The 115,343-nt window shown below is 65.4% G+C and carries 97 protein-coding genes and 2 pseudogenes (2 of these 99 running past the window's edge); 48 read left to right on the top strand and 51 right to left on the bottom strand.

Annotation, left to right across the window (positions count from 1 at the left end):
- The 5 genes from yidC to AC1VVM_RS05625 form a co-directional block, all read right to left on the bottom strand.
- Positions 1-724 carry the 5' portion of a membrane protein insertase YidC gene (gene yidC / locus AC1VVM_RS05645; protein ID WP_482903092.1) on the bottom strand. Its footprint begins 1,046 nt before the window's first position, so 724 of the gene's 1,770 nt are visible here — the first part of the coding sequence; its start codon is at positions 722-724; the stop codon falls past the left edge of the window.
- Positions 725-782: 58 nt separating this feature from the next.
- Positions 783-1,028: a membrane protein insertion efficiency factor YidD gene (gene yidD, locus AC1VVM_RS05640; protein WP_482956075.1), complete on the bottom strand. Its 246-nt coding sequence runs from the start codon at positions 1,026-1,028 to the stop codon at positions 783-785.
- The gene (rnpA, locus tag AC1VVM_RS05635) at positions 1,025-1,471 is read right to left on the bottom strand and encodes a ribonuclease P protein component (protein WP_482956074.1); all 447 of its coding nucleotides are present in this window, start codon (positions 1,469-1,471) and stop codon (positions 1,025-1,027) included. The genes yidD and rnpA overlap by 4 nt, the downstream gene beginning before the upstream one ends.
- 179 nt (positions 1,472-1,650) lie before the next feature.
- Positions 1,651-1,785, bottom strand: a complete 135-nt coding sequence (rpmH, locus tag AC1VVM_RS05630) for a 50S ribosomal protein L34 (RefSeq protein ID WP_039388288.1) — start codon at positions 1,783-1,785, stop codon at positions 1,651-1,653.
- A 117-nt stretch (positions 1,786-1,902) separates the two neighbouring features.
- Positions 1,903-2,679, bottom strand: coding sequence for an alpha/beta hydrolase (locus AC1VVM_RS05625; protein ID WP_482956073.1), 777 nt, complete (start codon positions 2,677-2,679; stop codon positions 1,903-1,905).
- A gap of 214 nt (positions 2,680-2,893) precedes the next feature.
- On the opposite strand from AC1VVM_RS05625, the pseudogene AC1VVM_RS05620 reads away from it, so the two are divergent.
- The 4 genes and pseudogenes from AC1VVM_RS05620 to AC1VVM_RS05605 form a co-directional block, all read left to right on the top strand.
- Positions 2,894-3,043: pseudogene (locus AC1VVM_RS05620) on the top strand (magnesium chelatase domain-containing protein); the annotation flags it as partial.
- 36 nt (positions 3,044-3,079) lie between these two features.
- Positions 3,080-3,380, top strand: a pseudogene (locus AC1VVM_RS05615) (magnesium chelatase subunit ChlI family protein); the annotation flags it as partial.
- A gap of 63 nt (positions 3,381-3,443) precedes the next feature.
- Positions 3,444-3,854: an NUDIX hydrolase gene (locus tag AC1VVM_RS05610; protein WP_482956072.1), complete on the top strand. Its 411-nt coding sequence runs from the start codon at positions 3,444-3,446 to the stop codon at positions 3,852-3,854.
- A gap of 236 nt (positions 3,855-4,090) precedes the next feature.
- Positions 4,091-4,981: an EamA family transporter gene (locus tag AC1VVM_RS05605; protein ID WP_482903086.1), complete on the top strand. Its 891-nt coding sequence runs from the start codon at positions 4,091-4,093 to the stop codon at positions 4,979-4,981.
- A 10-nt stretch (positions 4,982-4,991) separates the two neighbouring features.
- Here AC1VVM_RS05605 and AC1VVM_RS05600 read toward each other — a convergent pair whose 3' ends face one another.
- From AC1VVM_RS05600 to AC1VVM_RS05590, 3 genes are read right to left on the bottom strand one after another with little or no spacing between them, the layout of a single operon-like run.
- Positions 4,992-5,717, bottom strand: coding sequence for an alpha/beta fold hydrolase (locus AC1VVM_RS05600; protein ID WP_132388611.1), 726 nt, complete (start codon positions 5,715-5,717; stop codon positions 4,992-4,994).
- 58 nt (positions 5,718-5,775) lie between these two features.
- Positions 5,776-5,949, bottom strand: a complete 174-nt coding sequence (locus AC1VVM_RS05595; protein ID WP_482956071.1) for a DUF3617 family protein — start codon at positions 5,947-5,949, stop codon at positions 5,776-5,778.
- The gene (locus AC1VVM_RS05590) at positions 5,910-6,356 is read right to left on the bottom strand and encodes a hypothetical protein (RefSeq protein ID WP_482956070.1); all 447 of its coding nucleotides are present in this window, start codon (positions 6,354-6,356) and stop codon (positions 5,910-5,912) included. The genes AC1VVM_RS05595 and AC1VVM_RS05590 overlap by 40 nt, the downstream gene beginning before the upstream one ends.
- Before the next feature lie 109 nt (positions 6,357-6,465).
- On the opposite strand from AC1VVM_RS05590, the gene uvrB reads away from it, so the two are divergent.
- The 4 genes from uvrB to AC1VVM_RS05570 all read left to right on the top strand — a co-directional run bounded on the left by uvrB (position 6,466) and on the right by AC1VVM_RS05570 (position 13,582).
- Positions 6,466-8,655 (top strand): excinuclease ABC subunit UvrB, encoded by a 2,190-nt coding sequence (gene uvrB, locus AC1VVM_RS05585; protein WP_482903084.1) that lies wholly within the window; start codon positions 6,466-6,468, stop codon positions 8,653-8,655.
- Between the two features lie 286 nt (positions 8,656-8,941).
- Positions 8,942-10,015, top strand: a complete 1,074-nt coding sequence (locus tag AC1VVM_RS05580; RefSeq protein ID WP_482903083.1) for a helix-turn-helix transcriptional regulator — start codon at positions 8,942-8,944, stop codon at positions 10,013-10,015.
- Between the two features lie 155 nt (positions 10,016-10,170).
- On the top strand, positions 10,171-11,676 hold the full coding sequence (locus AC1VVM_RS05575; RefSeq protein WP_482956069.1) for an acetyl-CoA hydrolase/transferase family protein: 1,506 nt from the start codon (positions 10,171-10,173) through the stop codon (positions 11,674-11,676).
- Between the two features lie 400 nt (positions 11,677-12,076).
- Complete coding sequence (locus AC1VVM_RS05570) at positions 12,077-13,582, top strand: S10 family peptidase (protein WP_482903081.1); 1,506 nt, start codon at positions 12,077-12,079, stop codon at positions 13,580-13,582.
- Between the two features lie 78 nt (positions 13,583-13,660).
- On the opposite strand, the gene AC1VVM_RS05565 is transcribed toward AC1VVM_RS05570, so the two are convergent.
- The 5 genes from AC1VVM_RS05565 to tsaD all read right to left on the bottom strand — a co-directional run bounded on the left by AC1VVM_RS05565 (position 13,661) and on the right by tsaD (position 18,820).
- Entirely contained in the window at positions 13,661-14,293 is a 633-nt protein-coding gene (locus AC1VVM_RS05565) for a hypothetical protein (protein WP_482905153.1), read from the bottom strand.
- A 163-nt stretch (positions 14,294-14,456) separates the two neighbouring features.
- A complete protein-coding gene (locus AC1VVM_RS05560) occupies positions 14,457-15,176 on the bottom strand; it encodes an OmpA family protein (protein WP_482903080.1) in 720 nt (239 codons plus the stop codon).
- A 61-nt stretch (positions 15,177-15,237) separates the two neighbouring features.
- On the bottom strand, positions 15,238-16,767 hold the full coding sequence (locus AC1VVM_RS05555) for a lipopolysaccharide biosynthesis protein (protein WP_482903079.1): 1,530 nt from the start codon (positions 16,765-16,767) through the stop codon (positions 15,238-15,240).
- A complete protein-coding gene (locus AC1VVM_RS05550; RefSeq protein ID WP_482956068.1) occupies positions 16,764-17,789 on the bottom strand; it encodes an NAD(P)H-dependent glycerol-3-phosphate dehydrogenase in 1,026 nt (341 codons plus the stop codon). The genes AC1VVM_RS05555 and AC1VVM_RS05550 overlap by 4 nt, the downstream gene beginning before the upstream one ends.
- Positions 17,786-18,820: a tRNA (adenosine(37)-N6)-threonylcarbamoyltransferase complex transferase subunit TsaD gene (gene tsaD, locus AC1VVM_RS05545; protein ID WP_482956067.1), complete on the bottom strand. Its 1,035-nt coding sequence runs from the start codon at positions 18,818-18,820 to the stop codon at positions 17,786-17,788. The genes AC1VVM_RS05550 and tsaD overlap by 4 nt, the downstream gene beginning before the upstream one ends.
- 61 nt (positions 18,821-18,881) lie before the next feature.
- Here tsaD and hemC point away from each other — a divergent pair, with 61 nt between their 5' ends.
- Genes hemC through AC1VVM_RS05530 form a run of 3 tightly spaced genes read left to right on the top strand, consistent with a single transcriptional unit; the run spans position 18,882 to position 21,485 of the window.
- The gene (gene hemC, locus AC1VVM_RS05540; protein WP_482903076.1) at positions 18,882-19,835 is read left to right on the top strand and encodes a hydroxymethylbilane synthase; all 954 of its coding nucleotides are present in this window, start codon (positions 18,882-18,884) and stop codon (positions 19,833-19,835) included.
- Between the two features lie 8 nt (positions 19,836-19,843).
- Positions 19,844-20,539: a uroporphyrinogen-III synthase gene (locus tag AC1VVM_RS05535; RefSeq protein ID WP_482956066.1), complete on the top strand. Its 696-nt coding sequence runs from the start codon at positions 19,844-19,846 to the stop codon at positions 20,537-20,539.
- 19 nt (positions 20,540-20,558) lie between these two features.
- On the top strand, positions 20,559-21,485 hold the full coding sequence (locus tag AC1VVM_RS05530) for a hypothetical protein (protein ID WP_482903074.1): 927 nt from the start codon (positions 20,559-20,561) through the stop codon (positions 21,483-21,485).
- A 163-nt stretch (positions 21,486-21,648) separates the two neighbouring features.
- Here AC1VVM_RS05530 and AC1VVM_RS05525 read toward each other — a convergent pair whose 3' ends face one another.
- Positions 21,649-22,893 carry a UbiH/UbiF/VisC/COQ6 family ubiquinone biosynthesis hydroxylase gene (locus AC1VVM_RS05525; RefSeq protein WP_482956065.1) on the bottom strand — a complete coding sequence of 415 codons (1,245 nt, stop codon included), beginning with the start codon at positions 22,891-22,893 and terminating at the stop codon, positions 21,649-21,651.
- Positions 22,890-24,572 carry an alkaline phosphatase family protein gene (locus AC1VVM_RS05520; RefSeq protein WP_482956064.1) on the bottom strand — a complete coding sequence of 561 codons (1,683 nt, stop codon included), beginning with the start codon at positions 24,570-24,572 and terminating at the stop codon, positions 22,890-22,892. The genes AC1VVM_RS05525 and AC1VVM_RS05520 overlap by 4 nt, the downstream gene beginning before the upstream one ends.
- Positions 24,573-24,679: 107 nt before the next feature.
- Between AC1VVM_RS05520 and AC1VVM_RS05515 the strand changes: the two genes are divergently transcribed.
- On the top strand, positions 24,680-26,764 hold the full coding sequence (locus AC1VVM_RS05515) for a protein-disulfide reductase DsbD family protein (RefSeq protein WP_482956063.1): 2,085 nt from the start codon (positions 24,680-24,682) through the stop codon (positions 26,762-26,764).
- Between the two features lie 59 nt (positions 26,765-26,823).
- Positions 26,824-26,979, top strand: coding sequence for a hypothetical protein (locus AC1VVM_RS05510; protein WP_482956062.1), 156 nt, complete (start codon positions 26,824-26,826; stop codon positions 26,977-26,979).
- 46 nt (positions 26,980-27,025) lie between these two features.
- Here the strand turns inward: AC1VVM_RS05510 and AC1VVM_RS05505 are convergent, their stop codons facing one another.
- The 10 genes from AC1VVM_RS05505 to AC1VVM_RS05460 all read right to left on the bottom strand — a co-directional run bounded on the left by AC1VVM_RS05505 (position 27,026) and on the right by AC1VVM_RS05460 (position 41,447).
- On the bottom strand, positions 27,026-29,080 hold the full coding sequence (locus AC1VVM_RS05505) for an MGH1-like glycoside hydrolase domain-containing protein (protein ID WP_482956061.1): 2,055 nt from the start codon (positions 29,078-29,080) through the stop codon (positions 27,026-27,028).
- Positions 29,081-29,242: 162 nt separating this feature from the next.
- The gene (locus AC1VVM_RS05500) at positions 29,243-32,026 is read right to left on the bottom strand and encodes a TonB-dependent receptor (protein WP_482956060.1); all 2,784 of its coding nucleotides are present in this window, start codon (positions 32,024-32,026) and stop codon (positions 29,243-29,245) included.
- A 227-nt stretch (positions 32,027-32,253) separates the two neighbouring features.
- On the bottom strand, positions 32,254-33,672 hold the full coding sequence (locus AC1VVM_RS05495) for a family 43 glycosylhydrolase (protein ID WP_482956059.1): 1,419 nt from the start codon (positions 33,670-33,672) through the stop codon (positions 32,254-32,256).
- Positions 33,673-33,777: 105 nt separating this feature from the next.
- A complete protein-coding gene (locus AC1VVM_RS05490) occupies positions 33,778-34,794 on the bottom strand; it encodes an arabinan endo-1,5-alpha-L-arabinosidase (RefSeq protein ID WP_482956058.1) in 1,017 nt (338 codons plus the stop codon).
- Positions 34,795-34,796: 2 nt separating this feature from the next.
- The gene (locus tag AC1VVM_RS05485) at positions 34,797-35,429 is read right to left on the bottom strand and encodes a 2-dehydro-3-deoxy-6-phosphogalactonate aldolase (protein WP_482956057.1); all 633 of its coding nucleotides are present in this window, start codon (positions 35,427-35,429) and stop codon (positions 34,797-34,799) included.
- The gene (locus tag AC1VVM_RS05480; protein ID WP_482956056.1) at positions 35,426-36,310 is read right to left on the bottom strand and encodes a 2-dehydro-3-deoxygalactonokinase; all 885 of its coding nucleotides are present in this window, start codon (positions 36,308-36,310) and stop codon (positions 35,426-35,428) included. Before AC1VVM_RS05480 ends, AC1VVM_RS05485 begins: the two co-directional genes overlap by 4 nt.
- Positions 36,307-37,884 (bottom strand): alpha-N-arabinofuranosidase, encoded by a 1,578-nt coding sequence (locus AC1VVM_RS05475; protein ID WP_482956055.1) that lies wholly within the window; start codon positions 37,882-37,884, stop codon positions 36,307-36,309. The genes AC1VVM_RS05480 and AC1VVM_RS05475 overlap by 4 nt, the downstream gene beginning before the upstream one ends.
- A 22-nt stretch (positions 37,885-37,906) precedes the next feature.
- Positions 37,907-38,833, bottom strand: a complete 927-nt coding sequence (locus tag AC1VVM_RS05470) for a Gfo/Idh/MocA family protein (RefSeq protein WP_482956054.1) — start codon at positions 38,831-38,833, stop codon at positions 37,907-37,909.
- 3 nt (positions 38,834-38,836) lie between these two features.
- A complete protein-coding gene (gene araD1, locus AC1VVM_RS05465) occupies positions 38,837-39,841 on the bottom strand; it encodes an AraD1 family protein (RefSeq protein WP_482903062.1) in 1,005 nt (334 codons plus the stop codon).
- Positions 39,842-39,920: 79 nt separating this feature from the next.
- The gene (locus tag AC1VVM_RS05460) at positions 39,921-41,447 is read right to left on the bottom strand and encodes an aldehyde dehydrogenase (NADP(+)) (RefSeq protein WP_482903061.1); all 1,527 of its coding nucleotides are present in this window, start codon (positions 41,445-41,447) and stop codon (positions 39,921-39,923) included.
- Positions 41,448-41,559: 112 nt separating this feature from the next.
- Between AC1VVM_RS05460 and AC1VVM_RS05455 the strand changes: the two genes are divergently transcribed.
- On the top strand, positions 41,560-42,330 hold the full coding sequence (locus AC1VVM_RS05455; RefSeq protein WP_482903060.1) for a FadR/GntR family transcriptional regulator: 771 nt from the start codon (positions 41,560-41,562) through the stop codon (positions 42,328-42,330).
- 201 nt (positions 42,331-42,531) lie between these two features.
- Here AC1VVM_RS05455 and AC1VVM_RS05450 read toward each other — a convergent pair whose 3' ends face one another.
- On the bottom strand, positions 42,532-43,848 hold the full coding sequence (locus AC1VVM_RS05450) for a sugar MFS transporter (protein ID WP_482903059.1): 1,317 nt from the start codon (positions 43,846-43,848) through the stop codon (positions 42,532-42,534).
- A gap of 183 nt (positions 43,849-44,031) precedes the next feature.
- Here AC1VVM_RS05450 and AC1VVM_RS05445 point away from each other — a divergent pair, with 183 nt between their 5' ends.
- The 3 genes from AC1VVM_RS05445 (at position 44,032) to AC1VVM_RS05435 (ending at position 48,110) form a co-directional block, all read left to right on the top strand.
- Entirely contained in the window at positions 44,032-45,174 is a 1,143-nt protein-coding gene (locus AC1VVM_RS05445) for an aldose epimerase family protein (RefSeq protein WP_482905152.1), read from the top strand.
- A 21-nt stretch (positions 45,175-45,195) separates the two neighbouring features.
- On the top strand, positions 45,196-46,992 hold the full coding sequence (locus AC1VVM_RS05440; protein ID WP_132388237.1) for an IlvD/Edd family dehydratase: 1,797 nt from the start codon (positions 45,196-45,198) through the stop codon (positions 46,990-46,992).
- Between the two features lie 251 nt (positions 46,993-47,243).
- Positions 47,244-48,110, top strand: coding sequence for an SMP-30/gluconolactonase/LRE family protein (locus AC1VVM_RS05435; RefSeq protein ID WP_482956053.1), 867 nt, complete (start codon positions 47,244-47,246; stop codon positions 48,108-48,110).
- 238 nt (positions 48,111-48,348) lie between these two features.
- On the opposite strand, the gene AC1VVM_RS05430 is transcribed toward AC1VVM_RS05435, so the two are convergent.
- On the bottom strand, positions 48,349-48,483 hold the full coding sequence (locus AC1VVM_RS05430; RefSeq protein WP_482956052.1) for a hypothetical protein: 135 nt from the start codon (positions 48,481-48,483) through the stop codon (positions 48,349-48,351).
- 310 nt (positions 48,484-48,793) lie between these two features.
- On the opposite strand from AC1VVM_RS05430, the gene AC1VVM_RS05425 reads away from it, so the two are divergent.
- Positions 48,794-48,919 (top strand): hypothetical protein, encoded by a 126-nt coding sequence (locus tag AC1VVM_RS05425; RefSeq protein WP_482956051.1) that lies wholly within the window; start codon positions 48,794-48,796, stop codon positions 48,917-48,919.
- Between the two features lie 30 nt (positions 48,920-48,949).
- A complete protein-coding gene (locus AC1VVM_RS05420) occupies positions 48,950-49,288 on the top strand; it encodes an EscU/YscU/HrcU family type III secretion system export apparatus switch protein (protein ID WP_482903055.1) in 339 nt (112 codons plus the stop codon).
- Positions 49,289-49,443: 155 nt separating this feature from the next.
- Here AC1VVM_RS05420 and AC1VVM_RS05415 read toward each other — a convergent pair whose 3' ends face one another.
- Together AC1VVM_RS05415 and AC1VVM_RS05410 are read right to left on the bottom strand one after the other, a co-directional pair.
- Positions 49,444-49,881: a hypothetical protein gene (locus AC1VVM_RS05415; protein WP_482903054.1), complete on the bottom strand. Its 438-nt coding sequence runs from the start codon at positions 49,879-49,881 to the stop codon at positions 49,444-49,446.
- Between the two features lie 197 nt (positions 49,882-50,078).
- Entirely contained in the window at positions 50,079-50,795 is a 717-nt protein-coding gene (locus tag AC1VVM_RS05410; protein ID WP_482956050.1) for an alpha/beta hydrolase, read from the bottom strand.
- An 85-nt stretch (positions 50,796-50,880) separates the two neighbouring features.
- Between AC1VVM_RS05410 and AC1VVM_RS05405 the strand changes: the two genes are divergently transcribed.
- Complete coding sequence (locus tag AC1VVM_RS05405) at positions 50,881-51,441, top strand: TetR/AcrR family transcriptional regulator (protein ID WP_482903052.1); 561 nt, start codon at positions 50,881-50,883, stop codon at positions 51,439-51,441.
- Between the two features lie 53 nt (positions 51,442-51,494).
- Here the strand turns inward: AC1VVM_RS05405 and AC1VVM_RS05400 are convergent, their stop codons facing one another.
- The 6 genes from AC1VVM_RS05400 to AC1VVM_RS05375 form a co-directional block, all read right to left on the bottom strand.
- Complete coding sequence (locus tag AC1VVM_RS05400; protein ID WP_482956049.1) at positions 51,495-52,001, bottom strand: hypothetical protein; 507 nt, start codon at positions 51,999-52,001, stop codon at positions 51,495-51,497.
- 108 nt (positions 52,002-52,109) lie between these two features.
- A complete protein-coding gene (locus AC1VVM_RS05395) occupies positions 52,110-53,030 on the bottom strand; it encodes an SDR family NAD(P)-dependent oxidoreductase (RefSeq protein ID WP_482903050.1) in 921 nt (306 codons plus the stop codon).
- Positions 53,031-53,079: 49 nt separating this feature from the next.
- Positions 53,080-54,288 carry a CaiB/BaiF CoA transferase family protein gene (locus AC1VVM_RS05390; protein ID WP_482903049.1) on the bottom strand — a complete coding sequence of 403 codons (1,209 nt, stop codon included), beginning with the start codon at positions 54,286-54,288 and terminating at the stop codon, positions 53,080-53,082.
- Positions 54,285-55,310, bottom strand: coding sequence for an alpha/beta hydrolase (locus tag AC1VVM_RS05385; protein WP_482956048.1), 1,026 nt, complete (start codon positions 55,308-55,310; stop codon positions 54,285-54,287). The genes AC1VVM_RS05390 and AC1VVM_RS05385 overlap by 4 nt, the downstream gene beginning before the upstream one ends.
- 110 nt (positions 55,311-55,420) lie before the next feature.
- Positions 55,421-56,557 (bottom strand): FAS1-like dehydratase domain-containing protein, encoded by a 1,137-nt coding sequence (locus AC1VVM_RS05380; RefSeq protein WP_132388156.1) that lies wholly within the window; start codon positions 56,555-56,557, stop codon positions 55,421-55,423.
- A 32-nt stretch (positions 56,558-56,589) separates the two neighbouring features.
- Positions 56,590-58,167 carry an acetate--CoA ligase gene (locus AC1VVM_RS05375; RefSeq protein WP_482903047.1) on the bottom strand — a complete coding sequence of 526 codons (1,578 nt, stop codon included), beginning with the start codon at positions 58,165-58,167 and terminating at the stop codon, positions 56,590-56,592.
- Positions 58,168-58,297: 130 nt separating this feature from the next.
- Here AC1VVM_RS05375 and AC1VVM_RS05370 point away from each other — a divergent pair, with 130 nt between their 5' ends.
- Positions 58,298-59,086, top strand: coding sequence for an IclR family transcriptional regulator (locus AC1VVM_RS05370; protein ID WP_482956047.1), 789 nt, complete (start codon positions 58,298-58,300; stop codon positions 59,084-59,086).
- Positions 59,087-59,138: 52 nt separating this feature from the next.
- On the opposite strand, the gene AC1VVM_RS05365 is transcribed toward AC1VVM_RS05370, so the two are convergent.
- Positions 59,139-59,912 (bottom strand): helix-turn-helix domain-containing protein, encoded by a 774-nt coding sequence (locus tag AC1VVM_RS05365; protein ID WP_482956046.1) that lies wholly within the window; start codon positions 59,910-59,912, stop codon positions 59,139-59,141.
- Positions 59,913-60,189: 277 nt separating this feature from the next.
- Here AC1VVM_RS05365 and AC1VVM_RS05360 point away from each other — a divergent pair, with 277 nt between their 5' ends.
- Positions 60,190-61,257, top strand: coding sequence for a hypothetical protein (locus tag AC1VVM_RS05360; RefSeq protein ID WP_482903044.1), 1,068 nt, complete (start codon positions 60,190-60,192; stop codon positions 61,255-61,257).
- 94 nt (positions 61,258-61,351) lie between these two features.
- Here the strand turns inward: AC1VVM_RS05360 and AC1VVM_RS05355 are convergent, their stop codons facing one another.
- The 5 genes from AC1VVM_RS05355 to AC1VVM_RS05335 form a co-directional block, all read right to left on the bottom strand.
- Positions 61,352-61,804 carry a MaoC family dehydratase gene (locus AC1VVM_RS05355; RefSeq protein WP_132388146.1) on the bottom strand — a complete coding sequence of 151 codons (453 nt, stop codon included), beginning with the start codon at positions 61,802-61,804 and terminating at the stop codon, positions 61,352-61,354.
- Positions 61,805-61,872: 68 nt separating this feature from the next.
- A complete protein-coding gene (locus tag AC1VVM_RS05350; protein ID WP_482903043.1) occupies positions 61,873-62,271 on the bottom strand; it encodes a hypothetical protein in 399 nt (132 codons plus the stop codon).
- Between the two features lie 106 nt (positions 62,272-62,377).
- Entirely contained in the window at positions 62,378-64,222 is a 1,845-nt protein-coding gene (locus AC1VVM_RS05345; protein ID WP_482903042.1) for an acetyl/propionyl/methylcrotonyl-CoA carboxylase subunit alpha, read from the bottom strand.
- Positions 64,219-64,533, bottom strand: coding sequence for a DUF3088 family protein (locus tag AC1VVM_RS05340; protein WP_482956045.1), 315 nt, complete (start codon positions 64,531-64,533; stop codon positions 64,219-64,221). The genes AC1VVM_RS05345 and AC1VVM_RS05340 overlap by 4 nt, the downstream gene beginning before the upstream one ends.
- 5 nt (positions 64,534-64,538) lie before the next feature.
- Positions 64,539-66,140 carry a carboxyl transferase domain-containing protein gene (locus AC1VVM_RS05335; protein ID WP_482956044.1) on the bottom strand — a complete coding sequence of 534 codons (1,602 nt, stop codon included), beginning with the start codon at positions 66,138-66,140 and terminating at the stop codon, positions 64,539-64,541.
- Between the two features lie 134 nt (positions 66,141-66,274).
- Between AC1VVM_RS05335 and AC1VVM_RS05330 the strand changes: the two genes are divergently transcribed.
- Positions 66,275-67,129 carry a LysR family transcriptional regulator gene (locus AC1VVM_RS05330; RefSeq protein WP_482903039.1) on the top strand — a complete coding sequence of 285 codons (855 nt, stop codon included), beginning with the start codon at positions 66,275-66,277 and terminating at the stop codon, positions 67,127-67,129.
- A 190-nt stretch (positions 67,130-67,319) separates the two neighbouring features.
- Here AC1VVM_RS05330 and AC1VVM_RS05325 read toward each other — a convergent pair whose 3' ends face one another.
- The 4 genes from AC1VVM_RS05325 to AC1VVM_RS05310 form a co-directional block, all read right to left on the bottom strand.
- A complete protein-coding gene (locus tag AC1VVM_RS05325; RefSeq protein ID WP_482956043.1) occupies positions 67,320-68,318 on the bottom strand; it encodes an LLM class flavin-dependent oxidoreductase in 999 nt (332 codons plus the stop codon).
- 90 nt (positions 68,319-68,408) lie between these two features.
- A complete protein-coding gene (locus AC1VVM_RS05320; protein ID WP_482956042.1) occupies positions 68,409-71,885 on the bottom strand; it encodes an indolepyruvate ferredoxin oxidoreductase family protein in 3,477 nt (1,158 codons plus the stop codon).
- Between the two features lie 183 nt (positions 71,886-72,068).
- The gene (locus AC1VVM_RS05315) at positions 72,069-72,818 is read right to left on the bottom strand and encodes an SDR family NAD(P)-dependent oxidoreductase (RefSeq protein WP_482956041.1); all 750 of its coding nucleotides are present in this window, start codon (positions 72,816-72,818) and stop codon (positions 72,069-72,071) included.
- 337 nt (positions 72,819-73,155) lie between these two features.
- Complete coding sequence (locus AC1VVM_RS05310) at positions 73,156-74,610, bottom strand: NAD-dependent succinate-semialdehyde dehydrogenase (protein WP_482956040.1); 1,455 nt, start codon at positions 74,608-74,610, stop codon at positions 73,156-73,158.
- A 268-nt stretch (positions 74,611-74,878) separates the two neighbouring features.
- On the opposite strand from AC1VVM_RS05310, the gene AC1VVM_RS05305 reads away from it, so the two are divergent.
- Genes AC1VVM_RS05305 through AC1VVM_RS05285 form a run of 5 tightly spaced genes read left to right on the top strand, consistent with a single transcriptional unit; the run spans position 74,879 to position 80,517 of the window.
- Positions 74,879-76,276 carry an aldehyde dehydrogenase family protein gene (locus tag AC1VVM_RS05305; protein ID WP_482956039.1) on the top strand — a complete coding sequence of 466 codons (1,398 nt, stop codon included), beginning with the start codon at positions 74,879-74,881 and terminating at the stop codon, positions 76,274-76,276.
- 12 nt (positions 76,277-76,288) lie between these two features.
- The gene (locus tag AC1VVM_RS05300) at positions 76,289-77,101 is read left to right on the top strand and encodes an SDR family NAD(P)-dependent oxidoreductase (RefSeq protein ID WP_132388126.1); all 813 of its coding nucleotides are present in this window, start codon (positions 76,289-76,291) and stop codon (positions 77,099-77,101) included.
- A 2-nt stretch (positions 77,102-77,103) separates the two neighbouring features.
- Positions 77,104-78,426: a cytochrome P450 gene (locus AC1VVM_RS05295; protein WP_482903032.1), complete on the top strand. Its 1,323-nt coding sequence runs from the start codon at positions 77,104-77,106 to the stop codon at positions 78,424-78,426.
- Positions 78,423-79,457 carry an NADP-dependent oxidoreductase gene (locus tag AC1VVM_RS05290; RefSeq protein WP_482956038.1) on the top strand — a complete coding sequence of 345 codons (1,035 nt, stop codon included), beginning with the start codon at positions 78,423-78,425 and terminating at the stop codon, positions 79,455-79,457. The genes AC1VVM_RS05295 and AC1VVM_RS05290 overlap by 4 nt, the downstream gene beginning before the upstream one ends.
- Positions 79,458-79,488: 31 nt before the next feature.
- Positions 79,489-80,517, top strand: coding sequence for a DUF2889 domain-containing protein (locus tag AC1VVM_RS05285; RefSeq protein WP_482956037.1), 1,029 nt, complete (start codon positions 79,489-79,491; stop codon positions 80,515-80,517).
- A gap of 116 nt (positions 80,518-80,633) precedes the next feature.
- On the opposite strand, the gene ppa is transcribed toward AC1VVM_RS05285, so the two are convergent.
- Positions 80,634-81,179 (bottom strand): inorganic diphosphatase, encoded by a 546-nt coding sequence (gene ppa / locus AC1VVM_RS05280; RefSeq protein WP_132388120.1) that lies wholly within the window; start codon positions 81,177-81,179, stop codon positions 80,634-80,636.
- A gap of 289 nt (positions 81,180-81,468) precedes the next feature.
- Positions 81,469-83,424 (bottom strand): M61 family metallopeptidase, encoded by a 1,956-nt coding sequence (locus AC1VVM_RS05275; protein WP_482956036.1) that lies wholly within the window; start codon positions 83,422-83,424, stop codon positions 81,469-81,471.
- A gap of 372 nt (positions 83,425-83,796) precedes the next feature.
- On the opposite strand from AC1VVM_RS05275, the gene hisS reads away from it, so the two are divergent.
- The 9 genes from hisS to AC1VVM_RS05230 all read left to right on the top strand — a co-directional run bounded on the left by hisS (position 83,797) and on the right by AC1VVM_RS05230 (position 94,139).
- Positions 83,797-85,053, top strand: a complete 1,257-nt coding sequence (gene hisS / locus AC1VVM_RS05270) for a histidine--tRNA ligase (protein WP_482956035.1) — start codon at positions 83,797-83,799, stop codon at positions 85,051-85,053.
- 178 nt (positions 85,054-85,231) lie between these two features.
- Positions 85,232-86,302, top strand: a complete 1,071-nt coding sequence (gene prfA / locus AC1VVM_RS05265) for a peptide chain release factor 1 (protein ID WP_482956034.1) — start codon at positions 85,232-85,234, stop codon at positions 86,300-86,302.
- Between the two features lie 129 nt (positions 86,303-86,431).
- Positions 86,432-87,292, top strand: a complete 861-nt coding sequence (gene prmC, locus AC1VVM_RS05260; RefSeq protein WP_482956033.1) for a peptide chain release factor N(5)-glutamine methyltransferase — start codon at positions 86,432-86,434, stop codon at positions 87,290-87,292.
- A gap of 238 nt (positions 87,293-87,530) precedes the next feature.
- Complete coding sequence (locus AC1VVM_RS05255; protein ID WP_482956032.1) at positions 87,531-88,484, top strand: DUF4167 domain-containing protein; 954 nt, start codon at positions 87,531-87,533, stop codon at positions 88,482-88,484.
- Between the two features lie 242 nt (positions 88,485-88,726).
- A complete protein-coding gene (gene lnt, locus AC1VVM_RS05250; protein WP_482956031.1) occupies positions 88,727-90,337 on the top strand; it encodes an apolipoprotein N-acyltransferase in 1,611 nt (536 codons plus the stop codon).
- Positions 90,338-90,378: 41 nt separating this feature from the next.
- Positions 90,379-91,596, top strand: coding sequence for a methionine adenosyltransferase (gene metK / locus AC1VVM_RS05245; protein WP_482956030.1), 1,218 nt, complete (start codon positions 90,379-90,381; stop codon positions 91,594-91,596).
- 136 nt (positions 91,597-91,732) lie between these two features.
- Entirely contained in the window at positions 91,733-92,863 is a 1,131-nt protein-coding gene (ispG, locus tag AC1VVM_RS05240) for a flavodoxin-dependent (E)-4-hydroxy-3-methylbut-2-enyl-diphosphate synthase (RefSeq protein WP_482903023.1), read from the top strand.
- On the top strand, positions 92,860-93,597 hold the full coding sequence (locus tag AC1VVM_RS05235) for a hypothetical protein (RefSeq protein WP_482956029.1): 738 nt from the start codon (positions 92,860-92,862) through the stop codon (positions 93,595-93,597). Before ispG ends, AC1VVM_RS05235 begins: the two co-directional genes overlap by 4 nt.
- Positions 93,598-93,620: 23 nt before the next feature.
- Positions 93,621-94,139 carry a retropepsin-like aspartic protease family protein gene (locus AC1VVM_RS05230; protein ID WP_482956028.1) on the top strand — a complete coding sequence of 173 codons (519 nt, stop codon included), beginning with the start codon at positions 93,621-93,623 and terminating at the stop codon, positions 94,137-94,139.
- 205 nt (positions 94,140-94,344) lie between these two features.
- On the opposite strand, the gene AC1VVM_RS05225 is transcribed toward AC1VVM_RS05230, so the two are convergent.
- The 3 genes from AC1VVM_RS05225 to rpoB form a co-directional block, all read right to left on the bottom strand.
- Positions 94,345-96,525, bottom strand: a complete 2,181-nt coding sequence (locus AC1VVM_RS05225; RefSeq protein WP_482956027.1) for a putative bifunctional diguanylate cyclase/phosphodiesterase — start codon at positions 96,523-96,525, stop codon at positions 94,345-94,347.
- Positions 96,526-96,677: 152 nt separating this feature from the next.
- Positions 96,678-100,982 (bottom strand): DNA-directed RNA polymerase subunit beta', encoded by a 4,305-nt coding sequence (gene rpoC, locus AC1VVM_RS05220; RefSeq protein WP_132388098.1) that lies wholly within the window; start codon positions 100,980-100,982, stop codon positions 96,678-96,680.
- 81 nt (positions 100,983-101,063) lie between these two features.
- The gene (rpoB, locus tag AC1VVM_RS05215) at positions 101,064-105,221 is read right to left on the bottom strand and encodes a DNA-directed RNA polymerase subunit beta (protein WP_132388096.1); all 4,158 of its coding nucleotides are present in this window, start codon (positions 105,219-105,221) and stop codon (positions 101,064-101,066) included.
- Between the two features lie 1,125 nt (positions 105,222-106,346).
- On the opposite strand from rpoB, the gene AC1VVM_RS05210 reads away from it, so the two are divergent.
- From AC1VVM_RS05210 to AC1VVM_RS05180, 7 genes are all read left to right on the top strand, one after another.
- Positions 106,347-106,529: a hypothetical protein gene (locus tag AC1VVM_RS05210; protein ID WP_482956026.1), complete on the top strand. Its 183-nt coding sequence runs from the start codon at positions 106,347-106,349 to the stop codon at positions 106,527-106,529.
- Between the two features lie 25 nt (positions 106,530-106,554).
- Entirely contained in the window at positions 106,555-107,103 is a 549-nt protein-coding gene (locus AC1VVM_RS05205) for a DUF2975 domain-containing protein (RefSeq protein ID WP_243652573.1), read from the top strand.
- Positions 107,103-107,345: a helix-turn-helix domain-containing protein gene (locus AC1VVM_RS05200; protein WP_482956025.1), complete on the top strand. Its 243-nt coding sequence runs from the start codon at positions 107,103-107,105 to the stop codon at positions 107,343-107,345. Before AC1VVM_RS05205 ends, AC1VVM_RS05200 begins: the two co-directional genes overlap by 1 nt.
- Positions 107,346-107,699: 354 nt before the next feature.
- Positions 107,700-108,212 (top strand): 50S ribosomal protein L10, encoded by a 513-nt coding sequence (gene rplJ / locus AC1VVM_RS05195; protein ID WP_132388088.1) that lies wholly within the window; start codon positions 107,700-107,702, stop codon positions 108,210-108,212.
- Positions 108,213-108,335: 123 nt separating this feature from the next.
- A complete protein-coding gene (gene rplL, locus AC1VVM_RS05190) occupies positions 108,336-108,710 on the top strand; it encodes a 50S ribosomal protein L7/L12 (protein WP_132388086.1) in 375 nt (124 codons plus the stop codon).
- A gap of 144 nt (positions 108,711-108,854) precedes the next feature.
- A complete protein-coding gene (locus AC1VVM_RS05185) occupies positions 108,855-109,802 on the top strand; it encodes a bifunctional helix-turn-helix transcriptional regulator/GNAT family N-acetyltransferase (RefSeq protein ID WP_482956024.1) in 948 nt (315 codons plus the stop codon).
- An 84-nt stretch (positions 109,803-109,886) separates the two neighbouring features.
- On the top strand, positions 109,887-110,495 hold the full coding sequence (locus tag AC1VVM_RS05180; protein WP_482956023.1) for a hypothetical protein: 609 nt from the start codon (positions 109,887-109,889) through the stop codon (positions 110,493-110,495).
- Between the two features lie 108 nt (positions 110,496-110,603).
- Here the strand turns inward: AC1VVM_RS05180 and AC1VVM_RS05175 are convergent, their stop codons facing one another.
- Entirely contained in the window at positions 110,604-111,038 is a 435-nt protein-coding gene (locus AC1VVM_RS05175; protein WP_482956022.1) for a c-type cytochrome, read from the bottom strand.
- 136 nt (positions 111,039-111,174) lie between these two features.
- Here AC1VVM_RS05175 and AC1VVM_RS05170 point away from each other — a divergent pair, with 136 nt between their 5' ends.
- From AC1VVM_RS05170 to bla, 4 genes are all read left to right on the top strand, one after another.
- Positions 111,175-112,554, top strand: a complete 1,380-nt coding sequence (locus AC1VVM_RS05170) for an MATE family efflux transporter (protein WP_482956021.1) — start codon at positions 111,175-111,177, stop codon at positions 112,552-112,554.
- Between the two features lie 165 nt (positions 112,555-112,719).
- Complete coding sequence (gene groES / locus AC1VVM_RS05165) at positions 112,720-113,007, top strand: co-chaperone GroES (RefSeq protein ID WP_086492655.1); 288 nt, start codon at positions 112,720-112,722, stop codon at positions 113,005-113,007.
- Between the two features lie 46 nt (positions 113,008-113,053).
- Positions 113,054-114,697 carry a chaperonin GroEL gene (gene groL, locus AC1VVM_RS05160; protein ID WP_132388076.1) on the top strand — a complete coding sequence of 548 codons (1,644 nt, stop codon included), beginning with the start codon at positions 113,054-113,056 and terminating at the stop codon, positions 114,695-114,697.
- A 261-nt stretch (positions 114,698-114,958) separates the two neighbouring features.
- On the top strand, positions 114,959-115,343 hold the 5' portion of the coding sequence (bla, locus tag AC1VVM_RS05155; RefSeq protein ID WP_132388074.1) for a class A beta-lactamase. Its footprint extends 653 nt past the window's final position; only the first 385 of its 1,038 coding nucleotides appear in the window; it begins with the start codon at positions 114,959-114,961; its stop codon lies off the right edge, out of view.

The raw sequence follows: 115,343 nt of genomic DNA, 5'->3' as shown, positions 1-115,343 counted from the left end.
GGCCGAATTCGACCGAGCCGTCGAACGCGCCGATACCGCCGGTGCGCAGCGTCCAGGCATACTGGGCGGCAGTGCGGTTGGTGCGGTTGACGAAGGCGAAGGGCTGCACGGTGACAGCCGAGGCGCCCTTGTTCATCACCTGCTGGTCGGCGGTGATCATGTAATTGTCGTCGACCTTGAAGGTCAGCGCGAAGACCTGGCCCTGGCCGTTGTCCCAGGTGAGCGTGACCGGCGTGGTCGGCGTCAGCTTGGCACCGGCAGGCGCGGTCCAGACAGTGGCGGCGCTCGGCGCGGGAACGCCCTGCCCCAGCCAGCCGAACTGCGCGTAGTGCTGCGCCGGCGTGCCCGAGGGCGAGAACATGCGGACCGGGCCCGAATCCTTCTGCACCGTTTCGCGGTGGCGATTGAGCACGAGGTCATCGAGCAGTGCACCGTTGAGGTTGATCGAGCCCGAAACGCCCGGCGCCTGGATCGGCACGCGGCCGCCCGTGGTCAGCGCGGACTTCAGGTCCTGCCGTTCCAGCGCGACGTCGGTCGGGTCGAGCAGGCCGCCCTCACGGGTCGGCTTGATGCCGCTGGCGGGAGCGGGCGGTGCCGCCTGCTGCTCGGTCTGGACCGGGGGCTTGTTGGCGTTCGGATAGAAGTAACGGACGCCGGCTTCCCAGCCGAAGAGCACGAGCGCGGTCAGGACGACCGCCAGAATAATGTTGCGCTGCTTTTCCACCAAGGCTTTCCTGTCGTAATCCCGTCAGTGGCAGCGGCAGGCGCTGCCTCTATTCATCTCAGTCCGGCACCGGGTCGTAGCCGTGCCCACCCCAAGGCTGGCAGCGCAATAGACGCTTGAACGCCAGCCAGCCACCCTTAATCGCACCGTGCTTGCGGACCGCTACAATCGCATACTGCGAGCAGGACGGCGAGTAGCGGCAGGACGGCGGCAGGACCCGCGAAGGGCCGATCTGCCAAGCCCGGGCGATGCCGATCAGCAACAATCCGGGAACCCGGGCGAGCAAGGCGAACGCCTTGTTCACGGGGCAGATTTATCCGGTTGCGGCGTTTTATTCGGGCCAGATTTGTCCGGCTTGCCGGAACGCTTGCCGCCCCGGTTCTTGCCGCGTGCATTTCTGGGCGGATCGCCCTTGCCCGCCTGTGCACGCCCCAATGCCACCACCAGTTCGTCGCGCAGGAGCGCGAAATCGCGCTCCACGCCGTTCTCGCGGCCGATCAGGACATGGTCGGTGTCGGCAAGGCCATGCTCGGGCAGCAACTCGCGCAGCAGCGCCCGGAAGCGACGCTTCATGCGGTTGCGCACGACGGCATTGCCGATCTTCTTGGTAACCGTGATCCCGGCGCGCTGTCCCTGCCCGTCGTTGGGCTTGGCCAGCAGCACGAATCCCGGCCGCGCCACGCGCAGCCCCGCATTAGCGGCAACGAAGTCCGCCCGGCGGGTCATTATGGCGTAGGCAGCAGTCATGTCAGCCCGGCAGATAGGGAGCGGAGCGACGGACTGCAAATGCACCGACGGCGATCAGGCCGGGCACAAACAGCGGCGGCCCGTGCCGCCACCCGATTCCTCGCTCCGCACGGGGCATGCGACGAATCGGATGGCGGCACGGGCCGGTGCCGCATCCAGCCGTGAGGCCGGAAGTGGTCTTAGGCCGACAGCTTCTTGCGGCCGCGAGCGCGGCGCGCACGAAGCACCTTGCGGCCACCGACAGTCGCCGTGCGGGCGCGGAAGCCATGACGGCGGGCGCGGACAAGGCGGCTGGGCTGGAAAGTGCGCTTCATGACGGTCCTCGAAAATTCGAATAAAAAGGGCCGTCCACACAGGATGACCACAGAACAGACGGCGCCGTTACTGGAGCGCTGGCGGCGAGTCAAGGATTCGCGAACGAACAAGGCGATTCATGCCCCCGGTCCCGCAACCTCGCGATCGAGCGGCACCCACCGCCCCATTTCGGCGGATCCGAACCATAGCGCCGATTCGAACGGCACCGAATTGGTCATCGCATAGAACGCACGGGCTTCCCCGGCATCCATGCCCATCTGGCGATAATAGTCCAGATAGCGCCGGTTTTCCGGCGAATCCGCCGCATAGTCGCCAGCCTCGCGGCCCGAATCGTCGATCCACGAATGGACCGCAAATTCCGCGCCGGGATCGGCATAGCGATGGGCCCCGGCCAGAAACAGTTCGACCGCGCCCGAGCGCACCGAGCCGCCATCCGGCACATGCGTGGCAATCCCACGAGCGCGAATCATCCGCCCGAGCCGCAAATTGGCCAGATCGTCCTCGGTGCCCGGGCACTCGATCATCTCAAGCTCGGCAATCACCGGCCAGTCGCGCAGCATCGCCGCGAACCGTTCGGGGCTGCGCGAATCGGTCACGCCCACAAGCGCGGCATGGTGCGCATCGACGACCCGGAACGGACCGTAAGCGGCAATGCCCTTGGGAATCGGAGCAGGCGACGCCTGCTGCCAGCCGCTATCGACCAGTCGCTCACCACCGGCAGGGACAGATTCGACCGCGATGCCGCCCACCGGCTCCTGCACATAGCCGGGTTCTTCGAAGATCACCGTCTCATAAGCTATGGCCTGCCCCACCTCCTGCGAATACGCAGATACGGGAGCCAGCGGCAGCAGGGCCAGCAGCGGAACAGACAAGGCAGCGGCGAAAATACGCATGCGATGAGACTGCGGCGCAAGTCATTACCCAAGCCGTGAGACTTGCGGTTAAAGCGATGTAAGGATTGGCCTGAGTAGCGCTTTGCATATCGGCAGCGCCTGTCAGCGATGTCACTCCCGACAAGTACTCAATTCGCCCGTCATTAATCCTGAGAGCCGGTACTCTCAAAAGCTAAGGGCCTTCGTGGTCGCACCTGTTTCGACCGTCGCCTACATGGGGTTGAAGGCGCGCCCGGTCGAAGTTCGATGTCAGATGGCACCGGGAATGCCAGGGTTCGCGCTGGTCGGCCTGCCGGACAAGGCAGTGGGCGAAAGCAGGCAGCCCGTCAGCGCGGCACTGACCGCAATGGGTCTTGCGCTGCCATCCAAGCGCATCACCATCAATCTATCGCCCCCCGACCTGCCACCACCCAAGGAAGGTAGCGCCGAAGTTCGCCGTCCGCGTCGCCCGCGCGCGGCAGGTGCAGGGCGTGCGCCTTGAGGGCGCCGGCAGGCGCACCAATGCCGAAATCGACGGCGACTTGCTCGAAGCCGACGCCACGCCCGACGAGGCAGGCCGCAAGCTGCCGATGCAGGCGGCCGAGGCCACGCACTTGTCCGCTCGCGGCTATTCACGCATCCTGCGGGTAGCACGCACGATCGCGGACCTTGCCGGAGCGGTGGAGGTAGGGCGGGTCCATGTGGCCGAAGCGCTCAGCTAGCGCCGGCGTCCGCCGACGAATTAGGCCCGTTGAACCGGTTTCCCTGCCTGCTACGACAGTTGAATGGAGCAAGGCGCACATCACACCATCCGCATTGCGGCAGCTTTGATCGACGATGAGGACGGCAGACTTCTGCTGGTTCGCAAGACCGGCACAGCGTGGTTCATGCAAGCCGGAGGCAAAATAGAGGATGGCGAGAGCGCGCTATCCGCGCTTCGGCGCGAGTTGCGCGAGGAGATCGGCCTGTCGGTGATCGACGAGGAAATTCGCCACCTCGGCAGTTTTTCGGCACCGGCAGCCAATGAAGCGGGCCATATCGTCGAGGCTGAGGTTTTCCATGTCCGCACCCGGCACACTCCCGAAACGCAATCGGAAATCGAAGAGGCGGTTTGGGTGGGTCATGCGGAGGCGGCAGTGATGCAGCTGGCTCCACTCACCCGGGAGTACATTCTTCCGCTATCTCGAACGCTTTGAGCGTCCGGACTGTGCACTCTCGGCCTAAACGTCGGTCATTGCGAGATGGATAGGAAAAATCCGCTTGCCAACACCGTACCTCCGTCATCCTGAAGTTGTTTCAGGATGACGATATGAGTGGGATAGCGGTTGCTTACCACCCTTCCCCCGGCATCACGCGCACTGCCTCCCGTTCGGCCGAGAGTAACCGCCATCCCGCCCTTGCCCTTTGCGCTCTCCGCAGGCATCGCGCCATAATGAAGTCGCGCCCTAAAACCGACCGTTCCGCCCTTCTCGCCGGCCTCTCCATCATCGTCGCGCAGGCATCGATCAATCTCGGCGCAGCCTTCGCGAAGAGTCTGTTCCCGCTTGCCGGTCCGGAGGGCGTGGCGGCCCTGCGCACGACGATCTCGGCAGCGATCCTGCTGGCCGTCGCCCGCCCTTGGCGCGCTCGGATGACCGGGCGGCAGTTACGGTGGCTGCTGCTCTACGGGCTGGTGCTCGGCGGCATGAACCTGATGATCTACTGGGCGATCCGGCGCATTCCCATCGGCATTGCCGTCGCCATCGAGATCTGCGGGCCATTAAGTCTGGTTCTGGCGACCTCGCGCTCGGTGAAGGACTTCCTGTGGTTGGCCCTGGCACTCAGCGGCATGGCACTGCTGATCCCGTGGGAGGGGAACGCCCAAGCGCTCGATCCCATCGGCATCCTCTTCGCGCTCGGGGCGGCGACCTGCTGGGCTCTCTACATCCTCTGCGGGCGGCGGGCGTCCGAGGTCGGCGGCTCCACGGCGGTCTCGATCGGCATGATAGTCGCCTGCTTCGTTACCGTGCCCTTCGGCCTTGCCTCTGCCCCGGCGAGCCTGCCGCTGCACGCGCTGGCGCTGGGTGGGGTGGTCGCGGTACTGTCGAGCGCGCTGCCTTACGTACTGGAAATGCGGGCGATGGGGCAGCTTCCCAGCCGGATCGTCGGCCTGCTGAGCAGCATGGCCCCTGCATTGGGTGCGATCATCGGCTATCTGGTGCTGGATGAACGGCTGACGGGGCTACAGTGGCTGGCCGTCGCGATGATGATCTCTGCCAGTGCGGGATGCTCGCTGGCATCGCGGCCACCCGTGTCCCGGCCCCGCGATGACGTCATGGCCTGAGACAGCCCGCTTATTCCTCGACGTCGAGCTGGCGCAGCACTTCCGCGATCACGCGCGGATCGCTGGAAAAGCCAAGGTGCGAGCAGCGGATCGCCACCGCCCGGTCGCGCTCTCCGGGCCAGCCGCAGGCCGAGCGCGGGTGGATCACGCCGTCGCGCGGGCTCCACAGCGCGATCGTCGGCACCGTGGGTTTGACCGTGAAATCGCAGTCGATCGGCGGCGCATTGACCGAATGGCCGGTCACCACCTGATAGGCGCGCCAGGCATTGTTGGCGCGCGGGTCGCCCGAGAAGGGCGTGCCCATGGTGATGACTTTCGACACACAATCGGGCTCCCGCCGCGCGATCTCTCGCGAGAACAGTCCGCCCAGACTCCAGCCGACCAGTGCGACCGGCCGGCGATGCTGCCGGGCGAGTGCGCCCACGCGGCGCATCAGGAATGTGAAGTTCTGCGGATTGGGCCCAAGATTGAGCCCCAGCCCCCAGTCGTAGACCTCGTGCCCCGCCTCGGCGAGCGCCTCGGCCATCGGCTTCATCCGGTTGGGATGGGCGCCGAAGCCCGGCAGCAGCATCACCGGCTGCGGATGCAGCGCCTTTTCCACGGTGGGCGCCTTCCACCCGCCCCGGCGCAGCGAAGCGAGTTCGGCAAGGAACAGCCGAAGCGATGGCCTGCGGACGCCTTCGGGATGCGGCTCACGCGCCAAGGCGGCGCGGCGCGCGATAGCGCTGCGCATCATGCCGATCTGTCGCGGGGCCGAACCGTTCACTTCTTTCCTTCGTTACTCACAGCCACCGCTATTTACAGTCACCGATGCGCTGGGTGGTGGTGTGCATCGCCATATTCATTTGCCCGTTTGGCCCCGGACCGCCGGACATGTCCATGACGACCGTCACGTCCGAACCTTCCGCGGTGACGGTTCCGGCCAGCTTCATGACGGCTCGCCCGTGATCGCCGGACTTGCAGTCCATTTGGGCATCGAGCTTGCCGCCATCAACCTCGAAGCGCGAATGGTGCACTCCTTGCCCTTGCCGATCCCCTCGAACATGTCGCGGTAACCTTTTTCGGCTTCGGCGGCGGTCAGGCAGAACGTGCTGACCTTGGTCTTGGCCATCATCGCCTTCATCTGCTCGGCCGCCTCGCTGGGCAGGCCGGGCACGTCCATGCGGGTGACCTGGACCGTCTGCTTGTACTGGCCCGGTGTCGGCCGCTGGAGCTGTGCCGCTTCCTGCTTCACATCTTCCATGGACTTTGCGCCGGGGGTCGGTTGCCGGGAGGCCTGCTCCTTCGAATCGTCAGTCTTCGAGCCGCAACCAGTCGTCGTCCCTACCAGAACCAGCCCCAGGAACGCCATCGAAACTGTCGCCATCCGCGCCATGTAACCGTTATCCCTTCGCGTCGTCCCAAGGCTTGAGGGGTATCACCGGCCGCCGCGCCCTGCCAATGACTCATTGCGAGGCCCGGCGACATACCCCATATGTTCTCGCATGGCAGAGCTGATCATCCGCCGGGGCCTTGAGGAACCGGACACCTCGGGCACTTTCGTCCCTCACAAACCGCAGCGTCCCGACAAGTCGATGCCGAGCAGGCCGTTCAAGGTCGTTTCGGAATACGAACCGAACGGAGACCAGCCGACGGCCATCGCCGACCTCGTCGCCACGGCGGGAGAGGGCGAGAAGACACAAGTGCTGCTGGGCGTAACGGGCTCGGGCAAGACGTTCACGATGGCCAAGGTGATCGAGGAACTGCAGCGCCCGGCGCTGATCCTGGCGCCAAACAAGATCCTCGCCGCGCAGCTCTATGCCGAGATGAAGGACTTCTTCCCCGAAAACGCAGTCGAATACTTCGTCTCCTATTACGACTATTACCAGCCCGAGGCCTACGTCGCCCGGTCGGACACCTACATCGAGAAGGAAAGCTCGGTGAACGAGGCGATCGACCGCATGCGCCATTCGGCGACGCGGGCGCTGCTGGAGCGGGACGACGTGATCATCGTCGCCTCGGTCTCGTGCCTCTACGGCATCGGCTCGGTCGAGACCTATTCGGCGATGATCTTCGATCTCAAGGTCGGCGATACGCAGGACCAGCGCGAGATCATCCGCAAGCTGGTCGCCCTCCAGTACAAGCGCAACGATGCCGCCTTCACGCGCGGCACCTTCCGCGTGCGCGGGGACAATCTGGAACTGTTTCCCAGCCACCTTGAGGACACCGCCTGGCGCATCTCGTTCTTCGGGGACGAGATCGAGGAGATTGCCGAGTTCGATCCGCTCACCGGCAAGAAGGGCTCCGCGCTCGAAAAGGTGCGGGTCTACGCGAACTCGCACTACGTGACGCCGGGGCCGACGATGAAGCAGGCGAGCGAGGCGATCCGTTTCGAATTGACCGAGCGCCTCAAGGAACTGGAAGCCGAAGGCCGCCTGCTCGAAGCCCAGCGGCTGGAACAGCGCACCAATTTCGACCTGGAGATGATTTCCGCCACCGGAAGTTGCGCGGGAATCGAGAACTATTCGCGCTTCCTCACCGGCCGCCTGCCGGGAGAGCCGCCGCCGACTTTGTTCGAATACCTGCCGGACAATGCGCTGCTGTTCGTGGACGAAAGCCACCAGACGGTGCCGCAGATCGGCGCCATGTCGAAAGGCGACCACCGCCGCAAGATCACGCTGGCCGAATATGGCTTCCGCCTGCCGAGCTGCATCGACAATCGGCCTCTGCGCTTCAACGAATGGGATGCGATGCGCCCGCAGACCATCGCTGTGTCCGCGACACCCGGTCACTGGGAAATGGACGAATCGGGCGGCGTCTTTGCCGAACAGGTGATCCGCCCCACCGGCCTGATCGATCCGCCGGTGGAGATCCGCCCGGTCGAAGATCAGGTGCAGGACTGCATCGTCGAGTGCAAAACCACCGCCGAGCGCGGCTATCGCACGCTCGTCACTACGCTCACCAAGCGCATGGCTGAGGACCTTACCGAATTCATGCACGAGGCCGGCGTGCGCGTCCGCTACATGCACAGCGACGTGGAGACGCTGGAACGCATCGAACTGATCCGCGATCTTCGCATGGGCGTGTACGACGTGCTGGTAGGCATCAACCTGCTACGCGAGGGCCTCGACATTCCCGAGTGCGGGCTGGTCTGCATCCTCGATGCCGACAAGGAAGGCTTCCTGCGCAGCGAAACCTCCCTGATCCAGACCATCGGCCGCGCCGCGCGCAACGTGGATGGCCGCGTGATCCTCTATGCCGACCGCATGACCGGCAGCATGGAACGCGCCATCGCCGAAACCGACCGCCGCCGCGCCAAGCAGGAAGAATACAACACCGAACACGGCATCACCCCGCAGACGATCAAGCGCCGCATCGCCGATATCGTGGCGGACACCGCCAGCCGCGACGGCGTGCTGATCGACATCGATGCCGAGGGTGAGAACAACCTCGTCGGCCACAACTTGCGGGCCTATATCGAGGACCTCGAAAAGAAGATGCGCAACGCCGCCGCCGATCTCGAATTCGAGGAAGCCGGCCGCCTGCGCGACGAGATTCGCCGCCTCGAAGCCAGCGAACTCGGCATCCCGGACGACCACAAGAAAGCACCCATCGTCGGCCGCAGCAACGAGGGCAAGCCCGGCACGCGCAAGACGCGGTATGGCAAAGTGCAGAAGAAAAAGTGGGGCCACTGAGAAAGCGTTAACCAGCTTCCGTGATCCGCCCGCGCCCATTCCCGATGGCCGATACAAGACGCCCGGACCCTGTAGGAACAGGGCCCGGGCATAGTCTCAGGATGGCATTTCGCCGATCCCTCGGGTCGCAGATCCGTTCTGGACGTAACGCCGCCTGCAGGCATACCACGCCCATGGTAAAGACTCTGAGCACGAGTGCTCATTAACAGTACTTGTTAAGTACACGTCCAGCCGCCATGAAGGTCATGTGCACGGGAACAGGGAATCCCTCAGCGATGGCAAAGAGGTGGCAGACCTCTTCGCGCGGGCACCCTTCGAACAGGGAGGGTGGGATACTGCACTCAAGGCTTTGCGCGACATTACGGGCTCTTCCCATGCCCAGCTGCTCGCCTTGGGCCATCGCTTCCGGTCCTTCAACTGGGCGACCGACTGCCCTCCCGATTACGAGGAAGAGTTCATCGCTGCGGGCGGATTGCGGCGCGACGTAAACTATCGCGTGGCCGCCACGCGCGCGCCGATGGAGCTGACCTGGGAGGCGCATTATCAAGAAGTGCGCCAAAATGGGACAAACGAAGCCTATCTGGACCACGTCCGAAAGTATGACGCCGAGTTCGGCGCGCAGATCGTGCTCAGCCAGCGGCCCGGTGTGTTCTTCGGCCTTGCGGTGCTGCACGGACATCGCGAGGGCCTGACCACCGAGGCGCAGCGCGCGGTATTGCAAGCCGTGGCTCCCCACGTGCTTGCCGCGATCCGTATGCAGGATGCCATCGAGCATCAGGGCATCGATCTGCTGCGCGGCTCGCTGGAGGCGTTCCAGAGCCCGGCCATCCTGCTCGATTCGCTGGGCCGGGTGTGTGACGCGACCGAAACGGCGCGGGCATTGCTCGGCCCCGGCACCTTGCAGGTCCGCGCCGGCACGCTGCATGCGTCGCGCCTCGATGTAGACCGGCTGCTCCAGAAGCGCATCGCCGCCGCGCTTGCCGGGGCGGCCGATGGGCCAGCCGACCTGTGGCTCCGCTCGGACACCGACCTCCTGCTCATCGATGTCCGCACCCTGCCCCGGCACGACTGGAGCTTCGGCTTCGCGCCAAGGGTGATCGTCACTTTGCGCGCGCCGCTCGGCCCCGCGCAGGCGCAGGGACGCACGATCGGAACCGCGCTGGGCCTGACCGCGGCCGAAGGCGAAGTGGTGGCACTGCTTGCCCATGGCCATTCGCGGCAGGAGGCAGCGAATCTGCGCGGCGTCAGTGTTCAGACCGTGATCGCCCAGTTGCGCACGATCTTCCAGAAGTGCGGCGTCAATCGTGAGGCCGAACTTGTCGCACTTGCGCGCGCCGTCATGGAAATGGGTCCGCGCTAGAAGCAGTTGCCCCCTCCATGTTACTTGTCATGCGCTGGCCGCAATCGCATCGGTAGACTTTGCACTGTACCTGCGCGCACGCAGGCGCGACTGGCTCCGCCCGGGAAAGTCAAATGCCCAAGTCATAGGTCCCAAGTCACAAGCGAGAGGTAGCCATGCGGATCGAATGTCCCGAAATGCGTTCACGGATCATGCCCGCCGAGGAGGCCGCCCGCCTCATCGAGAGTGGCACCACCGTGGGAATGAGCGGCTTCACCGGATCGGGCTACCCCAAGGCGGTGCCGCTGGCGTTGGCCGCCCGGATCGAAGCCGAACATGCCGCCGGGCACGCCTTCAAGGTCCGCATGTGGACGGGCGCCTCGACCGGCCCCGAACTCGACGGCGCGCTGGCCAAGGCGGACGGCATCGAATTCCGCCTGCCCTACAACTCCGACCCCATCGCCCGCGAACGCATCAACAAGGGCGAGATGAACTACTTCGACATGCACCTGAGCCAGGTGGCACCGATGGCCTGGCAGGGCTTCCTCGGCCCGCTGGACACGGCGGTGATCGAAATTTCGGGCATCCGCGCCGACGGCAGCCTGATCCCCTCCTCCTCCGTGGGTAACAACAAGACCTGGCTCGACCGCGCCTCCAAGGTGATCCTTGAAGTGAACGCGTGGCAGAACGAGGCGCTGGAGGGCATGCACGACATCTATTACGGCACCGCCCTGCCCCCCAACCGCGTGCCAATCCCGCTGGTCAAGGCGGACGACCGCATCGGCTCTCCCTACCTGAAGGTTGACCCCACCAAGGTCGTGGCCGTAGTCGAAACCGACCGGCCGGACCGCAATGCACCGTTCAGCCCGCCGGATGACAAGGCCCGCGCCATCGCCGGCCACATTCTCGAATTCCTTCGCCACGAAGTGAAGATGGGCCGCCTGCCCCGCGAACTGCTGCCGATCCAGTCCGGCGTGGGCAATATCGCCAATGCCGTGCTGACCGGCCTTGTCGACGCGCCGTTCGAGAACCTCACTTCCTACACCGAGGTAATCCAGGACGGCATGCTGGACCTGCTGGACTCGGGCAAGCTGCGCATGGCTTCGGCCACGGCCTTCTCGCTCAGCCCCGAGGCGGCGGCGCGCGTCAATGCTGACATGGGCCGGTACCGCGACAAGATGATCCTGCGTCCGCAGGAAATCTCCAACCATCCCGAGCTGATCCGCCGCCTGGGCTGCATCGCCATGAACGGATTGATCGAGGCCGATATCTACGGCGCGGTGAACTCCACCCACGTGATGGGCTCGCGCATCCAGAACGGCATCGGCGGATCGGGCGACTTCGCGCGCAATGCCTTCATCTCGATCTTCATGACGCCTTCTACCGCCAAGGGCGGCAAGATCTCGGCCATCGTGCCGCAGGCGAGCCATGTCGATCACATCAACCAGGACGTGCAGGTGATCGTCACCGAGCAGGGCCTTGCGGATCTGCGCGGGCTCAGCCCCAGGGAGCGTGCCAAGGTCATCATCAGCAACTGCGCGCATCCGGACTATCGTCTGTTGCTGGAGGATTATTACGCCCGCGCACTGAAGGGGTCTTACGGGCTTCAGTCACCCTCGCTGCCGGGCGAGGCGTTGTCCTGGCATCAGCGCTTCATCGATACGGGATCAATGCTGCCCTGATCGGTTGGGGGTCGTCGTTCCACCGATCCCGCTCAGGATGAACTTGTCGAAGGCCTCTGCGGGCGTAGCGCGAGGTTGCCATCCTTCGACAAGCTCAGGATGAGCGGGAGCGGGTAGGAAAACCTCACCGGCCAGCCGAAGCCACATCCTCCCGCCGTTTTCCCAGTCCCGCTCAGTCTGAGCCTGTCGAAGCCCCTTGTGGCGTGGCGCAATGCGGCCGTCCTTCGACAAGCTCAGAATGAGAGGGATGGGCGGAGGAACCTCACCGCCAACGAAACCCACCGCCCGTGTCGCATTTTCGGCAAGGACTCACTTGCCGTATACTATTTGCCCGTTCTAAGCATCGCCCCCATCGGCGCCCCGGAAGCGGGCGCACTCAATCAAGGGGTCGTACTTCCCGATGCGCACCGTTTCCCTCGCCTGCCTGGCGCTTTCGCTCGCCTTGGCCGCAGGCCCTGCCGCCACTTACGCGGCCGACAAGCCTGCCCCCGAAGCCAAGGATGAGAAGAAGGACGACAGCCAGCTCGCCCCCTTCCCCGAAGCCAAGTCGATCAAGCAGTCGGCCGTGATCGGCGGCAAGACCGTCAATTACGTCGCCACCGTCGGATCGCTTCCCGTCAAGGACGAGAAAGGCAAGACCATCGGCGAGGTGGTCTACACCGCCTATACCGTACCCGGCGCCCCCGCCACGCGCCCGGTGACGTTCGCCTTCAACGGCGGCCCCGGCGCGGCTTCGGTCTATCTGAACCTCGGTGCGATCGGCCCCAAGCGCGTGCAGTTCGGCGCGCAGGGCGATGCCCCGTCCGATTCGGCAGTGCTGCGCGACAACGCGAATTCGTGGCTGGACTTCACCGACCTCGTCTTCATCGACCCGATCGGGACCGGGTTCTCCCGCAGCCGCGTCGATGCTGAGGCGACGAAGAAGGCGTTCTACACGTCCGAGAACGACATCAAGTACCTCAGCCGCATCGTCTATGACTGGCTGAACACGAACGGCCGCCTCACCAGCCGCAAGTACCTGGCCGGCGAAAGCTATGGCGGTTACCGCGTGCCGCGCCTTGCCTACTACCTGCAGACGCAGATGGGCGTGGGCATCAATGGCATGACCATGGTTTCGCCCTACCTCGACCCGCCGGCCATCGGCGAGGATGATGCGCTTTCCCCGCTGCCGTGGATGATCAACCTGCCCGCGATGGCGGCCGGTCACCTTGAGCGCGAAGGCAAGCTCAGCGCCGAGACCATGGCGCCGATCGAGCAGTATCTGAAGACCGAGTTCGTGGCCGACTTCCTCGCCGGCCCGAAGGACAAGGCAGCGACCGACCGCCTGTCAGCCAAGGTTGCCGAGATCACCGGCCTCGATCCCGCGCTCGTCCGCCGCATGGACGGCCGCGTCGACATCGGCACATATCTGCGCGAAATCCGCCGCGATCAGGGACTGGTCGGTTCGGTCTACGATTCGAACTTCACCGCCTATGACCCGTTCCCGGCCAGCGCCCGCGCGCAGTACGGCGATCCGCTGCTGACCACGCTTATCGCGCCCACCACTTCGGCCATGGTCGACTTCGTGACGCGTCAGGTCGGCTGGAAGGTCGACGCGCGCTACAACGCGCTGTCCAATGAAGTGAACGAGGCCTGGGACCGCGACAACAGCGACAACCCGGTGAAGGATCTGCGTCAGGCAATCTCGATCGACCCGAAGATGACCGTGGACATCGTTCACGGCTGGGACGACCTTTCGTGCCCCTACTTCGGATCGCGCCTTATCGTCTCGCAGATGCCCGAGTTCGGCCGCGCCGACCGCGTGCACCTGCACATGTACCCGGGCGGGCACATGTTCTACTCGCGCACCGACAGCGGCGCCGCGCTGCGCCGCGACATCATGGAAAGCTACCGTGCCGGGGCGTGATAGCCAGCGCCTGACGGAATAAAAAAGGGGCCGCGGAGAGATCCGCGGCCCCTTTTTACGTGCCTGAGGTTGTCGCCCTCAGAGCTTGCCGAACTTTGCCTCGTAAGCGCCGGTATCGCCGCTCGCGAGCATCTTGGCCTGTTCGACCCAGTTGTCCCGGCGCGGACGGCCCGCGAAAGCGCCCAGCTTGCCATCGAGATCATCGAGGTCGGCATCGGTCCAACCAGCGATCTGCTCGAAGCGGGTGATCCCCAGCGTCGTCAGCAAGGTCTGCATCTTGGGGCCAAGCCCCTTGATCTTGCGCAGATCGTCGGCTCCACCAGTAGGCGCCGAAGCGGGCGCGGGCGCCGGTTCCGCTGCCGGTGTCACCACGGGGGCCGGGACCGGTTCCGCCGGCTCGGCGGCGATGGTCTGCGGCGGCACCACGTTATCGACTTCCTCCTGCGCGGCGACGGCGATGACCTCGCCGATCCCGGCCATCGTCCCCGCCATCGCGGGCGGATCGATATGGACGGGCGCGGTGAAGCGCGCGGCGGGCGGGGCGTCGTCGATCAGGGCCTGGTTGCGCTGCGCGGGGGCAGCGCCTTCGTCCAGCACATCGGGCCGCCGGTCGCGCGGCGCCGGTTTCGAGGCTCTGGCAAAGAGCCAGAAGGCGACGACGATGCCGATCAACAGGGCGGCGATGAAGACCAGCGAGTTGGCCTCTATCATTTGCAGCACGAAACTATCCCTTCCGGTTCCACAGGAGCCAGCCGATGCCGAACCCAGCAAGGTAGGTCAGCAGCACCGAAACGGCCATTTCAAGCCATAGCGGCATGGGCGGCTCCTTTCATAGCATTTCCCGCCATAATTGCCTCCTGCGCGCAACGCGACATCAACCGGGTCCGGGCGTGTCGATCGGCGTCGGCTTGACGGGAGCCGAGGCGATTACGGAGAATTCGATGCGGCGATTGGCCGGATCGTGTGGATCCAGCCCCTCGATCGGCTGTTTGGCGCCGACGCCGGTGGCGCGCAGTCCGTCTGCCGGAATACCGCGCCCGATCAATGCCCAGCGCACCGCTTCCGCCCGCGCGCGGGACAGCGCCACATTGGCCTCGGGAATGCCGCCCGCATCGGTATGACCGGTCACCGCGATGATACTGCCAACGCAGGGCCGCAGCGCCTGCGCCACTTCGTCGAGCAACCGCACGCTGGCCGGGTCAATCTGGGCGCTCGCCTCGGTAAAGCGGATCGAACGGGTGGCGAGAATGCCCTCGACGTCGTCCTGACAGCGTAGCTTGGCAACGGCGGTGTCCTGCCCTGCCCAGCTGATCCCGCCAATGCCCGGCACATCGGAAACGGCGGCGGCGACGCGCGTGCGCGTGGCATCGTCCAGCCCCTGCCCGCCCGAGAGGATCGGATGGCGCGTCAGCCAGCCGTAGCGGTCGCGAAAGGCGAGCGTGACGGCCTGCCCGCCCGCTTCGTCACGCACTTGCATGGCGCTGCGTTCAAGACCGCTCACGAAGTCCGGCCCCACAACGCGCGTCGAGACGAAAGACAAGGCAAGGCTGAGCGCGGCGCCAGCGGCGACGATGGAGGCGCGGCGGGGGTTCATGCGTTTAACCTAGACGAACTGGTGCTGGTGCCGCGACAAAAATGCGCGTTTCGCGTATTTTTCAAACAGACGCAGGCTTGGTCTTGTGGAACAACTTGCGGTCTTCGGGACCGAACGCCTTCTTCCAGATCACCAGGAAATAGGAGCCCAGAATCGCGGGAATGCCGAAAGCCAGCTCGGCCCACTCGGGCAGGAACCGGGTGGCAAGGTAGCCGATCACCACCGCCGGGACGGCTGCCCAGACCAGCGCCCAGCGCCAGTTGTTGATCGACTGGCCAAGGAACTTCGCCAGCATGTGCGACTTGATGATCGAGGCGAAGCCCAGCGAAACCATCAGTGCCGCCGCAGCGCAGGCAGCCTGATAGAGCGAATTGTAGCCCCAGTGCTGCAAGAGCAGGATGCCTCCGAACGTCATGCCCGCCTGAAAGCCGATGGTCAGAACCGAGACGACAAGATTGCGCAAGCGCGCGACATAGATCAGCGCCGCCTCGCTGACGACGGCGGTGGCCGCTACCACTTCGGCCGCCAGAAGGAATGCCAGTGCGCCGGTGCCGCCCACGAACTCGCGGCCGACTAGGCCCATCACGCCTTCGCCGGGAAGGCCGAGCGCCAGCGCGATGCCCGCCTGTGCGGCAGTGATCCAGAAGCCCACCTGACAGACTTGCCGGGCAATCGCGGCATAGTCCTTTTCCTTCAGGTTGCGGGTGATGACCGGGCCCAGCACGGGCTCGAAGCTGGTCTTGAGCTTCTGCGGTAGGCTCGCCACCTGCTGCGCGGCGTAATAGACACCGACTGCCGAAGGCGGCGCCAGGAAGCCGAGCAGGAACAGGTCAACGCGGCGCGTGCCCCATTCGATGGTATCGGCCAGCGCGATCGGCAGCGAGCGGATCGCCAGCTTGCGCATCTCGTGCGGGCGCGGGCGCCACTGACGCGGCACGCCATATTCGCGGATGAAGGGTATGAAAGCGGTGATCGCGGAAGCGAAGATCGAGCCGATATAAGCGATCGAAAGCCCGCTGTCCGGCGCGATCCAGATCATCGCCCCCGCCAGAATCGAGATCGTCCAAGGCTCGACAATCGCGCGCGCCCACACAGTGGGCGTCACCCGCAGGCGATAGGCCAGCGCAGCCAGCCAGATCTCGGTGAGCGTCAGCGGTGGGATGGCGATCACCATCAGCCGGTCGATCTGGGTATAGTGCCCGCCCGGGAACATCGGCGCGGGCACGAACCAGAAGAACAGCGCCGCGCAGACACTCGCGATCACCGCCAGAATCGTGCCGTCGGCAATCACGTTGGCCTGCCGGACCTCGCCCTCGGTGTTCGACAGGCGCAGCGCGAGCCCGCGCTTTTCGCCCATCGTGCAGATCATCGAGGTCAACTCGATCACCACCAGCGCCGAGGCGAAGCGGCCCAGCGCCGCCGGACCATAGACCGAGGCGCGACCGGCAATGAACAGGAACGGGATCCGCGCGGCCAGGCGCAGGAAGAAGCCGAACAGATTGGTACGCCCGCCCTTGGCCAGCGCCGCGATATCGTCGCGCTCCCGTTCTTCCCGCACGTTCTCGTCGCGGGCCGTAATGCCGTCGGTCAAAGAACCGGCTCCTGCTCGGCGCGCAGGGGACGGGCGAGGATGCCGCTGACCACTTCGGCGGCGGGGGCCAAGCCTGCAAGCAGGCGGCTGACGGCTTCGGCGATCGGCATCTCGATACCGTCGCGGCGGGCGATATCGACCAGCACAGGCGCGGTTGCCGCGCCTTCGGCTACGGTACTCTTGCCGGACAGCGCCTGCTCGGCGGTCTGGCCCTGCCCCAGCGCGAGGCCGAGCGAAAAGTTGCGACTGGACGTCGAGGAACAGGTCAGCACAAGGTCTCCAAGGCCGCAGAGGCCCGAAAGCGTTTCCGGGCGGCTTCCACGCGCCAGACCGAACCGCAGCATTTCCGCATAGCCACGCGCGATCAGGGCCGCGCGGGCGTTCTGGCCGAGCTTGAGCCCGTCCACCACACCGCAGGCAATCGCCAGCACGTTCTTGATCGCGCCGCCAATCTCAGCCCCTATGACGTCGTCGGAGTAGTAAGGCCTCAGTGCCGGCCGCGCGAGCAGGGGCGAAAGCCGCTGCCACTGCGCCGCGCCGCCCGAGCAGGCGAGCGTGACGGCGGTGGGCAGCCCGGCGGCGACCTCGTGCGCGAACGTGGGGCCGGAAAGCACCGCGATCTCGGCACCGGGCACGGCCTCAGCCGCCACATCGGCCATGAGCCGCCCGGTCCCCGCCTCGATCCCCTTGGCGCAGAGCACCAGATCGCGCGTACCGCCCGTGAAGCCCAGCGCGGGAAGCTGCGCCAGCACCCCCCCCAGAAACTGCGCGGGAACGACGGCCAGCAGCACCGGCAAGGCCGCCAGTTTGGCCAGATCGGAAGTCGCGCGGATCGTCGGCGCCAGCACGGCATTGGGAAGGTAGATATCGTTGCCGCGCGTCTCGTTGATACGCGCGGCAAGCTCCGGCTCGCGCGCCCAGAGCAGGACCTCGCTGCCATCCCCGGCGGCGGCCTGCGCCAGCGCGGTGCCCCAGGCTCCCGCGCCGATCACGCCGATGGCAGGTGCCCCGGACCCGCTCATGCCTTCACCCCCGCGCCGCGCACGGCGCCGGCGTCGGGATCGAGCGGCCAGCGCGGCCGTGCGGCGACGTCGAGCGGGTCGGACTGGCCCAGCGCGAAACGCTCGACCCCGGCCCATGCGATCATCGCCGCATTGTCCGTGCAGAGCGCCAGCGGCGGGGCCACGAAATCGAGGCGGTGCTCGGTGGCGAGCGCTTCCAGCGAGGCGCGGATCGCCTTGTTGGCGGCAACCCCGCCCGCGACCACCAGTGCATTGACCGGGCCAACGCTTGCCAACGCGCGGCGCGTGCGGTCGATCAGGCAGTCAATCGCCGCCTGCTGGAAGGCAGCGGCGATATCGGCATCGGTGTAGAGGCCGGACTGCTTGGCCCGCATGACTGCGCTCTTGAGTCCGGCAAAGGAGAAGTGCGGTTCCGACGATCCGACCAGCGGGCGTGGCAGCGGCACCCCGCGCGGATTGCCCCCGCGCGCCAGCCGCTCCATTGCGGGCCCGCCGGGATAGCCGAGGCCGAGCAGCTTGGCCGACTTGTCGAAAGCCTCGCCCAGAGCGTCGTCGATCGTGGTGGCAAGGCGGCGGAACTTGCCCACGCCTTCCACCAGCAGGATCTGACAATGCCCACCGGAAACCAGCAGCAGCATATACGGATATTCGAGCGCGGCATCGGCAAGACGCGGCGAGAGCGCGTGGCCTTCCAGATGATTGACGGCGATCAGCGGCTTGCCCGTCGCCATGGCCAGCGCCTTGGCGGTAACGAGGCCAACCATCACCCCGCCGATCAAACCGGGACCGGCCGTGGCGGCAATGGCATCGACATCGTCCAGCGACATTCCGGCATCGGCCAGGGTCGCCTCGATCAGCGGAGCTAGCCGCTCGGCATGCGCGCGCGCGGCGATTTCGGGCACGACACCGCCATAAGGCCGGTGCGCCTCGTCCTGCGAGGCGATGCGCTGCGCAAGAATGGTCCGGTCGCTGGTAACCAGCGCGGCCGCAGTCTCGTCGCACGAGCTTTCGATGCCCAAAATCGTGCTCATATTCGTATTACCCTGAACGGCCCTTCCACTGGCCGCCATTGGCGGGTAGCACAACCCGCCGATGACGACGCTCACCAAAACGCATGAACACCACTTCCGCCTCGGCACCCGCCGTTCGCCACTGGCGTTGGCGCAGGCCGAAGAAGCGCGCGATCGGCTTGCCGCCGCGCATGGTATCGATGTTGCGCATATAGAGATCGTGGCCGTGACCGCCAGCGGCGATCGCATCCAGGACCGCGCGCTTGCCGAAATCGGTGGAAAGGCGCTCTGGACCAAGGAGCTGGATGCGTGGCTGGCGGCCGGTGAAATCGACTTCGCGGTCCATTCGGCCAAGGATGTCGAGACCATTCGCCCCGACATCTTCACCATTGGCGCGATCCTCCCGCGTGAGGATGTGCGCGATGTGCTGATTGGCGCCGAATCGATTCGCGCGCTGCCGCAAGGCGCCGTCGTGGGCACCAGTGCCCCGCGCCGCGCCGCGCAGCTTCTCCATGCCCGGCCCGACTGCAAGGTCGTGACGTTTCGCGGCAATGTCGCCACGCGGCTGGCCAAACTGGCGGCGGGCGAAGTCGATGCCACATTCCTGGCCGCTGCCGGGCTAAGGCGACTGGGCGAGACGGGCACGGGCCATCCGCTCGACGAGAACGACTGGCTGCCGGCCCCCGCACAGGCCGCGATCATGATCGAATGCCGCGCTGACGATGCCCGCACGCGCGCCTTGCTCGCAGGCGTAGACCACGCTCCCAGCCGCGCGGCGGTTGAGGCAGAACGCGCGCTGCTGGCCGGGCTCGGCGGCAATTGCCACAGCCCGATCGCCGTACTCACCCGCAGCGAGGGCGACATGCTGGCGATACGCGCCGCGCTCTACAGCCCCGACGGGGCCGAGAAAGTGGAAGGCCAGGCCCGCTTCGCTCCCGGCGACCCCCGTGGACCTGCCGGGCTCGCCGCCGATCTGCTGGCGCGTGCGGTCCCGGCCATTGCCGTGCATTTCACCGGCACAGAAGCCGCCACCTGACCGAGACCGTGCTACCCCTCATCATCATCCGGCCCGAGCCCGGTGCGCACGCCACTTGCGAGGCCGCCCGCGCGATGGGGCTGGAGGCCCAGTCCTTCCCGCTCTTCGCGGTACGCCCGCTCGACTGGCAGCCGCCGGCGCCCGAGACTGTCGACGCTGTGCTGCTGGGCAGCGCCAATGCCCTGCGTCATGGCGGCGCGGCGCTAGATCTTTATCGCGGATTGCCCGCTTATGCCGTTGGCGAGCGCACTGCCGAAGCCGCGCGCGAAGCCGGGCTGGAGGTGGTCCTGACCGGAAGCGGCGGATTGCAGGAGATGCTGGACCGCATCGATCCCGCCCATCGCCGCCTGCTGCGCCTTGCCGGGCGCGACCGGGTGAAACTCGACGTACCGCCGCGCCTCTCGATCACCACGCGCGATGTCTATGCGAGCGAGGCGCTGCCGCTTCCCGCCGCCCTGTCCGCGATATTGCGGGGCCCGGCCGTGATATTGCTCCATTCCGGACAGGCGGCGGCGCATTTCGCGCAGGCCCTGGCCGGAGCCGGAATCGGCCGCGCGAAAATCCGCCTTGCCGCGCTGGCCCCGCGCATTGCCGCAGCGGCCGGAACCGGCTGGGCCGCACTGGCCACTGCCCCCAACCCCGACGACGCGGCGCTGCTGGCCTTGGCCCGAGACTTGTGCCAAGGCTTTACGCCGGGATCGTGATCTTACAGAAACGAGCGTGATGCAGGACCTGACCTCGCCCCCTACCCTGATGCCCGATCGGCCGCGTTCGCGGGCCGGAGCGCTGTTTGTCGCGCTACTCGCCTTCGTACTGGGCGGAGCGCTGGCGCTGTGGGGCGCGCAGGAGGGCTATTTCGACCGTCTGCTCCCCGGGCATGAGGCCCATCAGGACGATACGCCCGCGCCTGTCGCAGCGGCGCCTGCCCCAGTCGTGGGCCATGCCCCCTCGGCGCAGGATCTGGCCGCAATCAGTTCGGTCGAAGGCCGCCTCGCGCTTGTCGAGGACCGGCTTTCGCGGGTCGATTTCGAGACCAACGCCGCCTCCGGCAACGCCGCACGGGCCGAGGGCCTGCTGATCGCCTTCGCCGCGCGCCGCATGATCGATCGCGGCGAACCGCTCAGCTACGTGGCCGACCAACTACGCCTGCGCTTCACCAATGCGCAGCCGCGCGCAGTGGATACGGTGATCGAGTTCGCGAAGAACCCGGTCACGCTCGACGAACTGTCCGCCCGTCTCGAAGCGCTCTCGCCCGAGCTGAGCGAGAAGCAGACCGACGAAAGCCTGTGGCAGAAGGCGCGCAACGAACTGGCCAACCTGTTCACCGTGCACCGCGATTCCTCGACCCTGCTTTCGCCCACCGCGCGGGTGGATCGGGCGCGGCTGATGCTGACCGCGCGGCGCATTCCCAACGCCATCAGCGAAGTCCAGCGCCTGCCCAATGCGCAGGCCGCCGATACCTGGATCGCCGACGCGCGCCGCTATCAGGACGTGCAGGACGCGCTCGACCTGCTGGAAACCACCGCCATGCTGGAACCGCGCCGCCTGCAGGACTCGGCGGGCCAAGCCGTCACCCAGCAGAGCCCGCTGGCAGCTCCGGGCGAGGAGGCGAGCCCCACGCCGGATCCGGAACCGACCGGCGAGGAGTGAGGGTTTTCGGCCCTCAACTCTAATCAAATTAACGAAAATCCTCGTCGCCCCCGCGCACTTGAGGCGTGGAGACAAGGAAGCGGGGCCCCCGCCTGCGCGGGGGCGACGGAGCTATCGGATGATAGCCAGATTTCGCGGGTGAAAGGGGCTAACGCCCGGGCCCTCAGCCCTGAAGCAATTCCGGCAACTTGCCCGACATGCCCCGCGCCTCGTCCATGAAGAAGCGCTTGAGCGTGGGAATGCGCTGCACCGCGCCCATGCCGAGTCGTCGCACGGCGCTGGGCAGGCGGCCGGGAACGCCGAACAGGCGGGTGAGCCCATCGGTCACCGACATGACCATGAAGGCATCGAGGCTGCGCCACTTCTCGTAGCGCTTGAGCAGTTGCATATCGCCCGGCTCCAGCCCCAGACGCATGCCCTCGGTCAACACTTCGACCAGCGCGCCCACGTCGCGCAGGCCAAGATTGAGGCCCTGCCCGGCAATCGGGTGCATGCCGTGCGCCGCATCGCCGATCACGGCGAGGCGCTCGTCGATCACATGGCCCGCGTGGTGGAAGCGCAGCGGATAGCTCATGCGCGGGGCCGAGAGCGAGATCTTACCCAGCACACCGTGCATCCGGCTCTCAACCTCGTTGACGAACATGGCGTCGCTCATGGCGATGACGCCCGCCGCGTCCTTCTCGGCCACGGTCCAGACAAGCGCGCTGCGGTGGCGCCCTTCGGCATCGTCCAGCAGCGGCAGCAACGCGAAGGGCCCGGCAGGATAGAAGATTTCCCAGGCCGTGTTCTCATGCGGCTTATCGTGGAACAGCCCGGTCACCATGGCGCGGTGCTTGTAGTCCCACTTGGCGAGCGCGAAGCCGGCCTCGTCGCGGGTGGGCGACTGGCGGCCTTCGGCGGCGACCAGCAGGCTCGCCTTGAGCACGCGGCCATCGGACAGCTCCACCTCGACACCGTGTGGCCCACGGTCACGGCGAACCGCCTCGGTCTTCACGTGCCAGGCGATGTTCGGCTGCTTCTTCGCCGCCTCGAACAGGGCTATGCGCAGATCGCGGTTGGCGAACATGCGGCCCAGCGAGCCTTCGTCCGGCTTCGGCGTGAAGTCGATCCGGCCGGGCTTCATCCCGTCGGTCACGGCAATCGAAGCGATCGGGCAGCCAAGGCCCTCCAGCGCAGCGGCGAGGCCGATCTTCCCGAACAGGTTCCAGCTCGCGGTCGAGATCGCCGAAGCGCGACCGTCCGCGCCTTCGGCGGTCAGGTCCGCCGGATCGGCGCGGTCGATCACGTGGCTGGTGATCCCCGCCTTGGCGGCGGCGAGCGCCAGCGTCATGCCGACGAGACCGCCGCCGAGGATAATCAGGTCGCGGCGATCCGCCGCAGTATCGAGCCTTGCTGCCGAGTCGTTCATCGACGGCAGCTATCGGCCTCCGACGCGTCGATGTCGAGACACCTTCCGTCCCAGGTGCCGGCCGGCGCGGCAAGGCCGACAGTCGCCGCAAGGGTGGGCGCGATGTCCACCGTTTCGACCGGGGTGGGCTGCTCGAAGCCGGTCATGCCCTTGCGCCAGAACAGCATCGGCACGCGGCGGTCGTAATCCCAGACACTGCCGTGCGTGGCGACCTTGCCCGGCGATGCCTTGCCGGGGACGACGCCGCGCCGGGTCAGCATCTGCACCGGGCCCGAGCGGCCGGGCACGAACGAGGCACGCACTCTCTGCTCGATCGTCCAGTCCTGCGGATTGCCCTTGGGCACCGGTATCTTCATTAGCTCGTCCTCGCTATAGACCGCCGCAATCTGCGGGTTGGCCTTGAGCCGAGCGACCAGCGCGGCCGTGACTTTCGTCTTCTGCGCCTCGTTCAGTTCGGCCGAAAGCCATACGCTGCCCGATTCCCCCGCGCCGTAGAACAGCGGGCCGTTCGCGACCGAAATGCCGGTATCCTGTGTGACGGCGGCGGCCAGCGCCTTGGCGGTCAGCGCCGTGTCGATCCGCACTGCATCGGGATTGCCGCGCAGTTGCTGGCGCTCGGGCGCATCGAAGCCGCCGTGGTCGGCGGTGAGCACGACCTCATAATCGATCCCGCGCGCGTCGAGCTGGTCGAACAGATAGCCCAGCGCCTGATCGAGCACGTTCATCTGCACGCACATCTCGACACCCTCGGTGCCGTAGGCGTGGCCAACCCTGTCGGTGGCCGAGAAGCTGACCGACAGCACATCGGGCACCGCATCCTTGCCAAGGCCGAGTTCGTCCACCACGCGCACGGCCATCTCGGCCGTCGCGGTGTCGACGCGCGGGCCGTTGACGAAGGACTTGAAGTCCCCGGCGGCGAGGGGGAAGCGGTAGGTGCCGATCGTGAAGTCCCCGATCGGGGTCGCGCGGTCGACATTGCCGCACCAGCCGGGGACGGGCAGCGGGCCGTCACCGGCAGCCACGCGCTGAGTCAGGACGGCGTTCTCGGCTGCGGCGGCCTTGCCCGCGCGGCGCCCCGGGAACGTGGTGAAGCCGCTGTCGCCGATCCAGTAGACCGCATCGGTATCGTGCCCGCTCATCATCACGGCCGCGCGGTCCTTGGCGGAGACGGCAGCGTTGATGGTCCGGGGATTGGCGTGCTTCATCAGGTCGCCCAGCGTGGGAGCCAGCAAGTGCCCGGGGCTCACCGTCACCGCCTCGGGCGTGGACTTCGGATCGTTTTCATCCTCCACGCAGTAGACTTCCTTGGCCGCGCGCGCGATGCCGGGGACGAACCACGAATTCGCAGTGATCCCGGTGCGCGCGGGGTGCACGCCGGTCAGGATCGTCGAGTGGCCGGGGCACGTCTCGGTCGCCGCGTGCGACTGGAAGCCCTGCGCAAAGACCGCGCCTTGCAGCAGGCGCGCGAAGCCTTTCGTGTAGTGTTCGCGGTACTGCGCGAAGAGATCGGCGGAGAACTGATCCACCGCGATAGCCACGATCAGCTTCGGCGCCCCCTGTGGCACTTGCTCTGTCACGGCCGGCATGGCCGGAACGGCGGGCGCCTCCTCCGCCAACGCCGAAACCGGAAGCGCAAGGGCTATCGCCATCGAAGCGAGCGAGGTGGAGAAGAGGCGCATGAGGGGTCTTCCTTGAAATCTGGAGGCGTTGGGCGCAGATGCTGGCAGGACCGGACCGCCCGAACCACACAAGTTCGGCCGCAACCCTCGGCAACTACGGGAGTTTCATGAAAACGCGCCGCTACCGCCTCTCCGTGACATTCCTGTGTCAATTGCTGGTACTGCTGCTCGTGCCCTTTGCGGCTCAAGCCCAATCCGGCGCCGCGCCCACCCATATTGCCGTCGAACTTGTTGCCGGTCCCACTGCCGCGCCGGGGGGCGAGACCACCATCGCCATCCACATGAAGCCCGAGGCGGGCTGGCACGGCTACTGGTCGAATCCGGGCGATGCGGGTTTCGGCATGCAGCTCGACTGGACGCTGCCCGAAGGCGCGAGGGCGGGCGCGCCGCGTTATCCGGTGCCGCAGACGCTCGTTGTCTCGGGCCTGATGAATCACGTTTTCGAGCATGACTATGCCCTGCTCGTACCGGTCACCCTGCCCGCCAACGCCGCGCCGGGCAGCCGCCTGCCGATCCGGCTCGCCGCCCAGTGGCTGGCCTGTACCGAGCAGATCTGCGTGCCCGAACGCGCCGAACTCGCGGTCGAAGTGCCGGTGGGCGGCATCGGTGCAAAGGCGGCTCCCGAGGATCCGCGCTTCACCGAATGGACCCGCCGCCTGCCCGCCCCGCTCGACGCCGCCGGCACTTTCGCCATCGATGCGAAGGCCGTGCGCATCGCTATTCCGCTGCCCGCGACCACGCCGCTGGAGGGACCGCATATCTTCGTCGGCGAGGACAAGCTGGTCGACTACGGCGCGGTGCAGACTTTCGCGTGGAACGGCAACCAGCTGATCGTCTCCATCCCGCGCGCCAAACTCGATCCGCAGAGCACCGGGACCCTGACCGGCGTGCTGCGCCTCAACGCGGCAGGCGACGGCATCGCCTTCTCGGCAAAGCCCGGTCCCGTGCCCACCGGCGGCACCCCGATTGCGACCAGTTCGGAAGGTGGCGCCGCGCCTTCGCTGGCACCCCTGCCCGTGCTGCTGCTGGCCGCGCTGGCGGGCGGCCTGCTGCTCAACGTCATGCCCTGCGTCTTCCCAATCCTCAGCCTCAAGGCGCTGAGCCTTGCCCGCGCGGGCGAGAGCGAGGCCCATGCACGGATCGAGGGACTGGCCTATACGGCGGGCGTCGTGCTCGCCTGCCTCGCGCTCGGCGGCGTCTTGCTGGCTCTGCGCGCGGGCGGTCAGGAAGTGGGCTGGGCGTTCCAGCTGCAGGAGCCTCTGGTGGTGGTGGCGTTGCTGCTGCTGGCGGCCACGATAACCGCCAACCTGCTGGGGCTGTTTGAACTGACCGTGCCGGGCTTCGTCTCGGGCGGGTCGCCATCCAGCTTCACAAGAGGCGCCTTCGTCACCGGCCTGCTCGCCGCTTTCGTGGCAACGCCCTGCACCGGGCCGTTCATGGCGAGCGCGATGGGCGCAGCGCTGCTGCTGCCGGTACTGCCCGCCATGGCGCTTTTCGCCGCGCTCGGCCTTGGCATCGCGCTGCCGTTCCTTGCCGTGGCCTTCATCCCGGCGCTGAGGAAGCGCATGCCGCGTCCCGGCAAGTGGATGGTGACGTTCCGCCGCTGGCTGGCGCTGCCGATGGGGCTTACCGCGCTGGCGCTGGCATGGCTGACGTGGAAAGTCGGCGGGCCGTTGTTCACGGGCCTTGCGCTGCTCGGCCTCGTGCTGGTCCTGGCGGCGCTCTTCGTGATGGGCCGGACCCAGCGCAAGGGCGGCTCCGCACGCCCGGCCGCCAGCGTTGCCGTGCTGGTCGCGGCCCTTGCCCTTATCGTGCTGCCGCAGCCTGCCCCGCCATCCGCGTCGGTAAACTCGCTGCTCGACGTAAAGCCCTTCAGCGAGAAGGCGCTTGCCGAGGCCCGCGCCTCGGGCAAGCCGGTCTTCGTGTGGATGACCGCCGACTGGTGCCTCACCTGCAAGGTCAACGAGGAAGTCGCCATCGAACGCGCCGATACCAAGGCCGCGTTCGACAAGGCCGGCGTCATCGTGCTGCGCGGCGACTGGACGCGGCGCGATCCGGAGATCACACGCTACCTCACCGCCCAAGGCGCCGCCGGCGTGCCGCTTTACATGTGGTATGGGCGGGACGGTAAGGCCGTGCAGCTTCCGCAAGTGCTGACGCCCGAACTGCTGGCGAACGCCGCCGGGGGCTGATCCGCAACGCCATCAGGCACGAGACCGGACATTATCGGGTCTCGTGCTTGAATAGTCCCATGAACAGCACCGTGCACACCACGTGGACCGATGCCACCCCTGCCAACCACTGGGGCATCACCAACGAGAGATCGATGAAGGAAGAGACCCCCGCGATCAGCGAAGCGAATGGATATCCGTGCGACATGAGGGATAGAGGCCTCAATCGCGGTTAATTCCGGATCGAAATCTGCGGTTTACCCGTTGGTAAGGTTAAATATTTCAGTCGGCGAAGGCCTTCAGCTCGGCGAGGCGAATTGCCTTTCCGTTCGCCGGGCTCATCGTCACGCGCAGGCGTTCGGCGGTGACCGGCGACCACGAAAGCCGGGTCACACCGTTAGTAAGCGGCGCCACAGCGGGCGCGGCGACCTGCCGCCACTGTCCGTTCGTCCACGCCTCCACCCGCACCTTGCGGGGAGCCGCGAACTTGGCACCGTCCGCGAAGAACGCGAGTTCGGCACTACCGAGCGTGACCGGCTTGCCGAAGTCCACCGCGTACCACTGCTCCGCCTTGCCCGCTGCCGAATCCCAGCCATTGGGAAGCTCCGGATAGAACCATGCGCGGCCGTCGATGGCATCATGCAGGTTTTCCGCCTCGGTGCCGGACGACGCCGAAGCCATGGGATAGTTGCCGCGTACCAGCTGCACGGCGAGATCGGTCTCGCGCGCGATGGGTGCATTCGCCTTGCGGGCCAGCGGAACCTCGATGCGGCCGAGATCATCGCGATGGGCGAGTTCCGTACCGTCGACCGAAACTGTCAGCCCCTTGCGGCCGTAACGCTTGCCATCGGCGTCCCAGGTCACCGAAACCTCGTGCCCGTGATAGGGCACCCGCTCGACATGGAACCAACCCAGTGCCTGCGCGTCCGTCGCGGCGGGCAGCAGTGGGTTCACGTCCAGCACGTCATCCGCGCGCGGGCGGACGCCGACGAGGCCGGTCATGATCAGGTCCAGATAGCCCGAGTGGAAGTAGTGATGACTGCGATCCAGCCCAACGATGGGCTTGCCGGTCTCGGGATCGTAGTCCTCCTCGAGATCGAGCCTGCCGCCCTGATAATGGAGCTGCGTGTACTGGCGCAGCATCCGCATGTAATCACTGCGCGTGACCGGTCCGTGATCGTCGTAGTGGTCGAGCAGGTTGGCCATCGCGGTCAGCACTTGCGTCGTCTGGTAAGGCCAGACCGGGCCGTTCCACTGGCACTCGCGCGCATCGCCCAGATAGCGATACTGGCGCATGTAGTACTCGTAGCCCTTCTCGACCGTACGCATGCCCGCCTTACCGGCAAGGCCGTTCGGATCGAGCAGATGCGACCATGCCGACGCATATTTGGCATCGTCCGGCACAAGGTCGAACATCCACGGCAGGTAGCCGACCAGTTCGCGATTGCGGATCGAATCCCAGTATTTCGCGAATTCGTTGTTGACCTGATAGCGGTCGGCGAAGTGCCCGAGCGAGGGGTTCCACAAGTCCTGAAGGACATGCGTGCGCAGCGCTTCGGCCCGCTCGGCATATTCCTTGGCCATCGCGGTATCGCCTGCCATCTCCGCCATCTTCGACAGCGCGCGGGCATTGGCGAACATATAGCTGTTGATCGAGGGCCGGAAGGAATCCCCGCCCCGGAACCCGTCCTTGCCGCCCGAGGCATCGATCGAGGAGACGGTATACTCGGTCGCATCGAGCAGCGGCTCGACGAAATAGAGGCCCTTGGAAAAGTCGAACTTCTCGTCCCACAGACGGTAGACGTGCCGCATCGTCTTGAGATGCGCGAGCAAGGCCTGCCTGTCGCCATCGACGAGATAACGGCCCCAGACCGAGTCCGCCATATAGTCGGTGAAGTGACGGTCGTTGCCGCCTTCGTACATGAAGTTGACGTAGTCGTCGGTGAAGCGGCGGTCGTTCAGCCAGCGCCCTTCGGCGATGTGGAAGCCGCTGGCGTCATTGAGGCTGGCGAAAGGCTCGCGCTGCCAGCCCACATCATCCGCGAATTCGGTGGTGATGTAGCCCTGCGCGCCAAGGTCGCGCTGGTGCGCGCGGAACAGACCCCAGCGGTAGTAATAGACCGCATCGATCCTGGGATCGGCGCTTTCGAAGAAGGGAATGCGCTGCTGGTACCAGACGGCGTCGTTGCCGAAGCGGGCCTTGGCGATGGCGGCAATGTCCAGCTTTGCCGCGGCGCGTGCGGCAACGGCAACCGGAGGTCGATCGGCGGCTGGCGGACTGGCCGCCGTGGCAAGAAGCGCCGCGGTGGCAAGGACAGTCCGTAGATTTCCGCGCATCGTTACCCTTTCATGGTCCGGCGAGCGTCTGGTAGTCATTATCCAGAAAAAACAAGAGCGGCCGGTCCCCGGGGTGATGTTGGGAGAGAAACCCCGGGAACCGGCCGCCCGTGGCAGGCCGCGATGCGTCGATATCGACGCGTCGCAGCCTGCCGTTTCGGCTTACTTGAAGGTGAAGCGAGCACCCAACGCGAAGGTACGCGCCAACTGCAGCGTGCCAAGGTTGTACTGGTCCGCGTTGCCCTGATCGCCGAACTTGTAATAGTTCTGCTGCTTCGACTTCGTGAGGTTGGTCGCGTCGAAAGTCAGACCGATATCCTTCGTGACATTCCAGGTCAGCTGCATGTCGAGGCTGTCTTCCGGACGATACCAGACGCCAATCGGGTTGGCGAAGAGACGGGCCTCGTTGTTATGCAGGAAGCCCTTGCGCCAGACATAGGACACGCGGGCGTTGAACGGACCTCGGTCGTAGGCCAACGTCGCGTTGTAAGAGAACTTCGAGACATTGAAGAACTGCGATGTGGTCTCGCCGGTGACGTTACCGGCCGAATCCGTGAGCGGGATGTTCTGCTTCGAATCGAGCACCGTGATGCTGCCCTGGAAGCCAAGGCCGTTCAGCACGCTGGGCAGATAGTTCGGGAAGTAGGTGATGCCTGCTTCCACGCCCTTCAGCACGCCGTCAGAAGCGTTCACTGGACGGGTGATCGCGAAGTGATCGGTGGCGCCGGCAACGATACCGTTGTTGGGGATGTACTCCATCACCGTCAGCGGCACGACAAGACCCTGGATCTCGCGACGGAAGCCCGTCACGAAGATCGCGCTGTTGCGTTCGAAGTACCATTCGAGCGCAATGTCATAGTTCTTCGAGTGGGTCGGCTTGAGGTTGGCCGTACCCGCCGAACCGCTTCCGTAACCCACGTTGGTGAGATCACCCGTCAGCGTGTAGTTCGGATTGATATCGCCGAAGTTCGGACGACGCAGCGTCTCGCCGTAATTGAAGCGCAGGCGCAGGTTCGGCATGATCGAATACCGCGCGGTGAAGCTTGGCAGGAACTTCTCCGACTGGCTGCCCGAACGAGTCAGCGCGCCGTCGTTGTAGCGATCGTAGAAGTTCGAGTTGGTCGTCACCGAAACATAGCGCACGCCACCTTCAACCTGCAACGGACGGCCGAAGATCGAGACTTCACCATCGGCCATGACGTAGGCCGACATGGTCACTTCATCAATGTCGAAGGTCTTGACGAGCGACAGTGCGTCCGAGGTTGGCAGGCCGTAGAGACCGCGCACGTAGTCGGCGTTGTCGTGGACCCAGCTGCCGTTGGGGAGCACCCAGCTGCGCGGCACGTCGGCGATGCCGCTCATGAAGTCCGAGTTGGTGAACCAGGCTTCTTCAGGAAGCGACGAAAGTGGCGTGCCAAGGTTGGCTGCGTCCTGCGAGCGGACGTAGTTGCTTGCCTTGCGATCGTCGATGCGCATGCCCGCCTTGATGCGGCGCAGGAAGCCTTCGTCCCAGGTGTAGTAGCCGTCGAGCGTGCCGGTGATGGCGCTGCCCTTGTCCTTGCTCGCGTTGTCGTACAGCTGGGCGACGTTCCACACACTGGGATCGGTCAGGAGCGAATCGTCAGTGAAGTGGTACGATGGGATACCGCCGCCAGCGTTGAAATCGACGGCGATCTGGTCTGCCACGCGGTCGGTGCGCATGGCGATGAAGCTCTGCTTGTTGGTGCTCGTCTGGTAGGCGATGTCACCGATGATCTTGCCGCGATCGCCAAGATCCCATTGCCCGTTCAACGCATAGATGTAGCTGTCGGTACGGTTGGTCGCATAGTCGCCGCTGTTGAAGCCGTAAACGTCGTTCGCAACGCGCGACTTGACGATGTTGGTACCGTCATAAAGCTCGACGGGCTGCGCATCTGCCCAGTAGTCAACGAAGCTGAACTGCAGCGAGTTGAAGGTGTGGCCGCGGAAGCCAGAGTAGAACGCCTCTGCGGTATAGACCGAGCTCGAGTTCGGCGCCCACTGCAGGGCGACGTTGACCGAGGGACGCTCACGTTCGCCGTAGAGATCCGAGGAGAACACGGCGTCGCGCGACAGATAGTAGGGAACGTCGACGCCGTTGTAGTTGATCGTCGAACCCGGCGTGGTCGGAAGACCGTAGTCGAGGCCCGGCTGCCAGCCCGAGAACATGCGCTCAAGCGGTGCGAGGCCCGAACCCGCAGGCGGGGTTTCGGTTGCGAAGGGCACCATGGCGCCGGCCGTGGTCGACATGTTGCGGTACTTGGTCTTGCTCCACGAACCGTTGACCAGCAGGCCGACGTCACCGATGCCGGTGTCCCAACGATCACTGACAAGCAGCGCGACGTTGGGGTTATAGCTGTCCGCCTGTTCATTGTAGATGCCGCGTGCCAGACCCGAGATTGCGAAGCCGTCGAAGTCAAACGGACGGCGGGTCTTGACGTCGATCTGGCCGGCAAGGCCAGTCTCGATCTGGTCGGACGAACGGGTTTTGTAGACGTCGATCTGCTTGACGAGGTTCGCCGAAATATCCTGGAGCGCGAACGACTGCCCCGTCGATGTGAAGACGTTGCGACCGTTGAGCGTGGTCAGCGGGTCTGACAGACCGCGAATGGTGATGGTAGCCGCTTCGCCGCCCGCACGATCGGTAACCTGAACGCCGGTGACGCGCTGGAGCGCTTCGACCACGTTGTTGTCAGGCAGCTTGCCCACGTCTTCGGCTACGACCGAGTCGACGATCTGGACCGAGTCCTTGCGGACGTTCAGCGCGCCGACGATCGAGGCGCGCACGCCGGTTACGACGATATCGTCAGCACTGGGCGCGGAATCGTCTGCGGTGGTCTGCGGCGCAGCATCCTGTGCATGAGCAACGCTGGCGAGGCCGAGCGCGAGAATGGATGCCGTACAGAAAGCAAATGGCTTGAGCGCCATGGATCAACCCTCCCATGTGGGGCTGGCCCATACCATGCCCCTTCCGATTACTCTGACTAATTATTAGTCGGACTAATCAGGCGCAAGCATAAAAACGGTATTGCTGCAAAATTGCTGAACCAACTGTGGCACAATGGCCGCAGGAGCCATCATCCGGCGAGACAGTGTACGGCTCCGGTCTCTGCGCCCGGATAGGCGCAGAGACCGGTTGTCCGACTTTTAAACGATCAATCGATCTTCCAGGCGCTCGCGGCGTCCTTGCCGGGGGCGAGGCGCAGGCCGTCCGGAGCGACTGCCAGCGACTTGGACGGATCAGTGGCCGAGACGAATCGCACGGCGCCGCCGCCGGCACTGGTCCGGCGGAACTTCTCAGGCCCGGTACCGCGCGGGGCGATGGAAACCGAACCGTCCGCCGTGGCGACGAGGCAATGGTCCCGCAGGAGAATCGGCGAGAGCGTTACGGTGCCCTCGCCCGCGTCTTCCACGCGGAACTGCGTCTGCGGCAGCGGCACTGCGGCGCTCGTCATGCGCGTGCCCTCGTGCGCCATGTAGGTGCCCGGACGGGCGACCGAGATGAAGCGATCGGGCATCGCGCCATTGCCGACCGGCACGCCGAAATCGGGATTGCCCGAGGCGTCGAAGTAGAGGCGCTGGACGCGGGTGTGGCGGTCCGGGTTGAACAGAGGGTCGCCTTGGATCGCCTCGTAGTCGCGGCCATGATAGACCAGCAGCGGGCGGCCTTGCTCGTCCACGGTGAAGCTGTTGTGGCCGGGGCCGTAGACCGAGGTCGCGGTGTTGGTGGTGAAGACCGGATGCTGCGACTTGGTCCAAAGGCTCGCGTCCATCAGGTTCGCTTCGGCGTCGATCGACAGCAGGCCAAGGCAGTAGCGCGCGTCGGTGGCGCTGGCCGAATAGGTCATGAACAGCTTGCCCGCGTGTTCGATCACGGCGGGCGCCTCGTTGACCTTGTAACCCCGGATTTCCCAGTCGAGCGTCGGCACCGACAGGCGGGTCGGCGCGGCGGCCAGCGTCAGCGGGCCCGACATCGGCGCGATGTAGAGGTTCGAGTTGGTGTCGATCCCCGCCTCGCGCTGGGCCCAGGCGAAGTAGCGCGTGCCGCGATGGACGAAGCTCGTCGAATCGAGGTTGAAGCTGTCCGTGGGCAGCTGGAACTGGCCGGCGATCTTCCAGTTGCCGGTCATCGGATCAGGTCCGTCGCAGACGATAGCGAAAGTGCGGATGCGGAACACGTCCTCGCCGCCGCCGCTCGGGCCCGCTGCGAAGTACATGTACCAGTGGCCGTCGATCAGGTGCAGCTCGGGCGCCCAGATGAAGCCGGACATCGGGCCGGAGGATTCATGGCGCCACAGCACGCGTTCCTCGGCCGTCGAGAGACCGGCGACGGTCTTCGAACGGCGCAGCACCAGCCGGTCGTACTCGGGCACCGAGCCGGTCAGGTAGTAATTGCCGTCGTCGTGGCGGAAGACTTGCGCGTCAGCGCGCTGCCTGACCAGCGGATTGACGGGAACGGGCGCGCCGGTCGCGGCAGGGGCCGAGCCGAGCGCGTTCTTGCCGGCAGACGTGCAGGCCATCGGCAGCATCGCGGCCCCGGCAGCAAAGGCGCGGCGCGAAAGGGGAAAATTCATGGGGGTCCTCTTCCGTGATTTCGTTTCGTTGCGGTGTCCCGGTCGCACCCCCCGGGCGGGAAAAGGACACCCCGGCGCGAACGCCGGGGTGTCAGCTGGTGGGTCTCAGTATTGCGCCACGGGCCAGCCGTCGGTGCCCCAGATCAGCGGCGCGATGCGCAGCGTGGGGCGGCCCTGGTTGTCCTTGTCGTAGGCGTGATAAGCGAGGTAGGTCGTGCCGTCCTTGTCGGTGAAGGCGCCCGCGTGGCCGGGGCCGCGGAAGCGGTGCTTCTCCTCCAGATCGGCGCGCAGCAGGATCGTGCCGCCGCCCTGCATCATGTCGCTGCCGTCCTTGCCCTTGTAGGGCCCGGTGATCTTCTTCGAGCGCGAGATGACGGTGTAATAAGTGCTGTTCGCGCCCTTGCAGCAATAGTCGTAGGACGCGATCAGGTAGTACCATCCGCCGTGCGGGATGATGAACGGCGCCTCGATCGGGGCCGGGCCGCCGGCAGGGGCCGGACGGCGGGCGATCGAATAGGGCTCGGTGCCCGGGGCCACCTTGCCGGTCTTCGGATCGAGCGGGAACAGCTTGATCCCGCTCCAGAAGCTGCCCAGCGTGAGCCACTGGCGGCCCTGATCGTCCTGCACAAAGTTCGGATCGATGGCGTTGAAATCATCGTCATGCGTGGACATGACGACCAGCCCCTGATCCTTCCAGCCATAACCCTTGGCCTTGGGATCGAGCGTCTTGCTGGTCGCAAGACCGATGGCCGAGCGGTTCGAGCCGAAGGTCGAAACCGAGTAATAGAGCCGGTATTCGCCGTTCACGTACGAGATGTCCGGCGCCCAGATGCCTTCGGTGCCGGGCACGGCCTGCTTCGCCCATGCCGGAATCTCGGCGAAGACGGCGCCCGCGTCGGTCCAGTGCTTCAGGTCTTTCGAGGTCTTGATGCCGACATAGCGGCCCACGGTCGAGAAGACGTAGTAAGTGTCGCCCTCGCGGATGATGACGGGGTCGTGGACCACGAGGTCGCCGGTCATCTGCGAATTAAGCGTCGGTGCTCCGTCGGTCTGTTGGGCACCGACGCTGCCGGTCAGCCCCAACGCAGCGAGGCCGAGCAGGAACGAGAACTTACGGATCATGCTCAGCCCCCGGCCGCGTTCCATGCGGCGATGATCTCGGCCGCCTTGGCGCCGACCGTCGCGGCATCGAAGCCCGGCTTGTAGAGGCTGCCGCCCACGCCGATGCCGTAGACGCCCGCCGCGCGGTATTCCGCGACATTGGCAGCGCCGACGCCGCCCACGGCCCAGACGCGGCTGTGCTTGGGCAGCACTTCACGGATCGCCTTGATGTAGCTGCTGCCCAGCACCGAGCCGGGGAACAGCTTCAGGTCGCTGGCGCCTGCCGCCACGGCGGCGAAAGCCTCGGTCGGGGTCAGGAAGCCGGGCAGAACGTCCATGCCCAGTTCGATCGAGCGCTTTATGACGGCCGGATCGACATTGGGCGAAACCATGAAAGTACCGCCGACGCCGGCCAGCGTTTCGGCAAGGTCGGTGCCGATCACGGTGCCGCCGCCGATGGCCGCGCGGTCGCCCAGCGCCTCTACCATCGCGCCGATAGAACCGGCCGGATCGGGCGAATTGAACGGCACTTCGATGATGCGCACGCCGGCTTCCACCAGCGCTTCGCCGATGGCGACCGCTTCATGGGTCTGAATGCCGCGCAGGATCGCCACAACGGGTGCATGGCCTGCGGCCAGAACGTCTTCGATCTTCATGCCTTCTGTCCTTTCGCGATGGCGAGCCCGGCGAGGACCGCCGCATCGCCATCGATCTTGCGCGAGGTGCAGCCACGGGCCGCCAGCGCGCGATCATAAAGCGCGGAAAGCGCCGGGTCGCCGATCAGCACCACCGTAATGCCGGTCGGCACTTGCGCGGCAACTTCGCCGCCGATCAGCAGGCCGGAGATATAGCCGCGCGACCAGTCTTTCGAGCGTCCGTCGAGCATGCGCGCGGCGCGGGCTTCGAACAGGGCGCCGGTCAGCGGCTCCTCGCAGCGCTCGAGACCGCGTGCGAAACCGTCGTCGAAGCTGCCCTCACCCGGCGTATCCGGCCCGGTCAGCGTCGACTGGCCTGCCAGCAGCGCGAACAATTCGCCGGTCGGGTGGGTACGGAAGCCGACGATGGTACCGTTCACCACCGAGACCCACTTGCAGTGGGTGCCCGGCAGCGCGATCAGATGCTCGCCCACGGCGAGTTCGGGATGGAGTGCGAGGGCGCCGAAGACTTGCGCCTCCTCGCCCCGCATCACTTCGGGCACGCCCTCGGAATCCTTGCAGCTCAGCCCCGGCAGCACCGAGACCGGGATGCCAGCCACTTCGAGCCGGGTGCGCGAGGAGAGCCACTTGGCCGCGTCCGCCGGACAGGCCGCATAGCCTGCCGCGACGAGCGCACCCGGAGCGCCGGCCATGCCGCAAAGCACGACTTCGGACAGCGCCCCTTCCGCCTTCCAGACGTCCAGCCTTTCGGCCAGCGCGCCCTCGGCATTGCCGGCGAGCGCGCCCGGCCCATCGAGCCGGGCGTCCACATCACCACCATCCATGCGGAACAGCCGCAGGCGGGTGGTGCCCCAGTCACCAAGGACGTGCTTCACGCTCATTGCAGTTCGAGCACCACGACCGACTTGGCCGGCAGGGTGACGACAAGATTGCCGCCCTGCACGCTCGCGCCCGAGAACGCCTCCGGCTTCACCACGCTGGGTGCGTCGAAGGTGTTATGTGCGTTGATCGCCGGTGCCGTCAGGATCTTGCCGGTGACGGCCCCTGCCGAAACGCCATCGAGCTTGATCGTCACGGTGTTGGGCTGGTTCGGATCGAGGTTCGACAGACCCACGTGGATCTTGCCGTCCTTGCCCTTCACCGCCGAGCCGCTGACGGCCGGCATCGTGAATTCGTCCTTTGCATACCACGGCGACTTGATCTGGATCGGCAACACCGTCGCATCCTGCCACGGCTTGTACATGTCGAAGACCCAGTAGGTCGGCGTCAGCACCATCTTGCTGCCGTCGGTCAGGATCATCGCCTGCAGCACGTTCACCATCTGGGCGATGGCGGTCATGCGCACGCGGTCCGCATGCTTGGCGAAGATGTCCAGGTGGACCGAGGCGATCAGCGCATCGCGCAGGGTGTTCTGCTGGCGCAGGAAGCCCGGATGCGTGCCCGGATCCTGAGCGTACCAGGCGCCCCATTCGTCGACCGCGAGGAAGACCTTCTTCGCGGGATCGTACTTGTCCATGATCGCCGAGTGCTTGGTGATCAGTTCGTCCATCCGGCGCGCTTCGTTGAGCGTATCGGCCCAGCCGCGCTCATCGAAATTGACCGGATCGGCCTTGGGCGGCCAACCGCCTTCGGGCAGCGTGTAATAGTGGAGCGAGAGGCCGTCGACGTTACCGCCGGCGACGCGCATCATCGTCTCGGTCCAGTTGTAGTCGTCGACATTGGCGCCCGAGGCGACCTTGAGGATCTTGGTGCCGGCCGGGGCCTTCACGAAAGTCGCATAGCGGCGCGTCTCGTCGGCGGCGAATTCGGGGCGCATGTTGCCACCGCAACCCCACAGCTCGTTGCCGACGCCGAAGTAGGCGACGTTCCACGGTTCCTTGTGGCCGTTGCGCGCACGTTCGTCCGCCAGCGATCCGGCAGGCGCGGTCATGTATTCGACCCATTCGGCCATTTCGCGCGGCGTGCCGTCACCGACGTTGCCGGCGATATAGGCTTCCGCGCCCACCTGGCGCAGCAGTTCGAAGAATTCGTGGGTGCCCACGGCATTGGGCTCGGTCACGCCGCCCCAGTGGGTGTTGACCTTGACCGGACGCTTGTTCGGCGCGCCGATGCCTTCACGCCAGTGGTATTCGTCGGCGAAGCAGCCGCCGGGCCAGCGGATCACCGGCACCTGCAACTCGCGCAGCGCCGTGACGACGTCGTTGCGGAATCCGTTGGTGTTCGGAATCTTGCTGTTCTTGCCGACCCACAGGCCGCCGTAGATCCCGGTGCCAAGGTGCTCGGCGAACTGGGTGAAGACTTCCTTGTGATAAACCGGGCCGGGCTTGTCGGCTTCGATCGTCGCGGTGGTCGGCTGGCCGTTGGTGTCGGCATGGGCCACTGTCGAGACCGTGCCTGCGAGCGCGGTGGCGCTCAGCAGGACAGCAGCAGTGGTGCGGCGAATCGCCTTCAACATTTTTTGTCCTCTCCCGGGAATATCAGTCGTGGAATTCTTCGACGAGTTCGCGCTTGCCGCGCAGGAATGCGTCGGCGACGAGGCGCAGCGGCGCGATGTCCACATCGCTGCGGCCGCCACGGATCAGGTTGGCGAAGCGCGCGTAGAGGCCGGGATATTCCATGTCCTCATTGTGCTCGGTGCCGGTGGGCAGGGTGAGCACGGCACCGCCATTGGCGAGCTTCAGCGTTCCCGCGTCGGTCTCGACAATGATGTCCCACGACTGCGGGCCGGTCTGGCGCCAGTCGAGGTCCATGTGGATTTCGGCCCCGGCGGTATCGCGGAACTCGATATCGGCGGCGATCGGCGCGGCGCGGTTGGCCGGCAGGCTGAGCGTGGCATCCTTCAGGAAAAACGGGCGCGGCATGATGTGCGTGGCGATCGACAGGGCATTGATGCCCGGATCGAACACGCCAAGACCGCCCGGCTCCCAGATCCAGTCCTGACCCGGATGCCAGACGCGCACGTCCTCGCGCCAGATGATCTTGGCGCTGAGAATGGTGCGCTCTGCCAGCCAGGCGCGGGCCGGAGCGACACCGGCGGCGTAGCGCGAGTGCCACGATGCGAACAGCGACGCGCCCACCTTCTCGGCGCAGCTTTCCAGCGCGGCCACTTCGGCCAGCGTGGCGCCCGGCGGCTTTTCGAGGAACACGTGCATGCCCTTCGACAGCGCCAGCGCGGCCAGATCGTAACGGACCTGCGGCGGGGTGCAGAGCGCCACCGCGTCGATGGCCGGGCCGTTCTCGATCAGGTCTTCAAGGCTGCTGAAGTGCGGGATGCCTTCGGGGCCGCGATGATGCGGGCTGACCGTGGCACCCAGGCTGAAGTTCGGGTTGCCTTCGATGGCGGGGATGTGCTGGTCGCGGGCGATCTTGCCCACGCCAACGATGGCAATGCGGATCGGATCCATGGCTCAGAGCGCCTTCACGGTCATGGTCGGCGCAGCCGGAGCGGCAGCGCGGGCGAGCGGGTTGGCGACCGGCAGGGTGAACGGCGCGGCCGAGATCTCGAACACGTCGCCTTCCTGCGTCTGCACGCCGTCGCTGAACGAGAGCGTGGCGGTGCCGAAGAAGTGGACGTGCACGTCGCCGGCACGGCGGAACAGGTCGTACTTGAAGTGGTGGTGCTCAAGGTTGGCGAACGTGTGCGACATGTTCGCCTCGCCCGAGAGGAAGGGCTTCTCCCAGATCGTTTCGCCATCGCGCACGATCTTGCTGGTGCCTTCGATCTTCTCCGGCGGGGTGCCGAGCAGCAGTTCCGGGCCAAGCGCGGCCTGACGCAGCTTCGAGTGGGCGAGCCAGAGGTAGTTGTGGCGCTCGGTCACATGGTCCGAGAACTCGTTGGCGAGCGCGAGGCCGAGGCGGTAGACATTGCCGTCTTCGCCGACGAGATAGATGCCCGCCAGTTCGGGCTCTTCGCCGCCGTCCTTGGCGAACGCAGGCATGGTCAGCGCTTCGCCGGGGCCGACGAGCAGCTGGCCGTCGCCCTTGTAGAACCATTCCGGCTGCTGGCCTTCGGTGCCGGCAGCGGGCTTGCCGCCTTCCAGGCCCTCAAGGAACATGCGCATGGAATCGGTGACGTGCTCACCCGAGGCGGCGGCGGCGTGCATCTTGTTGCGGCCTTCGGCCGAGCCAAGGTGCGTCAGGCCGGTGCCGGTCATCAGCAGGTGCGCGGAATCGTCGTGGTCGATCGGGGCCAGCAGGGTGCCGGCCGCGAATTCGGCCTTGATGTCGACCGCTTCGCCCGCAGCGCAAGCCTTGGCGGCCTCGGCCAGTGTCACGCCTTCGGCGATGGCGCGCTGGGCGAGTTCGCGGGTGGTGGTGACGCCCTGAAGGAAGTGGGCGGCATCGCCCTCGGCAAGGATAACGGAACGCACGCCGTCGGGCGCGCGATGCTGGAGCAGGCGAAGGTAAGTCATGGATCTCTCCCGGGGCGTCTTAGCCCGATCCGCGGCGCGCCTTCTTGGGGGAGCGCGCCGCGGGGATTGGGTGGGCTGATTAGAGGGTAAGCGTGCCGTCGATCAGGCGCGGGGCGCCGTCACCGTAGGCTGCGTCGCGCAGTTCTGCCGGAAGCAGGCCCTGTGCGAAGTTCTGGTAGCTGACCGGACGCAGGAAGCGGTCGATCGCAAGGCTGCCGACCGACGTGGTGCGCGGGTCGGAGGTCGAGGGGAACGGGCCGCCGTGCACCATCGCGTGGCACACTTCGACGCCGGTCGGCCAACCGTTGACGAGGATACGGCCAACCTTGCGTTCCAGCACCGGCAGCAGGCGCGAAGCGGCGGCTTCGTCGGCTTCGTCCATGTGCAGGGTGGCGGTCAGCTGGCCTTCAAGACCTTCGAGCAGGCTGGCGAGTTCGGCTTCGTCCTTGCAGCGCACGACGATCGACGCAGCGCCGAACACTTCGTGGCCGATCGCCTTGTCGGCGAGGAACTGTGCAGCCGTGGTCTGGAACAGGATCGCACCGCCGGTGGTCTTGCTGCCTTCTTCGCCCTTGGCGATGGTCTCGACGCCCGCATTGCCTTCAAGCGCTTCCACGCCCTTGGCATAAGCGGCGGCGATTCCGGTGGTCAGCATGGTCTGCGGCTTGGCTTCCGACACGCCGCCGGTGGCGGCAGCGACGAATGCGTCCAGACCTTCACCCTCGACGGCCAGAATCAGGCCGGGGTTGGTGCAGAACTGGCCTGCGCCCATCGTCAGCGAACCGACGAATGCTGTGCCAAGTGCTTCGCCGCGCGCCTTCAGCGCTTCGGGAAGCAGCAGGACCGGGTTGATGCTCGACATTTCGGCATAGACCGGGATCGGCACTTCGCGGGCCTGCGCCAGCTTGGCGAGGGCGAGACCGCCACCGCGCGAGCCGGTGAAGCCAACCGCAGCGATACGCGGATCCTGAACCAGAGCGGCGCCGAGTTCGTTCGACGGGCCGACAAGGTGCTGGAACACGCCTTCGGGAAGGCCGGCGTCCTTGACCGCCTTGGCGATCGCGGCGGCAATCAGGCTGCCGGTGATCGGGTGGGCGGGGTGACCCTTGACCACGACCGGGCAACCGGCGGCGAGCGCCGAAGCGGTGTCGCCACCGGCGGTCGAGAAGGCGAGCGGGAAGTTCGATGCGCCGAATACGGCGACCGGGCCGACCGGGATCATGCGCAGGCGCAGGTCGGGACGGGGCAGCGGGGCGCGGTCCGGCAGGGCAGGATCGATGCGCAGTTGCTGCCACTGGCCCTTGCGAACGACATCGGCGAACATGCGCAGCTGGCCCATGGTGCGGCCACGCTCGCCCTCACCGCGCGCACGCGGCAGGCCGCTCTCGGCCATGTAGGCCTCGATCAGCGGCTCACCGATGGCGAGGATCTCGTCAGCGATTCGCTCCAGGAACGAAGCGCGGGTTTCACGGTCGGTTGCACGGTAGGTATCGAAAGCCGCAGCGGCTGCGGCGCAGGCGGCAGCGACATCGGCAGTGCCGTTCACGGCCAGCGGCTCGCCCTGGGGCTCACCGGTTGCGGCCACGATGGAACGGAATTCGGTCATTTGGGGTCTCCCTATTTACTCCGACATATTCCGAGCGCACAGGAAACGCAATGTTTGTCGTTCCTTCACGCTGAAAGGGCTGTTAGGTTCCTTTCGGGAGGTGCCTGTAACAGTGTCAGAAGCCAATTTCGTGAACGATGAAGAAAGTGCAAGGCCGGCCGACGAGGCCCGGGGTCCGGGCCGCCGCCTGCACGGTGCAATCGCCCATAAACTGGGAACGGCCATCTTGTCCGGCAAATATGCGCCCGGGGATATTCTTTCTGGTGAAGTTGCCTTCGCCGAGGAGCTCCAGGTGTCGCGGAGTGCCTATCGGGAAGCCATTCAGGTGCTCACGGCGAAGGGTCTGGTCGCAAGCCGTCCCAAGGCCGGAACGCGGGTATTGCCAAGGGATCGCTGGAACCTGCTGGACCCCGAAGTGCTGGGCTGGGCTTTCGCGGGGGAGCCGGATATCGAGTTCGTGCGCAGCCTGTTCGAGCTGCGCGCCATCGTCGAGCCCGCCGCCGCCCGCCTTGCCGCGCAGCGCCGCGACAAGAACGACCTCAAGGTGATGAAGGACGCGCTGGCGGCAATGCGCCGGCACACGCTCACCACCGAGGCCGGCCGCGCGGCGGATCGCGATTTCCACAACGCGATTCTCCAGGCGACCCGTAACGACGCCCTGCTGGTGCTCAGCGCCTCGATCGGGGCGGCGGTGAACTGGACCACCCAGTTCAAGCAGCGCGCCCGCGCCCTGCCCCGCAACCCGATCCCCGACCACGTGCGCGTCTACGACGCCATCGCTGCTGGCGACGCGGCCGGCGCGGCGGAAGCGATGAACGTGCTGGTCGATCTGGCGCTGGAGGATACGCGCAGCGCGATGGAGCTTCCGGCCGGAGGGGAGTGATTCCCTCCCTCACCATTCCGTCCCGATTCCACGCGCTCACAACATAAACCCCGTCATCCCCGCCCGCGAAGGCGGGGATGACGGAGTTGGAGCGCTCTGAGGTGGTTTGGGACCGGAGCCAAGCCGGTCATTTACACCCAAAGCAAAAGGCCCCGGCGATCGCTCGCCGGGGCCTTTTCATTTATCGCTGAACGCGCTGCCTTATTCGGCAGGCTGCACAACCAGATCCGGTTCCGCATGCGTCGTCTTGCTGCCCCACAGCGCATAGAACAGCACGTAGAGTTCGCAGACGGCGGTCAGCAGGAACGAGTTCTGCAAGCCGAAGGTGTCCGCAAGCCAGCCCTGCACGATCACCAGCGAGCCACCGGCAATTGCCATGACCAGCAGGCCCGAACCTTCCTCGGTCAGCGGGCCAAGGCCCTTAATGCCGAGCGTGAAGATGGTCGGGAACATAATCGAGTGGAACAGGCCCACGAGGATCAGCGACCACATGGCAACCGGGCCATGCGCGAAGACCGTGGTGATCATGACCAGGAACGCGCCGACCGAGAAGAAGGCGAGGACCTTCGAGGCGTCGAAGCGCTGCATGATTGCCGAACCGGCGAAACGGCCGACCATCATGCCGCCCCACAGGAAGGTCAGGTACTTGCCTGCCTGCTCATGGGTGAGGTTGGCGATGTCGGGCTGGCTGACGAAGTTCACGAAGAGATTAGCAACGCCGATCTCCGCGATCAGGTAGATGAAGATCGCCGGAACGCCGAACACGAGGTTGCGGTGGCTCCACAACGAGAGGCTCTTGCGCTGGTCCTTGGCAACGCGCGAGTTCGCCGAGCCCATCGCGGGCAGCGGGAAGCGGGCGATGACGACGGCCAGAACCACCAGCACCACCGCAACAAGCGCGTAAGGCAGGATCACCGAGTGCGCGTCGGCAATGCGCTCGGCGGGGGTCAGCACGGTGCCGGCAACGGCCGTGCCGCTCTTCGAACGACCGAGGATCAGGTAAGCACCGAACATCGGCGCCAGCATGGTGCCCATCGAGTTCAGCGCCTGCACCAGATTGAGGCGCGAGGAAGCGGTCTCGGGCTTGCCGACGACGGCGACGTAAGGGTTCGCCGCCACCTGAAGCAGGGTGATGCCGCTGGCGATCACGAAGAGCATGACCAGCGTCACGCCGTAGGACGGGATGCTGGCGGCCAGCATCATGCCCAGCGCGCCCGCCGCCATGATCAGCAGGCCGGTGACCAGCGACTTCTGGTAACCGATCCGTTCGATCAGCTTGGCCGAGGGAATCGAGGCGAAGAAATAGGCGATGAACCACACCGATTCGATCAGCGTCGTCTGGGTGTAGTTAAGGTCGAACACGGCGCGCAGGTGCGGCAGCAGCGTGTTGTTGATGACCGTGATGAAGCCCCACATGAAGAACAGGCTGGCAAGCAGCGCAAGCGCGGGGCCGTAACGGACGCCCGCCTGCGGTGCATGAAGCACGGGGGCATCTCCAGATGAAACCACTGGGGGCATGTCTATCCTCTCATAACAGAACTGCCGGGTCCTGTGGCAAACCGGCTTGCGCTCTTTCTATTTGTCGGACTATATGCGCGGAACGTCGTCGTCAATGGGCCAAAGCACCGCCCAGGGCGCCGGAACACACCGAGATTCGTCCGTACATACAGAAACGAAATGGGAGCTAAGGGAATGAGGATTCTGCGCAAGGTATTTGTGACTTCCTCCGCGCTTTCTCTTGCTTGCGCCCTTCCGGGCGCGGCCTTCGCCGCCGATGCCTCGCAGGCTCCTGCCGGCACGCTTTCCAATGGCTCTGCCGTCACGGCGGTGACACTGAAGGCCGCCAACGGCATTTCGGCCACGATCCTCAGCTTCGGCGCCACGCTCTGGAAGCTGAACGCACCCGATCGCGACGGCAAGGTTGCCGACGTGCTGCTGTCCTACGATGACCTTGCCAGCTTCGAGACGCATCCCAACTACTGGGGCGCGACCATCGGCCGCTATGGCAACCGCATCGCGAACGGCCAGTTCACGCTGGACGGCAAGACCTACCAGCTTCCCCAGAACGACCACGGCCAGTCGCTGCATGGCGGCGGCAAGGGCTTCGATGTCCAGAACTGGAAGGTCGAATCGGTCAAGTCGGGCCCGGTGGCGACCGCCGTGTTCTCGCTCGTCAGCCCTGACGGCGATGCCGGCTATCCCGGCACCGTGAAGGCCAAAGTGACCTACTCGCTGGACGAGCAGGGCAACCTCAAGATCGTGTTCGACGCCACGACCGACAAGCCGACCGTGCTCAACATGACCAATCACGCCATCTTCAACATGGCCGGTGAAGGCAGCCCGCGCGACGCGACCCAGGATCTCCTGACGATCCCGGCCAGCCACTACACGCCCGTCAGCGACAAGCTGATCCCGACCGGCGAACTGCGCGACGTTTCGGGCACCGTGTTCGACTTCCGCAAGGCCCGCCTGGTCGGCGAAGGCATCCGCGATGGCCGCGACGACCAGATCGTCAAGGGCCGCGGCTACGATCACAACTTCGCGCTCGACAAGGGCGTGACCAAGACCCCCGAACTGGCTGCCCGCCTCGAAGACCCGGTTTCGGGCCGCGTGCTGGAACTGCTGACCACCGAACCCGGCGTGCAGTTCTACTCCGGCAACTTCCTGGACGGCACCTTCATCGGCAAGAACGGCCACGTTTACCGCATGGGTGACGGCATCGCGCTGGAACCGCAGAAGTTCCCCGACGCCCCGAATCACCCCAATTTCGTCTCCACCCGCGTCGATCCCGGCAAGCCCTACCAGCATGTCATGATCTATCGCCTTTCCACGGCCTCGCGCTGATCGAACGAAACGAAACGCACCATGACCGACAAGACTCCCGCTAAGCTGCGCTCGCGCGCGTGGTTCGACAATCCCGACAACGTCGACATGACCTCGCTCTATCTGGAGCGGTACCTGAACTTCGGCCTCAGCCTTGAAGAGCTTCGCTCGGGCAAGCCGATCATCGGTATCGCCCAGACCGGCAGCGACCTGTCGCCCTGCAACCGCCACCACCTCGTACTGGCCGAGCGCATCCGCGAAGGCATCCGTGAAGCCGGCGGCATCGCCATCGAGTTCCCGGTCCACCCGATCCAGGAAACCGGCAAGCGCCCGACTGCGGGCCTTGATCGCAACCTCGCCTACCTCGGCCTGGTCGAAGCGATCTACGGCTACCCGCTTGACGGCGTGGTGCTGACCACCGGCTGCGACAAGACCACCCCGGCACTGCTGATGGCGGCAGCCACCGTGAACATCCCGGCGATCGCGCTTTCGGTCGGCCCGATGCTCAACGGCTGGCACAAGGGCGAGCGTACCGGCTCGGGCACCATCGTGTGGAAGGGCCGCCAGATGATGGCGGCGGGCGAACTGGATGCGGACGGCTTCATCAAGCTCGTCGCTTCCTCGGCCCCGTCGACCGGCTACTGCAACACCATGGGCACGGCGACGACGATGAACTCGCTCGCCGAAGCGCTGGGCATGATGCTGCCGGGTTCGGCGGCGATCCCCGCGCCTTACCGCGACCGCCAGGAATGCGCCTACCACACCGGCAAGCGCATCGTCGACATGGTGCACGAGGACCTCAAGCCCTCGGACATCCTGACGCTCGACGCGTTCCATAACGCCATCGTCGTCAACGCCGCCATCGGCGGTTCGACCAATGCCCCGATCCACCTTGCCGCGATCGCCCGCCACATCGGCGTCGAACTGCCGCTGAAGGACTGGGAGACTTACGGTCACAAGATCCCGCTGCTGGTCAACCTCCAGCCCGCCGGCGAATACCTTGGCGAGGACTACTACCGTGCAGGCGGCGTGCCCGCCGTCGTCGCCCAGCTGATCGGCCAGGGGCTGATCAAGGAAGGCGCGATGACCGTCAATGGCAAGACCATGGGCGACAACTGCCGCGATGCCACCATCGAGGACGACCGCGTCATCAAGACCTTCGACCAGCCGCTGGTCGAGGAAGCGGGCTTCCTGGTCCTGTCGGGCAACCTGTTCGACGCGGCGATCATGAAGACCAGCGTGATCTCGGAAGAGTTCCGCAATCGCTACCTGTCGAACCCCAACGATCCGGAAGCCTTCGAAGGCCCGGCCGTGGTGTTCGACGGTCCGGAAGACTACCACCACCGCATCGACGATCCGGCCACCGGCATCACCCCCGACACGCTGATGTTCATGCGCGGCGCCGGCCCGATCGGTTATCCGGGCGCGGCCGAAGTCGTGAACATGCGTCCGCCCGCCTACCTCATCACCGAAGGCGTCAGCGCCCTGCCGTGCATCGGCGACGGCCGCCAGTCGGGCACTTCGGGCAGCCCCTCGATCCTCAACGCCAGCCCCGAAGCGGCGGCGATGGGCGGTCTGGCCCTGCTCGAAACCGGTGACCGCGTGCGCATGGACCTGAAGAAGGGCCGCGTGGACGTGCTGATCTCGGACGAGGAACTGGCCGCTCGCCGCGCGGCGCTGGAAGCCAAGGGCGGCTATGCCTACCCGGCTTCGCAGACCCCGTGGCAGGAGATCCAGCGTGCGGTCGTCGGCCAGCTCGACACCGGCGCGATCCTCGAAGGCGCGGAAAAGTACCAGCGTATCGCCCAGACCATGGGCCTGCCGCGCGATAATCACTAAAACGACAGGCACTGATCTGCACGATCGGGGGGTCCGGAACGATTTCCGGGCACCCCGATAGTGCATTGCCCGGCCCCGAACTTCGCAGAATTTCAGGGCCTGGGCACGATAACGGCTCACTCTCCCACCGGTCCCGGTCACCGAGTCTGCACGGCGTAAGCCGGGCTGGGGGCTGGTGGGGAAGTGGGCCGAAGTTGTATTCGAAACCCCGAAAATCACGACACTGACCGGCAATGGATGGGAGACCTGCGATGACGCTCTGGCGCAAGATCGAACGCGATGTCCGCGACACACTGGGCGAAGGCGCACTGTGGTGCGCACGCGACAATGCGTTCTACTGGGTCGACATCCTTGCCCCCGCCCTCAATCGCCTGAGCCTTTCGGACAACGTGGTCACCCGCTGGGACATGCCTGCCCGCCTCGGCTGGGTCGCCGAGCGCGCGGAAGGCGGATTGATCGGCGGTTTTCAGGACGGCGTCGCCCATATCACGCTCGATCCGCTGACGATCTCCGAGCGCAACGATCCCGAACCGCACCTGCCCGGCAACCGCATGAACGACGGCAAGGCCGACCGCCACGGCGCGATCTGGTGCGGCACGCTGGAAATGGCGGAAGAGAACGCGATCGGCACGCTCTATCGCCTCTCTTCCGAGGGCGAATGGCAGGTCATCGATTCGGGCTATACCGTGCCCAACGGCCCGGCTTTCTCGCCCTGCGGGCAGTGGCTCTACCATACCGATTCGGCGCTGCGGACGATCTATCGCTTCAAGCTCGACGCAAAGGGCGCCCCGGACAGCGCCCATGACCGCGAGGAATTCATCCGCTTCTCGGAAGAGGACGGCTATCCGGACGGCATGACCACCGATGCCGAGGGCTTCCTCTGGGTCGCTCACTGGGACGGCGGCAAGATCACCCGCTTCGCGCCCGACGGCACGCGGGACCGCTCGATCGAACTGCCCGCCCGGCGCATCACCAACATTGCCTTTGCCGGCGAGAACCTCGATCGCATGTTCGTGACTTCGGCAGCGAAGGGCCTGCCGGAATCGGAATTCGACGGCGCGCTGTTCGAGGTGGAATCGGGCGTGACGGGTAATCCGGCGGGGATTTATCTGGGCTGAGGCTGAACGAAGCCCTTCGAACACAAGACGACCTGACCCAACACTGTCGTTCCCGCGCTGGAGGCCTGCGGGACCAGCGTAGCGATGCGATGGACGATCTCCGTCTGAACGGCCTCCGGCATGCTCGTCGCGCTTGAGGCGGATCATCACCGAGGCCGAGGGCGGCATGTTATGGCGCACGAACTCGGATTTTCCCCCTCCGCAATTTGGACGCGGGCGCCGTCGATTTCGCCGATGGTCAGCTGGAGATCGTGCTCGCGCGTAGCGCGCGGCGTTCGCCTTCGAGCGTGCAGCTGGCGCCCATCGGCAGTTTATCCAGCATCTGGTCACCGGTTTCCGGCGTCGCCAACGTCCCGTCGGCGGCGACTAGCATGCGGACGCGGTAGAGTCCCCCTCGCCAACTGTCAGCGCGCCGGAGGAATTGTCGATGTGGTAGGAAATACCCGCCTGTTCGAGCGCGGCGCCCCCCCGGCGCAGCGCTTCGCGCTGGTCGCCTCCTTCGCCTCGTGCACATTCGCCACCGGCGCGGCAATAGCCTTGCCCGGCTGTCCGGTCCTGCTGGTGATGCAAGTGGTGAAGGGAGCGCTCAGCCGCTCGCCCCCCGCGCTCAACCTCGTCGCGCTAGGCCTCTCGGCGGGCGTGCTGGGCGGAATCGCCGCCGTGACGCCCCCTGCGGCCATGGCATGGGCGAGCAGGAAGGCGAAGAGAGCTTCACCCCCACTGACAAGCGCCAGAAAGATACAGCTGAGAAGGGCGATGTCATCCGTTCGCGCGAGATGGCGACGGCGGCGGGCGTGGCGATGGGCTGAGCATGGCTGGCACTCGCCGGGCCGTGGGTGTTGGACCAGCTGCTGCGCGCGGTGGCCAACGGGTTCACGTGGCGCCGCGCCGATATCGACGACTTCATGCCGGGCCAGCGCCTGCTGCAAGTTCTGGTCGAGCTCCTGCCGCCGATCCTCGTGCTCGGGATTGGCGTGATCCTCGTCGCGCTCGTTTCGCAGCTCGGCTTTGGCGAGGGGCGCTGGCTGGGCAGCAATGTCCTGCCCAAGGGGGCGCGGATCGATCCGCTCTCCGGCCTAAAGCGGATGTTCGGGCTGACCGGATGGATCGAGATGGCCAAGGGCATCGCCAAAGTCGTCCTGCTGCTGACGATCGCCTGTGGGCCCGGGCAGGGATAGCTACGCTCGTGCAAATGGGTGGCGGCACGGTCACAATCCCCTCCTGACCGGAGCCGTCGCGGACCCTTGATAAGCTAACTGGCGGGGGATCCAGTCTTCGTGCGACCTACCGGATGCCCCGTCCCGTTTTAAGGCCGTCCCGTTTCCTGCCTGTCTCAGTGCAGCCTTGCGCCATTCGGCAAAGTGAGCGGCGCTGACATCCCGTCATCGCGCTCAAGACCCGAAAGGATCATCGAGACATAGGCCGCCAGCAGCGCCAGCCCGAACGTGGCGCCTTCGGAGATCACTTCCTCGGACCCATCGGGCAGGACCAGCGTCGCCAGGCACGATCCCGCGCTCCCGCGAGAGACCATGCAATTGACGTCGGGCCCGACGATGGCAAACACCGCGCTCTCGGCCGCCCCGCACGAGAGCATCGCCTCGATCGTGGTGGGCTCGAACGTCGCGCCGCTCTGCCCGTCCGGATCGTGCAGAAGCAACACGGCCTCGCGAATGCGGTCGTACTCCTCCGCGGACGCGCTGCCGGCGCAATCGTGAAGAAAATCGCGCAGGCGCGCGATCCAGACGTGGGTGTCGGAAACTGGTTCGGTCAAGGAACTCGCCATCGTTGCAGCCCGTTCAAGCGGATGCAGCCAAAATCCCAAAGTGGCTCCGGCTGTCAATCCGCACAAACAACGTGGGTTCTCACCCCGTATCACCTTGCTACAGCGTCACCGCATTTGGTGAAGCATGGATTCACGAACGCGATCGGCCGTTTTTGACCGCAAGTATCTCCTTAACCGAGCAATTTTCAGATCCGGGCGATGGCGTCCAGTCGCTCGGCGACCCAGCCAGGCTCGGTGAGCATGAGATCGTGACCGGTGTCGATATCCCACACACGCCCCTCAGAACGCTCGGTCAGCAGCGGCATATCGCGTCCTGGGATGGTTGATGTGCAGATCAGGTGGCTCTCGGGAATCGCCCGCATGGCCGATTCGCCAGTGAAAGCGATCTTCTGCGCGAAGCATTTCCACGGCTGCCGCGTCAGCCGCGCATCGGTCCAGGCGCCCAGTTCCGGGTCTGTCACACCAAAAAAAGCGGCGAAGCCCGGCATGGGTTCAAGCACCACGTCCACCCCATCCACTTGCCACATCGTCTGGCGCGCCTGATCGATCATCTCGAAAGCATGTTCGTGTAGCGATTCGCCGTCGACCGGATAGGCGGCATCCAGATAGACACGGTGCCCCACCCGCCCCGGCTGGCGATCCGCCGCGCCGGTGATGACCATGCCGCCATAGCTGTGGCCAACCAGGATCGCGTCGGTCAGATCCTCGAATTCCAGCAACTGGGCCACGTCGTCGATATGGGTGTCGAGGTCGATCGCCGGGCTCAGCAGATGCTTGCGATCGCCAAGGCCGCTGAGCGACGGGGTGTGAACCTCATGCCCCATGGCACGCAACCTCTGCGCCACCGGCTTGTAGCACCAGCCGCCATGACCGCCGCCGTGAACGAGAACGAAAGTCGCCATCTCAGCTTTCTCCGCAGTTATGTTATCGAATGGTAACTTCGGTTGCTCTTGCCCTTCTGTCAATCCCGGCGATAGCCTGCGAGCGATGGAAGCACCTTCTCCCCGCAATGGCGCCAGAAACGCAGAAGCCACGCGCGCGCGCATTCTCGATGCGGCCAAGCACTTGTTCTCGACCAGCGGCTATTCGCATACCGGCATCCGCGAAATCGCCGCGCGCGCCGGGATCAGTTCGCCGCTGCTGCTGCGCTATTACGGATCGAAAGCGGGGCTGTTCGAGGCGGCGCTGGATCAGGCCATGGCGGTCGATCCGCTGCTGGCCGTCGCGCCCGAGGACTTCGCCCGGCACATCACGACGGAATTGCTGGGAAGCGCGGAATCGGTGCAGCCTATGCTGATGATCGCCATGGCCTCCGGCGCGCCGGAAGCGGCCGAGATCGCCGCGCAGGTCTTCGCGCGGCGCTGCATCGCGCCAATGGCGGAGGCGATTGGCGGCGAGAGCGGCGCCGTGAAGGCGCTCGAAATCTCGATCCTGTCGATCGGCTTCGTATTCTTCCTGCGCCACCTGCCGCTGACCGGCTTCGGCGAAAGCGAGCGCGCCCAAGTGGCCGACTGGTTTACCCGCTGCCTGCAGGACTTGCGCGGCTGAAACTGCCCCCCCGCCGGGCAGCAATCTCAGCCACGAAGACTACCCGGAAAAGGTCACCGCTCTGCCCAGGCAATCGCGCCGATCCCATAGCCCAGCATCGAAACCTGACGCCCCTTTTCATCCGTGTAGGATGGCTTGGCAACGCCGGGTTGATTGCCTGATGGGCCGCTGAGCGCCTCAAGAACTTTGCCGACATCCGCCGTATAGCAACGCTTGTCCCGGCACGCCGTCGGCGCTGCAGCGCTATCGACGGGGCGCGCGTATACGAACCCCGACGAAGTGCCATAGGAGGTGCTGCCGTAGCCGCCCAGTATCTGAACATAGGGCTTGCCGGCCTGCCGAGCGAGTTCTGCAGCGCGATAGAGCGCCACATCCAAGGCCATTAGCGGATCTCGCACATGATATTCCGTGACGATCCTGTACGTGCCATCGCCTTGCAGCTTTTCCTTGTACCCTTCGCTGAATGCCCCACTTAGCGGCACGTAATTAGGCGCAGCATCGCGGGCCAATGCAGGGGTGGACAAACAAAGGGCAGCAAGCAAGCCAAAAGCAAAGCGCATTATATTTCCAGTCGCACGAAATAGACGAGCAACTGCATACGATTTGGCGGTGAATAGTTTATTGATCACCCACCCAATCAACCCGCTTCTTACAACAATTTAAGCGGATCACGCCACGGTTTCCCGTCGGATCATCGCGAAGCCATAGAGTAGATGCTCAAGTTGCCCGTCCGGCACTGGCGGGAAGGCCAGCGCCTCACCCCCGTTACGGATGGTATCGATCTGCTCGGCCACTTGCTCCAGCGACCAGTCCGGCCGGAACGCGCCCTCGTTCTCCATCACCTTGGCCCGCGCCAGACGGCCACCCATGGCGACAAACATCTCGCCCGAAGCCTCACAGCTTTCATGGCAGAGATAGCCGACCATCGGCGCCACCTGTTCCGGTTCCATCGGCGGGAATTGGCTGGTGTCGATCCCTTCGGACATGCGGGTGACGGCAGCGGGCACGATCAGGTTGGACTTCACGTTATTGTGCTGCCCCTCGATCGCGGCGGTATTGGACAGGCCCATGAAACCCGCCTTGCACATCGCGTAAGTCACATTGTCCGACTTGCCGTAGAGCCCGTTGATCGAACTGGTCAGCACGATACGCCCGAAGCCCTGCGCCATCATGTGCGGAAACGCCTCGCGCACGACGTGATAGGCGCCCTTCAGGTGGACATCGAGGACGCTGGTGAAATCCTCGTACGCGAGTTCGGACAGGCTGCCGCGCCGCACGTTCCCGGCCGAGTGGATCAGGATATCGATCCGCCCGAAGGCATCGAGTGCGGACCGGATGATCGCCTTGCCGCCTTCCGGCGTGGCGACGCTGTCGGTGTTGGCGACAGCCTCCCCGCCCGCCGCGCGGATTTCAGCGGCAAGCGTCTCGGCCGGGCCTTCGTCGGTGGCATCGCCTGCCATCGAGACGCCGGGATCGTTGACGACGATCTTGCAACCCCGGCTCGCCAGCAACAGTGCGTGCGCCCGACCGAGCCCACGCCCGCCGCCGGTGATCACGGCGACACGATTATCGAAGCGCAGGTCGGCCATCTGGAAATCCTCTCAGGTTCTTTCCGCCAGCCTTGCCTGAAGCGTGGGCTCAGGCAACCACTCCGGCGCGGCGAAGCTGCGCAATTCGCTCCGGCGAAAGATCGAGCACGTCCTCCAAAATGGAATCGGTGTGCTCGCCCAGCACTGGCGGCGCGCTGGGCACCGGCTGCGGGGCATCGGTGAAGCGGATCGGGCGATTGACGATGGGGATCGGCCCCAGCGTCTTGTGCTGCGTTTCCACCACCATTTCGCGCTCCACCGCCTGCGGCTGCGCCAGCGCTTCGGACACGCCCAGGATCGGCGCGTGCGGCACTTCGTGCGCGGTGAAGATCGCCACCAGTTCGTCCACACTGTGACGTTCGGTAAAGGCGCTGACGATGGCGTTGACCTCGGCCCGTGCATCGCGGCGCTTTTCCAGCGTGTCGTAGCGCGAGTCTTCGGTCAGTTCCGGCCGCTCGATGGAGCGGCAGATGCGGCTCCAGAATCCCGGCGTCAGACAGGCAACGACGATGGAGCCTTCGCGCGCCGGGAAGATGCCATAAGGCACGAGGTTGGGATGCTGCGACCCCACCCGGCTGGGATCGGTGCCGTTGAAAAAGGCGAGCTGCGCGATGTAGCCCAGCATGCCGATCAGCCCATCCATCAGGCTGACGTCGATATGCCGCCCCACGCCGGTCCGCTCGCGCTCGTAAAGGGCGGAGAGGATGCCGATCGGCCCGTTGATGCCGCCGACCAGATCGCCCAGTGGAATGCCCAGCTTGGTCGGCAGCCCGTCCGGCTCTCCGTTCATGGAAAGCGCGCCGGACATCGCCTGAAGCACGATGTCGAAACTGGGCCGGTCCTTCAGCGGGCCGGTCTGTCCATAGCCCGAGATCGAGCAATAGATCAGGCGCGGGTTGATCGCCTTCATCGCCTCGTAACCAAGGCCGAGCCGGTCCATCACGCCGGGCCGGTAGTTCTCCACCAACACATCGCACTTGGCCGCCAGATCGCGGACCAGCGCCAGCCCGTCCTCGCTCTTGAGGTCGACGACGATCGATTTCTTGCCGCGATTGACCGCGAGATAATAGTGGCTCTCCCCATCGCGCGTGGGCGGGAAAGTGCGCGTCTCGTCGCCGGTGCCGGGCGGCTCGATCTTGAACACTTCGGCGCCCATATCGGCCAGCGCCAGACTCGCGGCGGGCCCCGCCAGCACGCGGGTAAAGTCGATCACCCGCACCCCGGCAAGGGGCCCCGCCCAAGGTGTGTCTTCGCTCATCGGGACAGGTTCTCACGGAAGAAGGAAAGGATCAGCGCCACGGCATCGCGCCCTTCGGGCATGTGGAGGCCGTAGTGGTAGCAGTGCCCCATGCCCTCGCCCACGATCAGCGTGGAGCGGATACCGGCCTTGAGCAACTGCGAGTTGGTGAAGATCGCCGGGCTGAGGTCCATCGCGCGGGTGCCGGTGATGATCAGCGTGGGCGGGAAGGTGGCCAGCACGTCCAGATGATAGCCCGGCCAAGCGCTGGGATCGCGCGGGTCGCAACCGTCGAAATAGCCGCGCGTGATGTCGATGGGCGTGCTGCCGTCGGCGGGCGGCGGCGGGAACGAGCCGTCGATATAGCCCGCGACATAGGCGGACTCGCCGGCCCCGAACGGCACCCCGCCCGCGCCGAAAATGCCGACTGCCCCCGCTTGCGGCAGTCCGTGCGCTGGCAGCCATGCCGCCGCCTGCGCCGTCAGAGCGCCGCCTGCAGAACCGCCGTAGATGCCGATCCGGCCCGGCGCGTAATCTTCCAGCAGCGCGGCATAGACCGCCGCAACGTCCTCCACACCCGCCGGGTGCCGGTATTCGGGCGCCATGCGGTAATTGACGCTGACGACGCGGAACTTGCCGAGAGCGGCGATGGGGATCGCCTCCATCAGCGCAATGCCGTCCCACCCCACGGTGAAGGCCCCGCCGTGCAGGTTGATCAGCACGCGTTCGGGATCGTCGCTGCCATCGGCGGGGGTGACGTCGAGCACCTCCACGCCGCCGATGGTTTTCGGGACGATCTCCACCGCGAAATTCTCGCGCAGGCGGGCAACGCCCTGCGCGGCATAGGCATTGATTTGCGCGCGCCGGGCCGCGATGTCTGCTTCTTGCTCTCCGGCGGCATCGAAGGCCGGCATTGCCGCGCGGGAACGCTGGAACGCTGCGGCTTCCTCGCTCAGCAGGCTGGAGGCGGGCAGGACGAAGGCCGGAACCCGCACATCGCCATTGGCTTCGAATTGCGGCGCCGCCGCTGCATCTTGTCCCACTGCCTGCTCTCCCATTGTTTTTCGCAGCATTCATACGACACGGCCCGGACCTTGCGCAAAGGTCCGGGCCGAAATCGCCATGCCGCTATCGGCGGCAATGCCTCTCGCGATCAGCCCTTGCTGGGCAGTTCCGCAACAGCGGTGCCGAAGGCCGAGAGTTCGCCGCGATGGGTGGTCGCCTTCTGCGACACTTCGACGAACTTCTTGCCGCCTTCCTCGAACTTGCGCGTCACTTCGCCGGTGATGATGATGGCATCACCGTCCGGGTTGTGGCGGCGGATCTGGCAGTCCGACTTGGTGAGGAAGCCGTCGTCACCGATCCAGTTGGTCATGTGGTGCGTCAGCCACGAGCAACGCTCCGGACCGTAGTCGTATGCGCCCGGCGCGCCCACTTCGAGAGCGAAAGCTTCGTCCCAGTGCACGCGCTCGGGGCAGTCCGGCACGTTGAAGCGGTTGCGGATGCCCAGACCCGGGTGCGCCTTCTGCATCTTGTAGGCCAGCTTGTTGGCGCGGATGTAGAGGCCGCCCCAGCCCTGCGCATAGCAGATGAAGCCGGTGACGGTCATCGGGCCCTTCATCATCGGCGGCAGCTTGTCGCCGACGTTCACGTCCTCGAAGTAACGCGGGGTGGCGCCGCGGATCTCTTCCTGGTCGTAGATGTCGTAGAATTCGTCGAGCTGTTCCTGGGTGAAGGGCTCAACGCGGCCACGCGCTTCGGTGTACTTCGTGCCGCGCTCGCGGGCCTCGTCACGGTCGGTGCGGAACACCCACGAGTCCGCGCCGGCAACCTGCTCACCGTGCTGGTTGAAGAAGTCGACGTGGTAGATCTGCTGGAACGAACGACCGGCGAACTTGGTCTGATGTTCGACCAGATCCTTGAGGTAAGCGACGGTGGTGATGGTGTCGTTGCGCAGCACCGGCTTCTGCCAGGTCCAGTCCGCACCCGCCCACATGGCGTGCACGCCCGAAAGACCACCGCAGTAGCCCGAAACGATGCGGCTGGTGGTGAACAGGAACGAAGGCAGCGCGACGATCGAGCCGTACTTGGTGTTCTTCGCGTATTCCGGATCGCACCACAGCGGATTGTCGTCGCCGATGCCGTGGGCATAGTGGCGGATCGCGTCGCGGGTGGCTTCGTAGTTCCACGGCTCGACGGTGTTCTCGATCTTCACGCCGATGCGGGCGCGCAGATCGTCGAGGCCGGCCTCGGTGATCTTGGGGAACTTGGATTCTGCTGTGGTTGCCATTTCGGTACTCTCCTGAATTCCTGAGATAAGTTTTAGCCGACCGCTTCAGCAGCTTTCGCCGCCTCGCGGTCGCGCAGCATCTTGCGGTGGACCTTGCCGGCCGGGTTCTTGGGCAGTTCGTCGACGAACTCGACGATGCGCGGGAATTCGTGCTGGGCGAGCTTCTCGCGGGTGAAGTCCTGAAGCTCCTTGACGAAGGCATCGTCTCCGGCGCGATTGGCGACGACGAAAGCCTTCACCACTTGCCCGCGCTTTTCGTCCGGCACGCCGATCACGCCGCATTCGAGCACGTTCTCATGCCGCAGCATGGTGTTCTCGATCTCGACCGCCGACATCGTCCAGCCCGCCGAGATGATCACGTCATCGGCACGGCCGCAGTGGTAGAAATAGCCGTCCTCGTCGATCTTCGCGCGGTCCTTGGTGGTCATCCAGTTACCGCCGCGCCAGAGCATCAGTTCACCGATCTCACCGGGCGCGGTGGGGGTGCCGTCAGGGCGCTGCACTTCCAGCTTCTGTCCCGGAACCGCCTTGCCGAGCGAACCGGGCTTCACCGTGAAGTCATGCGCGCCGGGGTAGTTCACCAGCACCACACCGATCTCGGTGGTCCCGTACATCGAGCAGACGGGCACCTTGAATGCGCCGTCGATGAATTCCAGCGTCGCCGGATCGATCGGCTCACCGGTGTAGGACAGCTTGCGGAAGTGGAACTTGAAGTCCCCCGCCGCGCCGCTGTTCTTCATCATCCGGTAGTGCGTTGCCGCCGCCGACATGTTGGTGATGCCATAATCATCCAGCGCCTTCATCAGCCGCACTGGATCGAAGCGCCCGGCGAAGGTGCCGGTGGTGACGCCGAGGCCGAGCGGCGCCAGCGTGCCGTGCCACAGGCCATGGCCCCATGCGGGCGAAGACGGGCAGAAGAACTCGTCGCCCGGTCGAATTCCGGTGCCGTAGAGCGCCGCGAACATCAGCGTGACGAGCGCCTTGTGCGTGTGCTTCACCGCTTCGGGCAGCTCGCGCGTGGTGCCGCTGGTGTACTGGAACACAGCGAGGTCGCCCGCCTTGGTCTTCGGCTCATAGGTGGCCGGATACTTCGCGATCTCGTCCAGAAGACCATCGTCCGCGACGATCACGCGCAGCCCGTTTTCCGCCGTCACCGCTCCGCGTGCGAGGTCTGCCTTCTCGGCATTGGTGATGAGGATCGCAGGCTTGCAGTCGTCGATGCGCAGCTTCAGCGCGTCCGGCCCGAACAACGTGAACAGCGGAACCGAGATCGCGCCGGTCTGCATCGCGCCAAACAGGCAGACGTAGAACGGCAGCGAGGGTTCCAGCATGAAGGCGATGCGCTCGCCCGGCTGCACGCCCTCGGCATCGAGCCAGTGCGCGAACCGCGCGGCCCCGGCGGAGATCAGATCGAAGCTGAGGATTTCATCGCGGCCATCGGCATGGGCGATCCGTACCGCCGCGCGGCCCGAACCATCGGCATGCCGGGTAATGCACTCATGCGCGATGTTGAGCACATCGCGGTCGCCGTCGAACAGCTCCCACAGCGCGGCCGACGAGGCGTGCGCCTGCGCATCGGCATAGCTCGAAAGGTCGGTCAACTTCGCCATCGCTCATCCCACTCCGCGCCGGACGCATCGCTTCTGCGACTCACATCTCGGCCGTTTGTTCTTGTGTTCAACAAATGTGATGAAGCAGGCTTGTTTTGTAAATATTGAATGTTATTCTGTATATTGAACGATGAGCAGATCAGACCCTCTCGAAGACGCTGTGCGCGCCAGCAAGGCCCCCGCCATTGCCCGGGCGGCAGCAGTGCTGCGCCTGCTGGGCAAACGTGGATTGCCGATGGGGGTGCAGGCCATTGCCCGCGAACTCGGCCTCGTGCCCAGCACCTGCCTCTATGTGTTAAGGGCGTTAGTGGCCGAGGAATTCGTGGCTTTCGATCCCGACACCAAGCGCTATGCGCTCGACGCCGGCGTGCTCACCCTCGCCCGGGGATGGTTGAAGCGGGACCAGTTCAACGACCTTGCGCAAGGTCCACTCGACCGCATCTCGCGCGACTTCGGGCTGACCACATTGGGCGTGCAGGTCTTCGGGCTCGATCACATCATCGTCACGGCGATGGCGCAATCGGGCGAGGCATTCCAACTCTCCACACAGGTCGGCAGCCGCTTCCCCGCACTCGTATCCGCCACCGGCCGCTGCATTGCCGCTTTCGGTGTGGAGGACCTCGAAACCCTGCACCCGCGCTTCGAAACGCTGCGTTGGGACGACGCTCCGTCATGGCCGGAATGGTGCGCGCAAGTCGCCGAGGCGCGGCTGACCGGCATCGCTGTGGACGACGGCCACTACATCGCCGGTGTCACCGTGATCGCCGCGCCCGTGTGGAAAGGTGGTCGCGGCAGCGGCGCGCCTTCCCACGCACTGGTGGCCATAGGCATCGGCGCAACGCTGCGCGGCGAGATGGACCGGGTGAAGCAGGCGCTGGTCGGTGCGGCCCGCTCGCTCAGCGAGCATCTGGCCGGCTAGGGTCGATCCGAGGAGGAAACCCCGACGGCCATCCTTCGGACGCTCGCTCCGCCTACTCGATGGTCACGCCTGCCACGCGCCAAACACCATTTTCGCGCGCCAGCGAAACCGTCTCCACCGCATCCGCCTTGTTGGCGTAGCTGGTGCGGAACTTCACGACCTCATAGCCGGCAGGCGGCGCGGGCAGGTTCTCCTGACCGAGCAACGTGCGCGAAATCACCGCCCCCAGCGGCACACGCACCTTTTCGGAGGTTTCCGCCCATACTTGCAGGGTGTTCAGCTTCTGGAATGCGGAGCCGGTCCCCTTGTAGCTATCCTCCCAGCGCCCCTGATCCACCAGCGTCAACCACTGGCGCGCCGCATCGACGACCTCCTGATTGACCGCGCTGGTCGGTGTTGGCGATGGTGGTGTGGTGACTTGCGTGAGGCTGACGAGCGCCAGAAGGCCAAGGGCAAAGGTCATGAACAGAACTCCGATGCTGATCCGGGAATGGCGATGAAACCACCCCGCGCCGCCGATCGGCGCCTCTGCCTGATCCGCCTGGAGTGCCGCTGCGTCTCCCCCGATTCCCGCGTCCACAAACAATTGGGGGTTCGGAGAACAAGCATCGTCACCTTCCACTTGCAGCAGCAGGCGCGCCGCCTCCCGGCTGCTGGACACTGCCATCTTGCGCCGCGCATCGCGCAGTCGCTCGTTGATGGTATGGACCGAAAGGTCGAGGCTGCGGGCAATCGACTTGGCATCGTGCCCACGCACGATCAGGCGAAGCGTCTGCTTCTCCTTCTCGGTAAGGCCCCAGGAAGCGTGTTGCACCGGCATGTTCATACCTCCCGAGGCCTATGTAAGCCGCGCGGTCTCCACCACCCCAAAAAATTTGTACTTGGATCGGGGCGATGGTTTCCTGCGGTTCCCGACGCTCCAACCGACGCGCTGCCGGAACAGGCTCCGGAATAGGGTGGCCGTGAGGGCAAACCCCCTCGGCATTAAGGTTTTTCCCTAGATCCACGACAGGGAACTCCCAATGGGTCTTGGCCCGAATCCCCTCTATCAGCAGGAAGGCAAACGCCGGAGATGATGCGCGATGGAAGACGGCGCGAGACGGTTGAAGTTCTCTTTCGTCCTGCCGCTGCTCATCCTGTCCGCGACGGGCTGTACGTCCATCGGCGCGCAGCGCATGGGGATCGATCGGTCCGATTATTCCATGCGGCTGCTGCAGAACAACAAGGAACAATTGCTGCTCAATATCGTGGCGATCCGTTACGGCGATGCCCCCGCGTTTCTTGAGGTCAATTCCGTCATCAGCCAATATACGCGCGAAGGGTCCGTCCATGCCGATTTCGGCATCCATCCCGCACCCGACGATGCAGACGGAACTGCGGGAGCCAATGTCCTGCTGCGGGAAACGCCAACGATCACTTATGCGCCGCTGTCGGGCGAGCGCTTTTCGCGCAGCATGCTCTCGCCCATTCCTCCGGCCTCGTTGCTGGCGATGATGGAGGCGGGGTGGTCCGCCGAATATCTGCTCCGGCTTTCGGCCCGATCGATCAACGGCGTTCGCTCGGGCAGTCACGACCCTTTGTTTGCCGGCGGTGCAGATCCTCAATTTCCGCTGATCGTCAGAGCCATCGGCCGCTTGCAGCGGAGTGGCGGAATTGCCCTTCATATCGAGCGCGACGAAAAATCGCATTTCACGGCAAGGGCGGTCCTGTCGCGATCACCTTCGGACGTTGATCGCGCGGACCTCGATTTCATCAAGCGTGCACTCAATTTGCCGGGCGATGCCAAGGAACTGGCGATCCGCTTCGGAGCTGCCCAGCCGGCACCCGGCCAGCTTGCGATCGGTTCGCGGTCAATGTTCGAGATATTGACCGAAATGGCGCAAAGTGTCGAACTGCCGGTCAAGGATAGAGATGGCAGGGTTGCGGACGGCCAAACTGGTGTTGCCGGAACCGATGCGGCCGGGGAGCCCCCACTTGTCCGCATCCATTGCGGCCCCGATCGCCCTGCCGATCCGCATGTCGCGATCCGCTATCGCGGCAGCTGGTTCTGGATCGACGGCACGGACAGCGAATCCAAGCGCATGTTCCTGATCACGCAGATCCTGCTCTCGCTCAACGATTCCAGTACCGCGAACAACAATGCCCCGCTCGTAACCATCCCGACCGGTTGACCAAGGCGAGGATCAAACGCGAACCTTGCCACATTCCGCGGTCCGGAGGCGGTTCTTCCTCTGGACCGCCTCACCTGTGGCAACTGAATTGGAGTTACGCGTCGCGCTTCTTGAGGAGCACGGTGCGCAGCATCGAGAGCGCAGTCTCACCACGCTGGTTGGTCAGTTCGTGCTTGAACACGACGATGCCCTGCGTGGGGCGCGACTTGCTCTCGCGCATTTCGACCACTTCGGAATGGCAGGTCAGCGTATCGCCGATGAAGGTCGGCTTGGGCGTCACCACCTTGTCGAAGCCGAGGTTGGCGACGAGAGTGCCCACAGTCGTGTCCGCGATCGAAAGACCCACGGCGAGGCTGAAAGTGAAAGTCGAATTGACGAGGATCTGGCCGAACTCGCTCTGCTTGGCGAATTCCGCGTCCAGATGGAGCGGCTGCATGTTATGCGTCATCGCCGAGAACATCAGGTTGTCAGTCTCGGTAACGGTGCGACCCGGCTGATGGGTTATCCTGTCACCCACGGTCCATTCGTCGAAAAAGCGGCCCGGCAAAATCCTGTCTCCCTTTGGTAAAATGTCCGTCCGGGCGCGGATCACCGCGTCCGGCCGGACAGCCTGTATCAACGCGCCATGATGCGGATCTGCGGGCGAGTGCCTTGCGGGACTCGCTGGAAGGACGCGGTCACGCGGTCTATCCGGCGCGGACCGCCGGTCAGCGTGGTTACCCGCGTACAAGAATTCGCCCTGATGGTGGCGTTCACGCGGATGTTCTGCTGCCGGCCGTTATCAAGGCGCACCGTGTAGCTCGTCATACGGATCGGCGCGGCGCGCGTGCAGAGCTGGACCTGCCGGAAAGCGTTGCGACTGCCGACGGTGAACGTGCTGTGGGTGGTCCCGGGATTGACCGTCCGGGTGCCGAGCGTGGTCCAGTGCGACGGCGGCGCGGCCTCCGCCGGGGCAAGCGCGACAAGCGGAGTGGCGGCGACTGCGCCAAGGGCAAGAAGATACGAAAGCTTCAAGGGAATTCTCCTCGTATCGAATCCGTCGGACAAGGACGGACAGGAAAGGGCTAAGCCCATCCCGCCGAACTTAAAATGACAATTCGTGCAGGCCGCGATCCTCGCCTCAATCTTCGTGCGGTTCGACGCGTGCCAGCAGGGCTTCCACCTGAATTTGTGCCCCCGCGACGACGTTGAGTTCCGCCACCACGCCATCGAAGGGCGCCGCCAGCGTGTGCTCCATCTTCATCGCTTCCAGCGTCAGCAGCTTCTGCCCCTTGGTCACGGACTGCCCTTGCGTGACGTCCACCGCGATGACCTTGCCCGGCATCGGCGCAAGGATCGCGCCCGAACCGTCCGCCGCGCCATGCACGCCGTCGCGCCGCCAGAGGGTGAGCAACCAGGCCTGCCCCTGCTCGGTGACGAGCACGCCGTCGTCCGGCTCCTCGCTGCCCTCACCGGTCAGCTCGATCTCGACCTTCTCGCCGTCGAGCGAGAACCATGCCGCACGCGCGGGCGCTGCATTGAGGCGGAAGCCTGCCATCGGCACGGTCGATACCAGCGAGTTCGCGGCAGCCTGAAGCACCTCGTCCGAAGGCACGGGCACTTCTGCCATGCTCTCGCCATCGCGGCCGATCAGGCCGGTATCGACCTTGCCCGCTGCGAAGTCGGGATGCTGCAAGGCCTTGACGAGAAACGAGGCATTGGTCCGCACCGGCCAGACGGCGCTATCCTCCAGCATCTCGCCCAGCCGCTCACGGGCTTCGTCGCGGTCCTCGCCCCAGGCGATGACCTTGGCAATCATCGGGTCATAGAAGGGCGAGACTTCCGCGCCTTCATAGACGCCGGTGTCGATGCGCCCACCCTCAGCCTCGCCGAATTCCAGCAGTTCGAGCTTGCCGATGCTGGGCAGGAAGCCCTTGGCCGGATCCTCGGCATAGAGACGGGCTTCCATGGCCCAGCCGTCGATGGTGAGGTCTTCCTGCGAGAGCGGCAGCGGTTCGCCGCTCGCCACGCGCAGTTGCCATTCGACCAGATCGACCCCGGTGATCTCCTCGGTCACCGGATGCTCGACCTGAAGACGCGTGTTCATTTCCATGAACCAGATGCGGTCTGCGGAGAGCTTGCCCGAACCGTCCGCGATGAACTCGATCGTGCCAGCGCCCTGATAGTCCACGGCCTTGGCCGCCCGCACCGCTGCCGCACAGAGCGCCCCGCGCGTCGCCGCGTCCATGCCGGGCGCGGGGGCTTCCTCGATCACCTTCTGGTGGCGGCGCTGGAGCGAGCAATCGCGCTCGAACAAGTGGACGACATTGCCGTGGCTGTCACCGAAGACCTGCACTTCGATGTGGCGGGGCGAAGCGATGTACTTCTCGATCAGCACGTGGTCGTTGCCGAACGAGGACGCCGCCTCGCGCTTGCACGAGGCCAGCGCGTCGATGAAAGCCTCGGGCGCCTCGACCAGCCGCATGCCCTTGCCGCCGCCGCCCGCGACGGCCTTGATGAGCACCGGATAGCCGATCTTGGCGGCCTCGTCGGCCAGGAAGGCAGGCTCCTGATTCTCGCCCATGTAGCCCGGCGTCACCGGCACCCCTGCCTCGGCCATCAACTTCTTGGCCGCGTCCTTCAGGCCCATCGCCGTGATCGAGGACGGCTTCGGGCCGACCCAGACCAGCCCGGCATCCATCACCGCCTGCGCAAATTCGGCATTCTCGGACAGGAAGCCATAGCCCGGGTGAATCGCCTCGGCGCCGGTCTGCTTCGCGGCGGCAATGATCTTTTCGCCCACGAGGTAGCTTTCGCGCGCCGCAGACGGGCCGATGTGCACGGCCTCATCCGCCTCGCGCACATGCAGTGCATCGGCATCGGCGTCGGAATAGACCGCAACGGTGCGAATGCCGAGTTCCCGCGCGGTGCGGATAACGCGGCAGGCGATCTCGCCGCGATTGGCGATCAGCAGCGACTGGATCATGGGTGACGCTCCGGGAAACCGTGACGGGTATGCAGCGCCGCAAGGACGCCTTCGATATCATTGGCGAAGCCGCCCTCGGCAAAGGCGAGCGCGGGAAGGTTCTGGTTTTCCTCGCCCAGCGCAGCGACCACGGCCGCACGCGGGCGCGGCCAGCGGACGCGAACGACTTCAATATTGCCTGCGCGCTCGGGGAACAGCGCCAGCAGGCCCTCCACCGTCACGCAATCCTTGCAGTAAAAGCGACGCTCGCCGTCAAATGCGGGATCCGCATAGTCGGTGTCGAGCACGAAGAGAGTATCGATCCGAGCCATCGCCATCACATCCTGAACACGCCGAACTGCGGCTTTTCGGGGATCGGCGCCTCAAGGCACGCGGCAAGCGCAAGGCCCAATACGTCGCGGGTCTGCGCGGGGTCGATCACACCGTCATCCCACAGGCGGGCGGTGGCATAGTAGGGATTGCCCTCGTCCTCGTACTTCTGGCGGATCGGCGCCTTGAAGGCCTCAGCCTCCTCGGGCGACCACTTCGCAGCGTCGCGGTGGACGGTGGCGAGCACCGAAGCGGCCTGCTCGCCGCCCATCACCGAGATGCGCGCATTGGGCCAGGTGAACAGGAAACGCGGGTCGTAGGCGCGTCCGCACATGCCGTAGTTGCCCGCGCCGAACGAGCCGCCGATCAGCACGGTGATCTTCGGCACCGTGGCGGTGGCAACGGCGGTGACGAGCTTGGCGCCGTGCTTGGCGATGCCCTCCGCCTCGTACTTGCCGCCGACCATGAAGCCCGAGATGTTCTGGAGGAACAGCAGCGGAATCTTGCGCTGGCAGGCCAGTTCGATGAAGTGCGCGCCCTTCTGCGCGGACTCCGAGAACAGCACGCCATTGTTGGCAAGGATCGCCACCGGCATCCCGTGAATATGCGCAAAACCGCAGACGAGCGTGGTGCCGTAGAGCGCCTTGAACTCGTGGAACTCGCTGCCGTCGACGATACGGGCGATCACCTCGTGCACATCGTAAGGCGCGCGCACGTCCTCCGGCACGACCGCGTAGAGTTCTTCCGGATCGTACTTGGGCGGACGCGGTGCGCGCAGCGGCTGGTCGTGATGATGCAGCGGGCCGAGATGGCTGACGATGTCGCGCACGATGGTCAGCGCGTGCTCGTCATTGTCGGCAAGGTGGTCGGTCACGCCCGACTTGCGGCTGTGGAGGTCTCCACCGCCGAGGTCCTCGGCCGAGATCACTTCGCCCGTCGCCGCCTGCACCAGCGGCGGCCCGGCGAGGAAGATCGTGCCCTGCTCCTTCACGATGATCGATTCGTCGCTCATCGCCGGAACATAAGCACCGCCTGCCGTGCAGCTTCCCATGACACAGGCGATCTGCGGAATGCCTTTCGAGGACATCTGCGCCTGATTGAAGAAGATACGGCCGAAGTGGTCGCGGTCCGGGAAGACCTCTGCCTGATGCGGCAGATTGGCGCCGCCGCTGTCGACGAGGTAGATGCACGGCAGGTTGTTTTCCTGCGCGATCTCCTGCGCGCGGACATGCTTCTTCACGGTGATCGGGTAATAGGTGCCGCCTTTCACGGTGGCATCGTTGCAGACGATCATGCACTGGCGGCCAGAGACGGTGCCGATGGCCGTAATCAGCCCCGCGCCGGGAATGTCGTCCTCGTAAAGCCCCTCGGCCGCAAGTTGTCCCAGCTCCAGCAGCGGCGAGCCGGGATCGAGCAGTCGCTCCACGCGCTCGCGCGGCAGCAGCTTGCCGCGCGCGACATGACGTTCGCGCGACTTCTCGTTCCCGCCGAGCGCGGCCACCGCCACTTTCTCGCGCAGCTCCGCCACGAGTGCCCGGTTATGCCGGTCGCGCGCCTGCGCCTCGGGGCTGTCGAGATTCAGGCTGGTATGGAGCACCGGCGCGCTCATGCCACGATCTCCGGTTGCGCTGCGCTTGCCATCGGGCTCTCTTCCCATGCTGGATTGATTTGCCCCGCCTATCTAGACCGGCCGGCAAGCGAGCGGAAATTGAAATTTTTCGCCCTTCGTTATAGATACTGTCTATGATCGACCAATATCTGCTGCGCTATTTCCTCGCCGTGGCGGAAACCGGCAATTTCAGCCGCGCAGCCCGGGCGGTCAGCGTTACCCAGCCCACGCTTTCGGCCGGTATCGCCAAGCTCGAACGCGAACTGGGCGCGCGCCTGTTCGACAGGGATCGCCAGCGCGTTGCCCTGACCCCGGCGGGCAGCCGATTTCTCGTCCGCGCCCGCCGCATCGCCGCCGAATATGAGCACGCGCTGGTCGAACTGGCCGAACCCGCCGAACCGAGCCTGCTGCGCGTGGGCGTGCTCAACACCATCCCCACCCGCACGATAGGCCGCGCCTTGGCCCAATACGACGGCAGCGAGGCGCTCGAACTGCTCGACGGCAGCGAGCGCGATCTGGCTGAGCGGTTGGAACGCGGGCGGATCGACGTGGCATTGACCGTCGTTCGCCCCCACCACGCCCGCTACCAACCCGAAGTGCTCGCCCGCGAACGCTACATGATGGTCTTGCCGCCCGATCACCCGCTGGCCGGGGAGAGCGAAGTCCTTGCCGAACAGCTCGCGCAGGATCGCATGGCGCTGCGCCGCCACTGCGAGGCGCTGCCGGAGATCAACCGCTTCTTCACCCAGCGCGGCGTCCGTCCGCGCTTCGTGCTCAAGACCACCAGCGACGAGCGCGTTCTCTCGGTTGTGCGCAGCGGGGCCGGGGTGGGGATGATGCCTGAGGGGTTCGCCGACGGTTCGGTGCGGTTCGTGCCGGTGCGGGATTTCGAACTCGTGCGGGAGGTCGGGCTGCTGCACGCCGGGGGTGTGCGAGGAAGCGCGTTTCTGGCGATTTTGCGGGGGCTGTATCGGGAAGAAAAGGAATAAGCAGGGGAGCATAGCCCCCCTGCACCCCCAATACTGTCTTCGTGGTGCCCTGCCCTATTCGTTGCGCTCCCATGGCTGCGTCGGGAGACTTATGGGCTGCGCCGCAAGGAGCGCACTACGGATAGATGGCGCGCAACGAAGACGCTCTGCGGGTCTGGGGGATCATCCCCCAGAATCCCTTCTTTTCTGCTTAAATTTCCGCCTTCAATCGCGGCATCGTCGCTTCCAGCAGCTTGAGGCTCTTCCACCCTTCTTCCGGCGAAAGTCCGCCCAACAAGGGCTGGAAACCGATATGGCCGACGCCGCCCATGCTGCGCACTTTCTCGACGAGCTGGTCCGGCGTCCATGCGGCGAACATGCCCGCCTGACGCAGCACGGCCGGATCGGTCAGCCCCTTGAACGGCGAGTTCGAACCATCGCCCTCCTGTTCGGCCCACTTGGCATATTCGGTGATGACGTGGACTGCGTGCGGCGCGATCGCTTCCCAGCCGGCGTCCGGATCCTCGCAAAGATGGACCGCCAGCGGCATTCCCGGCGTAGGACGGAAATAAGTGCGCGGCGCGTGGCCGAGCCGTTCGCATTCGGCGAGGTAAAGATCGATAAGTTCGGGCTTCATCGGCCCGAAACCGACGCCGAATTTCGCCGCGCGCTTGGCCGAGGCGGGCACGCCGCCGCCGACCATGATGATATCCTCCGGCGCCTGCACGGTGAGCGGACGGACATAGATCGGGCGGCCGTCAAACTCGAATTTCTCGCCTTTCAGGGCGCGCAGGATGATCTCCAGCCCTTCGTCCATCAGCCGTGCGCGGTCCTTCAGGGACTTGCGGAACATGGCGAACTCGAACGGTACATAGCCGGCACCGAAGATGACATTGAGCCGCCCGTTGGACATCTGGTCCAACACTGCGATCTGCTCGGCCAGTTCGAGCGGATCGTGGAGCGGCAAGACCACCGCGCCGAGCATGAAGCGGATGCGCTTCGTCACCGCCGCCATGCCGCCGGCCAGCGTGAAGGGCTGCGGCAAGTAGCCGTCATCGGAGCCGTGATGTTGCATCAGCCCGATCTGGTCCGCGCCGATCCGGTCGACGAAAGCCGCCATCTCGATTGCTGCGCGGTAAAGCTCGTGCGTCGGCGTCGCCCAGTCGGGCGAGCGCATGTCGAACGAGACGTTGATGCGGGTATCCTTCACGGGCCGATTCCCCTCCAGCAGTGAGGCGTCCGGTGGTGCTGCAATCGCCCGCGCGCAGCAATTCACGCCGGGCAGATACCGCCCCGGCGGTCAGGCCGGTTCGCGCTGCGGCTCGGCGGGTGCGGGCCGCCGTTCGAGCCGGGGCGCGAGTTCCGCCACACGCGCGCGGAAAGCGGAAACGCCGGCCTCCTTCACCGCGCCGTAACCGGCAATCAGCGCGGGAGCGGCGGCGATTTCGACGGCAAGGTCCATCGTATCGGGCTCAACCTTCGCTGCGATCCGGCGCGCGAGATCCCGATATTCGCCGATCAGCGCGCGTTCCATGCGGCGTTCGGCAGTGTAGCCGAACGGATCGAACCATGTCCCGCGCAGCCCCTTGGCCCTTGCGAGCAACGCGAATGCCGGGAAAATCCAGCTTCCGAACGCGATCTTGCGCGGGCGGCCGGTCTTGCGGTCCTTGCGGAACGCCAGCAGCGGCGGAGCAAGGTGGATCTTGAGGCGCGGCGTGCCCTCGAACGTGTCGGACAGCCCCGCCCGGAAGGCCGGTGCGCTGTAGAGGCGAGCGACTTCGTACTCGTCCTTGTACGCCATGAGACGGCCGAGTTGCCGCGCGATTTCGCGCAGCAAAGGCTCCCCGCCGGCCACCGCGCGTGCCTTCAACACGCCCGCAATCTCGTCGAGAAACGCGCGGTAGTCCGCAGCATAGGCCGGGTTCTGCCACTCCGTCAGCAGGTGCTCGTAACTCTCGCCAATAGCTGCAAAATCGCGCGGCGCCTCGGGTGCGGAAGGTGCAGCATCGGCCAACGCGAAAAGGTCTTCCCCGCCCGCCGCCGCCAGCCGCCCGAGCGACAGCGCAGCCAGGTTCGCGCGCACCGCCACCCCGTTCAATCGCACCGCCTCTTCCAGCGAGGACAGCGCGACCGGCAGCAGCCCCTTCTGCGCCGCGAAGCCCAGCATCATCAGGTTGGTAAAGATCGAATCGCCAAGTAGCCGCGTCGCCAGCGATCCCGCGCGCAGCGAGGCGATCCCCGCCGGATCGACGCGCTTGCCGATCGCGCGAAGGAAGCGGCTCGCGGTCAGATCGAGGCCCGGATTGCGCTGGAATTCGCCGGTGGGCACCACGTCCTCGTTCGCCAGAACCTGCGTATCCCGCCGCGCCAGTGCCAGCACTTCGGGCGAGGATGCCACCACCAGATCGCAGGCGATCACAAGGTCCGCCATGCCCGCGCCCAGTCGTGCGGAGGGGATCGCCGCGGCATCGGCGCCGATGCGGATATGGCTCGCCACCGCGCCGCCTTTCTGCGCCATGCCGGTCTGGTCGAGCACTTTGGCGGCCTTGCCCTCCATCTGCGCCGCCATCGCCAGCACCGCGCCCACCGTGAGCACGCCGGTCCCGCCGATCCCCGCCACCAGCATCGCAGAGGCTCCTTGCGACAGGTCCGCCACTGCCGGTTCGGGCAGCGCCGCCACCATGCGCGCGAGTTCGGCATCGTCCATGCTGCGCTTGCGCAGCGCCGCGCCGGAGACTTCCACGAAGCTGGGGCAAAAGCCCTTGATGCAGGACATGTCCTTGTTGCAACTGGACTGGTCGATCATGCGCTTGCGGCCGAATTCGGTTTCGATCGGCACGATCGACAGGCAGTTCGACTGCACCGAGCAATCGCCGCAGCCCTCGCAGACCGCCGGATTGATCCAGAGCCGCTTGTCGGGATCGGGGTAAGCGCCTTTCTTGCGGCGGCGGCGCTTCTCGTTGGCGCAGGTCTGTTCGTAGACGATGGCGCTCGTGCCGGGCAGTTCGCGCAATTCGCGTTGCACCGCGTCCAGTTCGTCCCGGTGCAGCACGCGGGTTCCGCTCGGCAGGTCGGACGCAGCAAAGCGCGTGGGGTCTTCGCTCACCAGTACGACCGGGTGCACGCCTTCCACCACCAGTTCGCGCACGATCTGCTCGGGCGTGAGCGCACCTTCCGCAGGCTGACCGCCGGTCATGGCGACGGCATCGTTGTAGAGGATCTTGTAAGTCACCCGGCTCTTCGCCGCCACCGCCGCGCGGATCGTCAGCAGGCCGGAATGCGTATAAGTCCCGTCGCCCAGGTTCTGGAACATGTGCAGCGTATCGACGAAATGCTGCGCGCCGATCCAGGGCATCCCTTCCTGCCCCATGCTCACCGTCTGCATCGTGTTGCGTTCGGGCATGTAGTGGGCGAGGCCGTGACACCCGGTCGCCCCCATCGCGGCCGAGCCTTCCGGTACCACGGTCGACGTATTGTGCGGGCAGCCGGAGCAGAAATAGGCGGGCCGGATGGCGGTGCGGTCCAGTGCCTTCGCAGAGTCCTCCCGCTGGCGCAGCATGGCATCGCGCGCGGCGAGATCGTCGCCCAGCATGCCCAGCGCCGCCATGCGCGACACCAGCGCGCGGCGCACCGTCGCGGCATCCAGCACGCCCACTTCGGACAGCAGCTTTGCCCCGTCCGGCGCGGTCTTGCCCGAAAGCGCCGGGGCATTGGCGCGGCCATAGAACAGGCGCGCGATCTGGTCCTCGATGACCGGGCGCTTCTCTTCCACCACCATCACTTCCGCGCTGCCGCCGCAGCTCCGGTGCAGGAATCCGACATCGAGCGGCCAGACGAGGCCGAGCTTGACCACGCGCAGGCCCAGCGCCCGGCATGCCGCCTCATCCAGTCCGAGATCGGCCAGCGCCTGACAGAGATCGAGCCATGCCTTGCCCGCGCTCACCACGGTCAGCCGCCGGTCTGGCGCCTCGTGGCTCACCCGGTCGATGGGGTTGAGGCCGGTGAACAGCGGCACGATCGGCAGGCGCCGCTCGATCACCGCCGCTTCCTGTTCGAGCGCCGACATGGCGATGCGCAAGTTCGGCGAAGCGCCTGCGGGTATTTCCGGCAGCGCGATTGGGAAGTTGTGGCCCGGCAGGGTGACGGTCGTGGTCAGGTCCAGCGTGTCGGTCACGGCCTTCACTGCCACATAGAGTCCGCTGGCGCGCGACAGGGCCCAGCCGAACTGGCCGAAGCTGAGAATCTCGTCGGTCGTCGCCGGGTAGAGCACCGGGACCATCGCCGTCATCAGCACGTGTTCGGACTGGTGGGCGGTCAGCGAGGACTTGGCCGCGTGGTCATCCCCGCAGAGCAGCAGCGCACCGCCTTTCGGGTGGGTGCCTTCGAAATTCGCCGCCTTGATCGCCTCTCCCGCACGCTCGACGCCCACACCCTTCGCGTACCAGAGCGCGAAGACGCCATCGACGTTCGGCTTGCCGTACCAGTCGAGCTGCTGGGTGCCGCGTACGGACGTGGCGGCGAGTTCTTCGTTGAGGCCGGGCTCGAAACGGATGGCGTGCCGGGTGAGCAGCTTCTCGCTCGCCCACAACTGCGCATCCAGCGTGGTGATGGGGGAGCCGCGATAACCGGTGACATAGCCCGCCGTGTTCAGCCCCGCCGAGCGATCCCGCCGCGACTGGTCGAGCAGCAGGCGCACGACGCCTTGCAGGGCGGAGAGCATGACTCGCCCTTCGCCTTGCGTGTATTTGTCTTCCAGCGTGACGACCGTCTTGGTCACTCGGATCCCCGGTTTTCCTGTCCTTCCAGCGGCCTTTCAGATGGCGGGCGGAGGCGCAAGCGGGGAGCGCGGGGAGCGCCGTGGGGGTCAATTGGGGGTGCGGGTGGGTCCGCTTTCGGACTTCGGGAAGGCAAATTATCGAAGGGTGGCAGCGCCATGCACTGCCACCCTTCGATGCAGAATTCAGGTGACGACGCGGCCGCCGTTGACGCCGATGGTCTGGCCGGTGACGTACTGGCTGCGCTCGTCGCAGAGCCAGGCGCAGGCGTTGGCGATATCGTCGGGCTCGCCCATGCGGCGGACCGGGATGGTCTGCAGCAGCACTTCGGTCGGGATCTGGAAGCGCTCGCGGTTGGCTTCGGACATGATCGTGCCCATCACCGAACCCGGCGGGATGTTGTTCACGGTGATGCCGTAAGGGCCAAATTCCTGCGCCATCGAACGGGTCATGGTCACCACCGCGCCCTTCGAAGACGAATAGGGGATCATGTTCACCGCGCCGGTCTGCGCGCTGGAGGACGAGATGTTGACGATGCGGCCCCAGCCCGCGTTCTTCATGTCGGGCAGGCATTCCTGCGTCATGATGAACAGGCCGCGCACATTGACGGCGTAGATGAAGTCCCAGCGGTCCTCGGTCAGTTCCTCGAACGGGGTGAAGTCGGTGACGCCCGCGTTGTTGACGAGAATCGAGATCGGGCCCAGCGCTTCGCGCACTTGCTCGATCGCGGCCTTAGCCGAGGCGCGGTTGGACACGTCTGCGCCGACGGCGATGGCGGTGCCGCCAGCTTCGCGAATGGCCTTGACGGTATCGGAGCAGCGCTCGGCATCGAGGTCGAGCACGCCTACGGCTACCCCTTCCTTCGCCAGCCGCCTTGCGCAGGCGGCGCCGATTCCGGCGGCGGCGCCGGTGACGATGGCAACCTTGTAGGACATCATGTTCTCCCGTTCTCTTCTGGGTCTTGGCGCCTCGCACGCCTTGCAGGCCTCTAGGGCTAGACGGAAAAGAGGCTTGTCGGGAAGAGCAAGTTTGAACGGGCGTTCAAAACTTCGCAGTGGCGGCGTTGTGGGGGCATATCGTGCATCTGCCAACTGCCATTCGTCGCCCCGAGAAGGCGGGGGCCCCGCTTTTTAGTTCACGCGGAGACGCGGAGGTGCAGAGAGATTGTGCGGCAATTCACCGTACCCTCTGCGTCTCTGCGTGCCCTGAAGAACAAGCGGGATCCCCACCTGCGCGGGGATGACGAGTGTATTTTGCGGTCGCGACGTGCAATCAGGCCGACGGCTTGATCCCCATGCAGAGGTACTTCACCTCCATGTAGTCATCGAGGCCGTAGTGGGATCCCTCACGCCCGAGGCCGGATTGCTTCACGCCGCCGAACGGCGCCACTTCGGTCGAGATCAGCCCGGTGTTGATGCCCACCATGCCCGCCTCCAGCGCCTCTGCCACGCGCCAGACACGGCTGATGTCGCGGGCGTAGAAGTAGCTGGCAAGGCCGAATTCGGTATCGTTGGCCATGCGGATGGCGTCGGCCTCGTCGGTGAAGCGGATCACGCCCGCGAGCGGGCCGAAAGTCTCTTCCTTCGCCAGCTTCATGTCCGGCTTCACGCCCGCAACCACGGTGGGGTTGAAGAACGAACCGCCGCGCTCGTTGCGCTGGCCGCCTGCCAGAACCTTGGCGCCGCCTGCGATGGCGTCCTCAAGGTGTTCTTCCACCTTTTCGACCGCCTTCACGTCGATCAGCGGGCCGACTTCGGTGCCCGCGTCCATGCCGTAGCCGACTTTCATGGCGGAGACGCGCTTGGCCAACTTCTCCACGAATTCGTCATAGACGCCGTCCTGCACGTAGAAGCGGTTGGTGCACACGCAAGTCTGGCCGCCGTTGCGGAACTTGGAGATCATCGCGCCGTCGATCGCGGCATCGACATCGGCATCGTCGAACACGAGGAACGGCGCATTGCCGCCCAGTTCCATCGAGGTCTTCTTGATCGTCTCGGCACATTCGCGCAGCAGGTCGCGGCCGATCTCGGTGGAGCCGGTAAAGGTCAGCTTGGCAACCTTGGGGCTGGTGGTCAGCGCAGAGCCGATCTGCCCGGCGCTGCCGGTCACGACATTGACGACGCCCGCCGGAATGCCCGCCAGTTCGCACAGATGCGCGATGGCGAGCGCCGAATAGGGCGTTGCCGACGCGGGCTTGATGACGATCGTGCAGCCCGCCGCGAGCGCCGGGCCCAGCTTGCGGGTGATCATCGCATTGGGGAAGTTCCAGGGCGTGATCGCAGCAACGACGCCGACACCCTGTTTGATGACGACGATGCGGCGGTCGGCGGCATGGCCGGGGATGGTGTCGCCATAGGCGCGCTTGGCCTCTTCGCCGAACCACTCGATGAAGCTGGCGCCATAGGCGATCTCGCCGCGCCCTTCGGCCAGCGGCTTGCCCTGTTCGCGGGTGAGCAGCTCGCCAAGGTCGTCCTGATGCTGGATCATCAGTTCGAACAGCTTGCGCATCAGCTTGGCACGCTCACCGGCGGTCTTGGCCCGCCAGGCGGGGAGCGCCTTTTCGGCCGCGTCGATGGCGCGGTTGGCCTCGATTGCGCCCATCTTCGGCACAGTGCCGAGCACGGCGCCGCTGCCCGGATCGGTGACTTCGAACGTGGCACCGCTATCGGCATCGCACCACTGGCCGTCGATGTAGCACTGCTGACGGAGGAAATCGGTGAAAGCCATGGTCTTGCGGTTCCTCGCTCGTTTCGTGCGCGCCACATTCCTGAGGCCGCGGGCTGATGCCGGAGATAGGCAGCCCCGGAAAGCGAGGCAACCGCAAGCGGACGATCCGGTTCCAGCCAGCGCCCTCGCGATTGACGCGCCTTCTTCGCTTCGATAGTCTCGTTTGCGAAAATAAATTCGCAAATACGAATTAACTGGGAGAGAGCCGCTGACTCACGCAGGCTTCATCGATGGCGCATTCGTTGCCGGGAACGGCGGGGCGTTCGACGTGCTCGATCCGTCCGACGAGAGCCATGTCGCACAGGTTACCGGGCTTTCGCCGGATCAGGTGGAGAGCGCGATTGCCGCCGCGCGGCGGGCTTTCGATTCGGGCGCATGGTCGGGCCTCACCATGCAGGAACGCGGCGCGGCGATGATGCGCTTTGCCGACTCCATGGCCGCCCGCGCCGACCGGTTGAAGGAACTGGCCGTGCTCGAAGCGGGCTGTCCGGTTTCCTCCACGGTCATGGGCGCGCAAGTCGCCTCGCCGCTGCGCATGGCGCGCGAGATCGTCGAACTGTTCCTCCGCCTGCCCGAGGTCGAGGACAATCCGCTGCCCCTGCACGAGCGGGTGAACGCCCATTTCGCGGTGCAGAGCGTGACGCGTTGGTCGCCGATCGGGGTGGTGACGGCGATTTCGGCTTACAATGTGCCGTTCTACACCGCGCTCTGGAAAGTCGTGCCCGCGCTGATGGCGGGCAATACGGTGATCCTGCGGCCCAATCCGCTGACGCCGCTGTCCTCTTTGGTCTTTGCCGAGGCGGCTGAGGAAGCGGGCCTCCCGAAGGGTGTGTTCAACCTTGTCATCGAGCAGGGCGTGGACGGCGCGCAGGCCCTGACCAGCGATCCTCGCGTGGACATGGTGAGCTTTACCGGTTCCTCCACCGTGGGCGTCGAAGTCGCGAAGCAGGCGGCGACCACGCTCAAGCGGCTGGTGCTCGAACTGGGTGGCAAGTCGGCGCAGATCTATCTGCCGGATTCGGTGGACCGCGCGGCGATGGCGGCGATGAGCGTCTGCACCTCACACGCCGGGCAGGGCTGCGTACTGGGCACCCGTGTCTTCGTGCCACAGGAGAGCAAGGCCGAAGTGCTGGAGGCGATGGCGAAATTGCTGTCCGGCGTGAAGATCGGCCCGGCGCGCGATCCGGCGAGCCAGCTTGGCCCCGTCATCAGTGCGGGTCAGCGCGCGCGGTGCGAGCATTTCGTTGCCGCCGCCGTCGCCGGGGGCGGCCGTGTGGTCTGCGGCGGCAAGCGGCCGGAGGGGCTGGAAAAGGGCTATTTCTTCGAGCCGACCGTGCTCGACTTGCCGGACAACGCCAATCCCGCCGCGCAGGAGGAAATCTTCGGGCCGGTGGTTTCGGTGCTCGGTTACCGCGACCTCGATCACGCGGTGGAAATGGCCAATGACAGCCGCTTCGGCCTGTCCGGTTGGATCCACGGCAAGGACAAGGTCAAGGCGCTGGAAGTGGGCCGGCAAATCCGCAGCGGGACGGTCAACGTCAATGGCGCGCTGATGTCCAGCCATGCCAGCAGCGGCGGCATCAAGATGAGCGGCCTTGGCCGCGAGCGCGGCGTCGAAGGCCTGCGCGAATTCCAGATCATGACCACGCTGAACATCGGCGGGTAAGGGAGGACCAGCATGCAGGGACTGCTCGAAGGCAAAGTTGCACTGATTACCGGGGCCGGATCGGGCGTTGGCCGTGCCGCCTGCCTACTCTTTGCCGAACACGGCGCCAAGGTGATCGCGGCGGACGTGAATGCGGACAACGCGTCGGAAACGGCAGCGATGGTCCGCGCGCAGAATGGCGAGGCCATTGCCGTGGAATGCGACGTGGCCGATCCTGCCTCGGTTGATCATGCCGTCGCGGCGGCGGTCGAGGCCTTCGGGCGGCTCGATTGCCTCTATAACAATGCCGGGATCACGATCAGCCCGGTCCCCGGCAAGGGCCTGCGCAGTCTGATCGAGTGCGAGGGCGAGGACATGCGCCGCGTTTCGGAGGTCAACGTGATGGGCGTGGTCCACGGGTGCCAGTCGGCGATCCGGCAGTTCGAGAGGCAGGCCAAGGACGGACAAGGCGGCGGGGCCATCGTCTCCACCGCCTCGGTCGCGGGGCTGATCGGCTATGGCGGCGTGTTCTACGGCGCCACCAAGGGCGCGGTGGTGCAGCTTACCCGCGCGCTCGCCATCGAAGTGGCGGACAAGGGCATTCGCGTGAACGCGGTCTGCCCGGCGGGCATGCTCACTCACTATGCCGGCATGGACCCCGACAGCGAGCACCGCGACCGCATTCTCGAAGGCATGGGCCGCGTCCACCCGCTCGGCCGCGCCATCGATCCGCGCGACACCGCTTCGGCGGCGCTGTTCCTCTGTTCCGATCTCGCAAGCAACGTGACCGGCGTGAATCTTCCCGTGGACGGGGGGCTCTCGGCCGGTCGCAAGGTAGGAGGCTGACCATGGCGACCTGTCCCTATTCGGGTAACGATTCCCGCTCCAACGCGCTCGCATCGCTGCTGTCGGACAATCCGCGCTATGCGGAGATGTTCGATGTCGACAAAGTGGATGCCAATTCCGGTGTCGACCCGACGCGCGACTATACCGAGGACATGAACCGCCTGCGCGAGGCGGGCGCGGTCCACAAGGGTACCTTGCGCGAACTGCTGGGCGTGCCGGAAATGGTCTCGATGCTCGGCCCGCCGCGCGAGAACATGACGTTCTTCTCCTACCGCGCTTGCGAGATCGGCTTTCGCGAAAACCAGCTCTATTCCTCCGAGGGCTATAACGAGAGTGCGGGTGTGCGGACGATCGGCACCACCATCCTCTCGATGGTCGGCAAGCCGCACAAGCGCCTGCGCTCCGCCGCGCAGCCACTATTCAAGCGGCCCAAGGTGCTGGACTGGTGGAACAAGCGCTGGATCGAGGAGACGGTCGATGTCCTGCTCGACCAGATCAAGGACCGCGAGACGACCGACCTCAACACCGACCTCTGCGCGCGCCTGCCGATGGCCACCGTCACCCGCGCCATCGGGCTGGAAGGCGAGGACGTGATCGAGTTCCGCTATCAGCTCAACCGTGCCACCTTCGGCGCGCGCAACCTGCCGCCCGAGGAAGCGGCGCAGGCCCGCGCCTGGGTCGACGGCACGCTGCGCCGCCTGATCGCGGAGAACCACCGCGAGCCCGGCGATAACCTGATCGCCGGCCTGATCGCCTGCGAGATCACGCACGAGGACGGCTCCAAGCGCCCGCTCACCGAAGATGAACTGTTCGGCTACTGCAAGCTCGCCATCTTCGCGGGCGGCGGCACCACGTGGCGGCAACTGGGCATCACCATCGATGCGCTGATGACACACCGCCACTTCTGGGATGCCTGCAAGGAAGACCGCAGCCTGATCGACCTTGCGGTGGAAGAGGGCTTGCGCTGGCGTGCCACCGATCCGGTGTTCATGCGCCTCTGCATGGAGGATACCGAGATGGAGGGCGTGAAAGTCCCCGCCGGCACCCGCATCCACTTGTGCCTCGGCGCCGCGAACCACGATCCGGCGGTGTTCGACAAGCCCGAGGAATACGACATCTTCCGCCGAAAGGAGCATCACATGGGATTCGGCTTCGGCCCGCACCGCTGTCTGGGCATGGATGTCGCCCGGCAGGAGATGGTGGTGGCGATCAACGGCTTGCTCGACCGCTTCCCGAACATGACGCTCGACCCGGCCAAGCCGAAGCCCGAATATCGCGGCCTCGACCATCGCGGCATGTCGGCGGTGACGGTGAAACTCAGGTGAGCGGCACCATGAAGCAGGTCGTGCTGGCACGCTATGCGCAAGGCAACCCGAAGCCTTCGGACTTCCGCGTGGAAGCGGCCCCGATTCCCGCGCCGGGCGAGGGTGAGGTGCTGCTGCGGACGCTGTGGCTGGGCCTCGACCCGCTGATCCGCTTCGCCATCGACGAAAAGCGCCTTTCCGGCGTGACGCAGGTCCATCCCGGCGAGGTCATGTACGGCCCGACGGTGAGCGAAGTCGTCGCCTCCAACCACCCCGGCTATGCGGTGGGGGACGTGGTGGAGGATCGCACCGGCTGGCGCGAATATGCCCTCGTCGCGCCGGACAAGGCCGATTGGCGCGGGCCGCCAAGAAAGCTCGATCCCGCGCAGGCACCCGTCTCCACCGCGCTGGGCGCGCTGGGGATGCCGGGGCAGACCGCCCATGCCTGCGTGATCGGCATCGGCCGCGTCGCGGCGGGCGAGACGGTGGTCATCTCGGCCGCAGCGGGCGCGGTGGGCAGCCTTGCCGGGCAGATCGCGAAGATACGCGGCGCGCGAGTGATCGGCATCGCCGGCGGGCCGGACAAGTGCCGGGGCCTGATCGACCTCGACTTCGATGCCGCCGCCGACTACAAGGCGCCCGACTTCGCCGAGCAACTCGCCAAGGCGCTGCCCGAAGGCGCCGATGTCTTCATCGATAATGTCGGCGGCGACGTGATGCTGGCCGTCCTCCCCCATCTCAAGCGCGGCGCGCGGATGCCGGTCTGCGGTTTCATCGCCTATTACGGGATGGGACTCGAAGGCCCGGGGCCTGACCGTCTGCCCGGGTTTTTCCGCGCGATCATGTCCAAGGGTCTGGAGATCAAGGGCTTCGGCGGCTTTCTCGTCGGCGGCCAGCAGGCGCTCGACGATATTGCCGGCTGGATTGCCGAGGGGCGCATCCGCTGCCCGGAATCGGTGGTCGAAGGGCTGGATTCCGCGCCTGAAGCCTTCGCCGGGGTGTTTTCTGGCAACAACCATCTAGGCAAGCTGCTGGTGAAGGTGTCAGGCTGATCGGCGAAAACAAAAATCGCAGGATGCCACCATGACCACGTCGATTCCTTCCGCGTCCTATCCGCCACCCCCGCGCCAGACGGCGAACCCGGCCCCGGTGCGCCCCGCGAACTCGCTGCGCCGCACGTCCAGCATCGATGTGGCCTGGCCCGATGGCCCCGAAGGCGAGCGCCTTTTTGTCGGCCGCGCACGCGATTACCTGACCGGCCCGGACGGCAAGGGCCATACACTGGCCACCGGCGAATTCTCGCTGCGCATGACCGAGGACAAGACGATCACCCGGATCGCCGCCGACCCGGCCCCGGCGACGATCGGCCAACTCGTCGGCGCGCGCGCCGGCGGCCATCTGCGCATGGCCCTGCGCGAAATCATGCCCGAACTGATCGCGCAGGCCGATCCGCTCTATCTCGTGCTGGACGACCTTTCCGGCACCGCGCTCGTCTCCTCGTTCGCGTGGGGCCAGTGGTACCCCGAACGCATGGACCTTCTGCGCGAGCGGCTGGGCGCGGAAGACGGCGCTTCCGCGCTGGCCCAGCGCGCCAATGTCTGCTGGGGCCTTCAGGAGGGCAACAGCGGTGTTTCCGGCACCGCCGCGCTCGACAAAGTGGCCGATGCGGACGCGGGAAATCTTCGCAACGCCGCCGATCCCGAGGGCTGGCACCAGTTCCTCGAACACGAAGGCCCCGGCTTCCGCCGCGCCCGCCGCATCGACGTGACGCGCGACGGCGGCCTGATCCGCATCGCCTCGGCCTTTCAGGACAGCGCCAAGCTGCGCGAAGGCGGCCGCGTCGCCATCCACGAATACAACCTTGCCGCGACCGTCGATGCGGAGACGCTGGAAGTGCTGAGCCTCGATCCCGAGGCGCGCATCCTGCCGTTCCGCGAATGCCCCGGCGCGGTCCACAACGTCGCGCGTCTGGTCGGCCGCAATCTCGGCCAAGTGCGCGAGGATGTGCTGGAGATGCTGCGCGGTCCGGAAGGCTGCACGCACCTCAACGACGCTCTGCGCGCACTCGCCGATGTCCCGAGGCTGGTGGAAGAACTGCGCCAACCGGACTGACGTTCGGGTATCCTCCCCTAATGACGGGAGGGATTCAGTCCGACCCCGGAACGGAAAAGGGCCGACGGATCACTCCGCCGGCCCTTCCTTCACATGGGGTGTGAACTTGTAGTGGCTCAGGCCTTGGCAGCCTTGTCCGCCTCATAGCGCTCGATCGCCTCGACAACGATCTGGCGGGCTTCGTCAGCGCCGCCCCAGGTACCGACGCGCACCCACTTCTCGGCCTCAAGGTCCTTGTAGTGCGTGAAGAAGTGCTCGATCTGGCTGAACACGATCGGCGGAAGATCGCCCTTTTCCTGCACGTCCGAGTAGTACGGGAAGGTCTTGTCGTCGGGCACGCAAACGAGCTTTTCGTCGCCGCCGTGCTCGTCTTCCAGGTTCAGCACCGCGATCGGGCGCACGCGCACGACCGAGCCGGGCACGAAGGGCGAACGGGCAACGACCAGCGCGTCGAGCGGGTCACCGTCGGGCGAAAGCGTGTGCGGAACGAAGCCGTAGTTGGCGGGGTAACGCATCGGCGTGTGCAGGATGCGGTCCACGAAGAGCGCGCCCGAATCCTTGTCGAATTCGTACTTCACCGGCTCACCGCCAACGGGAACCTCGATGATGACGTTCAGGCTCTCCGGCGGATTCTTGCCGACAGGGATCATGTCGATGCGCATGTTGGTCCTTTTCAACGGGCACGATTTGAGCGGCGCTACTGAGCGTGCGCCGCCTTGAACTTTGACGGCGGGGCTTAGCGGGACGGTTAATGCATCGCAACCGCCTATTCGCACTTGCGGCGCAAGGATCGCGGAACCGCTGCCGTGACAAAACATGACCGGATCCGTGCGCGGATGTGACAACATCGGCCGCCCGGCCCCGCATTTCCGCCGCCTGCACACAAACGAAACGGGGCCGGACCATGGCCCGACCCCGCTCCGAATAGTCGCCGGCCTGAGCCGGTTTTACTTATTTCGTGCGCGGCGCCAGCAGGCGGTCAAGCCCGTTGGCCTTGCCCGGCGTAGTGCTTTCCAGCCAGGGCCAGCGCAGGCCGCCGTGGTAATCGAGCGAGACGGTCTGGAACGCATCGCCGCGCTTCACCAGCAGGCTGATCGGCTCCTTGGCAGTCTTGGCGGCAGTGATCGCGTCCTTGATCCCGTCAGCGCTATAGGCCCTGCCGTTCACCGCGACGACCTTCACGCCGCCCACCAGACCGGCATTGTAGCCAAGGCTGTCCCACACCGTGGCGGTGACAGTGCCTTCATTGTCGAGCGACACGCCCAGCGAGTAGCTGAGGTCCAGCGACTTGCGCGAATCGCCGAGGCCCTTTTCGTAGGCGTTCTGGGTGTCCTTCCAGACCAGCTTGTAGCCGGCCATCTCGATGCCCTTGGTGGGCGCCGGCTGGTTGGTGGCGTAGATGCGGGTCTTGAGGAAACTGGCCCAATCGTAGGGGTAGACGCCGTTCAGCGTCTTCACGACATCGTCGAAGTTGTAGGTCAGCTCGCCCCAGTCGCCATCGCGCACGCCGAAGAAGGCCTTGGCGAAATCGTCGAGGCCCTTGGCGTCCTTGGTGCCCTGGCGGATGATCTGATCGGCTTCGAGCCAGGTCAGCGCGCCTTCGACATAGTAGTCCTCGGTGCGGGTGATCGAGGTATAGGGCAGCGGGCGGCGCTCGTTGATGATCGGTGCGTGGGTGGTGTCTTCCACCGAACGCCAGCCACGGCCCGGCGTCGCCTCGGCATAGCGGGCGACGGCGCCGGCCAGCGTGTCGAGCGTGGTCTGCTTGGTCTGCACGCCCGAACGCGCGGCGAGGATATAGCCCCAGAACTGCGTCTGGCCTTCGTAGACCCAGAGCAGCGTGTTCTGCATCGGCTGCTGGAAGTCCGGCGTCCACAAGTCGGCCGGGCGGCGGTACTTGCCGTTCCAGCTATGGGTGAACTCGTGCGGGATCACGTTGCGATCCCAGTCCATCTTGTCCCAATCGACCCAGACGCGCGGTTCCATCTGGTTCTCGCTCGAACGGTGGTGTTCGAGGCCGATGCCGCCCATGCGGTCGGTCAGCGCCAGCAGGAAGTCGTAATGGTCGAAGTGGCGCGCGCCGAACGTGAACAGCGCCTGCGAGACGAGGTTGCGATAAGTCTGCATGTTCTCGGGCTTGATGCCGAGCAGCTTGGGCTCATCCGCCACCACGTTCATGTTCACGCCGTGGCCGAGATCCCAGCTCTGGGCATACTTGCCGGCGAAGATCGGCGAATCGACAAGGCGCTCGTAATCGATCGGGTTCCAGGTGACGGTGTCACCCTGCTGGGCCTTGCCGTCGAGCGCGGTGTAGACGGTCCAGCCCGCCGGGAACTTCACGGTCGGCTTGAAGGTGATCCCGCGCGTGTAATAACCGGCCGGATAGAGGCTCATCTTCTCCCACTGAAGATTGAGCATTTCCTGCGTCATGGTGATGCGGCCTTCCTTGGCCTGCACCGGCGAGGTGTGGACGAACTTCACCGTCACCATCTGGGTGCCGGCCGGCAGGTCGAGATGGAAGGCATTCACGGCCACGGTGTCCCGCTGCCACGTGATTTCCTTGCCATCGGCAAAGAAGTGGATGTCCGCCAGCAGCGCGAAGGGGCCGGTGGGCGAGTGATTGCCGGGCAGCCAGCTCGGCTGGATCAGGATCAGGTTCCGCGTGCCAGGGGCGACCGGGACCTGCTGCGTCACCTTATAGACGCCGCGCACGGTGTCGCTGGCATCGATGTCGAGCGTGATCGTGCCCGCGTAGGGCTTGTCCTGCGCCGCAGGCAGTGGATCGGGTAGCGCGGGCGCCATTGGAGTCGTGCGCGTGGCAGACTCCTGCGCCGAAGCTTGCGCCAGCGCCGGGGTGGAAACGGAAAGGAGGGCGAAGAGCGTGACGACCGCGGTACGATATTTCATTTCGCCATTCTTTGCGGCTGTTGCGGGATTTGGCAACCATCCAATTCACTCATGCGTTCCGGTCCAGCAGGTGCGGTAATTTTCGGTCCTTCGACAAGCTCAGGATGAGCGGGCCTTCGATAAGCTCAGGATGAGCGGAATCCATTTCTGCCAGGGTAGAGGGGATGGGGAACCGCGCCCCGCTCATCCTGAGCTTGTCGAAGGATGCCACGACGCAACGGTCACGTGAGGACGCGAATCCCCTCCGTCAGCCCTGCGGGCTGCCACCTCCCCGTGCCGGGGAGGACAGGGCCCGCCTATTTCCACGCCCAATCCCCCGCTTGCACCGCAGCCACTTTCCCCGCCGCCGCAATCGGGCTAAGCGCGCGCGTTATGAGCACTACATCGACCAAGACGCCTCAGGCGATCCGCGGAACCCAGGACATCTTCGGCGCAGACGCCGAGGCTTTCGCGCATGTCGTCGAGACGTTCGAGCGCATTCGCAAGCTCTACCGCTTCCGCCGCGCGGAAATGCCGGTGTTCGAGGATACTGCCGTGTTCTCGCGCTCGATCGGCGAGACCACCGACGTCGTATCCAAGGAAATGTACTCGTTCGAGGACCGCGGCGGTGACCCGCTCACGCTGCGCCCCGAATTCACCGCCGGCATCGCCCGCGCCTATCTGACCAACGGCTGGAAGCAGTTCGCCCCGGTCAAGATCGCCACGCACGGCCCGTTGTTCCGCTACGAGCGCCCGCAGAAGGGCCGCTATCGCCAGTTCCACCAGATCGACGCCGAGCTGATCGGCGCGGCCGAACCGACCGCCGACGTGGAACTGCTGGTGCTTGCCGACCAGCTCCTCAAGGAACTGGGGATTTCGGAAGGCGTGACGCTCCAGCTCAACACGCTGGGCGATGCGGCCAGCCGCGACAGCTGGCGCGCGGCGCTGATCGAATACTTCCGCGCCCACAAGGCCGATCTCTCCGAGGATTCGCGGGATCGCCTCGAGCGCAATCCGCTGCGCATCCTCGATTCCAAGGATCCGCGCGACAAGGTCTTCGTGGCTGACGCCCCGCGTATCGACGATTTCCTCTCGGCCGAGGCGCAGGACTTCTTCGCCGCGGTGACGCAAGGCCTCGACGCGGCGGGCGTAGCCTACGAACGCGCCCCGGCGCTGGTGCGCGGGCTCGACTACTATCGCCACACGGCGTTCGAATTCGTCACCAGCCGCCTCGGCGCGCAGGGCACTGTGCTCGGCGGCGGCCGCTATGACGGGCTGATGGAAAGCCTCGGCGGTCCGGCGACCCCGGCCGTGGGCTGGGCGGCGGGGATCGAGCGTCTCGCCATGCTGGTCGCCGATGCGGGCACGCTGGCCGAGACACCGCTGACCGTGGTGCTGGCGGTCGAGGACGATGCCGCGCTCGCCTATGCGCAGAAGGTCATCACCGCGCTGCGTTTCCAGGGCCTCGATGCCGAGATGATCGCCACCGGCAGCCCGCGCAAGCGCTTCGACAAGGCGGTGAAGATGGGCGCGAAAGTGCTCATCTCGTTCGGCACGAAGGACGGCCAGCCGGTCGCCAACTTGCGCGCCGCCGAGCCGACCGCCGAATATCTCGCGGTCGAGCAGGTTCTCCAGTCGGTCCACCCGTGATTTCGGCTGACCTCCTCTCGACTGACGCAACACACACCGAAGCGATATACAATGCCGTCGCCCCCGCGCATGCGGGGGCCCCGCTTCCTTTTCGCCACGCCGCCAGAACAAGCGGGATCCCCGCGTTCGCGGGGATGACGGATAAAGTGCGGATCGAAATCGGCGTGGGAGCCACCTGATGTCCATTTCCGACGCCCGCCTCGGCCAGCTCGGCGCCCGTTTCGCCGAGCTTGAGGCGCGCCTTGCGTCCGGCACGCTGGAAGGCGACGCCTTCGTCGCCGCCAGCCGTGACTATGCGGAACTGGAACCCGTGGCCCGCATCGCCGCCGAGGTCGTGTCGATGCGCGGCGAGCTGGAAGCGCTCCAGACGCTGGAAGATCCCGACCCGGACATGCGCGCGCTGGCCGAGGAGGAGGTCTACCGCCTCAAGGCCGAACTGCCCGAGGCAGAGCGCAAGCTGGCCATCGCCATGCTCCCGCGCGATACCGCAGACGTGCGCCCGGCCATGCTGGAAATTCGCGCCGGCACCGGCGGCGACGAGGCCGCGCTGTTCGCCGCCGATCTCTATCGCATGTACGAGCGCTATGCCGCCGAGCAGGGCTGGCGGGTCGAGATGATCAGCGTCAACGCCAGCGACATCGGCGGCTTCAAGGAAGTGGTCGCCAATGTCTCGGGCTCGGGCGTTTTCGCCAAGCTCAAGTTCGAATCGGGCGTCCACCGCGTGCAGCGCGTACCGGTGACCGAATCGGGCGGGCGCATCCACACTTCGGCCGCGACCGTCGCGGTGCTGCCCGAACCGACCGAGGTCGATGTCCAGATCGAGGACAAGGACCTCAAGATCGACATCTACCGCGCTTCGGGCGCGGGCGGCCAGCACGTCAACACCACCGATTCGGCCGTGCGCATCACCCACCTGCCGTCGGGGCTGGTCGTGATCTGCCAGGACGAGCGCAGCCAGCACAAGAACAAGGCCAAGGCGATGCAGGTCCTGCGCGCGCGTCTCTACGAGAAGATGCGCGACGAGGCGCAGGGTGCCGAGGCCGAGGCGCGCAAGGCCATGGTCGGATCGGGCGACCGTTCGGAGCGCATCCGCACCTATAATTTCCCGCAAGGCCGCGTGACCGACCACCGCATCAACCTGACGCTCCATCGCTTGCCCGAGGTCCTCGAAGGTCCGGGTCTGGGCGAACTGGTCGACGCGCTGATCGCCGAGGACGAGGCCAAGCGCCTTGCGGCCATGGATGCTTGACCGGGCTGGCGTTGCGCTTGGCCCTTCGACAAGCTCAGGGCGAGCGGGACTGGGTGCAACTTGGCCCTCTTTCCCGCTTGCTCCTTGCCCCAATCACTCCTTCCCCGCTCATCCTGAGCCTGTCGAAGGATGATTGAGCCGCCCCCCGCCCTCGGCCCCACCGTCGGCGAAGCCATCCGCAAGGCCGCGGACCGCCTCGCGGCAACCAGCGACACCGCCCGGCTCGACGCCGAAGTGCTGATGGCCCACGCACTGGGCACCACGCGCTCCTCGATGCTGCTCTCCCGCATGCGCGACCCCGCGCCCGAGGGCTTCACGGCACTGGTCGAGCGCCGCGCCGGGCACGAGCCGGTCGCCTACATCACCGGCTCTCAGGAATTCTTCGGCCTGCCCTTCGCGGTGGGCCCGGACGTGCTGATCCCGCGCGGCGATTCGGAAGTTCTGGTCGAGGCCGCGCTGGCGGCCCGGCCCGACGCCCGGACCGTGCTCGACTGCGGCACCGGATCGGGCGCTCTTTTGCTGGCGGTGCTCGCCAATCTGCCCGAGGCACGCGGGGTGGGCATAGACAGCTCGCCGGGCGCGCTTGCGGTCGCGGCGGGCAATGCCGAGGCGCTGGGACTTTCCGAACGCGCCCGCATGGCCCTGGCCGACTGGCACGCCCCCGGCTGGGACCACGCACTGGGCGGCCCCTTCGACCTGATCCTCGCCAATCCGCCTTATGTCGAGACCACTGTCGCGCTGGATCGCTCGGTCGCCGCCTTTGAGCCGGCCAGCGCGCTCTATTCGGGTGAACACGGGTTGGACGACTATCGAATCCTGGTGCCCCAGCTCGCCCGCCTGCTCGCCCCGCGCGGCATCGCGCTGGTCGAGATCGGCTATCAACAGGCCGAGTCGGTCGCGGCGATCGGGCGCGAAGCCGGTCTTTCCAGTCGTTTGCACCGCGACCTCGGAAATCGCCCTCGCGTGCTGGAGTTTTCAACAGGCGCGTGAGATTCCGCTTGGAATCCGGCGCCGGAATGCCTAAGGATTAAGGCGAAGCGGCACATGGATGGAATTTCCCATGCGGACGCTTCATCTCCATCATTTGCATGACAGTCGCGGCAGCAACGCTGCACGGCACGGCAGAGGTGGAAGTCACGGCACGCGGGGGCGCTCCGTGATCTTGTGACGTACGGCAGTTCGGCCCGATGGGATCCGGCCGATACCCAGGGTTTTGAGGAAATAATCCTTGAATAATAATCGTGGTAATAACCGTCGGCGCGGCCGCGGTAACAATCGCCCGCAGGGCGGTCAGCAAACGAACCGGATCGACAGCAGGGCACGCGGCAACGCGCCGCAGCTGCTGGAGAAGTACAGGAAGCTCGCCCACGATTCCCACCTCAACGGTGATCGTGTGACGGAGGAGTACTACCTTCAGTTCGCGGATCACTATTTCCGCGTGCTGGCCGACCAGAAACAGCGTCAGGACGACGCGCGCCAACCCCGTCGTGACGATCGCACGCCCGATTATTCGGACGAGTACGGCGACGATTACGGCGATTTCGAATCGACGGCCGAGCGCAGCTATCAGCAGGACCGCCAACCGCGCCCTGAACGGCAGGAACGTCAGGATCGCCCCGAACGGCAGGACCGTCCGGAGCGTCAGGATCGGCCCGAACGTCAGGAGCGTCAGGAACGCCCCGAGCGCCAGGACCGTCCCGAACGTCAGGACCGCCCTGAGCGTCAGGAACGTGCGCCGCGTGTCGAGGCTCCGGCCGAAGACAACATCGAAACCGCCGGCAACGAAGGCGAGAGCGAAGGCGAACGTTCGGTCTACGAACCGGCCGAAAACCCCTTCGTTCGCGACATTCGCGGCGAACCCCGTGGCAATCGCGGTCTGAAGCAGCGCAAGCCGCGCCGCGACCGCCGCGAGGACGGTGAAGCCGCCGAAGCGGACGGCAATGCCGCCCCCGTGGAAGCTGCCCCGCAAGCTGCTGCCGAGCCCGCGCTCGATCCTTCCACGCTGCCCCCGGCCATCTCGGCCAAGGCCAGCAAGAAGGCCCAGCCGAGCACGGACGAAGCCGCCGAAGTCGATGCCGAAGCCGCCAAGGCCGAGGAAAAGCCCCGCCGCCGCCGCACCCGCAAGGCCACGCCGCCTGCGGATGAGGCTGGCGACAGCACGCTTGAGGCCGTGAACTCCTAAGTTCCGCGTCTTTTGCCGCCAACAGAAACGGCCCGGGTTCCGCCAAGGTGGATCCCGGGCCGTTTCCGTTCAAACCGGCAATCCGCCAGTCCCGACACGGAGATCGCTTGCGCCGCGCGGCAAGTACCGTACATAGCCTCGCCCAAGGAACTCCTTCGCCGCGAGGCCCAGCCGTGAAATCCGTACCGGCCGAATCCGGCCGCCCTATCCTGGCCCGGCACCCGCGCCTTGTGAGCAAACTGGTGACCGGTCCTGCCGCCATTCTGGCCGGCGCCATCGCCGCCTGCGGATTCCAGCCGCTGGCGCTATGGCCGCTCACCCTGCTGGGGATGGCCATTCTGATCGAGCTGGTGGCCTGTGCACCTAGCTGGAAACGCGCCTTCTTCATCGGCTGGTGCTTCGGGCTGGGCCACTTCACGCTCGGCAACAACTGGATCGCAACCGCCTTCACCTATCAGGCCGCGATGCCCGCATGGCTGGGCATGATCGCGGTTTTCCTCCTCTCGCTTTACCTCGCGCTCTTCCCGGCGCTGGCGGCGGCGGGCGGCTGGCTGGTGCTGAAGCTGGACCGGGGCAAAGCCGGGGCAAAAGGCGGTCCGGGGGCTTTCGCAGTGCTGGGACTGGCCTTCGCGGGCAGTTGGATCGTCGCCGAATGGCTGCGGGCGTGGCTCTTCACCGGCTTCGCCTGGAACCCGCTGGGCGTGGCGCTGCTGGGCGGTTTCGACACGCGGGGGCTGGCCCTGATAACGCCCTGGACGGGCACCTACGGGCTCTCCGGCGTGCTGGTGCTGCTGGCCGCCCTGCCCGGCCTGCTGGTCCGGCTCGCGCTGGGCGGACGGGGCGCCCTGCGCTGGGCGTGGGTCTTACCCGTGCTGGCGGTCTATGCCCCGCTGACGATGCTGATGTCCCGGCCGGACCCGTGGGCCGCGCGCGCGGAAGGCGCGATTCGCTTCACCCTGATCCAGCCCGATATCCGGCAGGAATTCATCGAAGATCCCCGCAATTTCGAGAACAATTTCGACACCATGGCCCGCCTCTCGCTGCCCCGGCGGCCGGGCGAGAAGCGCGTGGTGTTCTGGCCCGAATCGGGTCTGGGCGACTATATCCGCGACGGCTATCCGTCCTATCTCTACCGCATCTATACGTATGCGGGTGACCCGGTGCTCGCGCGCCGCCGCATCGGCCGGGTGATCGGCCCTTACGGCCTGCTGCTGACCGGCGCCGTGGACCTCGTCATCAAGGACGACGAGGAAGTGGCCGCGCGCAATTCGGTCTCGGCCATCGACGGGCACGGCAACCTCATCGCCTCCTATTCCAAGGCGCACCTCGTGCCTTACGGCGAATACCTTGCACTGCGCTGGCTGCTGGAACCGCTGGGCGCCACCCGCCTTGTGCCGGGCGCGCTGGACTTCTGGCCCGGTCCGGGTCCGCGCACGATCGACTTCGGTGACTGGGGCAAGGCCGGGATTCAGATCTGCTACGAGATCATCTTCAGCGGCCAGATCGTCGATCCGCGCGTGCGGCCCGACTATATCTTCAACCCTTCCACCGATGGCTGGTTCGGCCGCTGGGGTCCGCCGCAGCACCTTGCGCAAGCGCGTTTGCGCGCGATCGAGGAAGGCCTGCCGATCATGCGGTCCACCACCACCGGCGTCAGCGCGGTGATCGACGCGGACGGGCTGGTTCGCGCCTACGTGCCCTGGCATCAGGCCGGCCGGATCGACGGACTGATCCCGCCCGCCCACGAAGCCACGCCTTTTGCGCGCTGGGGCAATCGCTTGCCGCTGGCGCTTGCCGCAGTTCTGTTGGCGATTGCGGTTTCGGGCATTGCGCTCCGTCGCCGGGGAGGCTAGACCCGGGAGGACATAAAGATTTCTTTATATGTGGTGTCCAGATGCGCAATAGCTACGTCTTTACTTCCGAGAGCGTTTCCGAAGGTCATCCCGACAAGGTTTCGGACCAGATTTCCGACGCTATCGTCGATCTTTTCCTCTCCAAGGATCCCGAAGCGCGCGTCGCGTGCGAAACGCTCACCACCACCCAGCGCGTCGTGCTGGCCGGTGAAGTGCGCGGCAAGGGCATGATCGATACCGATGGCCACTGGGAAGATGGCGCACAGGAAGAGATCCAGACCGTCGTCCGCGAAACCGTGAAGCGTATCGGCTACGAACAGCCCGGCTTCCACTGGCAGGACCTCGTCTTCGAAAACCACCTGCACCCGCAGAGCGCGGACATCGCGCAAGGCGTCGATTCGACCGGTAACAAGGACGAAGGTGCGGGCGACCAGGGCATCATGTTCGGTTTCGCCTGCGACGAAACGCCGGACCTCATGCCGGCCACGCTGGACTACAGCCACAAGATCCTTGAGCGCCTTGCCGCCGACCGTCACTCTGGCGCCGCACCGTTCCTGGAGCCCGACGCCAAGAGCCAGGTCACGCTGCGCTTCGAAAACGGCGTGCCCGTGGAAGCGACCGCCGTGGTCGTCTCCACCCAGCACAAGCCCGGCTACCACGAAGGTGCGCAGGACGCCGAACTCAAGGCCTATGTGAAGAAGGTCGTGGCCGAGATCCTGCCCAAGGGCTTCGTGACCGACGAAACCGCCTTCCACATCAACCCGACCGGCAAGTTCGAAATCGGCGGCCCAGACGGCGACGCCGGCCTCACCGGACGCAAGATCATCGTCGACACCTACGGCGGCGCTTCGCCCCACGGCGGCGGCGCGTTCTCGGGCAAGGATCCGACCAAGGTCGACCGTTCGGCCGCCTATGTCACCCGCTACCTCGCCAAGAACGTGGTTGCGGCCGGTCTGGCCAAGCGCTGCACGATCCAGGTGTCCTACGCCATCGGCGTGTCGGCCCCGCTTTCGCTCTATGTCGACACCCACGGCACCGGTTCGGTTGCCGATGCCGATCTGGAAGTGGCGATCGCCAAGGTCGCGGCCGACAAGCTGGGCGGCCTGACCCCGCGCGGCATCCGCGTCGGCCTCGGCCTCAACAAGCCGATCTACGGCCCGACCGCCGCTTACGGCCACTTCGGCCGCAAGCCCGAGGGCGACCTGTTCCCCTGGGAGCGCACCGATCTGGCCGATGCGCTGAAGGCCGCTCTGGCCTGAGCGCACGCCAAGGCGTGAAGAATTGAAAGGGGGCGAGGCCGCATGGTCTCGCCCCCTTCTTCGTTTTGCGCCGCATAGATCCGGGCCGACCGTAATCGCGCTTCAAACCGTCACCGTGAACGACTATAGAAGCGCCATGTCATCCGTACGTCCCTGGCGCGACATCGAGCGCCGCAAGAGCCGCCAGATCATGGTCGGCAATGTCCCCGTCGGCGGCGATGCACCGATCACGGTGCAGACCATGACCAATACGCTCACGTCCGACGCCAAGGCGACGATCGACCAGATCCGCCGCTGCGAGGATGCAGGGGCGGATCTGATTCGCGTCTCCTGCCCCGATGTGGAAAGCACGGCGGCGATGCGCGAGATCGTGCGCGAGGCCCGCGTGCCGCTGATCGCGGACATCCATTTCCACTACAAACGCGCGCTTGAGGCGGCTGACGCGGGCGCGGCCTGCCTGCGCATCAATCCGGGCAACATCGGCTCGTCCGAACGCGTGGCCGAAGTGGTGCGCGCGGCCAAGGCCAACGGCTGCGCGATCCGCATCGGCGTCAATGCCGGCAGCCTCGAAAAGGACCTGCTGGAAAAGTACGGCGAGCCCTGCCCCGAAGCGCTGGTCGAATCCGCACTCGATCATATCAAGCTGCTGCAAGACCACGATTTCCACGAATACAAGGTGGCCGTGAAGGCCAGCGATGTGTTCCTGGCCGTCGCCGCCTATCAGGGGCTGGCGGACGCGGTGGACTGCCCGCTGCACCTGGGCATCACCGAAGCGGGTGGCCTCATCGGCGGCACCGTCAAATCGTCGATCGGCATGGGTATGCTGCTGTGGTCGGGCATCGGCGACACCTTGCGCGTCTCGCTCTCGGCCGAGCCGGAAGAGGAAGTGCGCGTCGGCTTCGAGATGCTGAAGGCGCTCGGCTTGCGCACGCGCGGCGTCCGCGTCGTCTCCTGCCCCAGTTGCGCCCGTCAGGGCTTCGACGTGATCCGCACGGTCGAGGCGCTGGAAGACCGCCTGCAACACATCAAGACGCCGCTTTCGCTCTCCGTGCTCGGCTGCGTCGTCAACGGCCCGGGCGAAGCGCGCGAAACCGACATCGGCCTAACCGGCGGCGGCAACGGCAAGCACATGGTCTACCTCTCGGGCGTGACCGACCATGTCGTCCAGTCCGAGGACATGCTGGATCACATCGTGAAGCTGGTCGAAGCCAAGGCGGCCGAGATCGAGGCGGCGAACGCGGCTGGGGAAGCTCAGGCCGCCGAATGAACCGACTGAGCCGTGAGCTTGCCAGTATCGGCGTAACGCTGCGCGATTCGCTGCGTCTGTGGCGGCTGGCGCCGCTGGTGCCGCTGATCGCGGTGCTCCCCGAATTCGCGCAGCACGCGGTGGAAATCCGGCTCGGCATGTTCGCCAACCAGGATGCCTTCGCCAGCCTCGCGCTCGATCCGATGCGCACGAATTTTGGCGTTGTGAAGATCGCGGCTCTGGTTCTGGCTGTGCTGGTCGGCGCCCGGTTCTGGGCGAACCGCGGTGCCGGGATTCGCGGCTGGAGCCTTGCCGGGATCGGCTGGAAGCAGGTTCTGCTGGGGCTGTTCGTGCAGGTCGCAGTTTCACTGCCCGGCATGTTTGGACCGCGACTCTCGCCAGTGACGGAAGCCACGCTCGGCATGGCGCTGACGCTCGCCAGCCTGCCCGGGCTCGTGCTGATGGTGGGCGGACTGCTGGGTGACCGCGAAACCGGGCTGGTGGCGATCTATCGCAGCGGCTGGGCCAAGGCACTGCGGATTCTGCTCCACATCGGTCCGGTCTGGCTGTTGCTCCAGACGCTGCACCGCGCCGACCATATTGCCGCGCTGGATCGGCCTCAATGGCTGGTCTGGGGGCTGATGGCGTGGGATGCCCTGCTGGTCGGCCAGATGGCCGCACTGGCCGCGACGGGCCTGCATCACGGCTATGCCGCCGATCACGAGGGCGACGAGGCCGGCTTTACCGCCGCTTAAGCCTTCGCGCCTAGCCTTGGCCCATGCGCATGGGCCCTATCCTCCTGCTGGTCGGCACGGTCGCCTTCGTCGGCTGGATCGCGCCCGGTCTCAAGGCGGGTGGAAGCGATCATGCGAAAGTCGCTACCCGCCACGACGACAGTTCGGCCAAGACGGCGTGGCTCGCCGGTGAAACCGTGCTTTCCCGCGCGCCTGACGGGCATTTCTATGCCGACGCCGATGTCGAGCAGCACCGCACCCACTTCCTTGTCGATACCGGCGCCACCATCGTCGCGCTGACCGGCAACGACGCGCGCGCCATCGGGCTCGACTGGAACGACAGCGATCTGATGCCCATCGGCCGCGGCGCCAACGGGACGGTCTACGGCGTGCCGGTCAGCATCGGGCGAATGGAACTGGGCGGGCTGGAAGCGCATGACGTTCAGGCCGCAATCGTGCCCTCGGGACTGGATGTCTCGCTGCTCGGCCAGTCGTTCCTCTCCCACGTCGGCAACGTCAGGATCGAGGGCGAGCACATGACGCTCGGAGCAAGCGGGGGCTAGATCGCCCCTCCGAATCCCGCAAGGCCGCACCAGACGACGAAGCCGGCCATGGCCGTGACCGAGAAGAACGCGGCACGGGCGACTTTCGAAACAGGGGTGTCCATAGAGTGCTGCCTTGCGGGAACGGGGGGTGCCAACTTATCGCCCGTCTTTCCGCGAGAGGCCATGTCGCCCGTCGGCAGGCGTCGGCGCCCGGTCGAGAAGCTTACAGCGTTCCCTGAATCGCCTTGCGGCCCACTGTCGAGGTGAAGGCGGGGATCGAGATCCGGCCATCGCGCGGGGCAATCGGCGTGCGGGTGGTGGTTACTTCGAAGTCCGCCGGCAGCCCGGCGTTGATCAGGTCATAAGGCGAGATCCGCGTGCGCGTGCAGAGGCCGCCATTGCCATCGCTTACCAGTGACTTTTCGAAGGCGACGCCGATCTGCTCCCCCATCGCGCGGCGCACGGTCGCCACTTCGAGCTGGCCTTCGCCGAAATAGACCACGAACCGCGTGCCGAGCGGCACATCCTCCACACCCTCGATCAGCGCGCCGGTGGAGGAAATATTGCGCAGGACCACCGGGTAATAGTGGTCCTCGTGAATCGCGCCGATCCAGCGGAACATCGAGATCCGCTCGTCCCGCTGACGGGCCGGGCCGCTGGGCGCGATACCCCAGTGGGGCTGTCCGGCAGCCATGAGGAAAGCCTCGGCCCGGATCGCCTGCGAGTAGATGAATCCCTGGATGTGGCTGACGCCGAGTTCGCGCAGCATCGCGAGCTGGTCCAGCGTCTCGATACCTTCCGCCGTGGTCTCCATGCCGATGGCCTTGGCCATGGCGACGATGGCGGCGATCAGCGCCTTGTTGCGCGCACCCGCCTCGGCGGTGCCGCGCACGAAGCTCTGGTCGATCTTGATCTTGTCGAACGGCGCGGTGCGCAAGTAGCCGAGCGAGGAATAGCCGGTGCCGAAATCGTCCAGCGCAAGCCGAATGCCCAGTGCCTTGAGCGCCCGGAACCGTGCATCGGTATCGGCGCCTTCGGCCAGGAACACGCCCTCGGTGATTTCCAGTTCGAGCCGCTCCGGCGCCAGCCCGGATGCTGCCAGCGCATTGGCGACGATGCCGGGAAAACCGGGATCGGTGAACTGACGGGGCGAGACATTGACCGCCACGCGCAGATCGCCCGGCCAGTCCACGGCATCGCGGCAGGCGGTGCGCAGCGCCCATTCGCCGATCTGGCAGATCATCGTCGATTCCTCGGCGATGGGGATGAACTGCGAAGGGCTGATGACGCCCTTCTCCGGGTGGTTCCAGCGCATCAGCGCCTCGGCGCCGGTCACGACATCGGTGCCCGCCGCGACGATGGGCTGGTAGTGGAGTTCCAGCTCTCCCTTTGCCAGCGCATCGTGGAGATGCTCCTCCAGCATCCGGCGATCCTCGGCCGCCGTCAGCAACTCGCGCGAGAAGAAGCGAAAGCGGCCGCGCCCGCCATGCTTGGCGGCATAGAGCGCGAGATCGGCATTTCGCACCAGTTCGTCCACATCGCGCCCGTCGAACGGGGCGATGGCGATGCCCACCGACGCGCCGATGATGCAGCGGTTGCCCTCCACCGAATAGGGCTGCGAGAGCATGGCGATGATCCGCTCGGCCAAGGCGCCGAGATCGCCACGATCCTCGACATCGGGGACGAGGATCTGAAATTCGTCACCGCCGAGGCGGCAGATCCGCTCGGCATCGCCGACGATGGTGGTCAGCCGTTCGGCGACCTGACGCAGCAGGGCGTCGCCGCTCGAATGGCCGAGGGTGTCGTTGACCTGCTTGAAGCGGTCGAGATCGATCAGCAGCGTCGCGCAGGGGCGTTCCTGCGCCTTGTAGGCGCGCAAGGTGCGGTCGAGCATGCGGGCCATCTCGCGGCGGTTGAGCAGGCCCGTGAGCGGATCGTGCATCGCCTCGCGCGAGTTTTCCTCGGCAATGCGGCGCTCGTCGGTGATTTCGGAGCAGAGGCCGCAGAAGCCGTCGAACCGGCCGCCTTCGTCGGTCTGCGCCTCGCCCGAAAGCAGCCACCAGCGCCGCTGTGCGCCCTCGCCCGTGCAGACTGCCAGCTTCTCGAACCGCGAGCGGCGGGACAACGCGAAACGCAGGCTGCGGCCCGAACCGGCGCCATCGTCGAAGGTCTGGAAGATGTCGGCCAGCGGGCTGCCGATCACGGGAATGGCAGCAGGCAGGCGGGACAGGGCCTTGTCCGAAAGATAGCGGATGCGGCCCTCGGCGTCGGAGGCCCAGAGGCCTAGCCCGTCGATCCCCTCGACCGCCCGGCAGAAATTGCGCGCATCCTCGGCGCCGATCGCGTTCGCGGCCTCGCCGGCTTCGCGCCCCTTCTTTTCCGTACGTCCGAAATTCCAGGCCATGCTTGGCGCCCTGCTAGTATCTCAGGACATTCCCTTAGAGGCGCGAGGGTTACTTTCGCGTAACCATGCCAAATGCCGCGCCAGCACCAAGCAAAAGGCCCGCCGGATCGCTCCGGCGGGCCTTTCGTGTGCCTGTCAGCAGGTGGGAAAGCTTATGCTTCCTCGCCGCCTTCGGTCTGCTCGTCCGACTGGATCAGGTAATCACCCGCATCCGCGTCGAGACCGTGGGTCTCACCCTCGACCACGGCGAGCGGATCGTTGCCGATCGCCGCTTCCGGGCCCTGGGCCAGTTCGGCCGCATGCTCTTCCGCCGCCGAATTGGCAGCGATGAGCGATTCCTGCATGCGACGGTAAGACGCGCGCAGGGCGGCGTCGCGGCTGGTGGCCGCCACGCGCATGCGGTTCATGCCCGCACCAGTACCCGCCGGGATCAGGCGGCCCACGATCACGTTCTCCTTGAGACCGATCAGCGTGTCCTTCTTGCCTTCGACCGCCGCCTGCGTGAGCACGCGGGTGGTTTCCTGGAACGACGCGGCCGAGATGAACGAACGGGTCTGCAGCGAGGCCTTGGTGATGCCGAGAAGGATCGGCTTGCCTTCCGCGGGCATCTTGCCCTCGGGAAGCTTGCTGTTGATCTCGAACATTTCCTCGTAGTCGACTTCTTCGCCCGGCAGCAGCGTGGTGTCGCCGCCGTTCGTGATCTCAACCTTCTGCAGCATCTGACGAACGATCGTTTCGATGTGCTTGTCGTTGATCTTCACGCCCTGGAGTCGATAGACTTCCTGGATTTCCGCGACGAGGTATTCTGCCAGAGCCTCGACGCCGAGGACTTCCAGAATGTCGTGCGGATCGGGCGAGCCCGAGATCAGGTTGTCGCCCTTCTTGACGAAGTCGCCTTCCTGCACGTCGATCACGCGGCTCTTCGGGATCAGGTACTCAACCGGATCACCCTCTTCCGGGATGATCGCGATCTTGCGCTTGGCCTTGTAGTCACGCACGAACTCGATGCGGCCGGAGACCTTGGCGATGATCGAGTTGTCCTTCGGCTTGCGGGCCTCGAACAGTTCGGCAACGCGCGGCAGACCGCCGGTGATGTCGCGGGTCTTGGCGGCTTCGCGCGAAGCACGGGCGATGATGTCGCCGGCTTCGACGGTCTGGCCGTCCTCGACCGAGAGCGTGGTGCCCGGCGCCATCATGTAGCGCGCGGTTTCGCCCGAACCCTCGTCGAGAAGGGTGATGCGCGGACGCAGGTCCTCCTTCTTCTTCGCGGTGCGCGACGAACGGTCTTCCGTCACGACGCGGCTGGTCATGCCGGTCGCATCGTCGACCTGCTCGGTCAGCGTGCGGGTATCGATCAGGTCCTGATACTTCACGGTACCCGACGATTCGGTGATGATCGGCAGCGAGAACGGATCCCACTCAGCCAAACGTTCGCCTTCCTTGACGCTTGCGCCGCTCGTGTGGAGCAGCACGGTACCGTAAGGCACGCGGTGGATTGCGCGCTCACGACCCTCGCTGTCGAACAGCACGACTTCACCGTTACGGGCGAGCGACAGGCGGCGACCGCGCTTGTCGACGATCGTCGGGATGTCGCGATACTCGACCTTACCGTCGCAGATCGATTCCAGGTGGCTGGTTTCGTTAAGCTGCGCGGCACCGCCGATGTGGAAGGTACGCATGGTGAGCTGCGTGCCCGGTTCACCGATCGACTGCGCGGCGATGACGCCGACAGCTTCACCGATGTTGACCGGGGTACCACGGGCAAGGTCACGACCGTAGCACTTGCCGCACACGCCCTGCTGGGCTTCGCAGACCAGCGGCGAACGGATACGGGCAGCCTGAAGGCCGGTCAGTTCGATCGCAGCCACGGCAGCTTCGTCGAGAAGCTGACCCTTGGCGGCAACGACATTGCCGTCCTTGTCGACGATGTCCTCGGCCAGGGTACGGCCCAGGATACGCTCGGCGAGCGAGGCGATGGTGGAACCGCCCTGCACGATCGAACGCATTTCCAGCGCGCGCTCGGTACCACAATCTTCGATCACGACGACGCAGTCCTGCGACACGTCGACCAGACGGCGGGTCAGGTAACCCGAGTTTGCCGTCTTGAGCGCGGTGTCGGCCAGACCCTTACGGGCGCCGTGGGTCGAGTTGAAGTATTCAAGAACGGTCAGACCTTCCTTGAAGTTCGAGATGATCGGCGTTTCGATGATCTCGCCTGACGGCTTGGCCATGAGGCCGCGCATACCGCCAAGCTGCTTCATCTGCGCCGGGCTACCACGCGCACCGGAGTGGCTCATCATGTAGATCGAGTTGATCTGGGCCATGCGGCCCGTCTCGGGATCGATCGGCTGAGCCTTCAGCTCTTCCATCATGGCGTTCGCCACCTGGTCGCCGCAACGGCTCCAGGCGTCGATCACCTTGTTGTACTTTTCCTGCTGGGTGATGAGGCCGTCCTGGTACTGCTGCTCGTAGTCGGCAACCAGTTCCTTGGTCTCGTTCACCAGGGCTTCCTTCGAATCCGGGATGATCATGTCATCCTTGCCGAAGGAAATGCCGGCCTTGAACGCGTTGCGGAAGCCGAGCGACATGATCGCGTCAGCAAACAGCACCGTCTCCTTCTGGCCGGTGTGGCGGTAGACCTGGTCGATGACGTCGCCGATTTCCTTCTTGGTGAGAAGGCGGTTGACGACATCGAAGGGCACCGTGTGCGACTTCGGCAGGCATTCGCCCAGCAGCATGCGGCCCGGAGTGGTCTCGAAGCGCTTCATGTACTGCTCGCCGTTCTCGTCGGTCTGCGGCACGCGGGCCTCGATCTTCGAATGCAGCGTGACAGCGCCGGTGAACAGGGCCTGGTGCACTTCGGCCATGTCAGCGAACTTCATGCCCTCGCCCGGCTCGCCGATGCGGTCCATCGACAGGTAGTACAGGCCGAGAACCATGTCCTGCGAAGGCACGATGATCGGCTTGCCGTTTGCCGGCGAGAGGATGTTGTTGGTCGACATCATCAGCACGCGCGCTTCCAGCTGGGCTTCCAGCGAGAGCGGCACGTGGACGGCCATCTGGTCACCGTCGAAGTCGGCGTTGAAGGCCGAGCAGACGAGCGGGTGCAGCTGGATCGCCTTGCCTTCGATCAGCACGGGTTCGAACGCCTGGATGCCGAGGCGGTGAAGCGTCGGTGCGCGGTTCAGCATGACCGGGTGCTCGCGAATGACTTCGTCGAGGATGTCCCAGACTTCCTTGCGCTCCTTCTCGACCCACTTCTTGGCCTGCTTCAGGGTCATCGAAAGACCCTTGGCGTCCAGACGGGCGTAGATGAACGGCTTGAACAGCTCGAGCGCCATCTTCTTCGGCAGGCCGCACTGGTGCAGCTTGAGTTCCGGACCGGTCACGATGACCGAACGGCCCGAATAGTCGACGCGCTTACCCAGAAGGTTCTGACGGAAGCGGCCCTGCTTGCCCTTCAGCATGTCGGACAGCGACTTCAGCGGACGCTTGTTGGCGCCGGTGATGACGCGGCCACGGCGGCCGTTGTCGAACAGGGCGTCGACAGCTTCCTGAAGCATGCGCTTTTCGTTGCGGACGATGATGTCCGGCGCGCGCAGCTCGATCAGGCGCTTCAGGCGGTTGTTGCGGTTGATGACGCGGCGATAGAGGTCGTTGAGGTCCGACGTCGCGAAGCGGCCGCCGTCCAGCGGCACCAGCGGGCGCAGCTCTGGCGGGATGACCGGAACGACGTCAAGGATCATCCACTCCGGACGGTTGCCCGAATCGATGAACGATTCCACGACCTTGAGACGCTTGATGATCTTCTTGGGCTTGAGTTCCGACTTGGTCGTCTCAAGTTCCTGGAGAAGGTCCGCACGCTCCTGTTCGAGGTCGAGGTTGATGAGCATGTGCTTCACCGCCTCGGCGCCGATGCCGGCCGAGAACGAATCCTCGCCGTACTCGTCCTGCGCGTCGAGCATCTCGTCTTCGGTGAGGAGCTGATACTTCTCAAGCGGGGTCAGGCCCGGCTCGATGACGATGTAGCTCTCGAAGTAGAGGACGCGCTCAAGCAGCTTGAGCTGCATGTCGAGCAGCAGGCCGATGCGCGAAGGCAGCGACTTCAGGAACCAGATGTGCGCGACCGGTGCGGCCAGCTCGATGTGGCCCATGCGCTCGCGGCGCACCTTGGTGACAGTGACTTCGACGCCGCACTTTTCGCAGACGACGCCCTTGTACTTCATGCGCTTGTACTTGCCGCAAAGGCATTCGTAGTCCTTCACGGGACCGAAGATGCGGGCGCAGAAGAGGCCGTCACGCTCAGGCTTGAACGTACGGTAGTTGATGGTTTCCGGCTTCTTGATCTCGCCGAAGGACCAGGAGCGGATACGCTCGGGGCTCGCGAGACCGATCTGAATCTGATCGAAGGTCTCGGGCTTCGCCATCTGGTTGGTGAACTTGGTCAGGTCGTTCATGGTTCAATCCCTCTTGGGGTGAATTCTTCGTGCGGGCGGAAGGCAGGAAGGGCGGAGCGCGGTGGCTCCGCCCGGATCCCGTTATTCCGCCGCCAGCGCGACGCCGTCGTCGTCCTCGTTGTCGTCGTGGCTCTTCAGCTCGACGTTGAGGCCCAGCGAGCGCATTTCCTTGACGAGAACGTTGAAGCTCTCCGGAATGCCGGCCTCGAAGGTGTCGTCTCCCTTGACGATCGCTTCGTAGACCTTGGTACGGCCGACCACGTCGTCCGACTTCACCGTCAGCATTTCCTGCAGGGTGTAGGCGGCGCCGTAGGCCTGGAGGGCCCAGACCTCCATTTCACCGAAGCGCTGGCCGCCGAACTGCGCCTTACCGCCCAGCGGCTGCTGGGTGACGAGCGAGTAGGGGCCGATCGAACGCGCGTGGATCTTGTCGTCGACAAGGTGGTGCAGCTTGAGCACGTACTTGCAGCCGACGGTCACCTTGCGGTCGAAGCGGTCGCCGGTGCGGCCGTCGAACAGGTTGACCTGACCCGACTCGTCGAGACCGGCGAGACGCAGCATGTCGGTGACGTCCTTCTCGACAGCACCGTCGAACACCGGCGAACCCATCGGCACGCCCTTGCGGACGGACTGGGCGAACTCGACGATCTGCTCGTCGTCGCGGGCATCGATATCGGCGGTGTAGTTGTCGCCGTAGATCTCCTTGAGCAGCTCGCGAACGGCTTCCGGCGGCTGGCCGGCAACCGGGTTCGGGTTGGCTGCACGCCAGTCGTCCAGAGCCGCGCCGATACGCGCGCCCAGGCCGCGAGCGGCCCAGCCGAGGTGCGTTTCGAAGATCTGGCCGACGTTCATGCGCGAAGGCACGCCGAGCGGGTTCATCACGAAGTCGACCGGGGTACCGTCTTCGAGGAAGGGCATGTCTTCCAGCGGCAGGATGCGGCTGATGATACCCTTGTTACCGTGACGGCCGGCCATCTTGTCGCCCGGCTGAAGCTTGCGCTTCACGGCCACGAAGACCTTGACCATCTTGAGCACGCCGGGCGCGAGTTCGTCACCGCGTTCCAGCTTCTCCTTGCGGTCCTCGAACTTCTCCTGGATCGCCTTGACGGTGAGGTCGTACTGGGTCTTCACCGCTTCGAGCTGCGACTGCATGTGATCGTCCGCAACCGCGAACTTCCACCAGTCGTGACGCTCGACCTCGTCCAGCACTTCGTCGGTGATCTCGACGCCCTTCTTGAGGCCCTTGGGCGCCGAAGCGGCGACCTGGCCGAGGAGCATGTCCTTCAGACGATTGTAGGTGGCGCGGTTGAGGATGGCGCGTTCGTCCTCACGGTCCTTGGCGAGGCGTTCGATTTCCTCGTTCTGGATCGCGCGGGTACGGTCATCAACCTCGATACCGTGACGGTTGAACACGCGTACGTCGACGATCGTGCCCGAAACGCCCGGCGGCAGACGCAGCGAGGTGTCACGGACGTCCGAAGCCTTTTCACCGAAGATGGCGCGGAGGAGCTTTTCTTCCGGCGTCATCGGGCTTTCGCCCTTCGGGGTGATCTTGCCGACCAGGATGTCACCCGGGTGCACTTCGGCGCCGATGTAGACGATGCCCGCTTCGTCGAGGTTGCGCAGGGCTTCCTCGCCGACGTTCGGAATATCGCGGGTGATGTCTTCCGGCCCCAGCTTGGTGTCGCGGGCCATGACCTCGAACTCGTCGATGTGGATCGACGTGAACACGTCGTCCTTCACGATGCGCTCGGAGATCAGGATGGAGTCTTCGTAGTTGTAACCGTTCCAGGGCATGAACGCGACGAGCACGTTGCGGCCCAGAGCCAGTTCGCCGAACTCGGTCGACGGGCCGTCGGCGATGGTGTCGCCAGCCTGCACGACTTCGCCCACCTTCACCAGCGGACGCTGGTTGATGCAGGTCGACTGGTTCGAACGTTCGAACTTCTGCAGACGGTAGATGTCGACGCCCGACTTGCCGGGTTCGATATCGCCCGAGGCGCGGATGACGATACGGGTGGCGTCCACCTGGTCGACGATACCGGCGCGCAGCGCCGAGATCGCGGCGCCCGAGTCACGCGCAACCGTCTCTTCCATGCCGGTGCCGACGAACGGAGCGTCCGCCTTCACGAGCGGCACGGCCTGACGCTGCATGTTCGAGCCCATGAGTGCGCGGTTGGCGTCGTCGTTTTCCAGGAACGGAATGAGCGAGGCGGCCACCGAGACGAGCTGCTTGGGCGAAACGTCCATCAGCGTGATCTGGTCGCGCGGGCTCATCACGAATTCGCCGTTCTGGCGAGCCGAGACGAGTTCCTCAACGAACGAACCATCGGCATTCAGCTCAGCCGACGCCTGCGCGACGGTGTGCTTCTGCTCTTCCATCGCCGAAAGATAGACGACGTCCTTGGTCACGTGACCGTCGTTCACCTTACGGTACGGCGTTTCGATGAAGCCGTACTTGTTGACGCGGGCGAAGGTCGACAGCGAGTTGATCAGACCGATGTTCGGGCCTTCCGGCGTTTCAATCGGGCAGATACGGCCATAGTGGGTCGGGTGAACGTCGCGGACTTCGAAGCCGGCGCGCTCACGGGTAAGACCACCCGGCCCAAGTGCCGAAACGCGGCGCTTGTGGGTGACTTCCGACAGCGGGTTGGTCTGGTCCATGAACTGCGAGAGCTGCGAGGAACCGAAGAACTCGCGAACGGCGGCCACGGCGGGCTTGGCGTTGATAAGGTCGTTCGGCATCACGGTCGACACGTCGACCGAGCTCATGCGCTCCTTCACGGCGCGCTCCATGCGGAGCAGGCCGACGCGGTACTGGTTTTCGAGCAGCTCGCCCACCGAACGCACACGGCGGTTGCCGAGGTTGTCGATGTCGTCGATTTCGCCCTTGCCGTCCTTGAGGTTCACCAGTTCCTTGACCACGGCGAGGATGTCCTCGACGCGCAGGGTGGTCACGGTGTCCTCGGCATCGAGGCCAAGTCGCATGTTCATCTTGACGCGGCCCACGGCCGACAGGTCGTAGCGATCGGCGTCGAAGAACAGGCCGTCGAACAGGGCTTCGGCGGTTTCCTTCGTCGGCGGTTCGCCCGGACGCATGACCTTGTAGATCGCTTCCAGACCCATGTCGCGGTTCTCGGCCTTGTCGGCCTTGAGCGTGTTGCGGATCCAGGGACCGGTGTTGATGTCGTCGATGTCGAGCAGGTCGATCTGGTCGATGCCCGCGCGGTCGAGCGCTTCAAGGTTTTCCGGCGAAACTTCGTCGCCCGCCTCGATGTAGATGCGGCCGGTCGACTCGTCGATCAGGTCCTTGGCCGAATAGCGGCCGAAGATTTCCTCGGTCGGGATCAGCAGTTCTTCCAGACCGTCCTTCTGCGCCTTGTTGGCAGCGCGCGGGGAGATCTTGGTGCCGGCCGGGAACACGACTTCGCCCGACTTGGCGTCGACGATGTCGAACGCCGGCTTGGCGCCGCGCCATGCTTCGGACTGGTAAGGCAGCTGCCAGCCGCCCGAACCGCGCTTCCAGGTCACGGTCTCGTAGAAGTAATCGAGGATCGCTTCGTTATCGAGGCCCAGGCCGAACAGCAGCGAGGTGACCGGCAGCTTGCGCTTGCGGTCGATACGCACGTTGACGATGTCCTTGGCGTCGAACTCGAAGTCCAGCCACGAACCGCGGTACGGGATCACGCGGGCCGCGAAGAGGTACTTGCCCGAAGAGTGCGTCTTGCCGCGGTCATGGTCGAACAGGACGCCCGGCGAACGGTGCATCTGCGAGACGATCACGCGCTCGGTGCCGTTGATGAAGAAGGTGCCGTTCTCGGTCATGAGCGGCATGTCGCCCATGTAGACGTCCTGCTCCTTGATATCGAGGACGGAGCGGGTCTCGGTCTCGGCGTCCACTTCGAACACGATCAGGCGCAGCGTGACCTTCATCGGGGCCGCATACGTGATGCCGCGCTGGCGGCACTCGGTCACGTCGTACTTCGGCTCTTCCAGCTCGTAGTGGACGAAGTCGAGTTCGCTGGTGCCGGCGAAGTCGCGGATCGGGAAAACCGAACGCAGGGTCTTCTCCAGACCCGAGATGTAACCGGTCGCGGGGTTCGAGCGCAGGAACTGCTCGTAGCTCTCGCGCTGCACCTCGATGAGGTTGGGCATCTGGACGACTTCGTGGATGTCGCCAAAGATCTTGCGGATGCGCTTCTTTGCAGAGCGGCGCATATCGACGGGCTTGGTGGCCATGATCTGGTCTTTTGCCTCTTCGCTTCGGGACCGATTCGCGATGAGCGGCCCCTTGAAAATTCTCGTCTGCGAGGACGTATCCCTGCCGGTGAAGCAGGGCATCCAAAACGCCAAAAGGCCGCCCGGCACGCGCGGAATTCCTTGAAGGAACGCCAGTTGCGGCCAGCAGCCTTATGCATCGGATGATATCCCGACCGCCTCCTTCTTGGGCCACCCCCGCGCATGGGCAGCCTTGCTCGAAGCGACCGAGCGAGGGGCGGATATAGGCGCGGGGGTGCGGGATGTCAATTTGACGAGCCGCGCATTTCTGCGGGGTCGGATCGGGAACGCCGCGACTCGATTCGCCGCACAATCGCAGCCGTCCATCCTTGAAAAGCGCCTGTCCCGGTAACTTTTTCGCCTCCAGCGCATTGAAGCTATATGGGACACTTGACCATCTCAATCGCAGACCGCGCACTGGCTCCGATACTGGCCGCCGCCGCGTTTGCCGCCATGCCGGCCGCAGCCGCAACGCCGCAGGATATGGCGACGAAGAGCATGGAAACTAGCGAAGCACCCCGCGTGCCCACCGCCTCCCGGTCCGGCACCGCTGCCGACGGCACTCTGGCGCGCGGCGACATCCCGGCACCCAGCCTGGCAACTTCGGTACCCGAAACCCCTTCCCGTCTTGGCGCGAAAGGCGGACTGGGTTTGCTCGCCGCGCTGATCATATCGCTCACTGGCGGGCTGACCATGCTCCGCCGGGATCCGAAATCTCAGGGCCGCAAGACCATGCCCACTCGCCTTTCCCCCGCAAGCACCAGCAATAGCTGGGCATCCCCTTCGGCGCGCATACCCTCAGGCAGACGACCGGGCCCTCACCCTCCACCCCCTCAAGGCAACAGGGGCCCAAATAGCAGATCGATGCCTGGAGCCGGAACGCCGTAACCCCTGCGCGGCAGACCGGAACCATATGCGGGGCGACTCATCCGGGTCGCCCCGCTTTTTTGCGTGCGCCACACGCCTCGAAATGCAGCGACTTTCCGATAGACGATCAGCGTCATATTGTTTTTCGATATTATCGATTGACGATAAGCTCGAATCGACTTATTGAATATCGATATCGAGCATATCGGAGAACGAACAATGACCCAGTCCCAGATGCAAAAGGCCTCCCGCCCCCTCGCCGTGGCGCTGGCTATTGTCTTCACCGGCGCCTTCTGGCTGCCCACCCTCTCCAACCCGGCCGAAGCCGCCGCCCGCCAACCCATGACTGTCGCGAGCCCGGCCACCACTATCGTCGTCGCCGTCGCACCGGCGCTGATGTAATCCGGACGCCGGGAAGGACACGAACATGACATCGCCAATCACCCGGATTGCCCGCGACCCGCTGCTCGCCATCGCCAAGGGACTGCTGTGGTTCCTGATGGCGAGCATGGCCCTGGCCATCGCCGCCTGCCTTGTCGCAATCCCGGCCATGCTGATCTTCCGGGGCCAGATTTCGGCTGAACTTGCCAAGGATATGCCCCTTCTCCTGCCCCAGTTCTTCTGGGTGGTCAGCGGCGTGCTGGTATTTGCCGCGATCCTGTGCGGCACGCTTTTCCGGATCTTCCAGCTGCTGAAGCGCATTGTCGGCACTGTCGGAGATGGCGATCCGTTCGTGCCGGACAATGCCCGGCGGCTGACGCAGATGGCCTGGCTCAGCCTGGTCGTGCAGCTCATCGGCCTCCCGCTTTCGGGCCTTGGCGCCCTGATCAACAAGCTGGGCGAAGGCCACACCCGGATCGATACCTTGGGCGGCATCTCCGGCAATGGCCTGCTGCTGATGCTGATCCTGTTCATCCTCGCCCGCGTCTTCCGCAAGGGTGCCGAGATGCGCGCCGAACTGGAAGGCACCGTGTAATGGACGAGGACACGGAAACTCTCGATGGAGGCCGGATCGTGGTCAAGCTGGACGACATTCTCTACGCCCGCCGCATGACACTGACGGAACTGGCGGAGCGCATCGGCATCACTCTTGCCAACCTCTCGATCCTCAAGACCGGCAAGGCCAAGGCGATCCGCTTCTCCACGCTGGAGGCGATCTGCCGGGAACTGGACTGCCAGCCGGGCGATTTGCTGGGATACGATGCCCCCGCCGGTTGATGAAGCCCCGTCAATTTCGGCGTCACTTTCACTGACACCACTGTTAGCAATAGTTGACTCCGGGGGCGCTTTCATCCAAAGGCACCCCCGAACCGTATGGGTTTCGGCCCATCGTTCATCCGTCCGAGACAGTTGGTGCCCTCGATTTGCGGGGGCTTAATTTCCAGCCTAGACGGGGAACAGGATTTTATCCGGCCCCTCTCTCCTTTGGAGACGTGGTGCCAACTTCGTGTTTCGGCACGAAACTCCTTCCCCATCGAAACGGACTCGCCCGAAGTGCTTTCGCGCTTCGGACAAACGTAGCCGGCCGCAAGGAACGCAAGTTCCACGCGGTCACATGTGAAGGAGTAAGGCATGGATCGTTCGCAGAAAGCCGATTCGGTCGCCCAGCTCAACGCGGTCTTCAATGAGGTCGGCGTGGTGGTCATCACCCGCAACCTCGGCATGACGGTGGCCCAGTCCACCGCCCTGCGCGGCAAGATCCGTGACGCGGGCGCGACCTACAAGGTTGCAAAGAACAGTCTTGCCAAGCTTGCCATCGTGGACACCGACTATGTCGGTATCGACGACTTCCTGACCGGCCCGACGGCCATCGCCACTTCGGTGGACCCCGTCGCTGCCGCCAAGGCTGTCGTCGACTTCGCCAAGACGACCGACAAGATCGAGATCGTCGGCGGCTCGATGGGTTCGCAGGTTCTGAACGCTGCTGGCGTCAAGGCTCTCGCCTCGATGCCCTCGCTCGACGAACTGCGCGCCAAGCTCATCGGCCTCGTTCAGGCTCCGGCGACGAAGATCGCCCAGCTGCAGACCGCTCCGGCGGCTAAGCTGGCTCGCGTTTTCGCTGCCTACGCCGACAAGGCTGCTTGAGCTCAAGCCCCAAGCGATTTCTCGTAAATCGCGAAGGGCCAAGCCTAAGCAATTCTATTCGTTACGATTTATCCCGGCGGACCGCATCCAGCACCCCGGGACCACAGATCAGGAGTTATTATCATGGCCGATATCGCCAAGCTTGTTGAAGAACTGTCGAAGCTGACCGTCCTCGAGGCCGCTGACCTCGCCAAGGCTCTCGAAGAAGCATGGGGCGTTTCCGCCGCTGCCGCTGTTGCCGTGGCTGCTGCCCCGGCTGGCGACGCTGGCGCCGCTGTCGAAGAGAAGACCGAATTCGACGTCATCCTCACCGGCGACGGTGGCAAGAAGATCCAGGTCATCAAGGAAGTCCGCGCCATCACCGGTCTGGGCCTCGCTGAAGCCAAGGCTCTCGTTGAAGGCGCTCCCAAGGCCGTCAAGGAAGGCGTCAACAAGGCTGAAGCCGAAGACATCAAGAAGAAGATCGAAGAAGCTGGCGGCACCGTCGAGGTCAAGTAAGCTTCTTCTCGGTTCTTCCGAGCAGATCTACGGGAAGGGCGGCTCCGCAAGGAGCCGCCCTTTTCCTTTGCCCGCTTCCCGAAGGTGCTTGACCTTCCGTCGCCATATCCATAACACGATATATAACGTGGTATGGAGATTCGTATGAGCGACGTCATCGCCGATTTGGGCGGGGTTTATCTCGGCAGCCGCCTCAAGCGCCTGGCCGAACGGCTCCAGGGCGACGCCGCCCGCATCATCGAGGATGCCGGCATCGGCGCGCAGCCCGGCCACATGCCGCTGCTCACCGCGCTCGACCGGGAGGCGATGACCGTCGGTCAGCTCGCCGAAGCGGTCGGCTACAGCCAGCCCGGCGTGACCCGCGCGATCGGGCAGCTTACCGAACTGGGTCTGGTCGAGGCCAATCCCGGCGCGGACTTGCGCCAGCGCCTGCTGTCGCTGACGCCGCAGGGCGAAGCGACCATGGCCCGCGTCCGCATGCATGTCTGGCCCGGCGTCGGCCGCGCGGTCGACGAGATGTGCGGCGGCCGAACTGCCGAACTGCTGGACCACATCGCCCGCATCGAGACCGCGCTCAGCGAATCTTCGATGGTCGAACGCCATGCCCGACTGGGGCAGCCGATGCTGACGATCCGCGAATTCTCCGACGATCTGGCCGGCGCCTTCCACGACATCAATGCCGAATGGATCGAGACAATGTTCAGCCTTGAGCCGACGGACCGCGAAGTGCTGGAAAACCCGCGCGAACGCATCGTCGATCCCGGTGGTGCAATCCTTTTCGTCGAGGCCGAGGGGCTTGGCGTGGTCGGCACTTGCGCGCTTCAGAAGACCGGCGAAACATCTTTCGAACTGACCAAGATGGGCGTGCGCGCATCGGCGCGCGGGCTGAAAGCGGGCGAATTCCTGCTCCAGGCCACGATCGAACGCGCGCGCAAAATGGGCGCCGATCCGCTCTACCTGCTGACCAACAAGCGCTGCGAGGCGGCAATCCATCTCTATGAGAAGCTGGGTTTCCGCCACGACGCCGGGATCATGGCGCGCTACGGCGCCCGCTACGCGCGGTGCGATGTCGCCATGCTGCATCCGGCCTGACCGCCGGTAATCTGACGTTCAGCTTCGCGGGGGCAGCTTGTCCCCGCTGACAAATGGGACGAGCGACGAAGGAGGTTTCTTCCCATGCGAATGCCTTCCAAAACCTGCCTTTTCGGCGCGGCCGCACTCACTCTGTTGGGCGCCGGAGTCGCCGAAGCCGCAACCGCGAAGCTGCACACCATGAACGTCAACGCCCCCGACGGTTCGGTGGTGCAGGTCCAGTATTCCGGCGATGTCGCGCCCAAAGTCGAAGTCGTGCCGGCCGATGCGGTGCAGGCGGCCCAGATGCCCGTCATGGCCGATCCCTTCGCCCAGATGGAGCGTATTTCCGCGATCATGGACGCGCGCATGAACGCCATGATGCAGCAGGCGGCATCGATGCAGGCGCACGCCGCGCAGATGCAGCAGCAAGCAGTCGCGAATGGCACGGCCCAGCAAGGCATGCCCGGCCTCACGGTGGTCGGCGACATGCCCCAGGGCGCGCACGTGACTTACTATTCATCGACCACGGACGCCAAGGGCTGCACCCGCTCGGTCTCCTACAGTTCGGACGGTTCGGGCGCAGAGCCGAAGATGACGCAAGCCGCATCGGATTCGTGCGAGGCGGTTGCGCCATCCAACAAGACGATCCCCGTCAAGGCCGAAAAGCCGGTGGAACAGCCGAAGCAGGCCCTGCCCGGCCAGACCATCTGAACCCTCTTTTCCCGGTCTTCACCAGCCCCCATCCCCCTATGAAGACCGGATGAAAGGGCGGCGCCGCTCAATGAAAGCGGCGCCGCCCTTTTTCATGTCACGCCTTTTTCATTTCAGCGTTTCGAGATAGTCGATGATCTCTTTGCGCCGCGCCGCATCGGGCACCATGACGACCATCTTGGTGCCCGGCACCATTTTCATCGGCCCTTGCAGCCAGGTGTCGAGCGACTGGCGATCCCAGGTGATTCCCGATTCCTTGAGCGCCGGGCTGAACGGGAAGCCCTGAACCTCACCCGCCTTGCTGCCGACGATGCCGTGGAGCGTCGGGCCCACGCCGTTCACACCCGCCGTCACCGAATGGCACGAGCGGCAGATCCCGAATGCAGCCGGCGCCGTGTCGGCGACAACCGTCGTCGCAGGCGTGGCAACGGAGCTATCGGCGGCAGCCGGGCCCTGCTCCGCCGACCCTGAACTTGATCCCGAACCGCCGCAGGCAGCCAGCAGCGCAAGCGGCACGGCGACGATCATCGACTTCACATGCATGGAGATCTCCCGATTTGGCGCGACCCTATAGTGGCACTCCCCCAGCGGGAAGTGACTGATCTGCCGAAAGTCCGCAATATGCCCTTGGCGACAAATCCGCTTTCGTTCCCGAACCCCAGGGCCTATCGGCCTGACCATGGCGACGCGTGACCTTCCTTCGACCTTTGGTGCCGAACTGGCCGCGACCTTGCGCCTTGCCGGACCGCTGGCGCTCGCCAACCTGCTGCAGATGGCGGTCTTCGCCACCGACGTGATGTTCGTGGCGCGGCTGGGCCAGCAATCGCTTGCCGCCGCCAGCCTTGCCGTGGCCATCGTCGCGCTGCTGCTGATGGGGCTCAACGGCGTGACCGGCGCGGTCGCCCCGCTGATCGCCGCCGAGATCGGCCGCCGCCGCCACTCCGTGCGCGAAGTCCGCCGGTCGACGCGCATGGCCTTGTGGCTGGCAGTGATCCTGGGGGCCTGCGGCATCGGAGTCTGCCTGTTCGGCGGGGCCTTCATGCACCTGACCGGGCAGGATCCGGACGTGGTCGGCCTTGCCGGGCACTTCATTCGCGTGCTCTCGATCGCAATTGTGCCCATGGCGCTCTCGAACGTCCTGCGCACATTCGTCTCGGCGCTCGGTCGCCCGATCTTTGCCACCGCGATCACGGCATTGTCGATCCTCGTGAACGTACTGGGCAATTACACGCTGGTCTTCGGGCACTTCGGCCTTCCCGCGCTCGGCCTTACCGGCTCCGCGCTGTCCAGCACCATGACCGCTTGCGTGAGCACGCTGGTCTATGCCGTTGCCATTTCGCGCGATCGGCGGCTCCGGCGCTTCCACGTGTTCGGCCGCTGGTGGCGGCCCGAGCCCGAGCGTATGCGCCAGATCCTCGCGCTCGGCCTGCCGATAGCCGGAACCGTGATCGCCGAGGGCGGGCTGTTCAGCGGAGCGGCGTTCCTGATGGGCCGCATCGGCGAGGCGCAGCTTGCCGCGCACACCGTCGCCTTGCAGATCGCCGCCTTCGCGTTTCAGGTACCCTTCGGCGTGGGCCAGGCGGCGACGATCCGCGTCGGCTATCACTACGGCGCGGGCGACAACGGCGGCGTCGGCCGGGCCGGAAGCGCCGCAATCGCCATCGCCATGGCCTTCATGATCGTCTCGGCCTCCACCATGCTGCTGATGCCGCGTCTGATCCTCTCCGCCTATGTCGATGTGACAGCGCCCGAGAATGCCGTGCTGGTCCATTTCGCGCTCGAATTCCTGTTCGTGGCCGCGATATTCCAGCTTACCGACGGGTTGCAGGCTGTCGTGGCCGGGGCGCTGCGCGGCATTCAGGATACCCGCGTGCCGATGATGATCGCCCTGTTCGGCTATTGGGCGGCAGGCTTCGCGACGTCGGTGGCGCTCGGGCTGTTCACCCCGCTGGAAGGCGTGGGCGTGTGGATCGGCCTTGCCGTGGGACTCACGGCGGCGGCGCTGCTGTTGCTGGTGCGCTGGCACGGGCGAGAGAAGTTCCATCTCTCGCCGCTGTAACGCGCTCGTCTCATCGCGAGTCTAAACCGGCTTGAAAAATTTTGGCCGGTCATCGCTTGACGGCGCCCCGGCCCCGAACCATATCCCCGGCGTTGGCACTCCCTGCAAGAGAGTGCCAATTCAGTTTTTATGCCTATTCTGGTTCGTAGGATAAGGGAGAATCCCATGACTTTCCGCCCGCTGCACGACCGTGTTCTCGTGCGCCGCGTCGAAGCCGAGGAAAAGACGGCTGGCGGCATCATCATCCCCGACAGCGCCAAGGAAAAGCCGGCTGAAGGCGAAATCGTCGCCGTCGGCACCGGCGCCCGCGCCGAAAACGGCACCATCACTCCGCTTGACGTCAAAGTTGGCGACCGCGTGCTGTTCGGCAAGTGGTCGGGCACCGAAGTCAAGGTTGGCGGTGAAGACCTGCTGATCATGAAGGAATCGGACATCCTCGGCGTTATCGGCTGAGCATCCTGATTTCCGAATTTTCCAGATTTTCTAAAAGGAATTCAAAATGGCAGCCAAGGACGTAAAGTTCGGCCGCGACGCGCGTGAACGCATTCTGTCGGGCGTCGACACCCTCGCCAACGCCGTCAAGGTGACCCTGGGCCCCAAGGGCCGCAACGTCGTGATCGAGAAGAGCTTCGGCGCTCCCCGCATCACCAAGGACGGTGTCTCGGTCGCCAAGGAAATCGAACTCAAGGACAAGTTCGAGAACATGGGCGCCCAGATGCTGCGCGAAGTGGCCTCGAAGGCCAACGACGCAGCCGGTGACGGCACCACCACCGCCACCGTTCTTGCCCAGGCGATCGTTCGCGAAGGCATGAAGTCGGTTGCCGCCGGCATGAACCCGATGGACCTGAAGCGCGGCATCGATCTCGCCGTCACCAAGGTTGTCGAGAACATCAAGGGCCGTTCGAAGGCCGTTGCCGGTTCCTCGGAAATCGCCCAGGTCGGCATCATCTCGGCCAACGGTGACACCGAAGTCGGCGAGAAGATCGCCGAAGCCATGGAAAAGGTTGGCAAGGAAGGCGTCATCACCGTCGAAGAGGCCAAGGGTCTCGAATTCGAACTCGATGTCGTCGAAGGCATGCAGTTCGACCGCGGCTACCTGTCGCCCTACTTCGTCACCAACCCCGAGAAGATGACGGTCGAACTCGAAAACCCGTACATCCTCATCCACGAGAAGAAGCTGTCGTCGCTCCAGGCGCTGCTTCCGATCCTCGAAGCCGTGGTGCAGTCGGGCCGTCCGCTCCTCATCATCGCCGAGGACATCGAGGGTGAAGCCCTTGCCACGCTCGTCGTCAACAAGCTGCGTGGCGGCCTGAAGATCGCTGCCGTCAAGGCTCCGGGCTTCGGCGACCGTCGCAAGGCCATGCTGGGCGACATCTCCACGCTGACCGCCGGCGAGATGATCTCGGAAGACCTCGGCATTAAGCTTGAGAGCGTCACGCTCGGCATGCTCGGCCAGGCCAAGAAGGTCACCATCGACAAGGACAACACGGTCATCGTCGACGGCGCCGGTGCGGCTGACGACATCAAGGGCCGCGTCGAGCAGATCCGTGCCCAGATCGAAGTCACCACCAGCGACTACGACCGCGAGAAGCTCCAGGAGCGTCTGGCCAAGCTTGCTGGCGGCGTGGCCGTCATCAAGGTCGGCGGTGCGACCGAAGTCGAAGTGAAGGAACGCAAGGACCGCGTCGACGACGCTCTCCACGCGACCCGTGCTGCCGTTGAAGAAGGCATCGTCCCCGGTGGCGGCACCGCGCTGCTCTATGCAACGCGCGCCCTCGAAGGCCTGACCGGCGTCAACGAAGACCAGACCCGTGGTGTGGACATCGTCCGCAAGGCAATCACCGCACCGCTGAAGCAGATCGCTGAAAACGCGGGCCACGACGGCGCCGTTGTCGCCGGCAAGCTGCTTGACGGTTCGGACGAATCGCTGGGCTTCAACGCCGCGACCGACGTGTACGAAAACCTCGTTGCCGCCGGCGTCATCGACCCGACCAAGGTCGTGCGCACCGCGCTTCAGGATGCGGCTTCGGTCGCCGGCCTGCTGATCACCACCGAAGCGGCGATCAGCGAAAAGGCTGACGACAAGCCCGCCATGCCGGCAATGCCCGACATGGGCGGCATGGGCGGCATGGGCGGCTTCTAAGCCAACCACGTCACCGACGCGAATTGGGCCGGAAGGAGCGATCCTTCCGGCCTTTTTCGTTGGTACGCCTTCGACATTCTTGAACCGCGCGCGGCACCGGCGCATTTTCAAACCGAGTCCGAATCCGTCGCGAAAACGACAGGATCGATCTGGTTCCCGCAATTGCCCGTATGCTGCATGCAATTCGTCGCGCGGCGCTGGCGTTTTATCGAATTCGGATTAACTCTAGGGGACGTGAGAAAAGGTAAGGGTGGGTTCTGCATGAACGGGGCAGACAAGCTCCTTGCGCGGTGTTTTGCGGGCACGCAGCGCTTCGTCAGGGTCGCAAGCATCATCGCCGCAGGCGCAGTGTCGTTCGCACCTGCCCATGCGGGCAACGTCAACGATGTGCAGGAATCGTTCGACTCGGTGTTCGGCACCGAAGTCCGGGCGCCGCGATCGTTCTCCAGTGATTTCGAAAGACGGCTGGCGTCCGTTGCCGAAGGCTCGCAGGGCCGTATCGGCGTCGCCGCCGTGGACCTTTCGACCGGCCGGTCGGTGGACGTGCTGGGCAGTCAGCGCTTTCCGATGGCCAGCACCGCCAAGGTCGCCATCGCCGCGACGTTCCTGGAAGGCGTCGACAAGGGCAAGTGGAGCCTTTCCAGCG

The sequence above is a fragment of the Novosphingobium sp. BL-S-33 genome (assembly GCF_056857025.1).
This window is presented reverse-complemented; position numbering and strand designations above follow the sequence as displayed.

Coding starts and splice junctions, on each gene's coding strand:
- ppa (WP_132388120.1), bottom strand. CDS start 81,179: ATGCGCATCGACATGATCCCTGTCGGCAAGAATCCGCCGGAGAGCCTG.
- AC1VVM_RS05495 (WP_482956059.1), bottom strand. CDS start 33,672: ATGAATTTTCCCCTTTCGCGCCGCGCCTTTGCTGCCGGGGCCGCGATG.
- AC1VVM_RS05505 (WP_482956061.1), bottom strand. CDS start 29,080: ATGCGCGGAAATCTACGGACTGTCCTTGCCACCGCGGCGCTTCTTGCC.
- AC1VVM_RS05330 (WP_482903039.1), top strand. CDS start 66,275: ATGATCGACCAATATCTGCTGCGCTATTTCCTCGCCGTGGCGGAAACC.
- AC1VVM_RS05605 (WP_482903086.1), top strand. CDS start 4,091: ATGAAGTCGCGCCCTAAAACCGACCGTTCCGCCCTTCTCGCCGGCCTC.
- AC1VVM_RS05230 (WP_482956028.1), top strand. CDS start 93,621: ATGCGCATGGGCCCTATCCTCCTGCTGGTCGGCACGGTCGCCTTCGTC.
- rplL (WP_132388086.1), top strand. CDS start 108,336: ATGGCCGATATCGCCAAGCTTGTTGAAGAACTGTCGAAGCTGACCGTC.
- AC1VVM_RS05600 (WP_132388611.1), bottom strand. CDS start 5,717: ATGATGCGCAGCGCTATCGCGCGCCGCGCCGCCTTGGCGCGTGAGCCG.
- AC1VVM_RS05375 (WP_482903047.1), bottom strand. CDS start 58,167: ATGGCGAAGTTGACCGACCTTTCGAGCTATGCCGATGCGCAGGCGCAC.
- AC1VVM_RS05205 (WP_243652573.1), top strand. CDS start 106,555: ATGACATCGCCAATCACCCGGATTGCCCGCGACCCGCTGCTCGCCATC.
- rpmH (WP_039388288.1), bottom strand. CDS start 1,785: ATGAAGCGCACTTTCCAGCCCAGCCGCCTTGTCCGCGCCCGCCGTCAT.
- AC1VVM_RS05235 (WP_482956029.1), top strand. CDS start 92,860: ATGAACCGACTGAGCCGTGAGCTTGCCAGTATCGGCGTAACGCTGCGC.
- AC1VVM_RS05470 (WP_482956054.1), bottom strand. CDS start 38,833: ATGGATCCGATCCGCATTGCCATCGTTGGCGTGGGCAAGATCGCCCGC.
- prfA (WP_482956034.1), top strand. CDS start 85,232: ATGTCCATTTCCGACGCCCGCCTCGGCCAGCTCGGCGCCCGTTTCGCC.
- rpoC (WP_132388098.1), bottom strand. CDS start 100,982: ATGAACGACCTGACCAAGTTCACCAACCAGATGGCGAAGCCCGAGACC.
- AC1VVM_RS05560 (WP_482903080.1), bottom strand. CDS start 15,176: ATGAACCCCCGCCGCGCCTCCATCGTCGCCGCTGGCGCCGCGCTCAGC.
- AC1VVM_RS05440 (WP_132388237.1), top strand. CDS start 45,196: ATGACCGACAAGACTCCCGCTAAGCTGCGCTCGCGCGCGTGGTTCGAC.
- AC1VVM_RS05565 (WP_482905153.1), bottom strand. CDS start 14,293: ATGATAGAGGCCAACTCGCTGGTCTTCATCGCCGCCCTGTTGATCGGC.
- AC1VVM_RS05450 (WP_482903059.1), bottom strand. CDS start 43,848: ATGCCCCCAGTGGTTTCATCTGGAGATGCCCCCGTGCTTCATGCACCG.
- AC1VVM_RS05590 (WP_482956070.1), bottom strand. CDS start 6,356: ATGGCGCGGATGGCGACAGTTTCGATGGCGTTCCTGGGGCTGGTTCTG.
- AC1VVM_RS05625 (WP_482956073.1), bottom strand. CDS start 2,679: ATGCGTATTTTCGCCGCTGCCTTGTCTGTTCCGCTGCTGGCCCTGCTG.
- AC1VVM_RS05340 (WP_482956045.1), bottom strand. CDS start 64,533: ATGGCTCGGATCGATACTCTCTTCGTGCTCGACACCGACTATGCGGAT.
- AC1VVM_RS05530 (WP_482903074.1), top strand. CDS start 20,559: ATGCAGGACCTGACCTCGCCCCCTACCCTGATGCCCGATCGGCCGCGT.
- AC1VVM_RS05610 (WP_482956072.1), top strand. CDS start 3,444: ATGGAGCAAGGCGCACATCACACCATCCGCATTGCGGCAGCTTTGATC.
- AC1VVM_RS05510 (WP_482956062.1), top strand. CDS start 26,824: ATGAACAGCACCGTGCACACCACGTGGACCGATGCCACCCCTGCCAAC.
- AC1VVM_RS05300 (WP_132388126.1), top strand. CDS start 76,289: ATGCAGGGACTGCTCGAAGGCAAAGTTGCACTGATTACCGGGGCCGGA.
- AC1VVM_RS05410 (WP_482956050.1), bottom strand. CDS start 50,795: ATGGCGACTTTCGTTCTCGTTCACGGCGGCGGTCATGGCGGCTGGTGC.
- AC1VVM_RS05425 (WP_482956051.1), top strand. CDS start 48,794: ATGGGCGAGCAGGAAGGCGAAGAGAGCTTCACCCCCACTGACAAGCGC.
- AC1VVM_RS05180 (WP_482956023.1), top strand. CDS start 109,887: ATGCGAATGCCTTCCAAAACCTGCCTTTTCGGCGCGGCCGCACTCACT.
- AC1VVM_RS05480 (WP_482956056.1), bottom strand. CDS start 36,310: ATGAGCGTGAAGCACGTCCTTGGTGACTGGGGCACCACCCGCCTGCGG.
- hisS (WP_482956035.1), top strand. CDS start 83,797: ATGAGCACTACATCGACCAAGACGCCTCAGGCGATCCGCGGAACCCAG.
- tsaD (WP_482956067.1), bottom strand. CDS start 18,820: ATGAGCACGATTTTGGGCATCGAAAGCTCGTGCGACGAGACTGCGGCC.
- AC1VVM_RS05275 (WP_482956036.1), bottom strand. CDS start 83,424: ATGAAATATCGTACCGCGGTCGTCACGCTCTTCGCCCTCCTTTCCGTT.
- AC1VVM_RS05570 (WP_482903081.1), top strand. CDS start 12,077: ATGCGCACCGTTTCCCTCGCCTGCCTGGCGCTTTCGCTCGCCTTGGCC.
- AC1VVM_RS05575 (WP_482956069.1), top strand. CDS start 10,171: ATGCGGATCGAATGTCCCGAAATGCGTTCACGGATCATGCCCGCCGAG.
- AC1VVM_RS05475 (WP_482956055.1), bottom strand. CDS start 37,884: ATGTTGAAGGCGATTCGCCGCACCACTGCTGCTGTCCTGCTGAGCGCC.
- AC1VVM_RS05200 (WP_482956025.1), top strand. CDS start 107,103: ATGGACGAGGACACGGAAACTCTCGATGGAGGCCGGATCGTGGTCAAG.
- AC1VVM_RS05295 (WP_482903032.1), top strand. CDS start 77,104: ATGGCGACCTGTCCCTATTCGGGTAACGATTCCCGCTCCAACGCGCTC.
- AC1VVM_RS05335 (WP_482956044.1), bottom strand. CDS start 66,140: ATGAGCGCGCCGGTGCTCCATACCAGCCTGAATCTCGACAGCCCCGAG.
- AC1VVM_RS05225 (WP_482956027.1), bottom strand. CDS start 96,525: ATGGCCTGGAATTTCGGACGTACGGAAAAGAAGGGGCGCGAAGCCGGC.
- rpoB (WP_132388096.1), bottom strand. CDS start 105,221: ATGGCCACCAAGCCCGTCGATATGCGCCGCTCTGCAAAGAAGCGCATC.
- AC1VVM_RS05405 (WP_482903052.1), top strand. CDS start 50,881: ATGGAAGCACCTTCTCCCCGCAATGGCGCCAGAAACGCAGAAGCCACG.
- AC1VVM_RS05550 (WP_482956068.1), bottom strand. CDS start 17,789: ATGAGCGGGTCCGGGGCACCTGCCATCGGCGTGATCGGCGCGGGAGCC.
- AC1VVM_RS05210 (WP_482956026.1), top strand. CDS start 106,347: ATGACCCAGTCCCAGATGCAAAAGGCCTCCCGCCCCCTCGCCGTGGCG.
- AC1VVM_RS05520 (WP_482956064.1), bottom strand. CDS start 24,572: ATGCGCCTCTTCTCCACCTCGCTCGCTTCGATGGCGATAGCCCTTGCG.
- AC1VVM_RS05175 (WP_482956022.1), bottom strand. CDS start 111,038: ATGCATGTGAAGTCGATGATCGTCGCCGTGCCGCTTGCGCTGCTGGCT.
- araD1 (WP_482903062.1), bottom strand. CDS start 39,841: ATGACTTACCTTCGCCTGCTCCAGCATCGCGCGCCCGACGGCGTGCGT.
- AC1VVM_RS05435 (WP_482956053.1), top strand. CDS start 47,244: ATGACGCTCTGGCGCAAGATCGAACGCGATGTCCGCGACACACTGGGC.
- uvrB (WP_482903084.1), top strand. CDS start 6,466: ATGGCAGAGCTGATCATCCGCCGGGGCCTTGAGGAACCGGACACCTCG.
- AC1VVM_RS05490 (WP_482956058.1), bottom strand. CDS start 34,794: ATGATCCGTAAGTTCTCGTTCCTGCTCGGCCTCGCTGCGTTGGGGCTG.
- hemC (WP_482903076.1), top strand. CDS start 18,882: ATGACGACGCTCACCAAAACGCATGAACACCACTTCCGCCTCGGCACC.
- AC1VVM_RS05185 (WP_482956024.1), top strand. CDS start 108,855: ATGAGCGACGTCATCGCCGATTTGGGCGGGGTTTATCTCGGCAGCCGC.
- AC1VVM_RS05430 (WP_482956052.1), bottom strand. CDS start 48,483: ATGCTAGTCGCCGCCGACGGGACGTTGGCGACGCCGGAAACCGGTGAC.
- AC1VVM_RS05485 (WP_482956057.1), bottom strand. CDS start 35,429: ATGAAGATCGAAGACGTTCTGGCCGCAGGCCATGCACCCGTTGTGGCG.
- AC1VVM_RS05390 (WP_482903049.1), bottom strand. CDS start 54,288: ATGAGCGAAGACACACCTTGGGCGGGGCCCCTTGCCGGGGTGCGGGTG.
- rplJ (WP_132388088.1), top strand. CDS start 107,700: ATGGATCGTTCGCAGAAAGCCGATTCGGTCGCCCAGCTCAACGCGGTC.
- groL (WP_132388076.1), top strand. CDS start 113,054: ATGGCAGCCAAGGACGTAAAGTTCGGCCGCGACGCGCGTGAACGCATT.
- AC1VVM_RS05315 (WP_482956041.1), bottom strand. CDS start 72,818: ATGTCCTACAAGGTTGCCATCGTCACCGGCGCCGCCGCCGGAATCGGC.
- AC1VVM_RS05365 (WP_482956046.1), bottom strand. CDS start 59,912: ATGAACATGCCGGTGCAACACGCTTCCTGGGGCCTTACCGAGAAGGAG.
- AC1VVM_RS05310 (WP_482956040.1), bottom strand. CDS start 74,610: ATGGCTTTCACCGATTTCCTCCGTCAGCAGTGCTACATCGACGGCCAG.
- AC1VVM_RS05500 (WP_482956060.1), bottom strand. CDS start 32,026: ATGGCGCTCAAGCCATTTGCTTTCTGTACGGCATCCATTCTCGCGCTC.
- AC1VVM_RS05285 (WP_482956037.1), top strand. CDS start 79,489: ATGACCACGTCGATTCCTTCCGCGTCCTATCCGCCACCCCCGCGCCAG.
- rnpA (WP_482956074.1), bottom strand. CDS start 1,471: ATGACTGCTGCCTACGCCATAATGACCCGCCGGGCGGACTTCGTTGCC.
- AC1VVM_RS05515 (WP_482956063.1), top strand. CDS start 24,680: ATGAAAACGCGCCGCTACCGCCTCTCCGTGACATTCCTGTGTCAATTG.
- groES (WP_086492655.1), top strand. CDS start 112,720: ATGACTTTCCGCCCGCTGCACGACCGTGTTCTCGTGCGCCGCGTCGAA.
- AC1VVM_RS05370 (WP_482956047.1), top strand. CDS start 58,298: ATGAGCAGATCAGACCCTCTCGAAGACGCTGTGCGCGCCAGCAAGGCC.
- AC1VVM_RS05460 (WP_482903061.1), bottom strand. CDS start 41,447: ATGACCGAATTCCGTTCCATCGTGGCCGCAACCGGTGAGCCCCAGGGC.
- metK (WP_482956030.1), top strand. CDS start 90,379: ATGCGCAATAGCTACGTCTTTACTTCCGAGAGCGTTTCCGAAGGTCAT.
- prmC (WP_482956033.1), top strand. CDS start 86,432: ATGATTGAGCCGCCCCCCGCCCTCGGCCCCACCGTCGGCGAAGCCATC.
- AC1VVM_RS05395 (WP_482903050.1), bottom strand. CDS start 53,030: ATGGCCGACCTGCGCTTCGATAATCGTGTCGCCGTGATCACCGGCGGC.
- AC1VVM_RS05400 (WP_482956049.1), bottom strand. CDS start 52,001: ATGCGCTTTGCTTTTGGCTTGCTTGCTGCCCTTTGTTTGTCCACCCCT.
- ispG (WP_482903023.1), top strand. CDS start 91,733: ATGTCATCCGTACGTCCCTGGCGCGACATCGAGCGCCGCAAGAGCCGC.
- AC1VVM_RS05595 (WP_482956071.1), bottom strand. CDS start 5,949: ATGGACTGCAAGTCCGGCGATCACGGGCGAGCCGTCATGAAGCTGGCC.
- AC1VVM_RS05525 (WP_482956065.1), bottom strand. CDS start 22,893: ATGAACGACTCGGCAGCAAGGCTCGATACTGCGGCGGATCGCCGCGAC.
- AC1VVM_RS05170 (WP_482956021.1), top strand. CDS start 111,175: ATGGCGACGCGTGACCTTCCTTCGACCTTTGGTGCCGAACTGGCCGCG.
- AC1VVM_RS05345 (WP_482903042.1), bottom strand. CDS start 64,222: ATGATCCAGTCGCTGCTGATCGCCAATCGCGGCGAGATCGCCTGCCGC.
- AC1VVM_RS05380 (WP_132388156.1), bottom strand. CDS start 56,557: ATGGCAACCACAGCAGAATCCAAGTTCCCCAAGATCACCGAGGCCGGC.